General features: G+C 68.5%; 93 protein-coding genes, 1 other RNA gene and 1 pseudogene. 57 read left to right on the top strand and 38 right to left on the bottom strand.

Annotated elements, in window-relative coordinates; genetic code table 11:
* Positions 1 to 118: 118 nt before the first annotated feature.
* Positions 119 to 535, bottom strand: coding sequence for a cytochrome c oxidase subunit 4 (locus tag IT779_RS27600; RefSeq protein ID WP_196152354.1), 417 nt, complete (start codon positions 533 to 535; stop codon positions 119 to 121).
* Positions 536 to 549: 14 nt separating this feature from the next.
* Entirely contained in the window at positions 550 to 1,632 is a 1,083-nt protein-coding gene (ctaC, locus tag IT779_RS27595) for an aa3-type cytochrome oxidase subunit II (RefSeq protein WP_332838990.1), read from the bottom strand.
* 946 nt (positions 1,633 to 2,578) lie between these two features.
* Between ctaC and asnB the strand changes: the two genes are divergently transcribed.
* A complete protein-coding gene (gene asnB / locus IT779_RS27590; protein WP_196152352.1) occupies positions 2,579 to 4,522 on the top strand; it encodes an asparagine synthase (glutamine-hydrolyzing) in 1,944 nt (647 codons plus the stop codon).
* Positions 4,523 to 4,613: 91 nt separating this feature from the next.
* On the opposite strand, the gene IT779_RS27585 is transcribed toward asnB, so the two are convergent.
* Together IT779_RS27585 and IT779_RS27580 are read right to left on the bottom strand one after the other, a co-directional pair.
* The gene (locus IT779_RS27585) at positions 4,614 to 5,582 is read right to left on the bottom strand and encodes a carbohydrate kinase family protein (RefSeq protein WP_196152351.1); all 969 of its coding nucleotides are present in this window, start codon (positions 5,580 to 5,582) and stop codon (positions 4,614 to 4,616) included.
* A gap of 218 nt (positions 5,583 to 5,800) precedes the next feature.
* On the bottom strand, positions 5,801 to 6,151 hold the full coding sequence (locus tag IT779_RS27580) for a HesB/IscA family protein (RefSeq protein ID WP_040705782.1): 351 nt from the start codon (positions 6,149 to 6,151) through the stop codon (positions 5,801 to 5,803).
* 245 nt (positions 6,152 to 6,396) lie between these two features.
* Between IT779_RS27580 and IT779_RS27575 the strand changes: the two genes are divergently transcribed.
* The gene (locus tag IT779_RS27575; protein ID WP_332838989.1) at positions 6,397 to 7,068 is read left to right on the top strand and encodes a DUF3043 domain-containing protein; all 672 of its coding nucleotides are present in this window, start codon (positions 6,397 to 6,399) and stop codon (positions 7,066 to 7,068) included.
* 89 nt (positions 7,069 to 7,157) lie between these two features.
* On the opposite strand, the gene IT779_RS27570 is transcribed toward IT779_RS27575, so the two are convergent.
* Positions 7,158 to 7,313: a hypothetical protein gene (locus tag IT779_RS27570; RefSeq protein ID WP_196152349.1), complete on the bottom strand. Its 156-nt coding sequence runs from the start codon at positions 7,311 to 7,313 to the stop codon at positions 7,158 to 7,160.
* A gap of 86 nt (positions 7,314 to 7,399) precedes the next feature.
* Between IT779_RS27570 and IT779_RS27565 the strand changes: the two genes are divergently transcribed.
* The 5 genes from IT779_RS27565 (at position 7,400) to IT779_RS27545 (ending at position 12,087) form a co-directional block, all read left to right on the top strand.
* The gene (locus IT779_RS27565; protein WP_196152348.1) at positions 7,400 to 8,374 is read left to right on the top strand and encodes a helix-turn-helix domain-containing protein; all 975 of its coding nucleotides are present in this window, start codon (positions 7,400 to 7,402) and stop codon (positions 8,372 to 8,374) included.
* Positions 8,375 to 8,398: 24 nt separating this feature from the next.
* Entirely contained in the window at positions 8,399 to 8,953 is a 555-nt protein-coding gene (cobU, locus tag IT779_RS27560) for a bifunctional adenosylcobinamide kinase/adenosylcobinamide-phosphate guanylyltransferase (RefSeq protein ID WP_196152347.1), read from the top strand.
* Positions 8,954 to 9,068: 115 nt separating this feature from the next.
* Positions 9,069 to 10,157 carry a nicotinate-nucleotide--dimethylbenzimidazole phosphoribosyltransferase gene (cobT, locus tag IT779_RS27555; protein WP_196152346.1) on the top strand — a complete coding sequence of 363 codons (1,089 nt, stop codon included), beginning with the start codon at positions 9,069 to 9,071 and terminating at the stop codon, positions 10,155 to 10,157.
* Positions 10,158 to 10,503: 346 nt separating this feature from the next.
* Positions 10,504 to 11,253: an adenosylcobinamide-GDP ribazoletransferase gene (locus tag IT779_RS27550; RefSeq protein WP_196152345.1), complete on the top strand. Its 750-nt coding sequence runs from the start codon at positions 10,504 to 10,506 to the stop codon at positions 11,251 to 11,253.
* A gap of 120 nt (positions 11,254 to 11,373) precedes the next feature.
* Positions 11,374 to 12,087, top strand: coding sequence for an MBL fold metallo-hydrolase (locus tag IT779_RS27545; RefSeq protein ID WP_196152344.1), 714 nt, complete (start codon positions 11,374 to 11,376; stop codon positions 12,085 to 12,087).
* A gap of 116 nt (positions 12,088 to 12,203) precedes the next feature.
* Here the strand turns inward: IT779_RS27545 and IT779_RS27540 are convergent, their stop codons facing one another.
* Together IT779_RS27540 and gcvT are read right to left on the bottom strand one after the other, a co-directional pair.
* Entirely contained in the window at positions 12,204 to 13,304 is a 1,101-nt protein-coding gene (locus IT779_RS27540) for a branched-chain amino acid aminotransferase (RefSeq protein ID WP_196152343.1), read from the bottom strand.
* A gap of 79 nt (positions 13,305 to 13,383) precedes the next feature.
* Positions 13,384 to 14,484 (bottom strand): glycine cleavage system aminomethyltransferase GcvT, encoded by a 1,101-nt coding sequence (gene gcvT / locus IT779_RS27535; protein WP_196152342.1) that lies wholly within the window; start codon positions 14,482 to 14,484, stop codon positions 13,384 to 13,386.
* Positions 14,485 to 14,598: 114 nt separating this feature from the next.
* On the opposite strand from gcvT, the gene IT779_RS27530 reads away from it, so the two are divergent.
* A complete protein-coding gene (locus IT779_RS27530) occupies positions 14,599 to 16,110 on the top strand; it encodes a leucyl aminopeptidase (RefSeq protein WP_196152341.1) in 1,512 nt (503 codons plus the stop codon).
* 96 nt (positions 16,111 to 16,206) lie between these two features.
* Here IT779_RS27530 and IT779_RS27525 read toward each other — a convergent pair whose 3' ends face one another.
* Entirely contained in the window at positions 16,207 to 16,569 is a 363-nt protein-coding gene (locus IT779_RS27525) for an oxidoreductase (RefSeq protein WP_196152340.1), read from the bottom strand.
* A 270-nt stretch (positions 16,570 to 16,839) separates the two neighbouring features.
* Between IT779_RS27525 and sucB the strand changes: the two genes are divergently transcribed.
* The 10 genes from sucB to IT779_RS27475 all read left to right on the top strand — a co-directional run bounded on the left by sucB (position 16,840) and on the right by IT779_RS27475 (position 29,017).
* Positions 16,840 to 18,615: a 2-oxoglutarate dehydrogenase, E2 component, dihydrolipoamide succinyltransferase gene (gene sucB, locus IT779_RS27520; RefSeq protein WP_196152339.1), complete on the top strand. Its 1,776-nt coding sequence runs from the start codon at positions 16,840 to 16,842 to the stop codon at positions 18,613 to 18,615.
* Positions 18,616 to 18,637: 22 nt separating this feature from the next.
* On the top strand, positions 18,638 to 19,546 hold the full coding sequence (locus tag IT779_RS27515; protein ID WP_196152338.1) for a TIGR01777 family oxidoreductase: 909 nt from the start codon (positions 18,638 to 18,640) through the stop codon (positions 19,544 to 19,546).
* Positions 19,543 to 20,064: a GNAT family N-acetyltransferase gene (locus IT779_RS27510; protein ID WP_196152337.1), complete on the top strand. Its 522-nt coding sequence runs from the start codon at positions 19,543 to 19,545 to the stop codon at positions 20,062 to 20,064. The genes IT779_RS27515 and IT779_RS27510 overlap by 4 nt, the downstream gene beginning before the upstream one ends.
* A gap of 133 nt (positions 20,065 to 20,197) precedes the next feature.
* A complete protein-coding gene (lipB, locus tag IT779_RS27505) occupies positions 20,198 to 20,989 on the top strand; it encodes a lipoyl(octanoyl) transferase LipB (RefSeq protein WP_332838988.1) in 792 nt (263 codons plus the stop codon).
* Positions 20,986 to 22,002: a lipoyl synthase gene (gene lipA / locus IT779_RS27500; RefSeq protein WP_196152335.1), complete on the top strand. Its 1,017-nt coding sequence runs from the start codon at positions 20,986 to 20,988 to the stop codon at positions 22,000 to 22,002. The genes lipB and lipA overlap by 4 nt, the downstream gene beginning before the upstream one ends.
* 129 nt (positions 22,003 to 22,131) lie before the next feature.
* Positions 22,132 to 23,931 (top strand): GmrSD restriction endonuclease domain-containing protein, encoded by a 1,800-nt coding sequence (locus IT779_RS27495; RefSeq protein WP_196152334.1) that lies wholly within the window; start codon positions 22,132 to 22,134, stop codon positions 23,929 to 23,931.
* A gap of 403 nt (positions 23,932 to 24,334) precedes the next feature.
* The gene (locus tag IT779_RS27490) at positions 24,335 to 25,135 is read left to right on the top strand and encodes a hypothetical protein (RefSeq protein ID WP_196152333.1); all 801 of its coding nucleotides are present in this window, start codon (positions 24,335 to 24,337) and stop codon (positions 25,133 to 25,135) included.
* Complete coding sequence (locus IT779_RS27485; RefSeq protein WP_196152332.1) at positions 25,135 to 26,220, top strand: hypothetical protein; 1,086 nt, start codon at positions 25,135 to 25,137, stop codon at positions 26,218 to 26,220. The genes IT779_RS27490 and IT779_RS27485 overlap by 1 nt, the downstream gene beginning before the upstream one ends.
* On the top strand, positions 26,217 to 27,701 hold the full coding sequence (locus tag IT779_RS27480; RefSeq protein WP_196152331.1) for a hypothetical protein: 1,485 nt from the start codon (positions 26,217 to 26,219) through the stop codon (positions 27,699 to 27,701). Before IT779_RS27485 ends, IT779_RS27480 begins: the two co-directional genes overlap by 4 nt.
* A complete protein-coding gene (locus IT779_RS27475) occupies positions 27,698 to 29,017 on the top strand; it encodes an AAA domain-containing protein (RefSeq protein ID WP_332838987.1) in 1,320 nt (439 codons plus the stop codon). Before IT779_RS27480 ends, IT779_RS27475 begins: the two co-directional genes overlap by 4 nt.
* 11 nt (positions 29,018 to 29,028) lie before the next feature.
* On the opposite strand, the gene IT779_RS27470 is transcribed toward IT779_RS27475, so the two are convergent.
* On the bottom strand, positions 29,029 to 30,339 hold the full coding sequence (locus IT779_RS27470; protein ID WP_196152330.1) for a diguanylate cyclase domain-containing protein: 1,311 nt from the start codon (positions 30,337 to 30,339) through the stop codon (positions 29,029 to 29,031).
* 1,061 nt (positions 30,340 to 31,400) lie between these two features.
* Here IT779_RS27470 and IT779_RS27465 point away from each other — a divergent pair.
* Entirely contained in the window at positions 31,401 to 32,378 is a 978-nt protein-coding gene (locus tag IT779_RS27465) for a hypothetical protein (RefSeq protein ID WP_196152329.1), read from the top strand.
* Between the two features lie 9 nt (positions 32,379 to 32,387).
* On the opposite strand, the gene IT779_RS39125 is transcribed toward IT779_RS27465, so the two are convergent.
* The gene (locus IT779_RS39125; RefSeq protein ID WP_408637799.1) at positions 32,388 to 34,157 is read right to left on the bottom strand and encodes a VWA domain-containing protein; all 1,770 of its coding nucleotides are present in this window, start codon (positions 34,155 to 34,157) and stop codon (positions 32,388 to 32,390) included.
* Positions 34,158 to 34,469: 312 nt separating this feature from the next.
* Between IT779_RS39125 and IT779_RS27455 the strand changes: the two genes are divergently transcribed.
* Positions 34,470 to 35,831, top strand: coding sequence for an MFS transporter (locus tag IT779_RS27455; RefSeq protein WP_196152328.1), 1,362 nt, complete (start codon positions 34,470 to 34,472; stop codon positions 35,829 to 35,831).
* A gap of 6 nt (positions 35,832 to 35,837) precedes the next feature.
* On the opposite strand, the gene IT779_RS27450 is transcribed toward IT779_RS27455, so the two are convergent.
* Positions 35,838 to 36,479 carry a TetR/AcrR family transcriptional regulator gene (locus IT779_RS27450; RefSeq protein ID WP_196152327.1) on the bottom strand — a complete coding sequence of 214 codons (642 nt, stop codon included), beginning with the start codon at positions 36,477 to 36,479 and terminating at the stop codon, positions 35,838 to 35,840.
* A 111-nt stretch (positions 36,480 to 36,590) separates the two neighbouring features.
* Between IT779_RS27450 and IT779_RS38125 the strand changes: the two genes are divergently transcribed.
* The 3 genes from IT779_RS38125 (at position 36,591) to IT779_RS27435 (ending at position 38,417) form a co-directional block, all read left to right on the top strand.
* Entirely contained in the window at positions 36,591 to 37,046 is a 456-nt protein-coding gene (locus IT779_RS38125; RefSeq protein ID WP_232542153.1) for a hypothetical protein, read from the top strand.
* Positions 37,043 to 37,972 (top strand): saccharopine dehydrogenase family protein, encoded by a 930-nt coding sequence (locus IT779_RS27440; RefSeq protein ID WP_196152326.1) that lies wholly within the window; start codon positions 37,043 to 37,045, stop codon positions 37,970 to 37,972. The genes IT779_RS38125 and IT779_RS27440 overlap by 4 nt, the downstream gene beginning before the upstream one ends.
* Before the next feature lie 67 nt (positions 37,973 to 38,039).
* On the top strand, positions 38,040 to 38,417 hold the full coding sequence (locus IT779_RS27435; RefSeq protein ID WP_196152325.1) for a VOC family protein: 378 nt from the start codon (positions 38,040 to 38,042) through the stop codon (positions 38,415 to 38,417).
* A 22-nt stretch (positions 38,418 to 38,439) separates the two neighbouring features.
* On the opposite strand, the gene IT779_RS27430 is transcribed toward IT779_RS27435, so the two are convergent.
* Both IT779_RS27430 and IT779_RS27425 read right to left on the bottom strand, forming a co-directional pair.
* Positions 38,440 to 39,156: a DUF6882 domain-containing protein gene (locus IT779_RS27430; RefSeq protein WP_196152324.1), complete on the bottom strand. Its 717-nt coding sequence runs from the start codon at positions 39,154 to 39,156 to the stop codon at positions 38,440 to 38,442.
* A 239-nt stretch (positions 39,157 to 39,395) separates the two neighbouring features.
* Positions 39,396 to 41,474 carry a nuclease-related domain-containing protein gene (locus tag IT779_RS27425; RefSeq protein ID WP_196152323.1) on the bottom strand — a complete coding sequence of 693 codons (2,079 nt, stop codon included), beginning with the start codon at positions 41,472 to 41,474 and terminating at the stop codon, positions 39,396 to 39,398.
* A gap of 266 nt (positions 41,475 to 41,740) precedes the next feature.
* Here IT779_RS27425 and IT779_RS27420 point away from each other — a divergent pair, with 266 nt between their 5' ends.
* The 3 genes from IT779_RS27420 to IT779_RS27410 all read left to right on the top strand — a co-directional run bounded on the left by IT779_RS27420 (position 41,741) and on the right by IT779_RS27410 (position 45,298).
* On the top strand, positions 41,741 to 42,190 hold the full coding sequence (locus IT779_RS27420; protein ID WP_196152322.1) for a hypothetical protein: 450 nt from the start codon (positions 41,741 to 41,743) through the stop codon (positions 42,188 to 42,190).
* Positions 42,191 to 42,315: 125 nt separating this feature from the next.
* Positions 42,316 to 44,520, top strand: coding sequence for an elongation factor G-like protein EF-G2 (locus IT779_RS27415; protein ID WP_196152321.1), 2,205 nt, complete (start codon positions 42,316 to 42,318; stop codon positions 44,518 to 44,520).
* Positions 44,521 to 44,554: 34 nt separating this feature from the next.
* Entirely contained in the window at positions 44,555 to 45,298 is a 744-nt protein-coding gene (locus IT779_RS27410; protein ID WP_196152320.1) for a DUF4191 domain-containing protein, read from the top strand.
* 25 nt (positions 45,299 to 45,323) lie between these two features.
* Here IT779_RS27410 and IT779_RS27405 read toward each other — a convergent pair whose 3' ends face one another.
* Positions 45,324 to 45,776, bottom strand: a complete 453-nt coding sequence (locus IT779_RS27405) for an RDD family protein (RefSeq protein ID WP_196152438.1) — start codon at positions 45,774 to 45,776, stop codon at positions 45,324 to 45,326.
* A 252-nt stretch (positions 45,777 to 46,028) separates the two neighbouring features.
* Here IT779_RS27405 and glnA (IT779_RS27400) point away from each other — a divergent pair, with 252 nt between their 5' ends.
* From glnA (IT779_RS27400) to IT779_RS38120, 4 genes are all read left to right on the top strand, one after another.
* The gene (gene glnA, locus IT779_RS27400; protein ID WP_196152319.1) at positions 46,029 to 47,465 is read left to right on the top strand and encodes a type I glutamate--ammonia ligase; all 1,437 of its coding nucleotides are present in this window, start codon (positions 46,029 to 46,031) and stop codon (positions 47,463 to 47,465) included.
* Positions 47,466 to 47,914: 449 nt separating this feature from the next.
* Positions 47,915 to 49,216: an AAA family ATPase gene (locus IT779_RS27395; protein ID WP_196152318.1), complete on the top strand. Its 1,302-nt coding sequence runs from the start codon at positions 47,915 to 47,917 to the stop codon at positions 49,214 to 49,216.
* Entirely contained in the window at positions 49,213 to 49,833 is a 621-nt protein-coding gene (locus IT779_RS27390; protein ID WP_196152317.1) for a DUF4276 family protein, read from the top strand. The genes IT779_RS27395 and IT779_RS27390 overlap by 4 nt, the downstream gene beginning before the upstream one ends.
* A gap of 273 nt (positions 49,834 to 50,106) precedes the next feature.
* Positions 50,107 to 50,328, top strand: a complete 222-nt coding sequence (locus IT779_RS38120) for an NUDIX hydrolase (protein ID WP_232542152.1) — start codon at positions 50,107 to 50,109, stop codon at positions 50,326 to 50,328.
* 225 nt (positions 50,329 to 50,553) lie between these two features.
* On the opposite strand, the gene IT779_RS27380 is transcribed toward IT779_RS38120, so the two are convergent.
* Positions 50,554 to 51,117 carry a TetR/AcrR family transcriptional regulator gene (locus IT779_RS27380; protein ID WP_196152316.1) on the bottom strand — a complete coding sequence of 188 codons (564 nt, stop codon included), beginning with the start codon at positions 51,115 to 51,117 and terminating at the stop codon, positions 50,554 to 50,556.
* A gap of 106 nt (positions 51,118 to 51,223) precedes the next feature.
* Between IT779_RS27380 and IT779_RS27375 the strand changes: the two genes are divergently transcribed.
* Positions 51,224 to 51,901, top strand: a complete 678-nt coding sequence (locus tag IT779_RS27375; protein ID WP_196152315.1) for a lysophospholipid acyltransferase family protein — start codon at positions 51,224 to 51,226, stop codon at positions 51,899 to 51,901.
* A 347-nt stretch (positions 51,902 to 52,248) separates the two neighbouring features.
* Here the strand turns inward: IT779_RS27375 and IT779_RS27370 are convergent, their stop codons facing one another.
* Positions 52,249 to 52,764, bottom strand: coding sequence for a signal peptidase II (locus tag IT779_RS27370; protein ID WP_196152314.1), 516 nt, complete (start codon positions 52,762 to 52,764; stop codon positions 52,249 to 52,251).
* Positions 52,765 to 52,858: 94 nt separating this feature from the next.
* Here IT779_RS27370 and IT779_RS27365 point away from each other — a divergent pair, with 94 nt between their 5' ends.
* From IT779_RS27365 to IT779_RS27340, 6 genes are all read left to right on the top strand, one after another.
* Positions 52,859 to 53,296, top strand: a complete 438-nt coding sequence (locus IT779_RS27365) for a T6SS immunity protein Tdi1 domain-containing protein (protein WP_198428986.1) — start codon at positions 52,859 to 52,861, stop codon at positions 53,294 to 53,296.
* 19 nt (positions 53,297 to 53,315) lie between these two features.
* On the top strand, positions 53,316 to 54,158 hold the full coding sequence (locus IT779_RS27360) for a hypothetical protein (protein ID WP_196152313.1): 843 nt from the start codon (positions 53,316 to 53,318) through the stop codon (positions 54,156 to 54,158).
* A 276-nt stretch (positions 54,159 to 54,434) separates the two neighbouring features.
* Positions 54,435 to 56,123 carry a CocE/NonD family hydrolase gene (locus IT779_RS27355; protein ID WP_332838986.1) on the top strand — a complete coding sequence of 563 codons (1,689 nt, stop codon included), beginning with the start codon at positions 54,435 to 54,437 and terminating at the stop codon, positions 56,121 to 56,123.
* Positions 56,120 to 57,532: a M20/M25/M40 family metallo-hydrolase gene (locus IT779_RS27350; protein ID WP_196152312.1), complete on the top strand. Its 1,413-nt coding sequence runs from the start codon at positions 56,120 to 56,122 to the stop codon at positions 57,530 to 57,532. The genes IT779_RS27355 and IT779_RS27350 overlap by 4 nt, the downstream gene beginning before the upstream one ends.
* Positions 57,529 to 58,368: an alpha/beta hydrolase gene (locus IT779_RS27345; protein WP_196152311.1), complete on the top strand. Its 840-nt coding sequence runs from the start codon at positions 57,529 to 57,531 to the stop codon at positions 58,366 to 58,368. Before IT779_RS27350 ends, IT779_RS27345 begins: the two co-directional genes overlap by 4 nt.
* Positions 58,369 to 58,377: 9 nt before the next feature.
* Entirely contained in the window at positions 58,378 to 58,842 is a 465-nt protein-coding gene (locus IT779_RS27340) for a 6,7-dimethyl-8-ribityllumazine synthase (RefSeq protein ID WP_196152310.1), read from the top strand.
* A gap of 40 nt (positions 58,843 to 58,882) precedes the next feature.
* Here the strand turns inward: IT779_RS27340 and IT779_RS27335 are convergent, their stop codons facing one another.
* The 6 genes and pseudogenes from IT779_RS27335 to IT779_RS27310 all read right to left on the bottom strand — a co-directional run bounded on the left by IT779_RS27335 (position 58,883) and on the right by IT779_RS27310 (position 66,194).
* Positions 58,883 to 60,331: a neutral zinc metallopeptidase gene (locus tag IT779_RS27335; protein ID WP_196152309.1), complete on the bottom strand. Its 1,449-nt coding sequence runs from the start codon at positions 60,329 to 60,331 to the stop codon at positions 58,883 to 58,885.
* 157 nt (positions 60,332 to 60,488) lie between these two features.
* A complete protein-coding gene (locus IT779_RS27330; protein WP_232542151.1) occupies positions 60,489 to 61,439 on the bottom strand; it encodes an endonuclease/exonuclease/phosphatase family protein in 951 nt (316 codons plus the stop codon).
* A gap of 194 nt (positions 61,440 to 61,633) precedes the next feature.
* Positions 61,634 to 62,221 (bottom strand): uridine kinase family protein, encoded by a 588-nt coding sequence (locus IT779_RS27325; protein WP_196152308.1) that lies wholly within the window; start codon positions 62,219 to 62,221, stop codon positions 61,634 to 61,636.
* A gap of 212 nt (positions 62,222 to 62,433) precedes the next feature.
* Positions 62,434 to 63,936, bottom strand: a complete 1,503-nt coding sequence (locus IT779_RS27320; RefSeq protein WP_232542150.1) for an AMP-binding protein — start codon at positions 63,934 to 63,936, stop codon at positions 62,434 to 62,436.
* 616 nt (positions 63,937 to 64,552) lie between these two features.
* Positions 64,553 to 65,512: pseudogene (locus IT779_RS27315) on the bottom strand (SDR family NAD(P)-dependent oxidoreductase); the annotation flags it as partial.
* Between the two features lie 4 nt (positions 65,513 to 65,516).
* The gene (locus tag IT779_RS27310) at positions 65,517 to 66,194 is read right to left on the bottom strand and encodes a TetR/AcrR family transcriptional regulator (RefSeq protein ID WP_196152306.1); all 678 of its coding nucleotides are present in this window, start codon (positions 66,192 to 66,194) and stop codon (positions 65,517 to 65,519) included.
* A gap of 132 nt (positions 66,195 to 66,326) precedes the next feature.
* On the opposite strand from IT779_RS27310, the gene IT779_RS27305 reads away from it, so the two are divergent.
* A complete protein-coding gene (locus IT779_RS27305) occupies positions 66,327 to 66,635 on the top strand; it encodes an HPr family phosphocarrier protein (RefSeq protein ID WP_196152305.1) in 309 nt (102 codons plus the stop codon).
* 447 nt (positions 66,636 to 67,082) lie between these two features.
* On the opposite strand, the gene IT779_RS27300 is transcribed toward IT779_RS27305, so the two are convergent.
* The 3 genes from IT779_RS27300 to IT779_RS27290 form a co-directional block, all read right to left on the bottom strand.
* Positions 67,083 to 70,112 (bottom strand): bifunctional [glutamine synthetase] adenylyltransferase/[glutamine synthetase]-adenylyl-L-tyrosine phosphorylase, encoded by a 3,030-nt coding sequence (locus IT779_RS27300; protein WP_196152304.1) that lies wholly within the window; start codon positions 70,110 to 70,112, stop codon positions 67,083 to 67,085.
* A gap of 109 nt (positions 70,113 to 70,221) precedes the next feature.
* On the bottom strand, positions 70,222 to 71,562 hold the full coding sequence (glnA, locus tag IT779_RS27295) for a type I glutamate--ammonia ligase (RefSeq protein WP_196152303.1): 1,341 nt from the start codon (positions 71,560 to 71,562) through the stop codon (positions 70,222 to 70,224).
* A gap of 157 nt (positions 71,563 to 71,719) precedes the next feature.
* The gene (locus IT779_RS27290; protein ID WP_196152302.1) at positions 71,720 to 73,264 is read right to left on the bottom strand and encodes an alpha/beta hydrolase; all 1,545 of its coding nucleotides are present in this window, start codon (positions 73,262 to 73,264) and stop codon (positions 71,720 to 71,722) included.
* 192 nt (positions 73,265 to 73,456) lie between these two features.
* Between IT779_RS27290 and panB the strand changes: the two genes are divergently transcribed.
* The 6 genes from panB (at position 73,457) to IT779_RS27260 (ending at position 77,538) form a co-directional block, all read left to right on the top strand.
* Entirely contained in the window at positions 73,457 to 74,314 is an 858-nt protein-coding gene (panB, locus tag IT779_RS27285) for a 3-methyl-2-oxobutanoate hydroxymethyltransferase (protein WP_196152301.1), read from the top strand.
* 257 nt (positions 74,315 to 74,571) lie between these two features.
* Positions 74,572 to 75,024: a hypothetical protein gene (locus IT779_RS27280; RefSeq protein ID WP_196152300.1), complete on the top strand. Its 453-nt coding sequence runs from the start codon at positions 74,572 to 74,574 to the stop codon at positions 75,022 to 75,024.
* Positions 75,024 to 75,986, top strand: a complete 963-nt coding sequence (gene pip / locus IT779_RS27275; protein ID WP_196152434.1) for a prolyl aminopeptidase — start codon at positions 75,024 to 75,026, stop codon at positions 75,984 to 75,986. The genes IT779_RS27280 and pip overlap by 1 nt, the downstream gene beginning before the upstream one ends.
* A 4-nt stretch (positions 75,987 to 75,990) precedes the next feature.
* Positions 75,991 to 76,872: a CHAD domain-containing protein gene (locus IT779_RS27270; RefSeq protein WP_196152299.1), complete on the top strand. Its 882-nt coding sequence runs from the start codon at positions 75,991 to 75,993 to the stop codon at positions 76,870 to 76,872.
* Positions 76,873 to 77,000: 128 nt separating this feature from the next.
* Positions 77,001 to 77,276 (top strand): type II toxin-antitoxin system Phd/YefM family antitoxin, encoded by a 276-nt coding sequence (locus IT779_RS27265; protein ID WP_196152298.1) that lies wholly within the window; start codon positions 77,001 to 77,003, stop codon positions 77,274 to 77,276.
* Positions 77,269 to 77,538, top strand: a complete 270-nt coding sequence (locus IT779_RS27260) for a Txe/YoeB family addiction module toxin (RefSeq protein ID WP_196152297.1) — start codon at positions 77,269 to 77,271, stop codon at positions 77,536 to 77,538. The genes IT779_RS27265 and IT779_RS27260 overlap by 8 nt, the downstream gene beginning before the upstream one ends.
* Positions 77,539 to 77,620: 82 nt before the next feature.
* Here the strand turns inward: IT779_RS27260 and IT779_RS27255 are convergent, their stop codons facing one another.
* Entirely contained in the window at positions 77,621 to 77,953 is a 333-nt protein-coding gene (locus IT779_RS27255; protein WP_196152296.1) for a hypothetical protein, read from the bottom strand.
* 432 nt (positions 77,954 to 78,385) lie between these two features.
* Here IT779_RS27255 and IT779_RS27250 point away from each other — a divergent pair, with 432 nt between their 5' ends.
* A complete protein-coding gene (locus tag IT779_RS27250) occupies positions 78,386 to 78,772 on the top strand; it encodes a hypothetical protein (RefSeq protein WP_196152295.1) in 387 nt (128 codons plus the stop codon).
* 82 nt (positions 78,773 to 78,854) lie between these two features.
* On the opposite strand, the gene rnpB is transcribed toward IT779_RS27250, so the two are convergent.
* An RNA gene (gene rnpB / locus IT779_RS27245) (RNase P RNA component class A) lies at positions 78,855 to 79,277 on the bottom strand.
* 297 nt (positions 79,278 to 79,574) lie between these two features.
* Between rnpB and IT779_RS27240 the strand changes: the two genes are divergently transcribed.
* The 3 genes from IT779_RS27240 (at position 79,575) to IT779_RS27230 (ending at position 81,620) form a co-directional block, all read left to right on the top strand.
* Positions 79,575 to 80,462, top strand: coding sequence for an alpha/beta hydrolase (locus IT779_RS27240; RefSeq protein ID WP_196152294.1), 888 nt, complete (start codon positions 79,575 to 79,577; stop codon positions 80,460 to 80,462).
* 312 nt (positions 80,463 to 80,774) lie between these two features.
* Positions 80,775 to 81,293, top strand: a complete 519-nt coding sequence (locus tag IT779_RS27235) for a TrmH family RNA methyltransferase (RefSeq protein ID WP_196152293.1) — start codon at positions 80,775 to 80,777, stop codon at positions 81,291 to 81,293.
* Between the two features lie 45 nt (positions 81,294 to 81,338).
* Entirely contained in the window at positions 81,339 to 81,620 is a 282-nt protein-coding gene (locus IT779_RS27230) for a hypothetical protein (RefSeq protein ID WP_332838985.1), read from the top strand.
* Between the two features lie 132 nt (positions 81,621 to 81,752).
* Here IT779_RS27230 and IT779_RS27225 read toward each other — a convergent pair whose 3' ends face one another.
* From IT779_RS27225 to cobC, 6 genes are all read right to left on the bottom strand, one after another.
* Positions 81,753 to 82,457, bottom strand: a complete 705-nt coding sequence (locus IT779_RS27225; RefSeq protein WP_232542149.1) for a S1 family peptidase — start codon at positions 82,455 to 82,457, stop codon at positions 81,753 to 81,755.
* Positions 82,458 to 82,751: 294 nt separating this feature from the next.
* Positions 82,752 to 84,029, bottom strand: coding sequence for a bifunctional RNase H/acid phosphatase (locus IT779_RS27220; RefSeq protein ID WP_196152291.1), 1,278 nt, complete (start codon positions 84,027 to 84,029; stop codon positions 82,752 to 82,754).
* Between the two features lie 106 nt (positions 84,030 to 84,135).
* On the bottom strand, positions 84,136 to 84,873 hold the full coding sequence (locus IT779_RS27215; RefSeq protein WP_196152290.1) for a zinc ribbon domain-containing protein: 738 nt from the start codon (positions 84,871 to 84,873) through the stop codon (positions 84,136 to 84,138).
* Positions 84,874 to 84,991: 118 nt separating this feature from the next.
* Positions 84,992 to 85,636, bottom strand: a complete 645-nt coding sequence (locus IT779_RS27210) for a hypothetical protein (RefSeq protein ID WP_196152289.1) — start codon at positions 85,634 to 85,636, stop codon at positions 84,992 to 84,994.
* Between the two features lie 99 nt (positions 85,637 to 85,735).
* Positions 85,736 to 86,860, bottom strand: a complete 1,125-nt coding sequence (locus IT779_RS27205) for a Nif3-like dinuclear metal center hexameric protein (RefSeq protein WP_196152288.1) — start codon at positions 86,858 to 86,860, stop codon at positions 85,736 to 85,738.
* Between the two features lie 117 nt (positions 86,861 to 86,977).
* The gene (gene cobC / locus IT779_RS27200; RefSeq protein WP_196152287.1) at positions 86,978 to 88,021 is read right to left on the bottom strand and encodes an Rv2231c family pyridoxal phosphate-dependent protein CobC; all 1,044 of its coding nucleotides are present in this window, start codon (positions 88,019 to 88,021) and stop codon (positions 86,978 to 86,980) included.
* 44 nt (positions 88,022 to 88,065) lie between these two features.
* Here cobC and IT779_RS27195 point away from each other — a divergent pair, with 44 nt between their 5' ends.
* Both IT779_RS27195 and IT779_RS27190 read left to right on the top strand, forming a co-directional pair.
* The gene (locus IT779_RS27195; protein WP_196152286.1) at positions 88,066 to 88,554 is read left to right on the top strand and encodes a low molecular weight protein-tyrosine-phosphatase; all 489 of its coding nucleotides are present in this window, start codon (positions 88,066 to 88,068) and stop codon (positions 88,552 to 88,554) included.
* A complete protein-coding gene (locus tag IT779_RS27190; protein WP_196152285.1) occupies positions 88,554 to 89,393 on the top strand; it encodes an SURF1 family cytochrome oxidase biogenesis protein in 840 nt (279 codons plus the stop codon). The genes IT779_RS27195 and IT779_RS27190 overlap by 1 nt, the downstream gene beginning before the upstream one ends.
* A gap of 291 nt (positions 89,394 to 89,684) precedes the next feature.
* On the opposite strand, the gene IT779_RS27185 is transcribed toward IT779_RS27190, so the two are convergent.
* Complete coding sequence (locus tag IT779_RS27185) at positions 89,685 to 90,605, bottom strand: cobalamin biosynthesis protein (protein ID WP_196152284.1); 921 nt, start codon at positions 90,603 to 90,605, stop codon at positions 89,685 to 89,687.
* 56 nt (positions 90,606 to 90,661) lie between these two features.
* Positions 90,662 to 90,811: a hypothetical protein gene (locus IT779_RS27180; protein WP_196152283.1), complete on the bottom strand. Its 150-nt coding sequence runs from the start codon at positions 90,809 to 90,811 to the stop codon at positions 90,662 to 90,664.
* Positions 90,812 to 90,886: 75 nt separating this feature from the next.
* Between IT779_RS27180 and IT779_RS27175 the strand changes: the two genes are divergently transcribed.
* Positions 90,887 to 91,309, top strand: coding sequence for a TIGR03618 family F420-dependent PPOX class oxidoreductase (locus IT779_RS27175; protein ID WP_196152282.1), 423 nt, complete (start codon positions 90,887 to 90,889; stop codon positions 91,307 to 91,309).
* Between the two features lie 101 nt (positions 91,310 to 91,410).
* Entirely contained in the window at positions 91,411 to 92,355 is a 945-nt protein-coding gene (gene sigJ, locus IT779_RS27170; RefSeq protein ID WP_332838984.1) for an RNA polymerase sigma factor SigJ, read from the top strand.
* 327 nt (positions 92,356 to 92,682) lie between these two features.
* On the opposite strand, the gene ald is transcribed toward sigJ, so the two are convergent.
* Positions 92,683 to 93,798, bottom strand: a complete 1,116-nt coding sequence (gene ald / locus IT779_RS27165; RefSeq protein WP_196152280.1) for an alanine dehydrogenase — start codon at positions 93,796 to 93,798, stop codon at positions 92,683 to 92,685.
* A 98-nt stretch (positions 93,799 to 93,896) separates the two neighbouring features.
* Between ald and IT779_RS27160 the strand changes: the two genes are divergently transcribed.
* The 3 genes from IT779_RS27160 (at position 93,897) to IT779_RS27150 (ending at position 95,624) form a co-directional block, all read left to right on the top strand.
* Positions 93,897 to 94,430, top strand: a complete 534-nt coding sequence (locus IT779_RS27160) for a gamma carbonic anhydrase family protein (protein WP_196152279.1) — start codon at positions 93,897 to 93,899, stop codon at positions 94,428 to 94,430.
* Positions 94,431 to 94,665: 235 nt separating this feature from the next.
* Positions 94,666 to 94,830: a hypothetical protein gene (locus IT779_RS27155; RefSeq protein ID WP_198428981.1), complete on the top strand. Its 165-nt coding sequence runs from the start codon at positions 94,666 to 94,668 to the stop codon at positions 94,828 to 94,830.
* A gap of 173 nt (positions 94,831 to 95,003) precedes the next feature.
* Positions 95,004 to 95,624, top strand: a complete 621-nt coding sequence (locus IT779_RS27150; RefSeq protein ID WP_196152277.1) for a TetR/AcrR family transcriptional regulator — start codon at positions 95,004 to 95,006, stop codon at positions 95,622 to 95,624.
* Positions 95,625 to 95,638: 14 nt separating this feature from the next.
* Here IT779_RS27150 and IT779_RS27145 read toward each other — a convergent pair whose 3' ends face one another.
* Positions 95,639 to 97,510: an Eco57I restriction-modification methylase domain-containing protein gene (locus IT779_RS27145; protein ID WP_198428980.1), complete on the bottom strand. Its 1,872-nt coding sequence runs from the start codon at positions 97,508 to 97,510 to the stop codon at positions 95,639 to 95,641.
* A 159-nt stretch (positions 97,511 to 97,669) separates the two neighbouring features.
* On the opposite strand from IT779_RS27145, the gene IT779_RS27140 reads away from it, so the two are divergent.
* A complete protein-coding gene (locus tag IT779_RS27140) occupies positions 97,670 to 98,335 on the top strand; it encodes a SanA/YdcF family protein (protein ID WP_198428979.1) in 666 nt (221 codons plus the stop codon).
* Positions 98,336 to 98,417: 82 nt separating this feature from the next.
* A complete protein-coding gene (locus tag IT779_RS27135) occupies positions 98,418 to 99,113 on the top strand; it encodes a nitroreductase (RefSeq protein WP_196152275.1) in 696 nt (231 codons plus the stop codon).
* Between the two features lie 178 nt (positions 99,114 to 99,291).
* Here the strand turns inward: IT779_RS27135 and IT779_RS27130 are convergent, their stop codons facing one another.
* On the bottom strand, positions 99,292 to 99,774 hold the full coding sequence (locus tag IT779_RS27130) for a winged helix-turn-helix transcriptional regulator (RefSeq protein WP_196152274.1): 483 nt from the start codon (positions 99,772 to 99,774) through the stop codon (positions 99,292 to 99,294).
* Positions 99,775 to 99,905: the final 131 nt, after the last annotated feature.

The following is a 99,905-nucleotide window of genomic DNA, read 5'->3' as shown; positions in this document are numbered from 1 at the left end:
CCGTCTCGCGTCCCAGCGTTCGAGACAATGCGACGAAGGAGCAAGTATCGAACGCTGGGACGCGAGACCCAAAGGGCCGCGAACCCGCGGCGCCGAAGGCGCCGCCAATAAACACAGCTCAGTGCTTTTCGGGTCCGAGGTAGTACTCGAAGACCAAGCCGGCGGCGGCCGAGAGAATGCAGACCACGCCGAGCCCGATCAGCCAGAACTGGAAGAAGGCAAGCCCGAGCGCGGTGACCGAGCCCGCGCCCGCCAGCAGGATCGGCCAGAAGCTGCCGGGTGAGAAGAAGCCGAGGTCGCCCGCGCCGTCCACGATCTCGGCGTCTTCGTAGTCCTCGGGACGCAGGTCGAGGCGACGTGCGACGAAACGGAAGTAGGTGCCGATGATGAGCGAAAGGCCCGCCGTCAGCACGATGGCCGTGGTGCCCGCCCATTCGACGCCGGTGCGCGATTTGGCGGTGAAGAAGCCGTACACGACCGCCACGATGATGAAGAACACCGTGAGCAGCTCGAAAATCCGCGCTTCGATCTTCATATCAGATCAGTCCCTTACTTTGCCTCGGCCGCGGTCTTGGTGGTCCGGTCGGTGTCGAAGGGCCGGGTCGAGGTCGCGACCGGGGATTCGTCGATGGACTCGAGGGCCTCGGCGTTGGTCATGCCTGCCTTGCGGCCGTCGATGTATTTGGTGAACTTCTCCGGCGACACCGCGCGGACCTCGAAGTTCATCATCGAGTGGAACGTGCCGCACATCTCGGCGCAGCGACCGACGAACGCGCCTTCCTTCTCGATCTCGGTGATCTGGAAGACGTTGTCGGAGTGGTTCTCCTTCGGGTTCGGCATCACGTCGCGCTTGAACAGGAACTCCGGCACCCAGAAGGCGTGGATGACGTCCATGGCGGCGAGCTGGAACTCGATGACCTTGCCGGTCGGCAGCACGAGCACCGGGACCTCGGTGGAGGTGCCGACCGTCTCGACCTTGTCGTAGTGCAGGTAGGACAGGATGTCGTTGGCGGGCTTGCCGTGCACCGGCCCCGGCTGCGGGTGACCGTTCTTGGTCAGCTCGGCGTACTCCTCGAGCTGCTCCTTGGCCTGGTCCTCGCGCACGGTGTCGATGCCGTCGAATTTGTAGCCGTCCTTGAAGTCGACCTCGCGGTAGCCGAACTTCCAGTTCCACTGGAAGGCCGTGACATCGACGGTGACATCGGGATCGGCCACCTTCTCGTGCACGTAGTTCTGCACGACGACGGTGAAGTAGAACAGCACCGCGATGATGACGAACGGAATAGCGGTGTAGGTCAGCTCCAGCGGCACGTTGTAGCCGGTCTGGCGCGGGAACTCCGGGGAGTCCTTCTTCTTGCGGTGGAAGGTGACGGTCCAGAAGGTCAGACCCCAGACCAGCACACCCATCACCAGCGCGGCGATGACCGACCAGGTCCACAGTTCCCGCATCCGGGTGGCCTGCGGGGTGATACCGGACGGCCAGCCGAACCGCAGCCAGACATTGTCGATCGAGCAGCCCGAGACGAGCAGCGCGGTGATCCCGAGGGATACCGCCAGCCCGGCCCGCCGAAGTATGCGGCCCCGACCCGGAGCCGGTCGTGCCCCGATCTCTTCGCTCACCTTGTGCGCCACGCTCACGCCTTCCTGGTCGCCACACATTCCGACATCTGCGCCGCCGGGTGCGATCTCCCCGCGACACGTTCCAAGCACGTCTCGGCCCCTCACGTCGAAGCCTGCGGATTTCCACCCACACCAACTGAGAGACACCTGAGTACTACGCAGCGTAGACCAAACCCCACCCCAACCACACCGCCGGGTCACATTCAACACCCCACCCCCACCCCCACCCCCACAAAACCCCTGGAAACCACCCCCACCGATCACCCCCGAACCGCAAACATCCCCACACCCAGCCACGTAGGGAGCGAGCCCAACGAACGACGGCCCACGACCGTCCCGCACCCCAACGGCCAAACCCAACCCCGCAACACCCCCACCAACCCCAGCCCCGCCGGGAACGAGCCCAACGAACGACGGCCCACGACCGTCCCGCACCCCAGCGGTCAAACCCAACCCCGCAGCATCCCCCACCAACCCCAGCCCCGTCGGGAGCGAGCCCAACGAACGACGGTTCACGACCGTCCCGCACCCCAGCGGTCAAACCCAACCCCGCAGCATCCCCACCTACCCAGCCCCGTCGGGAGCGAGCCCGACGAGCGACGGTTCGCGGCCGTCTCGCGTCCCAGCGGGCGAGACAATGCGACGCAGGAGCAAGTATCGCCCGCTGGGACGCGAGACTCCCAGGGCCGCGAACCCGCGGCGACGAAGTCGACGCCAATAAACACAGCCCGCGGGTAAACCATTGCGAAGAGCCGCACCTGAAACTTGTCCGGACATCAGCACGCACCACTCGCCCGACACCGACGCCCATATAATCGACCCGACATCCCGGCACCCCCTCGACTCGACCACGAACGAGCAAGCCGACCCCACCGCGCCCGACACCCGCCGTCGACGCGACACCCACCCCAGGACGCCGACGAGCGTCCCGAACCGGAGAGACGAGGTTGCCGACACCGTGTGCGGACTGCTCGGATTCCTGACAGCTGACGCGGCGACCGCGGATGTGGTGGACAAGGTCTACGACGCCTTGCACTGCATGCGCCACCGCGGCCCGGACGAACGCGGCACCTGGCACGACGATCACATGATCTTCGGCTTCAATCGCCTGTCGATCATCGATATCGAGCATTCGCATCAGCCGCTGCGCTGGGGTCCGCCGGAGAATCCGCAGCGCTACGCGCTCACGTTCAACGGCGAGATCTACAACTATCTGGAGTTGCGCGCCGAGTTGGCGCAGGCGCACGCCGAGGAGTTCCCGGACGGCAGGATCTTCGCCACCGAGGGCGATTCGGAGGCGATCGTGGCGGCGTTCCACTATTGGGGCGCGGCGGCGGTGCGGCGGCTGCGCGGCATGTTCGCACTGGCGATCTGGGATACCGAGACGAAGGAACTGTTCATCGCCCGCGATCCGTTCGGGATCAAGCCGCTGTTCCTGGCCACCGGCCCCGGCGGCACCGCGTTCGCGAGCGAGAAGAAGAGCCTGCTCGATCTGCTGCCCGCGCTCGGCCTGTCCGACGATCTCGACCCGCGCGCGCTCGAGCATTACACGGTGTTGCAGTACGTGCCGGAGCCGGAGACTTTGCACGCGGGCATCCGACGCCTGGAGTCGGGTACCTACGCTACGGTCCGCGAGGGCGCCGATCCGGTGGTGACCAGGTATTTCCGCCCGGATTTCCGGGCCGAGCCGATCGCGGCGGGCGCCGAGCGGGAACGTTTCCGCGAGATCGCCGCGGCGCTGGAGGATTCTGTCGCCAAGCACATGCGCGCCGATGTCACCGTCGGCTCGTTCCTGTCCGGCGGCATCGATTCCACCGCGGTGGCGGCGCTGGCGATGCGCCACAACCCGAAGCTGATCACGTTCACCACCGGATTCGAGCGCGAGGGCTATTCGGAGGTGGATGTGGCCGCCGAGAGCGCCGCCGCGATCGGTGCGCGTCACATCGTGAAGGTGGTCTCGCCCGCCGAGTTCGCTGCGGCCATCCCGGAGATCGTCTGGTATCTCGACGATCCGGTGGCCGACCCGGCCCTCGTCCCGCTGTATTTCGTGGCCAAGGAGGCCCGAAAGCACGTCAAGGTTGTGCTGTCCGGTGAGGGCGCCGACGAGTTGTTCGGCGGTTACACCATCTACCGGGAGCCGTTGTCGCTGAAGCCGTTCGAGTACCTGCCGAGGGGGCTGCGCAGGCTCGCGGGCAGGCTCTCGGATCGGATTCCGGACGGCACGCGCGGCAAGAGCCTGCTGCATCGCGGTTCGCTGACCTTGGAGGAGCGCTACTACGGCAATGCCCGCAGTTTCAGCGACGCCCAGTTGCGCGCGGTGCTGCGCGAGTTCCGGCCGGAGTGGACCCACCGGGATGTGACGGCGCCGATCTACGCGGAATCCGCGGGCTGGGATCCGGTGGCGCGCATGCAGCATCTGGATCTGTTCACCTGGTTGCGCGGCGACATCCTGGTCAAGGCCGACAAGATGACGATGGCGAATTCGCTGGAGTTGCGGGTGCCGTTCCTGGATTCGGAGGTGTTGAAGGTCGCCGAGGGCCTGCCCTACGACAGCAAGATCACCAAGGACACCACCAAGTTCGCGCTGCGGCAGGCGTTGGACGGCATCGTGCCCGCGCACGTGCTGCATCGCGCGAAGCTGGGTTTCCCGGTGCCGCTGCGGCATTGGTTGCGCGGCACCGAACTGTTCGAGTGGGCGCAGGTCCAGATCGCCGATTCGCAGACCGATCACCTGCTGGACAAGGCCGCGATCAAGGGCATGCTCGACGAGCACCGGGCGGGGCGTTCGGATCACAGCAGGCGGTTGTGGACGCTGCTGGTGTTCATGGTCTGGCACGGCATCTTCGTCGAGGACCGCATCAAGCCCGATATCCAGGAGCCGGTCTACCCGGTGTCGCTGTAGTCGTCCCAGAAGACGGTCGTTCCAGAAGCGAAGGCCCCTCGGATCGCTTTCCGAGGGGCCTTCGCGGCTCCGGTGCTCAGCGCGGCGCTGTTCAGAGCAGCGGTTTGATCTCCGCCGCCGCTTCCGCGCCGTAGGCCGCGGCCAGCCGCTCCAGCGCGTCGTCCTTGTTCAGGGTCCATTCCTGGGTGCCCATGGTCTCGAGCACCAGCACCGCGATGAGCGAGCCGAGTTGCGCGGCGCGCTCCAGGCTCAGGCCCGCGGTGTGACCGGTGAGGAAGCCTGCGCGGAACGCATCGCCGACGCCGGTCGGCTCGACCTTCTCGTTCTCCGGCACCACGCCGACCTCGATCTCGGTGCCGTCGCGGTCGATGATCAGCACGCCGTTCGCGCCGAGGGTGGTGACCCGGATGCCGACCTTGGCGGCGACCTCGGCCTCGCCCAGGCCGGTCTTCTGCAGCAGCAACGCCCACTCGTACTTGTTGGTGAACAGGTAGGCGGCGCCGTCGATGAGGCGCACCGCCTGATCGCCGTCGAGGCGGGCCAACTGCTGGGAGGGGTCGGCGGCGAACGGGATGCCGAGTTCGCGGCATTCCTCGGTGTGGCGCAGCATGGCCTCGGGGTCGTTCGCCCCGACCAGCACCAGGTCCAGCGTGTTCGACTCGGCCAGTGCGGCGATGGAGATATCGCGCGCCTCGCTCATCGCGCCCGGGTAGAACGAGGCGATCTGAGCCATGTCGTCGTCGGTGGTGCACACGAACCGGGCGGTGTGCGCCCGATCGGAGATCAGCACGGTGGAGCAGTCGACGCCGAACTTCTCCAGCCAGGCGCGGTATTCGGCGAAGTCGGCGCCGACCGCGCCGACGAGCAGCGGCGCGCGGTTCAGGATTCCCATGGCGTAGGCGATATTTCCGCCCACGCCGCCGCGGCGGATCTGGAGGTCGTCGACGAGGAAGCTCAGCGACACATGGTCGAGCTGATCGGCGAGGAGCACATCGGCGAACCGACCGGGAAAACGCATGAGATGGTCGGTCGCGATGGAGGCGGACACGGCGATTGACACGAGGCTGAGCCCTTCAACGGTTGGCTCCGAAGAGCGTGGCTATGGTCCAGTGCGTTCCCTGCGTACTACCCATATGCGCGCGCTCGGTCGGCACGCACGGACACGCACCGACCTGACGACGGGAACCAGCCAAGGTTAGTTGAAGTCGGACCCGATCAGGGGACCCCGGTTGTCGATCGGGGTCGTACCGATCCGGGGGTCACAGTCCGTCGAGGCGATCAGTTGAAGGAATCGCCGCAAGCGCACGAACCCGTGGCGTTCGGGTTGTCGATGGTGAAACCCTGCTTCTCGATGGTGTCGACGAAGTCGATGGACGCGCCCTGCACGTAGGGGGCGCTCATCCTGTCGACGGCCAGGGTGACGCCCGCGAAGTCGACGGTGAGGTCGCCGTCGAGGCTGCGGTCGTCGAAGAAGAGTTGGTAACGCAGGCCCGCGCAGCCACCCGGCTGCACCGCGATACGCAGCGCCAAGTCGTCACGGCCCTCCTGATCGAGCAGCGCCTTGGCCTTGCTTGCGGCAGCGTCGGTCAGAGTCACACCATGGGTGGTCGTCTCGTTCTGCACAGTCATGGACTCTCCTAAGGGACAGCTGTGGTCAACCCGTGAACAGCGCACGGCTCCGTGGTAGCAACAGTCGTCAACACCACCCGGCGGGCTGCTATTCCCCATCTTGCCACTTCCGCGCCGCCGCGCGCGCCCGACCTCCGGTCCGATCACGTTCGCACGGCTGCCGATGGACCCCGTCGGAGACATGTCACACACCGCGACGGCGACCGCATTTCCCGCGCGGTATGCCATCGAATAGCCTGGTCGGTGTGAAATTGTTCCGTCGCGGCGAGTCCAGCAGCACCGACGCGACCGCCGACAGCACGGCGGACGCGAACGGCGGCGTGACCGCAGCCACCACCCGAAATTCGAGTACGGCCACCCTCGGCAAAGGCCGTCCCACCCCGAAACGCCGTGACGCGCAGGGCAAACGCCGCGGCCCCGTCGCACCAGCGCCGCTGACCGCCAAGGAGGCCAGAGCGCGGCGCAAGGCGACCAAGGGCTCCAAGGAGGACCGCAAGGCGGCCTCGGCCGAGCGCAAACTCGCCGCGCAGGACCGGCGCGCGCGGATGCTCGCTGGTGAGGACAAGTATCTGTTGCCGCGCGATCAGGGCCCGGTGCGCGCCTATGTGCGCGACGTGGTCGACGCCCGCCGCAACCTGGTCGGCCTGTTCATGCCCATGGCTCTGGTGCTGATCCTCTCGATGTTCGCCGCGCCGCGCCTGCAGACCCTGGTGACCTTGGTCATGCTGGTCATGATGCTGTTCATGGCGATCGAGGGCTTCGTACTCGGCCGCATCGTCAACAACCGGGTGCGCGAACGCTATCCCGACAGCGCCGACTCCGGATTCAAACTCGGCTGGTACGCGTTCGTCCGCGCCTCGCAGATCCGCAAGATGCGCGCACCGAAACCGCGCGTCGGACCCGGCGACGCGGTCTGAGTTCGCCACCGGACAGGGCCGCGGGTCCGTTCGTCAGCACACCCGGTTCGGGTGCGTTCACGGACGGACCCGCGGCCCTTTCGTTCGGGTCACCGATGATCGGCCGATCCCATGGCGGTGAGTTCGGCGCACAGGCGTTGGGCGTCGCGGTCGACGACATCGGTCGAGCCGAATCGACCGCGACCGAGGACGATCACGGTGGCGAAGGCGGCGGTGAGGAGCAGGGCGAGCAGTAGTGCGGTCATGGCAGTAATTTTGCGTCCATGAATTTCCTGCCGATAGTGGCAGTTCTGCCGTTATCCGCAAAAATCCGGCCAGCTACCCTGGTGCCATGCTGTCCAAGGTCGCGGTAGCGCTGAGCGAACCGCTCGCCATGTTCGAATTCGGCGTCGTCTGCGAGGTCTTCGGCCTCGACCGCACCATGGACGGACTGCCCGCCTTCGATTTCCGCGTCTGCGGCGCCGAACCCGGCCGCCCGCTGCGCTCGACCACCCCCGGCGTCACCGTCACCCCCGAATACGGACTGGCCGACGTGATCGACGCCGACCTCGTCGCCATCGCGGCCTTCCACGTCTCCGGCATCGACGATCCCGCCAACACACCCGTGGTCGACGCCGTGCGCGCCGCCGCCGCGGCGGGCGCGACAATCCTCACGGTCTGCTCCGGCGCGTTCATGGCGGGCGCGGCGGGCCTGCTCGACGGACGTACCTGCACCACCCACTGGAAATACGTGGACCAACTCGCCGCCCGCTTCCCCGCCGCCACCGTCGACCCCGACGTGTTGTTCGTCGACGAGGGCAATCTCGTCACCAGCGCGGGCACCGCCGCGGGCATCGACGCCTGCCTGCACCTGGTGCGCCGAGAACTGGGCAGCGCCGCCGCCAACGGCATCGCCCGCCGCATGGTTGTCCCGCCGCAACGCGACGGCGGACAACGCCAGTTCATCGAACGCCCGGTAGCCGACTGCGAATCCGAAGGACTGGGCGAGATCCTGCACTGGTTGAGCGAAAACCTCGAACTCCAACACACCGTGGACGACCTCGCCGCCCGCGCCATGATGTCCACCCGCACCTTCGCCCGCCGCTTCGCCGCCGAAACCGGCACCACACCGGTCAAATGGCTCACCAACCAGCGCGTCCTACTCGCCGAACAACTGCTGGAGGAGTCGGATCTCGGACTCGAACAGATAGCAGCCAGAGCAGGTTTCGGCTCCGGCGCACTACTGCGCCACCATTTCCAGAAACTGGTCGGCATCGCACCGACCGAATACCGCCGCCGCTTCGGAGCAAGACCCGAATCCGCGTGACACACGATTGGTAGATTCCCGCGTGTGTCAGAAGTCGACGCCCCCCGACCGGACCGCCCCCAACGCATCCTCGTCCTCGGTGGCGCCCGCTCCGGAAAGTCCGCCTACGCCGAAGAACTCGCCGCACGAGCGGGAGCGGTCCGCTACGTGGCGACCGCCGTCCCCGCCCCCGACGATCGAGACTTCGCGGCCCGCATCGAGGCCCACCGCCACCGCCGCCCCCCGACCTGGCATCTCGTGGAGAACACCGACCCGGCCGACGTCCTCGCCACCCCCACCGAAGGCGCGACCCTGATAGACGACATCGGCACCTGGCTGACCGCATGCCTGGACCGCCACGCCGCCTGGGACGCCCCCCGCGGCACCATAACCCCCCAGGCGAACCGCCTGATCGACGCGGTCGAAACCTATCCGGGCCACCTGGTGATAGTCAGCCCGGAAGTAGGCATGGGAGTGATCCCGGCAACCCGCTCGGGCCGCCTGTTCCGCGACGAGATCGGCACCATCAACCAACACCTGGCCCGCGCCTGCGACAAGGCAGTCCTGATAGTCGCGGGCCTCCCCCTCCACCTGAAGTAGCCCCACCGCACCGCCCCACCCCCGCCCAGGTGTTCGCGCCCATCCTCGAGGCGGGCAAGATTGATCCGCAAAGCATGTGCGGCGATGAAACCTGCCCCGACCGAGAGGCTCCACAGTGACACACGGCTTCGGACCAGTCGCTCCCCCCGACGCGGCCTACCGCACAGCAGCCGAACAGCGCCAGTCACGCCTGACCAAGCCCGCCGGAGCCCTCGGCCGCCTCGAAGCCCTCGGAAACTGGATAGCGGCCTGCCAAGGCGCCTGCCCGCCACGCCAGTTCACCCGTCCCCGCGTGGTGGTCTTCGCGGGCGACCACGGCGTAGCCCGCCACGGCGTATCGGCGTACCCGTCGGAGGTGACCGCGCAAATGGTCGCGAACTTCCTCGCGGGCGGCGCCGCCGTCAATATCCTCGCGACGGTCGCGGACGCGACGGTGCGCGTGGTCGACATAGCCGTGGACGCCGACACCGACCCGGCGGTGTCCACCCACAAGGTCCGCCGAGCCAGCGGTTCGATCGACCGCGAGGACGCCCTCACCGCCGAAGAGGTCACCGCCGCGCTCACCGCGGGCCGCGCCATCGCCGACGAGGAGATCGACGCGGGCGCCGACCTCCTGATAGCGGGCGACATGGGAATCGGCAACACCACCCCAGCCACCGTCCTCATCGCCACCCTCACCGACACCGAACCGGTGCGCGCCGTAGGCCGCGGCACCGGCGTTGACGACGCGGGCTGGTCCCGCAAGGTCGCCGCCATCCGCGACGCCATGCGCCGCGCCCGCCGCGTCGCCAAGGATCCGGTCGAACTCCTCCGCGTGGCCGCGGGCGCGGATTTCGCCGCCATGGCGGGTTTCCTCGCCCAAGCCGCGCACCGACGCACCCCGGTCCTGCTCGACGGTGTCGTGGTCACCGCCGCCGCCTTGGTCGCCGAGGATCTCGCCGAGGGCGCCCGCGCCTGGTGGCTGGCCGGGCACCGCTCCACCGAGCCCGCCCACACCCTCGCCCTGACCCACCTGCGCCTCGACCCGGTCATCGACCTGTCGATGCGCCTCGGCGAAGGATCCGGCGCCCTCACCGCCCTGCCGATCCTGCGCGCGGCGGTCGCCACCCTCGCCCAGATGTCGACCTTCGACGAAGCGGGCGTGAGCACCGCGCAGACCCCGGAGAACGAGTCGGACACCGCCCGCCCGAACCTCACCAAATGACCCCGTCGCGGGAGATGCTCGCGGCTTGTCCACCGACCGCGATCACGCGGTTCGGCATCGCCACGGAATGCCGACCATCTTCGCGGAACCGCGTCATCGCACTGCGCCACACCATTACGTCACGACACTTGCGCGCGGGCGCCTGGACCGCCGCACATCCGGAACAGCGCGGGCAGGCGTTCGGGAGATGTTCGACTCGAAACCTCGCGACCCCCGCGCGCCGCGCTTCCACACCACGACCTCCGCTCGACAGCGGTGACACCACGGCCCGCACGGCCGTTGCGCATTCCGGTGTGCGACGGCGCGACGGCGACCGGCACCGCGCACTCGGCGAGCGTTCGCGATGGTGAGCGGGCTGCGGCTGGCGCTGTCCTGGTTGACGGTGCTCCCCGTGCGCGGTCCGTCCGATGTGGACCGGCGGGCGGCGGGGCGGGCGATCGCGCTTGCGCCGGTCGTCGGGGTACTGCTCGGAGTCGGCGCGGTCGCGGTGGCGTGGTCGGCGCAGCGGATCGGCGCGGGAGCTCCGATGGCGGGGCTGCTCACGGTGGGTGCGTTGGCGCTGGCGACCAGGGGCATGCATCTGGACGGGCTCGCCGACACCGCGGACGGGCTCGGCAGCTACGGGCCGCCGGAACGGGCGAGGGAGATCATGAAAGGGGGCGCGGCCGGGCCGTTCGGTGTCACCGCGATCGTGTTCGCGGTGGGTGTGCAGGCCGTCGCGTTCGCCGCGCTCGCCGCCGACGGCCGATGGTTCGCGCTCGGACTCGCGGTGGCCGTCGGGCGGGCGATGACCGTCCTGGCCTGCCGTCGGGGCGTATCCGCCGCGCCGGGAACGGGTTTCGGGGCGCTCGTCGCGGGGACGCAGGCGCCGCTCGTCGGCGCGGCTTGGACGCTCGCCGCGCTGGTCGGCGCGGTGTTCGCGGTGCCTGCGCTGATCTGGCTCGGTCCCGTCGCGGTGGTCGCGGCGGTCGCGGCGGTCGCGGTACTGGTCCGGCACACCGTGCGGCGGTTCGGCGGGTTGTCCGGCGATGTGCTCGGCGCCGTCGTCGAGATCTCCGTCGCGGTCGCGGCGCTCGGGTTCTCCCTCGACCCCTGACCGGCTCAGCGGGCGGCATCGGACACCGTGTTTGTCGGAACCCACAATGAAACCGGTCGATTTTCGTGGGTCACGGCACCGGTCTGCCTGCCGTCTCAGTCACCGCATAAGGTGAGATGCATGTCTTCCGAGCGCCTGTACTTCCGCCAACTGCTGTCCGGACGTGACTACGCCGTCGGCGATCCCATCGCGACACAGATGCGCAACTTCGCCTACCTCGTCGGCGATCGGGAGACGGGCGAATGCGTCGTGGTCGACCCGGCGTACGCGGCCTCGGATCTGGTCGCGGTCGCCGAACAGGACGGGCTGCGGCTCACCGGCGTGCTCGCCACCCACCATCATCCCGACCATGTCGGCGGCACCATGATGGGGTTCACGCTCGGTGGGGTTGCCGAGTTGCTGGAGAATGTCAGCGTGCCCGTGCACGTGAACGCGGCCGAATTGGACTGGGTGGCCAATGTCACCGGGATTTCGCGCGGGGAGCTCACCGGGCACGAGCACGGCGACACCGTTTCCGTCGGGGCGTTCGATATCGAGTTGCTGCATACTCCGGGGCATACGCCCGGGAGCCAGTGCTTTCTGGTCGACAATCGGTTGATCGCCGGGGATACGCTGTTCATCGACGGGTGTGGGCGTACCGATTTTCCCGGTGGGGATGTGGACGCGATGTTTCGGAGTTTGCGGAATTTGGCCAGGCTGGAAGGTAATCCGGTGGTTTATCCGGGGCATTGGTATTCCGATGAGCCGAGTGCGCCGTTGGCTGTGGTTCGGGAGAACAATTATGTCATGCGGCCGCAGACCATTGAGCAGTGGCGGATGTTGATGCCGGGGTGAGGATTTCGGGCGCGGCTCTTCGCGATGGATGCTCGCCGACGAACGGGTGAGTGGGTCGGTTTACCGAGTGTCTCCTGGTAGAGCGGGGTGGTTCGGCTCGGGGGCGCCGAGTGCTCTTACATCGAGCGCATCCAGCCGTGGATGTCGGCGAAGGTGCCTCTTTGGATTCCGGTCAGGGTGTCGCGGAGGGCCATGGTTACTTCGCCGGGTTCGCCGCCGCCTATGGTGAATTCGCCTTCGGTGGAGCGGACCCAGCCTACGGGGGTGATCACCGCCGCGGTGCCGCAGGCGAAGACCTCTGTGATGGCGCCGGATTCGGCGCCTGTTCGCCATTCCTCCACCGAGATCTTGCGTTCTTCCACGGGGTAGCCGGAGTCGGCGGCAAGGGTCAGCAGCGAGTCGCGGGTGATGCCGGGGAGGAGTGAGCCGGAGAGTTCGGGGGTTACCAGGCGGGCTTCGGAGCCGGAGCCGAAGACGAAGAAGAGGTTGTTGGTGCCCATTTCTTCGACGTGGCGGCGGTCGCAGGCGTCGAGCCACACGACCTGGTCGCAGCCTTTTTCCGAGGCTTGGGCCTGGGCGAGCAAGGATGCCGCGTAGTTGCCCGCTACTTTCGCCTCGCCGGTGCCGCCGGGGGCGGCGCGGACGTATTCGGTGGACAGCCATACGCGGACCGGTTTCACGCCGCGCGGGAAGTAGGCGCCCGCAGGGGAACCGAGGAGGAGGTATTTGTAGGAGGCGGCGGGTTTCACGCCGAGGCCCGCTTCGGTGGCGAACATGAAAGGGCGCAGGTAGAGCGACTCCTCGCCGCCCGCTTCGGGGACCCAGCCTCGGTCCACTTCGAGCAGTTGCCGCACGGATTCGATGAACAGGTCCTCGGGCAGTTCCGCCATCGCCATGCGGCGCGCGGAGCGAGCGAAGCGGGCGGCGTTGGCGTCTATGCGGAAGCAGGAGACGCTGCCGTCGCTCTGGCGGTATGCCTTGAGGCCCTCGAAGATGGCTTGGCCGTAGTGGAAGACCATGGTTGCCGGGTCCATGGCGAGCGGCGCGTACGGCTCGATGCGCGCGTTGGTCCAGCCTCGGTCCTCGGTGTAGTCGATGGACACCATGTGGTCGGTGAAGAACCGGCCGAAACCGGGCGCCGCCAGGATCTCCTGTACCCGCTGCGCCGGGGTGGGCGCAGGATGAGCGATACGGGTGAACTGTGCGGCAACGGTCATGGGCATGATCCTATCCGGCACCGAATTCCGGTGTTGCTCGCGTTGGTCACGAAACCCGCGCGCGGTCGCGGAGACAGGCTCAGGACGTGTGCGCGGCCACGAACGGCGGCCGCACCACCTCGCAGCGCAGGCGGCGACCGCGTACGTCCACCTCGACCTCGTCGCCGGGAGTCAGGTCGGCGGCGGTGTCGAGCAGCGCGAGGGCGATGCCGACTTCGAGGGTGGGCGAGAAGGTGCCCGAGGTGGTCTGCCCGATCGGCGCTCCGTCGCGCAGCACGGCCTGCCCGGCGCGCGGCACGCCACGGTCGAGGGCTTTGAGTCCGGTCACGATTCGGCGCGGACCGGCGGACTTCTCCCGCTCCAGCGCGGCCTTGCCCCAGAACGCCTGCTTCTTCCAGCCGACCGCCCAACCGCAGCGGGCCTGCACGGGGGTGATGTCGGGGCCGAGTTCGTGGCCGTGCAGCGGATAGCCCATCTCGGTGCGCAGCGTGTCGCGCGCGCCGAGGCCTGCGGGTTGGCCGCCCGCCGCGCGCACCCGGTCCAACAGGGCGCGGAACAGGGGTTCGGCCTCGGCCCAGCGCGGCAGCAGTTCGTAGCCGTGTTCGCCGGTGTAGCCGGTGCGGCACACGCGCACCGGGCGCCCTTCCCATTCGGCGTCCGCGTAAGCCATGTACTCGAGGTCGGTCGGCAGTCCGAGCCCGCCGACGACCTCGGACGACAGCGGTCCCTGCACCGCGAACACCGCGTAGTCGGCGTGCTGGTCGGTGACCGTGACGCCGTCGGGCGCCGCGGCGCGCAGCAGGTCGACCACCGCGGCGGTATTGGCGGCATTGGGTACGAGGAAGATCTCCTCCGGTCCGACGAAGTAGGCGATCAGGTCGTCGACGACGCCGCCGTCCTCGGTGCAGCACAGCGTGTACTGGGCCTTGCCCGGCCGGATCTTGCCGAGATCGTTGGTCAGCGCCGCGTTCACGAATTCCGCGGCGCCGGGACCGGCGACCGTCGCCTTCCCGAGGTGACTCACGTCGAACAGCCCGACCGCGGCGCGCACCGCGCGGTGTTCGCCGACCGTGCCCGCGTACGACACCGGCATCTCCCAGCCGCCGAACGGCGCGAAACTCGCCCCGGACTCGACGTGCACATCGTGGATCGGCCCTCGCCTCGGCTTCGTCTCGGTCACGCGCCGAGCTTAACCGTCCGGTCGGGACCGGTGTGGCGGCACGCGAGGCGGGCGGGGACCCCGCTCGACGGCGTCGCTCTGCGATATCGGGAACGAAGAGCATAGCCTTGGCCCATGACCGCTGTCGCAGATCGCTCACTCGGACCGGAACTGGCGCGTACCGAATCCATCGGACCCGATACCGATGTCCTCGTCATCGGATTGACCTCATCGGAGAACGGCCCGGCCATCGTGCCCGAGGACCTGTTCGGTGACGTGCTCGCCGCCGACGTGCGCGCCGACCTGCTCGACCAGCTCGGCGCGGTGGGCGCGAAGGGCAAGGCGGAGGAACTCACCCGCGTGCCCGCCCCTGCCGCGCTCGACGGCGTGACCAGCGTGCTCGCGGTCGGACTCGGTTCGGCCGAGAAACTCGACGCCGAGCAGATCCGCCGTTCCGCCGGTGTCGCGGCACGCGCGCTCAGCGGCACCGAACTGGTGGTCACCACCCTGTCCGGACTCGACCTCGGCGCCGCCGCGGAAGGCTTCTACCTCGGCGCCTACAGCTTCACCACGTTCAAATCCGACAAGTCGGCGCCCAAGCCCGACGAGCGCGCCGTGACCCGTGTCGAATTGCTGGTCCCCGAGCCCGAGTTCGGCGTCACCGAGCTACTGCGGGCGCAACTGGTCGCCGAAGCGGTCGCCACCGCGCGCGATTTCGTGAACACTCCGCCCAGCCACCTCTACCCGGCCGAATTCGCCGCGCGCGCCGCGGTATTGGCCGAAGCCGCCGGACTCGAGGTCGAGGTGCTCGACGAGAAGGCGCTGGAGGCGGGCGGTTACGGCGGCGTGCTCGGGGTCGGCAAGGGTTCCTCGCGGCCGCCTCGGCTGGTCAGGGTGACCTATCAGGGCGGCGGGAAGAAGGTCGCGCTGGTCGGCAAGGGCGTCACCTTCGACACCGGCGGCATCTCCATCAAGCCCGCGCAGAACATGGAGAACATGACCTCGGACATGGCGGGCGCGGCCGCAGTGGTCGCGACCACCCTGCTCGCCGCGCGGCTCGGGCTGCCGGTCACGGTGAGCGCGGTCGTCCCGATGGCCGAGAACATGCCGTCGGCCACCGCGCAGCGGCCCGGCGACGTGCTCACCCAGTACGGCGGGACCACCGTCGAGGTGCTCAACACCGACGCCGAGGGCAGGCTCATCCTGGCCGACGCCATCGTGCGCGCGAGCGAGGACGAACCGGACTACCTCATCGACGTCGCCACGCTCACCGGCGCGCAGATGGTCGCGCTCGGCACCCGCACCCCCGGCGTGATGGGCACCGACGCGTTCCGCGACCGGGTCGCCCGCATCTCCCGCGAGGTCGGCGAGAACGGGTGGGCCATGCCGCTGCCGACCGAGTTGCGCGCCGACCTGAACTCCAAGGTCGCCGATCTGGCCAATGTGGCGCCGCACCGCTGGGGCGGGATGCTGTCGGCGGCCCTGTTCCTCAAGGAGTTCGTGCCCGAGGGCGTGCAGTGGGCGCATCTGGATGTCGCGGGTCCGGCGTACAACACGGGCGGGCCGTTCGGCTATATCGGCAAGGGCGGCACCGGTGTCCCGGTGCGCACGCTGATCGCGGTGTTGGAAGACATCGCCGCGGAATGAGGTCGGGCGCTCGGGTCGGGTGATCCGAGCGCGCGCGCCCGTTCTCTTCAGCTCGCACAGCCCTGGAGGTCGCACAGCCCCAGGGCTCGAACAGCGCTACAGCTCGCGCAGATCGTCCTCGACGGCGCGGCGGCGCTCGACGCGTTCGCGGGCGTCGTGGTCGCGCATTCGCTGCGGGTATCCGGTGCGTTCCACGTCGTAGACCGGAATCCTCAGGTCCGAGGCCAACCTTCGCGCCCCGCGTTCGCCGACGATGCGCCGGGTCCATTCGCCGTCCGCGGCCACCAACACCACAGTGACATCGGTCACTGTGGTTTTCGGCTCGATGTAGCCCTCGACGCCGACGTGCGCGCGCACCCAATCGGCCAGATACCGAGCATCGCTCCCACCCGAGGTCACAGCACGTGAACTGGGGCGAATTCCGACCACGGCACCGCGGAGTCTGTCCAGCAGACCCATGGGCGTCCGCCTCCTCTCACCGGCGGAATCCGCTCACCGCCGATGCCACCATCTTGCCGGCTCATACACAGATCACTGTCGGATCACTGCCCTGTGCTACATGCCACGCGCACGAGTGCAAGGATGGTTCGCGGTACAAGAACCACCCGATGATCTCCGGTGCCCCACAATGATCGGTGGCTTCAGGACTTTCGCCGCGACCCGCGGTGCGCGTCCGCCGCGAGAACAACTGTTGTAGAACCCGTCGAGCAGTCAGAGGAGTCAACGGACATGGCCTTCTCCGTCCAGATGCCCGCTCTTGGTGAGAGCGTCACCGAGGGAACGGTGACCAGGTGGCTGAAACAGGAAGGAGACACGGTCGAGGTAGACGAGCCGCTGCTCGAAGTCTCCACCGACAAGGTCGACACCGAGATCCCGTCCCCCGCGGCGGGCATCCTGTCGAAGATCGTCGCAGGCGAGGACGATGTGGTCGAGGTCGGCGGCGAACTCGGCGTCATCAGCGGGGAGGGCGAGCAGCCCGCTCCCGCGGCGGCGCCCGAACCCGAAGCCCCCGCACCGGAACCAGAACCCGAACCCGCTCGAGCCGAGGCGCCCGCCCCGCAGCAGGCCGCCCCCGCCGCCGAACCGGCCCCTTCCTCCGGGTCGGGCACGCCGGTGAAGATGCCCGAACTGGGCGAGTCGGTCACCGAGGGCACCGTCACCCGCTGGCTCAAGGCCGTCGGTGACGAGATCGCCGTCGACGAGCCGCTGCTCGAGGTCTCCACCGACAAGGTCGACACCGAGATCCCCTCCCCTGTCGCGGGCACTCTGCTCGAGATCAGCGCGCAGGAGGACGATGTCGTCGCGGTCGGCGGACAGCTCGGCGTGATCGGCAGCGGAACGCCCGCACCGGCTCCCGCGCCTGCACCGGCCCCGGCTCCCGCGCCGGCTCCCGAACCGAAGCCTGCGCCTGCCCCTGCTCCCGCGCCCGCACCGGAACCCGCGCCCGTCGCCGCCGCGCCCGCCCCCAAGGCACCCGCCCCGGCACCTGCTCCGGCTCCGGCTCCGGCTCCCGCGAAGCCTGCCCACGCCGCGCCCTCCGACAACGGCGCGACCCCGTACGTCACTCCGCTGGTGCGGAAACTGGCCGAGGAGAACAACGTCGACCTGACGAGCCTCACCGGTTCCGGCGTCGGCGGACGCATCCGCAAGCAGGACGTGCTGGCCGCCGCCGAGGCGAACAAGGCGCCCGCGGCGCCCGAACCCGCTGCCGCACCGGCCGCCGCCGCACCCGCCGCGAAGGCGTCCGCACCGGCTCCCGCCGCCGCGCCGAGCCTCGCCCACCTGCGCGGGACCGTGCAGAAAGCCAACCGCATCCGCCAGATCACGGCGACCAAGACCAAGGAATCGCTGCAGACCACCGCGCAGCTGACCCAGGTGCACGAGGTCGACGTCACCAAGATCGTCGCGCTGCGCAGCCAGGCCAAGGCCGGGTTCAAGAGCCGCGAGGGCGTCAACCTGACGTTCCTGCCGTTCTTCGCCAAGGCGGTCGTCGAGGCGCTCGGCGTGCATCCCAACATCAACGCCAGCTACGACGAGACCACCAAGGAGATCACCTACCACGCGTCGGTGCATCTCGGCATCGCCGTCGACACCGACAAGGGTCTGCTGTCGCCGGTGATCCACAATGCCAGCGACCTGTCGCTGGCGGGCTTGGCGCGCGCCATCGCCGATATCGCCGACCGGGCCCGCAACGGCGGACTCAAGCCGGACGAGCTGTCGGGCGGCACCTTCACCATCACCAATATCGGCAGCCAGGGCGCGCTGTTCGACACCCCGATCCTGCTTCCGCCGCAGGCGGGCATGCTCGGCACGGGCGCGATCGTGAAGCGTCCGACGGTGGTGACCGACGAGACCGGCAACGAGTCCATCGGCGTGCGCTCGGTGTGCTACCTGCCGCTCACCTACGATCACCAGCTGATCGACGGCGCGGACGCCGGTCGGTTCCTGACCACCATCCGGCACCGGCTCGAGGAAGCGGCCTTCGAGGCGGATCTGGGTCTGTGATCGGGAAGGTCTGCCCGCCCGTATGAAGGTTGTGATCGCCGGGTCATCCGGGCTGATCGGGACGGCACTCGTCGCGGCGCTGCGCCGCGACGGGCACGAGGTGGCCCGGCTGGTACGCCGCCGGGCCGCCGCGCCGGACGAGTTCGTCTGGGATCCCGCCCGCGCCGAACTGGACGGGCGGGCGCTGCGCGGCGCCGACGCGGTGGTCAACCTGTGCGGTGCGAGCATCGGCCGCAAGCGCTGGAACGGCCACTACAAGCAGCGGTTGCGCGACAGCCGGATCGTCTCGACCGACGTGCTCGCGAGCAAGGTCGCCGCCGCGGGGGTGCCGGTGCTGGTGAACGCCAGCGGCGTGCACTACTACGGCGGCGGGCGCGGCGATCGGGTGGTCGACGAAGCTTCAACGGCCGGAACAGGTTTCCTGGCGACCCTGTGCCGGGACTGGGAGGCGGCCACCGAACCCGCCGCGAGCGCGGGCACGCGCACGGTCCTGGTGCGCAGCGCCGCCGTGCTGGCCGGCAACGGTGGCATACTCGCGGGGCTGCGGCCGCTGTATTCGCTCGGCCTCGGCGGGCGACTTGGCGACGGACGGCAGTATTCGCCGTGGATCTCGCTCGAGGACGAGATCGGCGCCATCGTGTTCGCGCTGACCGAGGCCGCGCTGTCCGGCCCGATCAACGTGGTCGGCCCCGCTCCGGTGACCAACGCCGAATTCAGCAGGGCGCTCGGCAAGGCGCTGCACCGCCCGACCCCGCTGGTGTTCCCCGGTTTCGTCCTGCGCGCGGCGATCGGCGAATTCGCCGAGGAGGCGGTGCTGACCGGCCCGCGCGCCATCCCCACCGCCCTCGAACGCGCAGGCTACCGCTTCCACCATCCGACCATCGGCGCGGCGCTGGCCGCGGCACTCGGCACGAACGGCGACGAGCGATGACCGATGCCGTCGTCAGGGACGCCGACCCCGATGACCTGCCCGCCATCCTCGCCATCCACAACGCGAACATCGCGACCTCGACGGCCATCTGGGATATCGAACAGGTCGGTATCGACAATCGCGTCGACTGGTTCCGCGACCGCACCGCCGCCGCGATGCCGATCCTGGTGGCCGAGGTCGACGGCGAGGTCGCGGGGTACGCCAGCTACGGCCAGTGGCGTCCCAAGGTCGGATACCGCTTCTGCGTGGAGAACTCGGTGTACGTCGCCGAACGCTTCCACCGTCGCGGTCTGGCCACCGCGCTGCTCACCGAATTGATCGACCGCGCCGCGCGATCCGGGCGGGTGCACACCATGATCGCCGCGATCGAATCCGGCAACACCGGGTCCATCACGCTGCACGAACGCTTCGGCTTCGCGATCGTGGGGCAACTGCCCGAGGTCGGCCACAAGTTCGACCGCTGGATGGATCTCACTCTCATGCAGCGCACTTTCCCCGTCGAGGTCACCTCCGCCTGAGTCCTGCGGGTATTCGTCGAGCAAGCTGGTCACGGTACCCCTGACCGCCTCGGGGTTCGAGCTCCGCCCGGTCATCTGTGGTCGGATACACACAACCCCCGGTCGGCCCTCCGTTCGGCGTAACGTCGTGACGGTGAACGACACGCACACCACAGCGTCTACTCGAACCACAGCGTCCGCTCGATTCGACACCACCCCGGTCGTGATCGAAGACCTCGGCCTCATCGAATACCACGCGGCCTGGGAGATCCAGCGCGGCTACGCGGCCGAACGCGCCGACGGCGTCGGCTCCGATCACCTGCTGCTGCTCGAGCACCCCTCGGTCTACACGGCGGGGCGGCGCACCGAGGCCGAGGACATGCCCATCGACGGCAGTCCGGTGGTCGAGGTCGATCGCGGCGGCAAGATCACCTGGCACGGTCCGGGGCAATTGGTCGGCTACCCGATCGTGCGGCTGGCCGAACCGGTGGACGTGGTGCGCTATGTGCGTCGTCTCGAGGAGGCGCTGATCTCGGTGGTCGCCGGATTCGGACTGGAGTGCGGCCGTATCGATGGCCGCTCCGGCGTGTGGCTGCCCGCGACGGACGTGTCAGCCGAACGCAAGATCGCCGCCATCGGCGTGCGCGTGCAACGCGGGGTCGCCCTGCACGGCGTCTCGCTGAACTGCGATTCCGCGATGGACGGCTTCCAGGCCATCGTCCCGTGCGGCATCCGCGACGCGGGCGTCACCACGCTCAGCCGCGAACTCGGCCGCCGGATCACCGTCGAGCAGGTCAAACCCCTGGTGGCCGACGCCATCCCGCGCGCCCTCGACGGCACGCTCCCGGTGTCGCCGCACGATATCGCGCGCACCGCCCGCACCTCGGCCGATGCCGTGGCCGCGTCCGCGTCGTCCGGGTCGGCAGGCGTAAGGTCGATCTCGTGACCTCGGCTCAAGCTCCTGCGGGACGCAAACTCCTCCGGATCGAAGCGCGCAACGCGCAGACGCCCATCGAGCGCAAGCCGAAATGGATACGCACCCGCGCCACCATGGGCCCCGAGTACACCGAACTCAAGGGCCTGGTCAAGCGAGAGGGCCTGCACACGGTCTGCGAGGAGGCGGGCTGCCCCAACATCTTCGAATGCTGGGAAGACCGCGAGGCCACCTTCCTCATCGGCGGTGAACAGTGCACCCGCCGCTGCGATTTCTGCCAGATCGACACCGGCAAACCCGCCGCGCTCGATCGCGACGAGCCGCGCCGGGTGGCCGAGAGCGTCCAGGCCATGGGCCTGCGCTACTCCACCATCACCGGAGTCGCCCGCGACGATCTCGACGACGGCGGCGCCTGGCTCTACGCCGAGACGGTGCGCGCCATCAAGGGATTGAATCCGAACACCGGCGTCGAACTGCTCATCCCGGATTTCAACGCCGACCAGGATCAACTGGACGAGGTCTTCTCCTCCCGCCCCGAGGTGCTCGCGCACAACCTGGAGACGGTGCCGCGCATCTTCAAGCGCATCCGTCCCGCCTTCCGCTACGAGCGTTCCCTCGCGGTGCTCACGGCCGCCCGCGCGGCGGGTCTGGTCACCAAGTCCAACCTGATCCTCGGCATGGGCGAGACACCGGAAGAGGTCACCGAGGCCATGCGCGACCTGCACGCCGCGGGCTGCGACATCCTCACCATCACCCAGTACCTGCGCCCCTCCCCCCGCCACCACCCCGTCGACCGCTGGGTGAAGCCGGAGGAATTCGTCGAGCACTCCCGCGTCGCCGAGGAGATGGGTTTCGCGGGCGTGATGGCGGGTCCGCTGGTGCGTTCCTCGTATCGCGCGGGCCGCCTCTACGCCCAGGCGATGGCCCACCACGGCCGTGAGATCTCCCCCGCCATGGCGCATCTCGCCGAGGAGGGCACCGCGTCGCAGGAGGCGAGTTCGGTGCTCGCCCGCTTCGGCGGCTGATCGCGGCGCGGTTCCACGCGGCCCGAATTTCACATCGCCGCAGGTTGGTAAGGCCCTTCGTCTTGACGACCGGGTTCTGTTGTTGATGCAATGTGATGCCCGCACATCGATCTCGACGGGAGATGCCCAGTGGCACTTGACAGTCCGAAGCTGCAAGACGTACTGGAGCAGATCGGGAGCGGGTTCATGCAGTTGCCCGACTTCCAGCGCGAGTGGAAATGGGACGATCAGCGGATCCGGGAGCTGATCGCCACCGTCACCCTCGACTATCCGCTCGGCGTGGTGATGACCTTGGAAACCGGTGCGGCGTCACGGTTTCGGGCCAGGCCGCTGACCGGAGTGTCCACCGAGAGCCCCGTCGATCCCGGCATGCTGCTTCTGGACGGCCAGCAGCGCCTGACCTCGCTGTTCCAAGCGCTCTACATGGATCAGCCGGTGCGCACCGTCGACGGCCGCGGCAACGACCTGCTGCGCTGGTACTACCTCGATATCGCGAAGTCCGTGTATTCGCCGTCCGACCGGGACGAGGCGATCGTGTCGGTGCCCGCCGACCGCGTACTGCGCCGCGACAACGGCAGGCGCGCGGGCCTCGACCTCAGCGATATCGAATCCGAGTGCCGCACCGGGCATTTCCCGCTCAACATCATCTTCGACGTGCGGCGCGTGCACGTGTGGCAGCGCGAGTTCGTGCGGGTCGACGACGACAACTGGGAGCTGTGGTCACGATTCGAGCAGGACATCGTCCAGCGGGTGCGCTCGTTCCTGATCCCGATGATCAAACTCGGCGCGGGCACCACCCCTGACGCGGTGTGTTCGGTGTTCGAACGGGTGAACACCGGCGGCGTCCCGCTCAACGTGTTCGAGCTGCTCACCGCCACCTACGCGGGCGACCGCGGCTACGAGCAGCGCAACGGCGACTACTACCGGCTGCCCGATGTCTGGCAGGACGTGAAGAAGGGTCTCGCCACCTCCCATCCCGTCCTCGGCCGCATCGAGAACGGCGTGGACGACGGGCTGAGCAGCAGCGACTTCCTCCAGGCGGTCACCCTGGTCCGCAACTGGGAACGCCGGGTCGACCGCCCGACCGCCGCGATCTCCTGCAAACGTCGCGACCTGCTCGAACTCCCGCTGGCCGATTTCCACCGGCTCGCCCCGCGCCTGAGCGAGGCGTTCGAATGGGTCGGCGAATTCCTCACCGACCAGTGCATCGTTCGCGTCAACGATCTGCCCTACCGCACCCAACTCATCCCGTTGGCCGCGGTGCGCGCCATCCTCGGCGACCGCGTCGACGATCCTGGCATGCGCGAGCGGATCACCCGCTGGTACTGGTGCGGTGTGCTCGGCGAGATGTACAGCGGCGCCACCGAGAGCCGCTTCGCGCGCGACGTGGAACAGCTGATCGCCTGGACCGATCCGGACGCCGCCGAACCCGACACGGTCGCCGAATCCGTCTTCGTCGCCGACCGCCTCAACTCGCTCACCACCCGAAACAGCGCCGCCTACAAGGGCATCTACGCCCTGCTCGTCAAACAGGGCGCGGTGGACTGGTTCTACAGCGACGACCCGCTCGATCCGGGCGCCATGCTCCAACACGCCGTCGACATCCGCCAGATCTTCCCGAAAGCCTGGTTGCAGCGCCAAGGCGGCGCCACCACCCGCGCCAACTCGATCGTCAACAAATCCCCCCTCTCCTACCGCGCGGGCCGCGCCATGATCGGCTCCCCCGCCACCTACCTCGACGCCCTGGCCACCGACTCCGACGCCACCGACGAATGGCTCGACGCCGCCGTCACCACCCACCTCATCGACCCGGCCATCCTGCGCAACGCCGATTTCGACACCTTCTACGCCGACCGCTCCCGCCGCCTGCTCGACCTGGTCGACCGAACCATGGGCAAACCCGCCATCCACCGCGACAGCCCACGCTGACCTGCGCGCCTCTTCGGCGCACACTGCCCGGCGGCTGCTTTGCACAGTCATGTCGCGTGTATGCGGCGAGCGGTGCACGAGGTGATCGCGTCGGCCGCCGACGGTTGCCGACCGGCCCCGTCGGGTGTGGAGGTCGATGCCGATCGACTTGCCGCACTGCCCGCGGCGGCGCCTGCGGTGCGCCGTCACGAAGACGGTGGAGTCGATCGTGGTGCTGTGCGAGTTGGCGCGGGCGGACGCGGTCACGGCGGACCAGGCGAATTGCGTTGCGCGTCGTTGTGTGTCCCGACGTCACGCTGATGGACCCGATCGCCGAGGAGACCTTCGTCGCCGCGCCTTCGGACGACACGCGCAAGACTGGGAAATACTGGACTTCACTGGAAGCTGTGCGTACGTTGCCCGCATGACGGATGCAGCGGTCGAGCTCGAGGAGCGGATCGCCGGGCTGCGGGCGGAGGTCCGGCGGGCGGCGGCCGGTGGTGACCGTGCGGGCGCCCGGCGGTTGCGGGCGGAGTTGCGGCGGGTGGAGAACCAGTGGGAGACAGCCGTTCTCGGGGAGGCGAGCGCAGCGGAACCCGAGAGCGGTGATCGGGAGTCGACCCCCGTGGTCGCCGTGCGTGATCACGTGCACCGCGCGCTCACCCTGCTCTCGGCGCCCGCGTCACCGAAGGTCGTGATGGCGGTGCACGAAGGGTTCTTCTCCGGCCAGCTGGTGGCCGCGCGGCTCACGAGCCTGCGCCGCGACGAGGAACGCTCCTTCCGCGCCGCCCCCTACGGCAGACCCTTCTACATCTGCGCGGCGCTCACCACCGATCTGATCGCGCCCGCCCGCGGGTTGCTGGCGGTGAGCACGTGGTCGCTGGCACGCCGTATGATCGGGCCGCTCAGTCCGCGCGTCGATCTGCTCACGGCGGTGATCCGGCTCGCGGAACACATGGTCGACCAGAACGCGACGGGTCCGGCGGCGCAGCGGGTGCTGTGGCGGCTCGCGGTGTCGGTCCCTGGCGTCGCGGGTTCGGCGGACGCGCTGGATCCGGCGGCGGTCGCGGCGGCGGCGCGGCGGGAATTGGCGGTGCACGCCGAGGACGACACCGGTCATCGCGAACAGGCGGCGCGCCGGGTGGCCCGTCAACTGGACGACGCGGCTGGGCAACTGTTCGGTGTTCGGCTGCGCGCGGCCGAACGGCGCGGAAACGAGTGGTGATGAACGATCTTGCGGCCCGCTTGGATCGGGTGCGTGACGACGCGCCGACCTGTCGGCACAATGCCCGCACCATCGCGGCGCTGACCACCAACCCCGGCTGTGTGCGGCGCGCGCTACTCGACGCCGCCTCGGTGGACAAGGCCGCCATCGCGCGCGAACTGGGTCACCCGCCGCAGTTCGGCCAGTCGCAGTTCGCGATCACCCGAGGCAACACCTTCGAGGCGATGGTGAAGGCGAACGGCTGCGCGGAACTGCTCGCGCTGCTGCGCGACACCCTCGGATTGTCGATTCCGGAGGTCGGGTACGTCGATCTGAACACGGTGGGCGACAACGCGAGCAACGTGGTGCGCCACCAGCGCACCCGCCAATTGCTGGGCCGCGCGATCCGCGACCACGAGGCCACCCTGTTCGACCATCCGCTGCTGCGCCTCGACATCGCGGGCGCCCCCGCGTATCTGGAGCCCGACGTGGTCGCCGTGCAGATCGACGGCCTTTTCCACGTGATCGAGATCAAATCCTTCCCGGTGATCGACGAGCAGGCCGATCCGACGCAGGTCGCGACCGCGGCCAAGCAGTCCGCCGTCTACGTCCTCGCGCTGCGACAACTGTTCGCCGAACTCGGCGAGAGCCAGGAACTGGTATCGCACAAGGCGATTCTGGTGTGCGCGCGCGATTTCACGAACCGCCCGACGGCCGCCATGGTCGATCTGCGCAAGCAGCTCGCGGTGGTGTCGCGACAGCTCTCGCGCATGACCTCCATCGAGAACCTGCTCGAATTACTGCCCCCGGGAGCGACATTCGCGCCGGGACCGGAACTCGGCGACACCATCGCCGCCATTCCGGCGCGCTACGCCCCCGACTGCATGTCGCACTGCGATCTCGCGTTCGCCTGCCGCGCCGAGGCACGCGCCGCCGGTTCGGTGGACGCGCTCGGCCGCGGCGTCTGCGACGACCTCGGCGGCATCGACAGCGTCGGCACCGCGCTCGGGCTGGCCGACGGCTCCTTCGCACCCGGACCCGAACACGCCGACATCGCGGCGATCCTGCGCGCCGCGCATCGGCTGCGCCTGGAGATCGCGGGATGAGTGTGCTCACCGCGCTGGCTCGGGTGCGGGCCGCGCACACGGGTCGCGCCGAACCGCTGGCGTCGGTGCGGCACTACCACCTCTCGGATCGCCCGCTGGTCATGATCCCGCTGCGCCTGGCGGGTGAGGCCGCCGCGCCGCTGGCGGTCATGCTCGGCACCGACCGCGAAGAGCCGACGGTGCTGATCGTCCCCCAGCCCCGCGACCGGGTGCTGCGCCTGCGTTTCGTCGAGGCGCTGGCCGGATACGTTCTGCCGCACGTGGCTTCGTACCTGGACGCCGCCGAGGACATCACCGACAAGTCCGGCGAGGTACTCGGCAGGCGCTGCCTCGACGCGGCCCAGATCTGGGTGCCCAATACCGGCGGCGTGGATTTCCTTCGCCTGCTCGGCCGTTCGGTGCGTTACAACAAGGTCGACGGACCGAATCCGGTCTCGCCGGAGATTCCCCTGCTCGGCCGCTGGCTGACCTGGTTCACCGAACGCGCCGAACGCCCCGGCTCGGCGTCGCTGCTCCCCATGACCTCGGTGCTCGCCATGCATTGGGCCACCGGCCAATCCGCGTTGGAGGACGCCAATCTCGCGGCGCTGCTGGGGTGGATCGCGCCGCCGCCCGGCCTGTCCGGCGCGCAAGCCGCCGCACTCGCGGAGGATCCGCTGCTCAGCCCGCCCGCCGGGCCCGCGACCGACCCCGGCTTCGACAACGAGGAACTGGCGCCGCTGGTCAACGCCTACGACACCGCGATCGACGATGTCGACGGCACCGCCAAAACCGTGGCGGCCCAACGCCTCGAGCAGGCACTGCGCACCCAGCTGGAACCGACATGGCATTTGCTGTGGCACGGCATCGACCTGCTGGCGGCCCTGCCCGAAGCCGCGAACGTCCCCGCCCGCTGGCAACGCGACCGCGGCTCCTTCACCTATTTCGCCGACACCATCGACGACGGCGTCGCCCAGGCCCGCCGCGACGCCGCCGTGTCGGCCGTGCGCCGCCTGCTCGACCGCGAGGCCGCGGCCGAAGCCTTCGCCGCCCAACGCGCCTACGACGACCCGCGTGTCATGGCCGAACACCGCCTGTCCGGTTCGGCGTTCCGCGCCACCGTCGTCGAGTGCGAACCCGACCGCGTCGACACCTCTGGCAAGCGCCCCGTGCTCCGTCCGCTGATCCGCGTCGACACCGCCGACCTGTTCACGCCGGCGCCCGGCGAGACCCTGCACAGCGCCGAACGCTCCAACCAGAAGGCCAAGGTTCTCGACTTCGACAGCGGCACAGTCACTCTCGAACTGTCCGGCGGTATGGGAAACGGCCGCCAGGCCAAACCGGGAACCGTTCCGCAGGTGGGTGATTCGGTCGGCTTCACCCGCTTCTCCCTCGGCTCCGCAGGCGGCAGGCTCACCCTGCCCGAACCCGAGGACACCCCGTGGACCCACGGCGGTCCCCCGCCGGAATACGAGCCCGACCAGCCCGAGGAGTCCTGGTGACGAAATCCGCCGACGAGGTCACCGCCGAAATCCTCGCCGACCTGGAGAATCCGACGCACCGCGCGATCGTGGTCGACTCGCCGCCCGGTGCGGGCAAATCCACGCTCGTGGTGCGCGCGGCCCGGCGCCTGGCCGCCGACGGCGCGCAGCGCATGATCGTCGCCCAGACCAACGAACAGGTCGACGACCTCGTCGACCGTCTCGCCCAGGCGGATTCGGCGCTGCTCATCGGAAGGCTCTCCGCCGCCAACTATGTCACCTCCGACCGAGTGGCCGCGCACCCGAACGTGGCGGTCGCCACCCGCCCCGCCGACCTCGCCGACCGCGCGATCATCATCGGCACCGCCGCCAAATGGGCCACCATCGACGACGGCACCTGGGAATGGGCGATCATCGACGAGGCGTACCAGATGCGCTCGGATATGTTGCTGCGCATCGCGAACCGCTTCCAGCACGGGCTGTTCGTGGGCGATCCCGGTCAGCTCGACCCGTTCGCCACTGTCGATGTCGACCGCTGGAAGGGCCTGTCCTGGGATCCGACCATGAGCGCCGTCAGCGTCATGCTCGCCAACAACCCCGGCATCCCCATCCACCGCCTGCCCGTCTCCTGGCGTCTGCCCGCCTCCGCGGCCCCCGTCGTGTCCGCCGCCTTCTACCCGTTCACCGGATTCCGCGCGGGCACCGAACCCGGAACGCGCCGTATGGAATTCAGCACCGCCGGACTGCTCGGCCCGCTCGACGAAGCCCTCGACGAGGCCGCCCGCTCCGGCTGGGCCTGGTACGAACTGCCCGCCCGCCACACCCTGCGCACCGACGCCGAAGCCGTGTCCGCCCTCGCCGCCCTCACCAACCGCCTGCTCGCCCGCGCCGCGGTCACCCACTCCGAACAGGGCACCCGCCCCGTCACCGCCGACCGCGTCGCCATCGGCACCGCGCACCGCGACCAGGCCGAAGCCCTGCGCACCGCGCTGCGCGACACCCCCGCCGCCGCCGTCACGGTCGACACCGCCAACCGCCTCCAGGGCCGCGAATACGACGTCACCTTCGTGCTGCACCCCCTGTCCGGCCGCCGCGACGCGGGCGCCTTCCACCTCGAAGCGGGCCGCCTCTGCGTGCTCACCTCCCGTCACCGCCACGCCTGCGTCGTCGTCGGCCGAGCCGGAATCCCCGAACTCCTCGACGCCCACCCCTCCGCCGAACCCGTCCACCTCGGCGTCGAAGTCAAGTTCCCCGACGGCTGGGAAGCCAACCAGGCCCTACTGACCCACCTGGCCCGCCACCGCGTCATCGCCGACGCCGTCACCCCGACGCTCTGAATCTGCCGGACTCATCCGGTCTCGGTGTCGGTGCCGTCGTGCAGGACCCATCTGTGCCTGCCGTCGGATTTCGCGCGGTAGAGGGCTCGGTCGGCGGCGTCGAGCAGTGCCGTCGCTTCCTGATCGGATACTTCGGCGACGACCGCGCCGATGCTGACCGACATGCGGACGTCGTACTCGCCGACCGCGATCGGGGTGGTCAGCGAGGCCAGCAACGCGTCGGCGACGGCCACGACCCGGGTGTCGTCGGCCGGGGGCGGGATCAGGACGACGAATTCGTCGCCGCCGATGCGTGTGACGGTGTAGTCGTACTCGGCGACGGCCGATTGCAGGCGGTGCGCGACCGCGGCGAGTACGGAGTCGCCGATGGTGTGCCCGTACTGGTCGTTGACCAGCTTGAACTGGTCGAGGTCTGCGAAACACAACCCGATGCGGTCATCGGAGGTCGCCGCGGTGACGATGGCGTCGATCTGTTCCAGCAGCCCGCGCCGGTTGGACAGGCCGGTGAGCGCGTCGTGGCGGGCCTGCCAGTGCAGTTCCTCCTGGAGTCGGCGCCGCTCGGTGACGTCCTCGGCCACCGCGACGAAGGTGTCGGGATGGCCGCCCGGCCCCGGCACCAGGGTCACGACGACCGACGACCACCTGACCTCGCCGTCCGGGCGGATCATCCTGGATTCGACGCGCGCGGTGCTCGAACCCCTGCCCATCTGGTCGAGGAACTGCGCGTTGGCCTCGTCGACGTCGTCGGGGTGGGTGTAGTCGAACACCGACAGGGTGCGCAGCGCCTCGAGCGGAACACCCATCTGTGCCGCCATGGCCGGGTTGGTGTAGCGCACGGTGCCGTCGAGGTCGCCGATGACGACACCGACGGCCGCACTGTCCAGGGCCGCTCGAAACGCTTCCTCGGTGATCGCGCGCGGCTCCGACGGGTCGATCGGGACCGAGCTCACGGCCCTCGCGCTCTTCTCCCGATACCCCCTGACGACCGACGCCAGCAGCACCGACGCCCGCCGTTCCGCATCGTCCACCAGACTGACCGCCGCCAGTTTCCGCAGCGGGAGCACCGACGATATCGGCGCGGCCTCCGGCAATCCCGCGGTGACCAGCGCCGCCCCGACCTGGAGCCCGACCGCGGCGTCGAACGGGTCGGTGTTCATCGACGCGGCGAGTTCGGCGATGAGATCCGCGAGCACCTCCTCGACGTTGCCGGGCGCGACCGCGGACGGGCTCGAGGCGATGATGTGTTCCCACCATTGCACCGCGAGCAGTGTCCGTTCGGCGTCCTCCATGTCGATACTTCCTCGCAGGTCTTTCCTCGCCACCGTCGCTCTCCGTTGGTCCCCACCGTCCTGAAGTGGGTGTGGCACGCATCACAATACCGACCGCCCCGCCCGAGATGTGCGCCAACCGCCACGAAGACCACCCAACCACCGCGACATAACAGGCAAATCACCGCGCACGCCTCGTGCAGCCGTTTCCCGAACAAGCTACCCACCAGCACATCGCCCACAATGTAAATTTCGATACAAGCCAGGCGCCGAGCCACGCCCGCGCCGACCTCGATGCCGAGGCGGATGACCACTCGCCTGCCGTCCGATCTCGATCCAGTAGCGCGGGCCGCGTCCACCGTCGACCATCTCCATCCGGCCCCCCGGGGAGGCAACCACCGCTCCGGCGGACGGACAGTCGACACCCCCCGTTCCCGGCCCGACCGTCGCCGCACTCCGGACAGGCACATGGAACACCGCAGCGAACCCCCGTCGATGCGCCCGACCGATCCGATCTTTCCGATCGCCCACCTGGACATATGTCGAGCCACGACAACAAATCCGCTGAACACACGGCACGCACCCAACGATATTCGGCCAGACGGCATGTGCGCACGATGTCGATATGCCCATTACCGCTCGGGCGACATGAACCATTCGATTTCCCGGGCGGCCGCCAAATAGTCACGACCGGACGGTATGTAGAACCTTTGTTCGGCCCCGAATATACACCCCTCTGCGAATACTCCAGAAAGGCAACGACCAGCCGGCGCCCTCGCCGATCCCTATGGTTCAATCGGTCGAGCGCTGCGCGGGGGGAGGTGCGATGACCGTAATGATTTCTCATGAGCTGCCGGACGGTTCGATGCCCGTCAACGGCATGCAAGAGGACCTCAGCCGTGCGTATGTCCATATGCTCGCCAGCTCGTGCGGGTTGAGTACTGACACCGGCCAATGTCGCTCAGTTTCTCGCCACTCGTAATTGGACCTGCCAGAACGATCGCACCTTCGACCAGACCTGGGTATTGGAGGCCGCCGAAGGCAGGCGGACAGCTTCGGTTCTCCTGCCGCGCGACCCGACGTTCGTGGACTACCGGAAGAGGCTCCGCGAGGCCGTGGATACCGTCTTGTCCACCTATCGTCTCGCGCTACCCGAGCTGATCGAGCAGATCGCATCGGCACATGCGGACCTGTTCTTCGTCAGGATCGACCAGGTGATGTCGGACAGCACGATCCCCTTGCGACAAGCCGCCACGCTCATCGAGAGCATCGATCAAATGATACGAACCGCGGCCATCTCAGCGCACAATCCGCAATCGAGCGGCCGAGGTCGAATCCCTGAATTCGTCAGCGATTTCCTGAAGGACGATATTCGCATGGGACACACGAAAAAGGGGAGTTTCGTCCTGACCGTCGCGGCTCGAATAGACGAATCCGAAACGCAGATGCCGGACCGAAGTTCGCGGAATTCCGACAGCGAGCACATACCCAGCTTCACCCGACAGGTGATGGTCACGCTGGCGAAGAGTTTGGACGTGACTCGCAGGTTCGCCGCGAATCAAGCCGAGTTCGCCGGCGTCGGTGACGCCGTCGCGCAGGGCCTGAAGCTTCAGATCGTCCAGGCGCTCCAGGAGATGAGCGATGCGGAAGGGCTGCGAGCACTCGACCTGTCGTTCGAATGGGCATCGGCCGAACCGCAACGAACCTCTGTGCCGACACACGTCTGCCTGAGCCGCGAGATGATCGACGTATTGCCGGAGATCGAGCGCCGCTTGGTCCGAAGTACGGCGCCACAGGAAGTCACGATCGTCGGTCCCGTCAAGGAACTGAAGATGATCGACGGTGACGATGTGTCCGACGACGAGCACGGTGGCGAGATCGTAGTGCACGCTGAAATCGACAATAAGATGCGCAGGATCGTAGTCCCGTTGAATGCCGAAGACTACAACTGGGCGATCGCCGCGCACCGGGCAAGATTGCCGTTCACCGCCACCGGAACATTGGGTAAACGCGGCAACCTGTGGCGCCTGAGCGGACCGATACGGGTCGACCGCTCATTTCTGGAGTTCCAACTGAAGGCCTCCGACGAGTAGGTGACGCGTTCAGCGGAGGATGCCCGCGGCGCGGGCGGCGATCAGCCAGTCGGGGAATTCGCCGAGGAGGCGTTGGTAGAGGTTGTCGTCGGTGGTCCGGTCTATGTCGTCCACGGCGAAGAAGCCCGCGTTGTCGACAACGCGGCCGTCCATGGTGTCGAGGGCGCGCAGGATGCCGTAGTCGGCGCGGCCGAGGCCGATGAACTGCCAGAAGATGGGGAGGGTCGAGGCTTCGCGCATCAGGGCGGTGATCTTGCGTTTCTCGTGGAAGCCGCCGTCGGTGAAGAACAGGACCAGGGTGGGGTCCGCGGCGGGGTCGAGGGTGTCCATGATTTCGCGCATGATCGGGATCTCGTTGTTCACCGCGCCGATGCGGCCGTAATCGATGCCGCCGCGTTTGCCGGACAAATGCAGGAAGGTGTCGCACCATTCGTCGGCGCGGTCGACGGTGACCGGGGGAAGCGCGGCGAATTTGTTGGCGTACAGGTAGGGCTCGAGTCGGCCGTCGTCGTCGAGTTGGATCGCCACCGGGATCATTCGCTGCACGACGCGTTTCAGCACGCCTTTGCGGTACAGGCTGGTCATGCTGCCGGTCTTGTCGATCACCAGGACGATCCGCGCGCGTGCGCCCTGCGCGCCCTTGGTCAGCAGGACCTTGGCAACCGCCTGTTTGCGCAGGTCCAGCTGTTGGCGCTTCTCGAGGGACAGCCGTTCCTCACCCGGAGCGGTCCGGATCGGGGACGGGTTGTGGTAGCCGGGCGGTGCACCCGGCGGTGGGTAACCGAAACCGGCGGGCGCACTGGTTCCGGGAGCGCCACGCGAGGAGTCGAACCCGGTTGGCGCGCCCGGAACCGGCGCACCCTGCTGCGGTGAGCCGAATCCGCCCGCGCCCGGTGGGGCTTGCTGCGGCGAACCGAACCAGGGGGTGCCGCCGCCGGGCGGTGGGGCGTACCCGTCCGGCGGCTGATTGCCGTAACCACCGGGTGTTCCGGTGGTCGGAGTTGGATGGCCGGGCGCGGGCGGCGCCGGTTGGTTCGGCGGCGCGGAAGCCCATCCCGCCGGAGCCGGGGCGCCCGGCACACCGGGTGGAGGTGGCGGGACAGGCTGGTTCCCCGTCGCCGGACCCCACCCCGGGGCGGGCTGCGGAGTGGGCGCCCAGCCTCCCGGCGTCGAGCCGAACGGCGCAGCCTGCCCGGCGACGGGCGACGCGGGCGCTCCAGCACGAGTTTCCCCGCCGAATCCGGGCGCGGGCGGGCTCTGCGGCGCGGGCGCGTCCTCGACGACGATGCCGTGATCGGTGACGAGAGCCGCGAATCCCCCCGCGTACCCCTGACCGACCGCGCGCACCTTCCACGCGCCGCCGCGCCGGTACAACTCGACCGCGATGACCACCGATTCGACGCCGAGTCCGTCGATACGGAAATGGCACAGCGGATTCCCGGCGGCGTCGGAAACCGTCGCGGTGGGTGCGGGCAGCGCGCCGAAGGTGGCGTTCGGGCCGTCGAGGCTGATCACCGCGCGCACTTCGGTGATGTCGGACGGCACGGCGGCGGTGGATATCGCCAGCGCGGAATTCGGTCCGGCCGGTCCGTGGCTCAGCCGCACGCCCTGACCTACCGGATTGTTGTAGAAGACGAAATCACCGTCGGAGCGCACCTTCCCGCGGTCGGTCACCAGCAGGGCCGACAGGTCAGCGGGGGCGGCGACCTGCACGGAGATCGTCACCTCGCCTGCGGGTAGCGGGCTGTTCTGGCCCTTCGCCAAGTGGGTCGCGGTCACGCCGGAGCCTTTCTGCCTCGGAACGGTTCGTGCGCCCCCGCACGGTCCATCCCGCTCTGGCGCATATCCAGCAAATCGTAATTGCACCGACGCTTTTTCACCCGTCTTCCGCCGATACCGCCGCACGATGGATCCGACCCGGACCGTCCGGCGCCCCCGCTACCGATCGAGACTCACCGTCGAGCGCCGAACCATCAGATTCGCTTGCGGCGCATACGTTGTCGTTGACTTGAGAATCACATTCTTCAATACTGAGAGGGCAATTCATGCCGTCTCGACGCGCACCGCCGCGCGGCGACCGAAAGGGGGGACATGACCGACCCGACCACGCCCGCGATCGCGAAAGCGCCGGCGTCGCAGGCGGATACCCGGCGCGCACTGATCTCCAGCTTTCTCGGTTCGACGGTCGAGTACTACGATTTCCTGCTCTACGGCGCGGCGGCGGGCCTGGTCTTCCCGGATCTGTTCTTCCCGAGCGACATGGACCACTCCCTCGGCGCGACCCTGTCGTTCGTGATCCTGCTCGCGGGCTATGTCTCCCGCCCGATCGGCGGAATCCTGTTCGGCCACTTCGGCGATCGCTTCGGCAGGCGGAACATGCTGGTGATCACGTTGACCATGATGGGACTGGTCTCCGTCGTCATCGGCCTCATGCCGACCTACGAGACCATCGGCGTGGCCGCGCCGATCGTGCTGGTCGTCCTGCGCGTCGTGCAAGGGCTCGCGGTGGGCGGGGAATGGGCGGGCGCGACGCTGATGGCCGCCGAGCACGTCGAGGAACAGCGGCGCGGATTCGCGGCGTCGGTGCCGGTGACCGGCGGCGCCGCGGGTTCGGTGCTGGCCACCTTGATCCTCGGCGCCTTCTCCGGCCTGCCGGACGATGCCTTCCTCGGGTGGGGCTGGCGGATTCCGTTCCTGCTGTCGGCGGCCCTGGTCGTCGTCGGTCTCTACATTCGGCGGCAGGTCACCGAGTCGCCCGAGTTCGCCGACGCGCGCGCCGAGGGCTCGGTGCACACGGGCGTGCCGATCCTGAGCGTGCTGCGCTTGTACCGACTGTCCTGCGTGTACGGGATTCTCGCCGCGGCCGGTCCGCTGTTCCTGCAGGCGCTGCTGGCGGTCTGGGTGGTGCCGCACGTCGCCGACCGGGGTGTGGTGCCCCGCCAGGACGCCCTCTACATGCTCACCTTCTCGACCGCGCTGTTCATCGTCGCGATCCCCACCTTCGCGCGACTCTCGGACCGTTTCGGCAGACGCCCGGTGATGCTCGCGGGCGCCGCGCTGTCGGCGATCCTGGTCTTCCCGATGTTCGCGCTGCTCAATTCGAGTGAATATTGGCTGGTAGCACTGGGTTTCGTACTCGGCAACCCGATCATGCAGGCGGCCATATACGGACCGATGGGCGCGTTCCTCGCGGAGAAGTTCGCGACCGAGCACCGCTACACCGGCGTCTCGCTGACCTACCAGGTCGGTTCGGTACTCGGCGCGGGAACCGCTCCACTGCTGGCGAATTGGCTGTTCGACCTGGACAACGGCGGCGGCACGAACAATATCGCCTGCTACTTCCTCGTCCTGCTCGCCATCGCCGCGCTCGCGGTGTACCTGTCACGCGAGACCGCGGTCCGGAGCCCGAAACCCGTTGACCGCGTGCGGGAAACCCTTCGAACCGAGCACTGATCCGGCTCACTCCCCTTCGGTCGGCCGGTCCGACAGCAGTCCGCCGCGCAGCAGTTCGGCGACCGCGCCGTCCCAGCGATCGAGTTGCTCCGGGTCGGCGAGCGGTGCGGGCAGGTGCCGCTCGATCTGCCTGCGCAGCATCACCGTGCCGAGCACCAGGATCAGGGGATGCAGCGCCGCCCAGGTGCGGTCGATGTCGGGGCGCAGCAGACCGTGATCGGCCAACTGGTCCCACTGGCCCGCGCTGATCGCGACCAGACCGTCGAAGATCGTGTGCGCGAGATCGTCGCCGTCGACGAACGCGCGCGCCAGATAGTCGACCACCTCGGGATGTTCGATCATGATCGAGCAGACTCGATGGCCGATCTCGCCGAAGGTGTCGGCGGGCGGTGCGGGCAGCGGGCGCGCGGCCACCCCGTCGGCCACCACCCCGAGTACGAATTCGTTCACGGCCGTGACCAGCCCGGATTTGGTGCCGAAATGATGCTGCACCAGGCCGATCGATACCTGCGCGGCAGTAGCCACCGACCGCAGCGACGTCGCGGCTATGCCTTCGGCGGCAAAGCATTTCAACGCGGCAACCAGTATGCGATCGGCCGCCGACGGGTCGGGTCGCGCCGGGCGTGGGAACGGTGGTGCTTGGCTCACCGAACCACTATAGAAAATACGGACATATTGTGTCACAATACGTTCATATTGTGACCGAGAGGCTCACACTGCACAGGGGCTCACACTGCACACCGAAGGGCGGAGGGGAGCATGACGACCGCCGAGCACGAAACAGACGACACGCGCGCATTGCGATGGTCGGCGGTGGCATTCGCGATCGGATTCGCGATCCACGGCATCGACCATTTCCGCAGGGGCATGTCGGCCTCGCCGATGGCGATCATGATCGGCGGAAACATCCAGGCGATTCTCATCGCCGTCGTGGTGTACATGGTGTTCACCCACCGCCGTCGAGCGGCCGAGGCGGCGATGGCGATCGGATTCGGCAGCGCGGCGGTCTTCGTCTACGCGCACCTGCTGCCGACATTCTGGAGCGATTTCCAGGACAGCTACATTTCACTGCCGCACACGAACGTCACGTGGTTCTCCTGGTTCAGCGCGGTGACCGAGATCGGCGCGGGCGTCGTCTTCGGCTGCGTCGGCCTCGCCACCGTCCGGGCACGCGGAGCAGCGGGAAATACGCGCGTCGCGGAGTCGGTGCGATGAAGGTCCTCGTTCTCGGTGGTTACGGCGCCGTCGGCAGGCATCTGGTCGCCGCGTTGCGCGGGGCGGGCGAAACCGTGGTCACCGCCGGGCGTGATCCCGCCCGCGCGGATACGGTGGTCGACCTCGCCGATCCGGCGCTCACCGGCTACCGCGCCGCACTGCGCGGCACGGATATCGTCGTGAACACCTCAGGTGCGGAGAATCCGGAACTCGCCGCCGTCGCGGGAATTTCCGGATGCGCGTTCGTCGACATCACCGCCACGTCCGGATATATCGAGAAATTACGGGAACTGCGCGATCCGGGCCCGATCCTGGTCGATGTCGGATTGGCTCCCGGACTCACCGACCTGCTCGCCGTCGCGGTGCACGCCGAATCACTCGGCCCCGTGGACATCGCGGTACTGCTCGGCGCGGGCGAGAAGCACGGCGCGGCGGCGACGGAATGGTCATACGGCCTGCTGGGCAAGCACTTCCACGATCAAGGCGCCCGCATCCGCAACTACACCCGGCCCGAACGGTTCCACCTACCCGGCGAGTCGAGCCCGCGCACCCTGTACCGCGTCGATTTCGCCGACCAACACACGCTGCGTCGCCAACTCGGGGTGCCGGTTCGCACCTTCTTCGGTCTCGACTCCCGACCGGCCACCGTCGCGCTTGCCGCGCTCACCTGGATTCCCGGTGCGTCGAAAGCCCCACGCGGACTCAGCCTTCCCGGCACGGAACGGTGGACCGTCATGGCACGCGGCCGCGACGGCGTCGGCAGGTGGGCGCGCGGCGCCAACCAATCCCGCGCCACCGCGACGATCACCGCGGGCGCCGTGCCACACGCCATGAAGGCCGCACCCGGCGTGCACGCGCTCCAAGACCTGTGCACCTTGGACGATCTGGCGACCCCCGAAATCGAAACCGGCCGAATACCGGCCTGAACCACGCCACCGTCTCCGGCGACATACCCGCCGCGAACAAGTGGACCCATGACGATACGGTGGGCCTATGACCGCGATAGCCAGATTCGGCGCGGTGTCGTTCGACAGCTCGGATCCGCGCCTGCTCGGGCGGTTCTATCGTGACCTGCTTGAGTTCGACCTGCGCTACGAATCCGATCATCTCGTCGTTCTCGTCGGCGGCGGCGTCACCATCACCGTCGAGCACGTCGCCGACCATCGGCCACCCGACTGGCCAGGCAACGACGTACCCAAGCAGATGCACCTGGACCTGCTGGTCGATGACCTCGACTCCGCCGAGGCGGCCGCGATCGAACACGGTGCGGTGCGCGCCGAATTCCAGCCCGTCCCGGACCGCTGGCGTGTGCTGATCGACCCCGCGGGGCATCCGTTCTGCCTGGCGCTCGCACCCGATACCGCAGGCTGAATCCCGGCCGTTGCCAGGGGTTTCAGCCCGATCCGCCCACGGTGACGTCGATATCGGTGAGCTGACCGTATTCGTCGAACTCGACGACACCGTCCATATCCGCGCCCTCGAAGCGCAGCGTGTCCTCGGACCCGGTGACGGACAGTCCGCGCAACGTCAGGTAGCTGAGCACCGCCTCGTATTCGTCGGGCGGGCACACGGCCGCGATGCCCTCGGTCACCACACGCGACAGTCTCGGCCCGGTCGGCGCGGCCAGTTCGAAACTCGGGTGCTCGAGCAGGAAGGCGACGAAAGTGCCGCCCTCCGCGGCGAGTTGGTAGCCGACCCAGCGGCCCGCGAGCGGTTTGGCCGCTTCCATCATCGCCCACGCCATCGCGCTCGGCTCGATATCGAGGCCGATCGCGTCGAACGGCACCTCGGCGGAGGACAATTCGAGAATTCCGCGCTCGGCCCCGGCATCGCGCACGGACCGCGCGGCGGCCGTCAGCTCGTCGGCGAACCCCATCGGATTCGCCCACGACCACAACCACGACCGCGGACCCGGTGCGGCGCTGCCGAGCAGGTGCACGCCGGTGCATTCGAGAGTCCCCCACGCGCAGCGGAATTCGAAGCGCGACGCACCGAGCTCGAAGTAGAAGGAGTGGTCCGCGCCGAGCACCTCCGCGAGGTGCAACTGGTGCTCGTAGGACAGCAGGGCGGCGGCGTCGATCAACTGGACGAAGGTCGAGGCGTTGGACACCGCGCTCACGGTAGCCGCAGGCGTCGCCGAGGACACCACTTCGGCGAGTGAACCGGCCGGTAGCCGGGTAGTAGTTTCCCGGCCGCTCACCGGCATCGAATCAGCCCGTTCGTCAGGCGAATTCGGCTCGTCGCCGACTGTCTCCGCCGCCACGCGCACACTCGTCTCGGCACAAGCGCCGCGCCCTCGGCCACGATCGCCGACCCGCGTCGAGCGCCGCCGGATGCCGTCGAACAACATCAGCACTCCGTCAGCAGCGGGAAACACACGGGCGGTGTCGAGACCGGCGTCTGCTGCACCTGCCCCACACCCTGCGGCGCCACCTCGGAACTCTCCGGCGACCGACGCTGCTCCTCCATGTCGCGGTAGGACGCCGTGCCCGTCGAAACCAGCAACCACACCGCGCCGACGGCGGTGGCGATGACCAGCACCGCGCCGAGTTGCTGCGGCAGTTTCCCGTCCCCGCTCACCTTCGGTAGCTTCGCGGGTACCCGTTCGCGCAGCGTTGTCATCCACTCCGGAACCCCCACCGGCGATTTCGTCGGTTCCGGCATGGCGTGCCTGCGTTGCGGCTCGATCGAGGTCGCCGCGCGCGGCGGCTGCCTGCGCAGCGGGATCGACGGCGCGGGCCGATGGTCCACCCACGACGACCAGCGATCGGTGAACGCGGCGGGCGACGCCGACGCGGGCGGAAGCACCGCATCGGGATCGGGATCGTCGAGGTCCTCGTCCGGGAATTCGGGAGCGTCGACGACGGTCAGCGCGGGCGCACCGCCGCGCACCGCGATCCGATCCGCGCCGAGGTCCGAGCGGACGGGTTGCGCGGCCTCGTCGTCGGGCTGGATCCACGGCGGGCGCACATAGCCGGGAGTCGCGGCGCCCGGCGGATCGACACCCTCGTCCGGCGCGATCCACGGCGGCTCGTGGTCGGGGCGGTGCAGCGGATAGTGCTGCGGTCGCTGACCACCGGAGTCCGGGGTGCGAGTCGGGGACGGATCATTCTGCGAGACAGGAAGTTCCGGGTACGGATCGATGGTCGGCGGCACCGGCCCGCCACCTTCGCGCAACTCCGAGGAGCGCGCACCGTGCGATTCCACCCGAACGAGGGAATCCGGCGGCAGCATCGTGTAATTCAATACCTGCCGAACCGGATCGTCGGCCGACATTCGTGGCATACGAGCGTCGTGGTCACCGGAAGAATCTCCCGCGTCCGACGATTCCCCGTACGGTACCGAACCGTGCTCCACCAGCGCGGGCGCGACAGCGGCGGCCCGAACCGAAAAACCCTCGAGCTCGGGCGTCGCGGAGACTTGCACGCGCGCACCGACCGTCGGCGAATGACCGGACACCTTTTCGGCGAACTCCGCCGCACGCTGGTCCACTACCTCACGCGGATACAGTCTTTCCAGCCGTACACCGCGGTATCCCGTTGCCGCCTGCGGCCGTTCGACCGCCTCGACCTCGGCCCGCCCGCGCGCCGAGGTCGCGTCCGCGATCATCGCGTCCGCGAGACTCGCCGACACACTCGACTCGGGCGCGGCGAGCAGGTCCGCTTCCGAGTCCGGCGCGTCGGCGTCCGCTTGCGCCGCGCGACGCAGCATCGGGCGGGACAGATGGTCGGGATAGGCAACCGACTCGTTCGCGGCGGCTTCGGGCGTGGCGCGGGGTTTCGGGCGACGCCCCGTGGCCGACGGAAACCCCTCGGCGAGAATGTCTTCGACGGTGAGCAGGTGATCCAGCGCCAGGTCGGCGAGCAGCGCGTGCACCGTTTCGGCGGTCCACAGCAGTTTGCGGTTGGACGTGCGGTACAGCCAGGCTCGCAGCTCGCCCGGCGTCGATCCGAGGACGACACCGCATCCGTCCTGGCGGGATTCGACTTCGAGGGTGACGGTGGACTCCCACGGCGGCACCACAACGATCAGCCCGTCCACGTAGGCGTCGGGTTGGTGTTTGCGCAGCAGTTCTTTCAGGTCGACGACCGTGTCGGTGACCTTGTCGAAGACGTTGTTGTCGTTGTCGCGCACGTGAATCGGGTCGCCGTCGAATCCGGACAGCCGCCAGCGCCCGTTCTCCCGCACCGAGAGCACGCCGTCGGTGGCGTCGGGCACGGTGCCGCGCACCTCGATGACGACCACGGCGCGCGGGGTGATGACGACGAGGTCGGCTTCGGGCGCGTCGTCGTCGGACTCGCGCTCGGAGACCGAACATCCCGAGATCGCCAGGCCGACAATGATGTATTGCCCGGTCCAGGTGCGCATCCAGTCGAGGACTCGCTGTTCGGATCGCGGCACGTCCGCCCGCTCGTTGATGACCAGCATCGGCGGTCACCTCCATCACGCTCGCACAATCGACCACTCAACGGTATTCAGCCGCTCGGCTCACCGAACCCCGAAAGGCACTGTAAGAGCAGGGCATTGGCAACGAAAAGTCCGGCGTGTAGCAGTGTGAGTGGCGCCACAGTTCGACGGCCGCCGACCTCGGCGGATCGCGACGGAGACGGCGGAGGCATGGAAACGAATGCGAGGGGGAACCCGACAGATTCGACAGTCGGGGCATCATCGGACAACATCCTCGAGGAGTGCACATGAACCGGTTCGGACGACGCCTGGCCGCGGCGACGGGCACACTGGCGGTGGTATCGGCCCTCGGCACGGGCACCGCGCAAGCGCAGGACAGCGGCCCGCTCTACTTCGGGACCGGCGCGTTCCAGTGCGCGATCTTCGCCGACGGCGCCGTCGGCTGCGACGCCCCGGGCTATCGACTGCAATACACCTGGCTTCCGGTCCCGTTCCCGGTGAACGAGGTCGTCATCGACCAGCCGTGGCTGCCCGCGCACCCCACCTTCACCCCCGGCAGCGACTACACCCGGCCGGGCAACAACCCGTCGCTCTACGAGGTCAGGACCGGCGACGGCACCTGGGGACCCTACGTCGAGTACGCGGGCGCGCGCTGCGAGGCCGGTTTCCACGGCAGCTTCACCTGCAGCTCCAAAGGCCGCGCGTTCAGCGCCTACAACTACACGATCACGGCCTGATCCATCGCGCCGCGGTGACCCGCGCACCGGTGCACGGTCGATCACGAGTCGCCGCAATCGGGTCCGTCGCGCCGAGGATGGTGGGAAGCTCGAAGTACCGCGGTGTCGAGGCAAGGACGCGTGACATGGTGGACAAATCGAGTGGACCCGCAGCGGGCAACGGCGCGACGCCCCCGGTGGACCGGCCGGACCTCATACGCAACGCCGTCCTGGTCGGCCACAGCGGCGCGGGTAAGACGACGCTGGTGGAGGCGCTGGCGCTGACCTCGGGCGCGGTGAATCGCGCGGGCCGGGTCGAGGACGGCACCTGCGTGTCGGACTACGACGACATCGAGCACCGCCAGCACCGCTCCGTGCAGCTGTCGGTGGTGCCCATGATCTGGTCGGACCGCAAGATCAACCTCGTCGACACCCCCGGATACGCGGATTTCGTGAGCGAACTGCGCGCCGGGTTGCGCGCCGCGGACGCCGCGCTGTTCGTCGTGTCGGCGGCCGAAGGTCCCGAGGGCGTCGGCGGCGCCACCCGGGCGCTGTGGGAGGAATGCGCGGCGGTCGGCATGCCGCGCGCGATCGTGGTGACCCATCTCGACGCCGCGCGCGGCGACTTCGACGACATGGTGCGCACCTGCCGGACCGTGCTCGGGGGCGGCGGCTCGGAGAGCGTGCTGCCGCTGCACCTGCCGGTCTACGGCGCGGCGGGGGCCGACGGGCACCGCCCGGTCACCGGCATGATCGAACTGCTGCCGAACTGCGTGGTCGACTACTCATCGGGCGAGGCGGAACGGGTCGAGCCGACACCCGCGCAGCGCGAACAACTCGCGGAGGGGCGCGAACGCCTGATCGAGGGCATCATCGCCGAGAGCGAGGACGAGTCGCTCATGGAGCGCTACCTCGCGGGCGATGACCTCGAACTCGACTCCCTCGTCGCCGACCTGGAGCGCGCGGTCGCACGCGGCGGATTCCACCCGGTGCTGTTCGCCGCGCCCGCTCCCGACGGCGCCAGACAAGGGCTCGGCACCGTCGAACTGCTCGACCTGATCGTGGGCGGTTTCCCCGCGCCGTCCGAACACCCGGTGTCGGCGGCGCCCGCGGCCGACGGCGCCGCACCCGTCGCACTGACCTGCGACCCCGACGCCGACCTCGCCGCCGAAGTGATCCGCACCGCCTCCGACCCGTATGTCGGGCGGGTGTCGCTGGTGCGCGTGTTCTCCGGCACCCTGCACGCCGACGACACCGTGCACGTCTGCGGACACGGCCAAGCCGAGCGCGGGCACCCCGATCACGACGTGGACGAACGCGTCGGCGCCGTGACCGCCCCCTTCGGCAAGCAGCAACGCCCGCTCGGCCAGGTGATCGCCGGTGACATCGGTTACGTCACCAAACTGGGCCACGCCGAGACCGGCGACACACTCTCGGCGACCGGAACCCCACTGCGCATCGAACCGTGGCCGATCCCCGACCCGCTGCTGCCCGTCGCCATCCGCGCGCACGGCAAATCCGACGAGGACAAACTCTCCCAGGGACTGGCCAGACTCGCCGCCGAGGATCCGGCGATGCGGCTGGAGAACAACGACCAGACCCACCAGCTGGTGCTGTGGTGCCTCGGCGAGGCGCACCGCGATGTCGCGCTGGAGCGGTTGCGGCAGCGGTTCGGCGTGCACGTCGATGTCATCGAGCACAAGGTCGCCTTGCGCGAGACCTTCGCGGCGGGCGGTCGGGCGCGCGGGCGGCACGTCAAACAGTCGGGCGGTCACGGCCAGTACGCGGTGTGCGAGATCGAGGTGCAACCGCTGCCCGGCGGGTCTGGCATCGAATTCGTGGACAAGGTGGTCGGCGGCGCGGTGCCGCGCCAGTTCATCCCCTCGGTCGAGAAAGGCATCCGCGCGCAGGCCGCGCGCGGGGTCACGCCCGGATATCCGCTGGTCGACGTGCGGGTCACACTCCTGGACGGCAAGGCGCACTCGGTCGACTCCTCCGACGCGGCCTTCCAGACCGCGGGCGCGCTCGCACTGCGGGAGGCGGCGTCGAACGCGGGCATCGACGTGCTCGAACCGTTCGCGCGCGTGTGGGTGACCGTCGCCGACGACTACCTCGGCCAGGTGCTCGGCGACCTGTCCGGCAGGCGCGGACGAGTGCTCGGCACCGAGCCGCGCGGCCACGGGCGCACCCGCATCGATGCCGAGGTCCCCGAACTGGAACTCAGTCGCTACGCCATCGACCTGCGTTCGCTCTCGCACGGGTCGGGCGAGTTCGGTCGCGACTACGCCCGACACGAGCCGATGCCGGCGCAACTGGCGAATGCCGTGCGCGCCGACGGTCAGGTGAGCTGATGCCTGCCCTTACCCAGCCACTATCCTGAGAGCCATGGCAGTAGGTAAGGGCGGCAAACCGTCCAAGGAAGCGAAGGCCGCGGCGAAGGCGGCGCGTAAGGCTGCGTCGAAGCAGCGGCGTCAGCAGCTCTGGCAGGCGTTCCAGATGCAGCGCAAGGAAGACAAGCTGCTGCTGCCCCTGATGATCGGCGCGCTCGTCGGCATCACCGCGGTATTCCTGGTGATCGGGCTGCTCACCGGCCTGTACTGGTACCTGCTGCCGCTGGGCATCCTGCTCGGGCTGCTCGCCGCGTTCATCATCTTCGGCCGCCGCGTGCAGCGCAACGTCTACGCCAAGGCCGAGGGGCAGGCGGGCGCCGCGGCGTGGGTGCTGGACAATCTGCAGGGCAAATGGCGGGTGAGCAACGGCATCGCCGCCACCACCCAGCTCGACGCCGTGCACCGGGTGGTCGGACTGCCCGGTGTGGTGTTCGTCGCCGAGGGTTCGCCGCAGCGGTTGAAGTCGCTGTTGGCCCAGGAGAAGAAGAAGACGGCCCGGCTGGTCGGTGACACCCCGATCTACGACGTGATCGTCGGCAACGACGACGGTCAGGTGCCGCTCAAGGAATTACAGCGCTACCTCACGAAACTGCCGCGCAATATCGACGCCAAACGCATCGACCTCATCGAGGGCAGGCTGGCCGCGCTCGGCGCGCGCGGCGGGCCCGCGATGCCTAAGGGTCCGATGCCCGCGGGCGCGAAGATGCGTGGCGTGCAGCGAACCATCCGCAGGCGCTGAGCTTTCCGGCGGCGGGCCCGTTCCCTTATCGGGCGTTGACCACGGCCGTGCCGGTGGCGCGATCGTGCATGCCGCGACCGTCGGCGTCGGTGAACAGCGCGGGCACCACGAAGATCAACAGCACCTGGCGGGCCAGCGCGCGCACGAATCCGACGCCGACCGGCTGATCGACGCGGATCACCCGCAGCCGCAGGAAGTACTGGCCCGGCGTGAAGCCGAACAACGTGACCGCGAACACACCGATGACGAACCAGATCAGCAGCGGCAGGTTCGCGTTCACGTGACGCAGGATCAACAGCGAGACGCCGACGGCCATCAACCAGTCCGCGAACGTCGCGGCGATCCGGCGCAACTGCCCCGCGATCGACCCGCGACCCGACTTCGGCAGCCCGAGATGCTCGCCGGGAAACTCGGGTGTAGCCGGGTCGTCGGACCCCGCCGATGGTCCGGATAGCCAGGAACCGGTGATGCGCGCCATGGCGTCCAGAGTAGGCTGCCGCTGACAGCCGACCGGCACGGCATAAGGGGAGTTCAGCCCGACGGAGACGGTGCGCGATGGCAGGATTGCCTGGTCGGTCGCGCCCGGCAAGTCGTAAACATGGCTCCGACCGCACGTGTAACACTGGCGAAACACGGCCTTGATAGCTGGGAAACACCGCCTCCATAGCGTCTGGACGCGACGAACCCACGCAATCGACACTGGCTGGGAACCGATCCGTAAGGAGAACAAGTGACGTTCAGCACGGCCGACGAGGTCATCCAGCACATCAAGGAAGAGGACATCGAGTACGTCGATATCCGCTTCAGCGATCTTCCCGGTGTGCAGCAGCACTTCTCGATCCCGGCGAAAGCCTTCACAGCTGACCTCGCCGAAGAAGGGCTAGCGTTCGACGGCTCCTCCGTTCGCGGTTTCCAGTCGATCGACGAGTCGGACATGCTGCTGCTGCCCGACTACAGCACCGCGCGCATCGACCCCTTCCGTGCCGCCAAGACGCTGAACCTGAACTTCTTCGTCCACGACCCGTTCACCCGCGAGGCCTACTCCCGCGACCCGCGCAACATCGCCCGCAAGGCCGAGGAATTCCTGCGCTCCACCGGCATCGCCGACACCGCCTACTTCGGCGCCGAGGCGGAGTTCTACATCTTCGACTCGATCCGTTACGACTCGGCGATGAACGGCGCGTTCTACGAGATCGAGTCGGTGTCGGGCTCCTGGAACACCGGTGCGAAGACCAACCCCGACGGCAGCCTGAACCGCGGCTACAAGGTCCGCAACAAGGGCGGGTACTTCCCCGTCGCGCCCTACGACCACTACGTCGACCTGCGCGACAAGATCGCCACCAACCTGCAGAACGCGGGCTTCGAACTCGAGCGCGGCCACCACGAGGTCGGCACCGCCGGTCAGGCCGAGATCAACTACAAGTTCAACACCCTGCTCGGCGCCGCCGACGACCTGCAGCTGTTCAAGTACATCGTCAAGAACACCGCGTGGGCCGAAGGCAAGACCGTCACCTTCATGCCCAAGCCGCTCTTCGGTGACAACGGCTCCGGCATGCACGTGCACCAGTCGCTGTGGAAGGACGGCAAGCCGCTGTTCCACGACGAAGCGGGCTACGGCGGCCTGTCCGACCTCGCACGCCACTACATCGGCGGCATCCTGCACCACGCGCCGTCGCTGCTGGCGTTCACCAACCCGACCGTGAACTCCTACCACCGTCTGGTCCCCGGCTACGAGGCCCCCATCAACCTGGTGTACTCGCAGCGCAACCGCTCCGCCGCCGTCCGCATCCCGGTCACCGGCAACAACCCGAAGGCCAAGCGCCTCGAGTTCCGCGCCCCCGACTCCTCCGGCAACCCGTACCTGGCCTTCGCCGCCATGATGATGGCCGGCTTGGACGGCATCAAGAAGAAGATCGAGCCGCTGGCCCCCGTCGACAAGGACCTCTACGAGCTCCCCCCGGAGGAGGCCAAGAACATCCCGCAGGCCCCCACCAGCCTCGCCACGGTCATCGACCGCCTCGAAGAGGACCACGAATACCTCACCGAAGGCAATGTCTTCACCGAGGACCTCATCGAAACCTGGATCAGCCTCAAGCGCGAAGGTGAGATCGCCCCGGTCAACCTCCGCCCCCACCCCTACGAGTTCGAACTCTACTTCGACGTGTAGGTCATGATCCGCGCGTGCACGCCTGATCCCAGGTTCGGCAAGCGGTGATGGGTTCTGAGTCCACCCGTTGAGCGATCGCTTCGGCGCCTGCTCAGCGGGTGGACTTATCTATGTCGGGCCACAGATGCTGGTAAGCGGCAAGAGGTCCAGCCGAACGTTCGAGCCGTGCGCACGCCTGACATTCCCTCTTACGTGGTAGGCGCACCCATCGCGGCCCCGGCCCTCCCCTGTTGGCCATCCCCTCGCGTCCCCGCACACGCCCCAACCGATCTACCTACCCTCCCAAACCAACCACGCTTACAACCCCCGCTCCTGTGGTCTTCTCTTCCTCTCTCGTGGTCATGTTCAATCCGTCTCCTGGTGGTCACGATCGCCGACATGCCGCGACGCTCCGACACCTATTTGGGGCAGTCACCATCTGAGGATCTGCTGGTAGGTATCCTCCTTAGGTGCGAATTACTGAGGTGAGGTTTCGCGGACTGAAGTCACTACTCGACGTAACCTGTACGCTCGATCAGCTAACCGTAATAACCGGACCAAATGGCGCAGGCAAGAGCAACTTTGTCGACGCAATCAATCTACTGTCCGAATGCTTCGAATTCGATCTCGAAATTGCAGTCGCCAGAGCAGGTGGTTATGCAAACATTGCCTACCGAGGAAAAGTTAGCGATACACAGCCTGTCACATTTTTCGTAGCGCTTGAAATTGATTCTCGCGAAATTCTCGATATTAGACACATCGGCAACCGTAGAGATCTCACCAAACCGATATCAACGACATTCTACATAACATACGAGTTTACAATAAATGCGGAAAGTGCCGATGCTTCCGACTTTAGCATCTCAAGCGAGCATCTCCGACTGCGCGACAAGGAAGCCCAGCTTCTTCGATTCGATCGCGCGGGCGACCTTTTAACATTCCGACGATCAAAGCGAATGACAAACCGTGGCTCAAATTACGGCAACCTATTGTACCCCCTTTCCGATAGCGCATTCCTTCGTTTCGTAAAGAACCGCGTCTCCCCAACCAGATTGACTCTATCGGTACTCCAGTTCGGCGGCGGAGGGTTGTTCGAATTGGTTAGCCGACAATTGAGCGATGCTCGCGTATTCCAACTATCGCCACATCAATGCCGCCTGCCTGGCGTATCCACACCTAACGCACGCCTAGACCGGCATGGTCAAAATCTGCCCGCCGTAGCGGACTATCTCCGGAGGCAACAGCCGTCGTCGTGGGAGCTAATTGAGCATGCAATGCGAGCGATAATTCCGCAACTAGAGTCGATCGAAACCACCTTTACAAACGATCGACAACTTGCCCTACAATTTAGAGAACAAGACCTACCACGCCCCTGGAACTCGAATGAGATGTCAGACGGCACTATACAGATGCTTGCACTATTTATCGCATTGTTCGATCAGCGTTTGCCCATGTTGGTAGTGGAAGAACCCGAAAACGCACTCCATCCGTGGATTCTCAGGCATTTTCTCGAAATGTGCCGAGAGCAATCGTATAAACAGATAGTTCTAACAACGCACTCGCCAATACTACTCGACGCAATGAGTCCGGAAAACATCCGATTACTCTGGAGCACCGCCGGACAGAGCCGAATGGCTCACGTCAGCGATCTAAAGCCTTCAATAATAGAAATGTGGAAGTCTGGCGATCTTCGAACATTTGAAATTTACGACTCCGGAATCATCCCCGAGTATCTGCCCGGCAGCTTCACCCCGGAGGACGAGGAGCGATGAAGATCGCAATCTTGACTGAAGGGAAAAGCGAGTTCAAATCGCTTCCCCGCTTGTATCCTCAAATAAAGGAAAAGCTCCCTAAGAAAACACAAATCATGAAACCTTTGCTTGTAAACGCGGCACCGGACGGGCCTCCTGGGCAGTTGGTCGCCGCATGCAGAGGGCCACTTCGAATTGTGGGCATAGACGGCGCGGCTCGGGCAATCTTACTTCTCGACAGGGAGCGACAGTCCGCGCACCCTGGAGAAATCGCTCAGACGATCGAAAAAGAACTGCACAAGAATTCTGATATACCGATCGATGTAGCCATCAAGGACAGGATGTTCGAAAACTGGCTAATTGGCGATCTGGACGCCCTGAGAGCCCAACCAGCTCGATTTAAAGTTACGCCTGCGCTCGCCAGGAAAGTCGAGCCAAACAAGGCCGACTCGGTAGATGCGCTGGCAGAATTGAAGCGAGCGGCCATAGGGATCCAGTACGATAAAATTGCAGACGGCGATAGGATTTCAGGACGAACACAGGTAGAACAAGTAGCGAAACATAGCCGAAGTTTTCGCCATTTTTTGCATCTCCTCGGCTACGAGACATATCGAAATCAATGCGTATACCCTGTTTAGGACCAGATTTAAGACATTGCGAGAAGGCTAGGCGGCAGAATATCAAAGAAGTCAGACTGTTTGGAGATCATACCGAAAGAAGTTGACTCTCGTGGTGCGGCCTAGAGACTGACTCATCGGCATCCTGCATAGGAACAGTGACGCCGTGTTCGCCATAGGGATAACTAGATAGGCTCACAACGTGATTAATACGCGATCCAGAGGCGCTGAAACCGAACAGTTTGGTGCTGGGCGATTCGGCTCTCATCACCCGACGATGCGGGTGCTGTCCTCATGCAGCGGCGCAGCGGCTCTGGGAACTGGGCGTTTCCGGGTGGGGTCATGAAGATCGGGGAAACTCTGAAGCAGTGTGTGATCCGTGAGACCCGCGAGGAAACCGGGCTCGATATCGAGATCACGGGGATTCTCGGGGTCTATACCGATCCCGAACGTGTGATCGCGTATGCCGACAGAGAAGTGCGTCAGGAGTTTAAATCACGTTCTACGGCAGTATGATCGAGGTCGGATCGCGGTGAGTTCGGAATCGACGGCTGTGCGGTTCCTGCATCTCGCGGAATCTGCGACCTTGCCTGTGCACGACACCGTTCGGTTCAGACTGCGGCATCATGCCGAACAGCGCGCGTGAGTTCCGTATCTGAGCTGATTCGGACTCATGCGGAGGATGTGGGACAGGATCGGCTGAACAACGTCGAGCAGCACAGTTTCCGGCGGCTCGGGCGGTCAACGCGGTAAATGTAGCTCGATCACCCGGTCGGCGAGTTCGCGTGCGTCCGCCTCGGCCGCGATGAGGGCGAGGCTGCGGTTGGCGCCGAGGGCGGCGATGCCGTGCAGATTGGTCCACAGGGCGAGGGCGCGGGCGGGGTCGTCGTGGCCGAGTGCCTCGGCGACGAGGGTGGTGAAGCGGGCGTAGGCGGGCAGTGTCGTGGCGCGCAGGTTCTCGCCGGAGCCCTCGAGGAGATCGTGGCGGAACATGAGCGTGAACATTTCGGGGCGAGCGGCGGCGAAGCCGACGTATTCGGTCGCCATGGCGTGCAGGCGATCTCGGGGTGTGCCGGATTCGGCGTGGGGGAAGCGGGCGAGCAGGTCGGTGAAACCGCGGGCGGCGATGGCGGCGAGCAGCGCGTTGTGGGTCGGGAAGTAGCGGCGGGGTGCGCCGTGTGAGACGCCCGCCGCGCGGGTGATGGCTCGTAGGCCCAGTTGGGCCGCGCCCACCTCCTCGAGTAGGCCGACGCCGACGTCGACCAGTCGGTCGCGCAAGGGTTCGCCGGCCGCTGTGTCGGTCATGCCGCCATTGTCCCGCAGGGTTGCCCGACGCCGATCCCGAGGGGTAGACAATGTCTATGCGAGTGCGGTAGACAGTGTCTACACATTCGTCCGGGAGGAACAGTCCATGTGGTATCGGCTCTTCAAACACATCATGCTCGGGCCGCTGCTGCGACTGCTCGGACGGCCGGAAGTCACGGGCCTGCACCATGTTCCGAAGCAAGGGCCGGTCATCATCGCGGCCAACCACCTCGCGATGATCGACTCGCTCTACCTGGCGCTCGTCCTGCCGAGGCGCGTCACCTTCCTGGCCGAGCGTGAGTACTTCACCGGGGCCGGTGTCAAAGGTCGGCTCACCCGCTGGTTCTACACCGTCTCCGGGCAGGTCCCGGTGGACCGGACGGGCGGCAGCGCCGCCGCCGACGCACTCGCCGCGGCTACCGGAATCCTCGAATCCGGCGGGATCTGGGCCATCCACCCCGAGGGCACCCGCTCCCCCGACGGCCGGATCTACCGCGGCCGCACCGGCGCGCTGCGCGTCGCCATCGCGACCGGCGCGCCCGTGGTCCCGGTCGTGCTCTCCGGCACCGAAAGGGTCAACCCGATCGGCAGCCGCCGCTGGCGATTCGCCAAGGTGCGCATCGACTTCGCGGCGCCGCGCCGGTACCCCGCCGCCGATCGGCCGCACCCGAGGACCGCCACCGACGCCTTGATGCGCGAACTCGCCGACCGCGCGGGCCGCCCGTACGTCGACCGATACGCCGCGACATTCGCCCGCGACGCCGAGATGCCGCGTTCGGCGTGAGCGGCCTACCGACCCGATCATCACGGAGGAGGGGCGGACCACGCATGCGAGGCAGGCAACGATACAGGCCGCGGCGGAAAGTGATCCGGCCTCTCGACATCCGCGGTTCGTGCGGATTCGGTCGTATCGAGATGCGGACGCGTTCGTCGCCGGGCTCGCGGAACCCCGGTAGCCACGGTTCCCGCACACGCGGAACTCCGGTAGCTACAGTTTTCGCACCCGCCGAATCCTGGTAGCCGCAGTTCCCGCACACACGGATTCCGGCAGCCAGGCTCTTGCGCTCACCTGACCCCGGTAGCCACGGTTCCTGAGCTCGCGGGATCCCGGCGGTCAGGGGGTCATGGAGGTCAGGCGGTATCGGGGCGGGCGGGTTCGGGTGGAGCGGCGGGTTCTATGCGGAAGATGTTCAGGAGGGCGAGGGCCGCTACGCCACAGACTATGGCGATGTCGGCGACGTTGCCGACGAAGAAACCGTTGTAGTCGATGAAATCCACGATGTGGCCGCGGGCGAAACCGGGGGTGCGGATGAGGCGGTCGCCGAGGTGGCTGATGGCGCCGCCGAGCAGGATGCCAACCGCGACCGCGCCGGAGCGGGTGCGCATGCGGCCCGCGAGGGCGAACAGGGCGGTGACGGCGAGGGCGGCGATGATGGTGAGGATCCAGGTGTGTTCGGCGGCCAGGCCGAATGCGGCGCCGGGGTTGTAGACCAGGCGCCACTGGATGAGTTCGCCGATCACAGGGTTGGCGGCGCCGGGAGTCAGGCTGGTTTCGGCCCACCATTTGGTGAGCTGGTCGATGACGATCACGCCCGCCGCCAGTGCGAGAGCGGAGCGGGTGAGCGCGCTCAGGTGCGGGCGTCTCATGGTCGGTTCCTCCCCGAGCGGCTGGTCATCGAGCAATCTACCCGGTATCGGCGCTCGCGCGTCCGCGGTGGCGGGGAACTGGTTGGATGGTGGCGTGACGGACGAAGGATTCCGGGTGATCGAGCCGCAGCCGATGGCGCGGGCGATGCCCGCGTGGGAGGGCGCCTTTCCGCAGTTCGACCTGGTGGTCGGCTATTCCGATCTGGGGCATGTGTTCATGGCGGACAGCGCGAGCTCGGAGTTCGCGGTGCTGCACACCTATCGGGCGGCGGCGAAGGGGTACGGGGCTTTCGGCGATGTCGCGGAATTCGCCGACGAAGTGCTGCGCGACCCCGGTTTCGCGGGCTATGTGCTGCGCAACGATCATGTCGCGGCGATTCGCGAACTGCTCGGACCGCTCGCGGATGAACAGGTCTATATCGCGACGCCGTATCCGTTCCTGGGTGGCAGCGAGGAACCGGACACGTATTCGGTGGGACAGGTGTGGGTTTTCCTCGACGTGGTCGGGCAGCTGCTCGGGCCGTGGGCGTGAGCGTCGGAAGGCGGACACCGTGAAGTGGATGTGGGCGGCGGGAGCGGCATTGCTCGCGCTGACCGGATGCGCCGTCGATGGCGCGGCGGGGCCGGAGAAGTCCGACGCGCTCGCGGCCGAGGTGGTCGAATTCGACGCGTCCGGGTTCAACGGACCGCCGTTCACCTCGGTCGTGGACAGCGCGACGGCGGTGCGCTACTTCGGCGGCTGGTTCGCGGCGCATCCGGATCGGTCACCGCAGGTCGCGGCGCATCCGGAGCGGTTCACCGAGCTGGACACCCACGCCTATGTCGCGGTGGTGACCTCCACCGGGTGCCGATTGCCGAATCGGGCCGAACTGCGGCGTGCGGGTACGGAATTGCGGCCCGAACTGCTGGGCGGGACCGATCACCAGGAGTGTTATCGCGCGTACACGCCGTTCGTGGTCTTCAAGGTGAAGAAGGCCGATCTGGAAGGGGTGCGCACCATCGGAGGCGAGCCGTTGGACCGCGATGGACCTGCGGAATCGGTCGGTCACGTCGAACTGGCGCCCACCACAACCGATTCCGCGCCGCGCGAGATCACCGATCCGGCGGCGCGCGCGGCACTCGGCGCCGAACTGGGCGGTGACACTCGAACCGTGCTGGACGCGACGTCGCGGATCGTCCAGCGCTACGGCACGAATGGCGTGCGCCGCTACGGGTTCCCCGTCCGCGCCTGCCCGGACGACCTCGTCGCGCTGAACGTCACCGCAACCGAACTGCGCGCCGAAGTCACCGCATCCCCCGATGCCACGCGCACCTGCGAAGCGCCGACCACGCACCTGGCGGTCTTCGATATACGCGACACGCATATCCCCGACGGCGCCCGCCCGACCTCCTGAACACCACCGGCGCGGCCGCGGTGCGGCGACCGAACCGGGCGCTGGATCGCTCCGGTGCTCCCGATAGCACGGGCGGTGTGCTGCCTGCTCGACATGATCCCGACCATGGGGAATGACGCGCCCCACGACCGTCGACAAGCCGTATCGACGGGACCGCCCCGACAGCACCGAGTCGAACGGCGGCCGGGGTATCCCTTCGAGCCGTGCGGCCCCGACCGGCACCCCCCTCGAGTTCCGGGGCTGGACGGGCTGGGGCGGGCGGGGCATAGTCCAGGCGTGAGATCGCTGTCGATACTGTCGCGGCTGGTCGCGGGCCCGCTGCTCGCGCTCGGCGTGATCGCGCCGATGAGTGCGGCGGAGCCAGGCGCCGAACCGGTGAGCACACCGCACCGCTACGAACAGCATTTCCTGACCGCACCGGACGGGACCCGGTTGCACGCCGATGTGCTGCGGCCCACGAATCTGCCCGAGGACGCGAAGACCCCGGTCATCCTGACGGTGAGCCCGTACCGTTCGCATACCGCCTACATCTCCGCGCCCCGGCTCACGGGTGGCCCGTCCACGGATTATCTGCCGGTCGATGCGGCGTTGCGGGCGGGCTACACGTTCGTGATCGTGGATCTGCGCGGGTTCGGCGGCTCCGACGGGTGCCCGGATTACGGCGGTCCGGGGGAACGCTCGGATGTGGCGACCGCGGTGGAGTGGGCGGCGACTCGGCCGTGGTCGACGGGACGTGTCGGGATGGTCGGGGTGTCCTACGAGGCGTGGACGGGGCTGCTCGGACTCGCGGCGCGACCGCGCGGGTTGGCGGCGGTGGTGGCTTTCGAACCGGTGGTCGACCCGTACTCGTATCTCTACATGCGGGGCGTGTCGTGGAAGTTCTCCGGAAAGCCGGTGACCGAGAACGGGATACGGCCCGCCGATGAGGTCGGCCTCGAACATGTCGCCATCGCTTCGACGCCGGGACGTCCGGACGATTCCGTCGAATACCAGGCCAATGCCGTCTACACCTCGGCCGAGTGCACGCGGCGGTATCTGGCGCTCACCGGCGACCACGACGCGACCGATCCGGACTGGGTGGCCCGCGATCTGGTTACCGAGTTGCGCGGCAACACGATTCCGTTGTTCCTCGGGCAGGGTTTCCTCGACGCCAACACCCGCCCGGACCGGGTGTTCGAGCTGTGGCGTGGGCTCGGCGCGGGTGCGCATCGGGCCTGGTTCGGGCAATGGGGGCACAGCGATTGCCGATTCAAGTGCGGCACTCCGGGATTCGAGAACGAGATGATGGCGTTCTTCGATCGTCATGTGGCGCTGCGGGATACCGATGTGCCGTGGCCTCGGGTCACGGTGCAGCAGTTCGACGGCGGGTGGCGTTCCGAGAATACGTGGCCGCCCGCGGATTCCCGGCGGTCGACGGTCGAGTTGCGCGCCGGGCGGTATGTCGATCGCGGCTATCTGCCCGGTCCGGATCGGGAGATCTGGTCGGTGTCGCAACCGTTGGAGTCCGCGGTGCACCTGTCGGGCGTGCCGACGGCGACGCTGGAGTCGATCGGTCCCGCGGCGGCGACGGCGGCGGTCGAACTCTACGACGTCGAGCCGAGCGGGCGGGCCACGATCATCACCCGGGGCATCGCGCCGGTCGAGCCGCGCACCGAGATCAGGCTGCTGGCCCAGGACTGGCCGATCGCCGCCGGACACCGGCTCGGGGTCAGGGTCACCGATGTGGTGGACGACGTCTGGTCGCACGCACCGTCCGGCGCGACGGTCACGGTGACGGCCGCGCGGCTGGAGGTTCCGCTGCTCACCGAGGCCCGCGTGCCCGACCTCACGGGCGGCGGCAGCGAGGCGCACGCGAAGTGGCGTGTCGAGAAGACCACCACCCTCGGGGCGGAGGTGATGAACAATGCAGTGGTGCCCATGAACCTGGTGTCGACGAATCCACCGCACGAGACGGGTCAGCGATGAGCCCGGCCGCGCCCAGCGACGCGCGAGACGCGACACGCGGCACGGCCCCGGTCACCGACGCGGTGGCCGAACGGCTGGCCACCGCGCTGCGCTGCGTCACCGTCTCCACCGACACGCCCGACGAGACCGCCGACACCGAGTTCACGCGGCTGGCCGAGCACCTCGAGCGATCCTTCCCCCGCGTGCACGCCGAACTCGAGCTGGAGATGTTCGGACACAGCAGGCTGTATCGCTGGGCGGGCCGGGAACCGGAGCGGTGTTCGGCGATTCTGCTGGCCCACCAGGACGTGGTCCCGGTCGATGATCCGCGCCGGTGGACGCACGCCCCTTTCGACGGCGTGGTCGACGACACCCACATCTGGGGGCGCGGCGCGATCGACGACAAGAGCCGTCTGCTCGCGATCCTGGAGGCGGTGGAAGCGGCGCTGACGGCGGGGCTGCGCCCCCGGCACACCGTCTACCTGGCCTTCGGGCACGACGAGGAGGTGTTCGGCGACAACGGCGCGGTCCGGATGGCCGAGCGCCTGCGCGAGTCCGGGGTGCGCGCGGATCTGCTGCTGGACGAAGGCGGGGTGATCACCGACGGCGTCGCCGACGGGGCGACCCGACCGGTGGCCACCGTCATGCTCGGTGAGAAGGGCTACGCGACGGTCCGGTTGACCGTGCGCGAGGTGGGCGGGCATTCCTCGATGCCGGGCAAGCAGACGGCGGTGGGGCGGATCGCGCGCGCGGTCGCCAGGATCCAGGACCATCCGATGCCGCTGCGGCTCACCCCCGCCGCGATCGACATGCTGAGCCGGGTCAGGCACGCCATGTCCGAACCGCGGCGCCGACTACTCGCGCTGGCGGGCCTGCCGCCCGCCGCGCCGGTGATCACGCGGATCATGGCCGCGCAACCCCAGACCGAGGCGATGGTGCGCACCACCACCGCGCCCACCGTGATCCGCGGCGGCGTCAAGGCCAATGTGCTGCCGCAGCGCGCCGAGGCGCTGGTGAATTTCCGTATCCTGCCCGGTGATTCGGTGGCGACCGTCCTCGAGCACTGCCGTCGCGTTGTCCGCGACGACGCGGTCGGCATCGAGTTGGTCGGCATGTCCTCGGAACCGTCGCCCACCACCGCGCCCGGTCCGGCCTTCGAGATGATCGCCGAGATCGCCGAGGCCGTCGTGCCCGGCATCGTGGTGACCACCGGCATCGTGCCCGGCGCCACCGACTCGCGGCATTACGACGGCCTTGCCGCCACCCGCTGCAACTTCGCGCCCATCGTGCTCACCCAGGCCGACCTCGACACGATCCACGGAACCGACGAGCGCATCTCCAGGGTCAACTACGCTCGCCTGATCGAATTCAACAGCAGGCTGGTCGAGGCGCTCGTCGCGAGCGGTCAGGACCGACAGGAGCAACGATGACCACCACCGAATCGGCCGAATTCGACGGCGCCGGAGGCCGGATCGCATGGCGCGCATGGCTTCCCGAGGTCGAGACGCGGGCGGTGATCGTGCTCGTGCACGGTGTCGCCGAACATTCGGGACGCTACGAGCACGTCGGGATCCGGCTGGCCGAGGCCGGGTTCGCGGTGTATGCGCTCGACCATCTCGGGCACGGCAAGTCGGCGGGCGGTGCGGCGAATATCGGGTCGATGGACGACTCGGCCGACAATGTGGCGGCCCTGCTCGCGCTGGCGAAGCGCGAGCGGCCCGGCGTGCCCGCGTTCCTGCTCGCGCATTCGATGGGCAGTCTCGTCACGCTCTACCTGGTGACCCGCGCGCCCCTCGAGGTGGACGGTCTCGTGCTGTCCGCACCGCCGCTCGACATTCCGGTGGGCAACCCGCTGCAGAAGGTGTTCGCGCCGCTACTGAGCCGGTTCACGCCGAATCTCGGTGTGCTGACCTTGGATTCGTCGGCGATCAGCCGTGATCCCGCGGTGGTCGCCGCCTACGACGCCGATCCGCTGGTCTTCCGCGGCAAGTTGCCCGCGCGCACCGGCGCGGAGATCCTGCGCGCCACCGACCTGGTGAAACAGCGGCTGGCGCGGGTCACCGCGCCGCTGCTGGTCCTGCACGGCACCGAGGACGCGCTCGCCGCTCCGTCGAGCACCGACCTGTTGGAACGCGGCGTGGGTGCGCAAGATCTCACGGTGATCCGCTACGAGGGTCTTTACCACGAAGTCTTCAACGAACCGGAGCGCGACAAGGTACTCGGCGATGTGATCACATGGCTGGAGAGCCACGTTACGGGCCAGTAGGATCACGGGATGGGAACGACATCCACCGGCTCGATCGCCTTCATTCGCGCCATGTGGCACAGCCCGATCGTCGGCAAGGCCCTCGAGGGGTTCACCGCCGAATACACCGATCTGGGCTTCGACCGCGACGATATCGACGTCTTCGAGGTGCCGGGCGCCTTCGAGATCCCGCTGCACGCCCAACGGCTGGCCCGCAGCGGACGCTACGCGGCGATCGTCGCCTCGGCGCTGGTGGTCGACGGCGGCATCTACCGCCACGATTTCGTGGCCACCGCCGTGATCGACGGACTGATGCGCGTCCAACTCGACACCGACGTGCCGGTCTTCTCGGTGGTGCTCACCCCGCACCACTTCCACGAGCACAGCGAGCACGTCACGTTTTTCACCGAACATTTCGTGACCAAGGGCGCCGAGGCCGCGCGGGCCGTGGCGAACACCCTCAGCTCGCTGCGCACCCGGCCCGCCGCCCGGTGACCGAGCGCGGGGCCCGTTCGTCGACCGGGCCGCGCGCAACTCACGGGAACTTGGTGAGGCAGGTCTGCTCGCCGTCGAGCACGCCGGTACGAAACGCCTCGAGGCGCTGGTAGCCGCCCGGTGCCACCTTGCCGTCCACGTCGGCGGCGGCCAGCCCGTCCGACAGCAGACCCGACACCGCCTCGTCCAGATCCTTCGCCGACAGGCGCGGGTCACTGCTCGGTTCGCTCAACTCGGTGGTGAACGCGCCGCTGAGGCAGGCCGTGCGGAGTCCGGCGGTGCTCGCGCCGGTGAGGGTGAGACCGCGGTCGCGCTGAACAGCGAGCATGTAGCGGGAGACGAAGACGACGAAGGCGTTGTAATCGCCGGTCACGGTCGACGACAGGATCTCCCCATCCCCCGTGTCCGCTTTGCCGCGTTCGGCCAGCGCCGACACGTCGGTGCCGACCGTATTCGAAGACGGGCAGTAGGACACCGGCTTGGTCGAGGTGACGTTCGCGCAGTTCTTCACGATCCCGGTGTATTCGAAGCGCGGGGGCTGCTTCACCGGGAAGTTCTTGGCCAGCGCCTGACTCACGCTCGTCAGCGACGGCACGTCGATGGGGAGCTGGTTCTGTTCCTCGTCCTCGGTCTCGAAGGTGGTCGGCAGGGTGCCGCGCCGGTTCTTGATCTCCTTGCGGTCGATCTTCTTGCAGGCCGAGGCGCCGTCGGTGTAGCCGAGTTGGACGGCGGTGACCCGTTCGAAAGCGGAGCCGTGCACGTTGTTCGGGTTGCTCGGGTCGGTGTCGCGGATGGCGACGGTCGCGCCGAGCACGCCGTCGAGTCCGTCGGTCATGTTCATCGTGAAGTGCTGGGAGTTGCCCTCGGCGACATGGCGCAGGAACACCCCTGCCAGGCAGTCGGCCTGCTGTTCCTGCACGAGAACGGGAGTGAGGAAGCCCGCGAGCTTGGCCTTGCCCTGGATGGCGTGCCCGTATTCGTGAGCAAGCACCATCACCACCGCCATCGCGCCGTACTTCTGCCGCACCAGCGGAAGCAGCACGCCGCGGTCCCAGCCGATGGTGTGGTCGAGCGAACAGTAGGCGGCGTTCACCACCTGGTAGGTGTCCTCGCGGCAGAATTTGATCGACTGCGCGCGCGGGGCTTTGGCATCCCAGGACAGGAACCGGTCGACCGGGTCGAAAACACCGGGAAAGGTCTTGGCGTACTCGGTCTGCCAGTACGCCTCGATATCGGCGAGCGCGTTGAGCGCGAGCTTGTCGATGGCGCCGCCGTCGCCGTTCTCCGCGGTGAGCGGCGCGTCGGGCACGCCGGGACGCGGGCCGCTCGTACCCGAGGTGGCGGCCGAGCTCGCCAGCTCCCACGGGTTCTGCGGGTCGGCGATCACGGCGCTCTCGGTACCGGTGGTGACGGTGTCGCAACCGGTCAGCGCCGCACCGACGGCGGCGAGCAGCGCCACCACCCCCAGGCGAAATCGCGCAGTCCTCATCAGGTTCCTCCCCGGAGCAGTTCGACTACACCAGCCATTGCGGGACCGCGGGATCGCACGGTCCCGCCGGCGGATACGGACATCCGCCGATCGAGCGTTCACATGGTAATCGCAGAAAACGCGCCACGCGCAGCGCGACCAGCCGACTCGGTTCCTACTACCCGTCCAGCCTGGTCCTGGCCAGCACCGCCCGGTGATCGCTGCCCGCGATGGTCATCGCCTCGACCTTCTCGGCGGTGCCGCCCGCGATCAGGATGTGATCGATGCCGATGACCGGGCCCCAGCGCTTGTCGGTCGGATAGGTGGGCAGCGGACCCGCGCCGACCAATTCGGCGGCGGAGGCGAATTCGCCGCGCAGCAGGTCGCGGAAGGCGGTGTGATCGCGGGTCGCGTTGAAATCCGCGCCGACCAGCGCCGGACCCGTTGTCGCGTCCAGGATCTCGCGGATACGGCGCATCTCGGCCGTCCACGCCGCGAAATCCAGCGGCGGCGGCATGGGGTGGAAGGCGAACACCGCGACCGGTCCGCGCTGCGGATGTTCCATCACCGCGCCCAGGTTGCCCATGACGAAACCGTCGTATTTCCTGGTGTCGCGCAACGGGTATCGGCTGTAGATGCCGGTGCCCTGGCCGTAGCCGCCGGGTTCGACGTAGCGGTAGGGCAGCAGGGCGGCGAGTCCCGCTGTCTCGAACTTCGTCACCGCCTCGGCCGTCAGTTCCTCCACGGTCAGCAGGTCGACCTGTTCGTCGCGGACCGTGCGCACGATCCGGTCCACATCCGCGCCGCCGAACAGCAGATTCGACTGCAGCACGGTGACGACGGGGCCTCCCGCCGCGCGTCCGTCGGAGACGAAGATCGGCACTTGCGTCCACAGCACGCCCGCGACCACGACGCCTGCCACGACCGCGCTGCGCCAACCGCGCGCGAGCAGGAACAACAGCAGCCCGACGAGTGCGCCGAGCATCAGATAGGAAGCGCCGGAAGCCAACAGCACCGCGAACTCGCGCTGCCTGCCGAGACCGAAATACAGAGCCATGCCGACGATTCCCGTGACGAGGGCGCCCCACCCCAGACCGAGCAGCGCCCGGTTCATCCATATACGCACCATGCCGTGCACTCTAAGGCGCGTCGGTGGAGACCGATTGTGGCGGATGTGAAGGTTTCGTGTGGACAGCCTTGGGCTTTCGCGGGCGCCGGACTCCGTCGGTCCGAACGGGTCCCGGTCGTAGCCCGATACTCGCGAGACGAAGCCGTTGTCAGATCATGTGCGTCAGCAGCCTCCCCGAGCGCGGGGGCAGGGTTTCACAATCGTGGGAACGCGGGACGCACTTCGTAGCCGTAGTCCGTGCCTCGGACCAGCGTGTCCGCGTGTTCCCGCGACGGGTCGGCCGCGAAGTGCCGAAGCTCCGACGGTATCCAGCGGTCCCAGAACTCGGCCTGCGCCGGGCCGTCCCGGAGGCGGCCGCGGCGCCAGGATTCCTCCGGGTCGGTATCCATCCACACCCTTGCCACGGTGTACAGGCGCACCGCGCGCCTGCCCGCGCCGACGCCCTCGATCAGCACCACCGGCGCGGCGGGGATCGCGCGGCGGCCGATGCAGCCGTGCGCGGTCCAGTCGTAGACGTCGTGGGTCGCGGCGACGCCAGCGGCGAACGGGACGAGGACCCCGGTGTGGAGGCGGTCGAACCAGTCGAAGAAGCCGTCGTCGGTGGCGATGTCGTCCAGGTGCAGGATCGGCGCCGACCCGAGTTCGGCGGCGAGGCATTCGGCGAATCCCGTTTTCCCGGAACCGGCGTGACCGTCGATCGCGACGAGGCGGACCGGTCCGCAGCGCGGACGCGATGCGCGCACCGCGCTCGCGAAGGCTGCGATCGAGGACGGGCTGGTCATTCGGTCGACTCTAAGCGGCCGACACCGCACGCGCTCCCGGGTCCATCGCACACTCCCCGTGAGATCGCACGTCCGTCGTGGATCGAGCATCAACTCTACCGCCCTCACCCGCTCGGTATATGCGCGAATCCGATTCACGGCGTCGATGCGTCACACCGCGCCGGGCGGTGGCACGAGCCAGCCGACATCGATCCGCGTCTCGCAAGGTTCGGTCAGGCATGCGGATCGACAGTGCTCGCGCGCAGCGCCGCCTTGGCGACCTTGCCGCCCGCGTTGCGCGGTATCTCCGCGACCACGGTGAATCGTTTCGGCACCTTGTAGCGCTCGAGTCCGGCTCGGAGGTGCCGGCGCAGGTCGGCCTCCGAGGGTGCGGCGTTTCCCGCGGGCACCACGAACGCATGCAGCACCTGACCGAATTCGGGGTTGCCAACGCCGATCACGGCCGCGTCGGCCACCTCGGGGTGCGTGGTCAGCCGGGCCTCGACCTCGCCGGGGAAGACGTTCTCGCCGCCGGAGACGATCATGTCGTCGGACCGTCCGTCGATCGTGAGTCGGCCGCGCGCGTCGAAGTGCCCCATATCGCCGGTGTCCACGTGACCGTCGACGACATTTTTCGCCGCGACCGCGCCGGTGGTCTCCGGTGTGTAGCCCGCGTAATCGAGTCCGGTGCGCACGAAGATACGTCCGGTCTCGCCGATGTCCGCCGGGCTGCGGTCCGCGCGCAACACCCGGACCGAGACGCCGAGCGCCGGATATCCCGCGGTGTCCGGGGCTGCGGCCAGATCCTCGGGTCGCGCGATCGTCACGAGTCCGGCCTCGGTGGAACCGTAGCCGTTCACCAGGATCGGACCGAACGCCTCGACCACCCTCGACACGGTGATCGGCGTGATGGGCGCGGCACCGGTGACGATGACGCGCAGCGATCGGCGCGCGGGCGCGGGATCGAGGTCGTCCAGCGCGAGGATGCGCTGCAACATGACCGGCACCGCCATCAGCACCGTCACCCGGTGCCGGGTGATGTCGTCGAGCGTCTGTCCGGCGTCGAAACGGCGGCGGCACACCACGGTCGAGCCGAGCGCGAGCGGACCGAGCAGTGCGACGAGGCCGAAACCGTGGAAGAACGGCGTCGCGGCGGCGACCGTATCGCGGCGACGCAATCGGATCGTGCCCATCGCGGTCACGCACAGCAGGGCGATCGCGCGCGGCTTCATCGCCTTCGGCACGCCTTTCGCCAGGCCGGTGGTGCCCGAGGTCAGCAGAGTGACCCGCACGGGACGCCGGACCGGCGGCGGTCTTCTGCCGGAGCGGGCGGCGAGTCCATCCAACGTCAGGTCGCCGGTGCCGGATTCGTGCCAGGCCAGTACCCGCAGACCCGCGAATCCCGTGTCCCGCACCGCGTCCGCGTATTCCTCGTCGTGGATCAGAACGTCGGGGCGGTGCCTGCGCAGGATCGCATCCAGTTGCGCGGCGGGAAGTTCGGTGTTGACGAACACCAGTTCGGCCCCCAATCGCGCACCAGCCGCCATGGCTTCGACGAATCCGCGATGGTTGCGGCACAGTATGGCGATCGAGCGCGGCGCGGTCGGGGCCGTCGCGTACAGGGCCGCGGCGATGGAATCCACGCGACGCCGCAACTCGGAGTAGGTGAGCAGGCCGCGATCGTCGACGACGGCGAGCCGGTGCGGATACCGGATCGCGCTCGTGACCAACAGCATCGCAGGCGTCGGGCCGAATTGCCGGTAAGCGCGAATGATCTCACGAAGGGCACCCGCACCGATCGGCGTGAACACCCCGGAGGTCGCCACCGCCGGGACAGCCGCAAACCACTGCCGGACAGTCGATTCCACCGCCGCGTGTACCGGCGCTCTCCGAATCGTCGCCCGTGATCCAGTCGCCACCATCGCGGCGATGGCCGAAAATGACTGCCGTAGGGTCGATTTCAAATCAGTGCGCACTGCGGCGCTCCGTACCGTCCCCAGCGATCCTGTCGCCTGCCACGCTCGAGTCACCTGTCCCACCTTGGCCGTCGGCCACACCCCGGTCACCCGCCATCTCCTGGCCGCAGTCCTGCACCCGGCCGTCTGCTACGCCCCGGCCGTCAGCCGCCGCCTGATCACCTGTCACGCCCCGGCCACCGGCCACACCCCGGTCACCCGTCACGCCCCGGCCACCGGCCACACCCCGGTCACCCGTCACGCCCCGGCCACCGGCCACACCGTGGTCACCCACCTCCCCTTGGCTACCGGCCTGCGCCCGGTCGTCAGCCACCCCCGGGCCGCCGGCCGCACCCCGGTCACCGGCCTCTTTTTGGCTACCGGCCACGCCGCGGTCACCCGTCGCCTCTTGGTCGTCAGCCGCGAATCGGTCGTCCGGCGACGGCCGCGCGCTCGCGAGGGATGCCGGGGTATCACCGAGGAAGCGGTAGACGAATCCGATGCCGACCTCGAGTGGCCAGCGCAGCATCGGGACCGCGATCGCGGACGGATGGCCGTATATGGGGGCGATGGTGCGCGGTTTGTCCACCACCGCGCGGGCGATCACCCGTGCGGCGTCGCTGGGCGACTGTCCGGGCAGCAGTCGCATCCAGGCGCTCGGTGCGCTCATCCTGGTGTGCATGAGTCCGGCGTACAGGGTGGTGGTGGTGACGCCGTCGGCGCGCGCTTCCATGGCGACCGCGCGCATCCACCAGTCGAACGCCGCCTTCGAGGACAGGTAGAAACCCCATTTCGGCATGACGGGGAACATGATGCCGACGGTGGAGACATTCACGATGTGTCCGCGTCCGCGAGCGCGCATCCCCGGCAGCAGGGCCATGGTGAGTCGCATGGGGCCGAGGTAGTTCGCGCCCGTGGTGGCGGTGAGGTCCTTGGGGCGGTCGTAGGACAGGTGAATGGATCGGCGCAGGGATTTGCCCGCGTTGTGGATCAGCACGTCGACCGCGCCGAAGTCGTAGAGCACCGCCGCCGCGAATTCGGCGACCGACTGTTCGCTCGTGAGGTCCAGCGGATACACGTACGCTTTTCCGCCCGCGTCGGTGATCTCGTCCGCGACCACGCGCAACTGCTCGAGCGAGCGGGCGGCAAGCACCACTCGCGCGTCGGCCGCGGCGAACAGTCGGGCGGTGGCCGCGCCGACGCCGTAGGAGGCGCCGGTGACGACGACCACTTTGTCGCGCACCGCGCGGCGCAGTGCGGATGTGTCGCGCAGTCCGCGCGGCCCGATGAGCCCGGCGACCGCGCGCGATATCGGGTGCCGGACGAACGAGGCCGGACCCCGAGGTGGTGCCGTCATGAAACTACTCCACTTCCGCGCGCAGAGGTACCGCGTCGGGGCCGACGAACGGTGCGATGAGGGGTGACTGCGAGGTCAGCGCGTCGAGTACCCGACGGCTGAGTTCGATCTCGGGATCGGTGTGCGCGGCGCCGAGCACGGTCGCGACGAAGTTGGCCAGGATCAGCGCGCGCACCTGCTCGCGCGAGATCTCCTCGGTGCGCAGCCAGTGCAGCACTATGCCCTCGATGAACGACAGGCAGCCGTCGACGGCCGCGCGCAGCACCGGGGTGGCTTCGGCGCCGGTGATCTCCACCGCGAGTGCGTGCGCGAGCAGGCCGCGGTGCCGGTCGCGGACGGCGCGCACCTCGGCGTCGGCCACGTCGGTGATCAGCGCCTCGAACACTCCCGGTTCCCGCCGCGCGCGATCGAGGAAGGCGTCGACGCCTCGGGTGAGCCGATCCAGCGCCGGGCCGCGCAGTTCGAGCAGTTCGCTCCAGAACTCCTGGGCCGCCTGTTCGACGACGGCGAGGTAGAGGCCGCGTTTACCGCCGAAGTGGTAACTCACCGAGCCTGCCGCCACGCCGAGCGAACGGGCCAGATCGACCACCGAGACCTCGTCGTAGCGCCGACCGCTGAAGGCCGCGCGCCCCGCCTCGAGCAGGACCGCCTTCGAGGCGTCACCGCGTCGGTTCCGACCCACCGCACCTCCAGTATTCGAATCCGATTCAAATTCGAGGATAGGGGCGACATCGGCAGGGATCAAGGACTTTCTTGAATCCGATTCAAATAATGCGGCGACGCCTACGCTGGTCGATGACACGAAGGAGGGGCGATGTACGTCGAGGAGATTCGGTCGACGCGCACACTCGGCGCGCAGGACGCGGAGGACCTGGCCGCCGTGGCCGCGGGTTTCAGCTCACGGATCACGATCAGCAGCGGCGGACGCAGCGTGAACGCGCCGGTCCTGCCCTACTGCTGGGATGTGCTGCGCGTGCGCCCCGGCAGCGTGATCTCGGTGACCGTCGAAGAGGGACGGCACCCGCCCGATATCGAGGACCGCCGCGCCCTCAGCGCCTTCGCGGGTCGCATGCGAAAGTTGTTGGCCGCCCGACCCGTTCCCCCGCTCGACCCGATCCGCTAGAAATCGAGGACTGCCGCGCCCCAAGCGCCCTCACCGGCCGCACGCGAGAGTCGTCAGCCGCCCGACCTGGACGCTGCCCGACTCGGCCCCATCGCCAGAACCGGTCCCCCACTCAACCCCGGCCCTCCGCCCACCTCGCCCCTCCGCCCGAACCGGTACCCCGCTCAACTCCTGTCCTCGCCCGAACCAGCCCTCCGCCCGGACCGGCCCCCTTTGGCCTGGTCTCGATCCGACGTAGGTCCCTCGCCTGAGTCAGCTCCTTCCGACTCAGTCCTTGGGGAAACCGACGACGAACCCCCAGGCGATGACAACGGCACTGACCACGGAAATCGGAAAAATCACCCACATGGGACACACCCTACGAAGCCGAACGCCGCGACCGATCGATTTCGGCGCATCCCCGCGCACCGGAATCGACCGAGGCACCGGCCGACTCCGGATTTTCGCTCAGGCCCCGAACACTCGCTCCACCACAGCTTTCGCGCGACGGGTGATCCGCATGTAGTTGTCCAGGAATTCGCTGCCGTCGTCGTTCGGCCACCCCGCGACCTTCGCGACCGCCGATAGTAGACGGCCCGGACCGGGCAACTGGTCGGTGGCCTTGCCGCGCACCAGGACCAGCGCGTTGCGTGCCTTGGTCGCGGTGAGCCAGGACTCGCGCAGCAACGCCACGTCCTCGGCGCCGAGCAGCCCGGTCGCCTCGATGACATCCAGCGATTGCAGGGTGGAGGTGTTGTGCAGCGCGTGGATTCGGTGCGCGTGGCGCAACTGCATGAGCTGCACGGTCCACTCGATATCGGCGAGCCCGCCGCGCCCGAGTTTGGTGTGGGTGGCCGGATTCGCCCCGCGCGGAAGGCGCTCGGAATCCACCCGCGCCTTGATACGGCGGATCTCGCGCACCGCCTCGGCCGATACCCCGCCCTCCGGATAGCGGACCTTGTCGATCACGTGCAGGAACCGCACCCCGAGCTCCTGATCGCCCGCGACCTGGTGCGCGCGCAGCAGCGCCTGCACCTCCCACGGCTGCGCCCACTGCTCGTAGTAGGCGGCGTAGGCGGCCAGCGTGCGGACCAAGGCGCCGTTGCGCCCCTCGGGGCGCAGTCCGGCATCGACGTGCAGCGGCGGGTCGGTACTCGGCGCGCCGAGCAGCCGCTGCACCCGTTCGGCGACCGAGATCGACCATTTCACGGCCTTGGTCTCGTCCTCGCCGGGTCGCGGATCGCAGACGAAGAGCACATCGGCGTCCGAACCGTAGCCGAGTTCGTGTCCCCCGAGCCTGCCCATGCCGATGACCGCGAAATCGGCGGGCGCGGGCGCACCCGTCTCGACCTCGTCGGACCTGATCACCGCGGCCAGCGCGGCCTCGAGCACCGCGACCCACACCGAGGACAGTGCCCGGCACACCTCTGGCACCTCGAGCATGTGCAGCAGATCCGCCGACGCCACCCGCGCCAACTCGTGCCGTCGCAGCGACCGCGCCGCGGCGACCGCGCGCTTCGGATCGTCGTAACGGGCCGCGGCGGTGAGGATCCCGCGCGTGACGTCTTCGGCCTTCGGGCTCAGCAGCAGCGGCCCGGTCGGCCCGTCGGCGTACATGCGGATGGTGTCGGGGGCGTTGATGAGCAGATCGGGCAGATATTCCGAGGATCCGAGCACGATCATCAACCGCTGCGCGATGGCGCCCTCGTCGCGCAGTTCGCGCAGGAACCAGATCTGATCGTCGAGCCCTTCCGACACCCGGCGGTAGGCGAGCAGGCCCGCGTCGGGATTCGGTGTATCACCGAGCCATTCGAGCAGCGTCGGCAGCAGCAGCGCCTGGATCCTGCCCTTGCGGGAGACGCCGCCGGTGAGCGCGCGCAGATGTCCGAGCGCGTTCTGCGGCGCCACGTAGCCGAGCGCGGCCAGCTGACGGATCGCGGCGTCGGGGCTCAGGCGCAGGGCGTCGGAGTCGAGTTTCGCCACCGACGCCAGCAGCGGGCGGTAGAACAGTTTCGCGTGCAGTCGCCGCACCCGCACCGCGTTGCGGCGGATCTCGGAACTCAGCACGCCGACCGCGTCCTGACGGCCGTCGGGACGGACGTGCGCGGCGCGAGCCAACCAGCGCATGCTCTCGTCGTCGTCGGCGGCGGGCAGGGTGTGGGTGCGCTTGAGCCGCTGCAATTGCAGCCGGTGCTCGAGCAGCCGCAGGAATTCGTAGGAGGCGGCGAGGTTGGCGGCGTCGTCGCGCCCGATGTAACCGCCCGCGGCCAGTGCCGTCAGCGCCTCCACCGTGCCCTGCACGTGCAGCGACTCGTCGACCCGGCCGTGCACCAATTGCAGGAGCTGCACCGCGAATTCGACATCGCGCAGACTGCCGTGGCCGAGTTTGAGTTCGCGTTCGCGCAGGTCCTCGGGGACCAGATCCTCCACGCGCCGCCGCATGGCCTGCACGTCGGCGACGAAATCGGGACGCTCGGAAGCGGTCCACACCATGGGCATGAGCGCGTCGCGGTAGCTTCGGCCCAGTTCCAGGTCGCCGGTCATCGGGCGATTCTTCAACAGCGCCTGGAACTCCCAGGTACGCGCCCAGCGCTTGTAGTACGCCACATGCGATTCCAGCGTACGCACCAGCGCACCGGCCTTGCCCTCCGGGCGCAGCGCCGCGTCGACGTCGAAGAACGCCTGGCCGCCGATGCTCATCGTCTCCGCGGCCAGTCGGGTTGCGGTGGGATCGGCCGGTTCGGCGACGAACACGACATCGACATCGCTGACGTAATTCAGTTCCCGCGCACCGCATTTACCCATCGCGACGACCGCGAGCCGGACCCGGCACGGCCCGTCCTTGCACACCCTTGCCACCGCGACGGCGAGCGCCGCCGTCAACGCCGCGTCGGCCAGGTCGGTGAGATGGTTGCCGACCACCTGATACGGCAGCACCGGTTCGTTCTCCACGGTGGCCGCGAGGTCGAGGGCGGCGAGCAGCATCAGCTGATCGCGGTAGCGCCTGCGCAGGCGTTCGGCGATGTCGGGCCCGAACTCCCGCGCGCGGTACAGCAGCGCTTCGGGTTCGCGGCCGTCCGGCCCCGGTGGCGCGGGCTCGGGCGCCGCGTCGACCACGTCGAGCAGATCGGCGAGCAGTTCGTCGCGATCGGGCAGGTTCTTGCGCTCGAGGACGTGCCAGGACGAAGGATCGGCCACCAGATGATCGGCGAAGGCGCTCGACGACCCGACCAGCGCGAAAAGCCTTCCGCGCAGCGAGGTGTCGGCGCGGATCGCCGAATCCAGCGCGGCCCACTCGGTTCCGAGCCGCTCGCGCAGCCGGAGCATGGTGCTCAGCGCGAGATCGGCGTCGGGCGCGCGCGACAGTGCCCACAACACGGGGACGGTGTCGATGTTGTCCCAGGCCAACTCGCGCAGCGACGCGGCGGCGGTCGGCTCGAGCAATCCGAGCCGACCGACACCTGGCACAGCGGAGCGGGCAGACGATGGCCGGACCATGCCCCCTAAATTACAGGGTGAGCGGCCGGAACAGGTGGCTCGTTCCGCGCGTGCGTGGGAACGGCCGCGGTTCGGCTCGCGGACGAAGGCGCGCGGTCCGCCCGCCCGGCTACAGGCCCAGGTACTCCTTCAGCTCGTATGGCGTCACCTGGCTGCGGTAATCCGACCATTCCCGGCGCTTGTTGCGCAGGAAGAAGTCGAACACGTGCTCGCCGAGGGTCTCGGCGACCAGTTCGGAACGCTCCATCGCCTGCAACGCCTCGTCCAGGGTGCCAGGAAGTTCGCGGAAGCCCATGGCGCGGCGTTCGGCGGAGGTCAGCGACCACACGTCGTCCTCGGCCTCCGGCGGCAGGTTGTACCCCTTCTCGATCCCGCGCAGACCGGCGGCGAGCAGCACCGCGAAGGTCAGGTAGGGGTTGCACGCGGAATCCGGGCTGCGGATCTCGACGCGCCGCGAGGAGGACTTGTTCGGCGTGTACATCGGCACCCTGACCAGCGCGGAACGGTTGGACCGACCCCAGGAGGCCGCCGTCGGCGCCTCGCCGCCGTGGATGAGGCGCTTGTAGGAGTTCACCCACTGGTTGGTGATCGCGCTGATCTCGGCCGCGTGTTCGAGAATGCCCGCGATGAAGGCGCGCGCGGTGCCGGACAGGTTCTGCGGATCGTCGGGATCGTGGAAGGCGTTGGCCTCGCCCTCGAACAGGCTCATATGGGTGTGCATGGCCGAACCGGGATACGCGGCGAACGGCTTGGGCATGAAGGTGGCGCGCACGCCCTCGTCGATGGCCACCTCCTTGATGAGGTAGCGGAAGGTCATCACGTTGTCGGCCATGGACAGCGCGTCGGCGTAGCGCAGGTCGATCTCCTGCTGGCCCGGCGCGCCCTCGTGGTGGCTGAACTCGACGGAGATGCCCATCGATTCCAGCGCGTCGATGGCGTGGCGGCGGAAGTTGGGCGCCGAATCGTGCACGGCCTGGTCGAAGAAGCCGCCGGAGTCGGCCGGGCGCGGCGGGGTGCCGTCCACGGGGCCGTTCTCCAGCAGGAAGAATTCGATCTCGGGGTGCACGTAGCAGCTGAAGCCGACATCGGCCGCCTTGTTCAGCTGGCGGCGCAGCACGTGGCGCGGATCGGCCCAGGACGGCGAGCCGTCGGGCATGGTGATGTCGCAGAACATCCGGGCCGAATGCTGGTGCCCCTTGCTGGTGGCCCACGGCAGCACCTGGAAGGTGGACGGATCCGGCCTGGCGACCATATCGGCTTCGGACACGCGAGCGAAGCCCTCGATGGCCGAGCCGTCGAAACCGATGCCCTCTTCGAACGCGCCTTCCAATTCGGCGGGCGCGATCGCGACGGACTTCAAATAACCCAAGACGTCAGTGAACCAGAGACGCACGAAGCGGATATCCCGCTCTTCGAGCGTCCGCAGCACGAATTCCTTCTGGCGATCCATGTCCGCGAGAGTAAAACCCTGGCGTTAAATCCGTGTTACGTACAGGCTCAGGTTTGCGATGTAGGTAGCGGAGCGGCTTTCCGGTATGAAGCTCGCGTCCGAAGTGTCGCGATTGTGAGGTCCGACTCGGGCCGGACACGTCGACTCCGGCGACTTCTCAGCACGTCTGCCCCCGCGCCGGTTCCACGAGGTCGACGAGGTAGGCGATCACCGCGTCGTCCAGACATTCGTCACCGGCGACCAGAGCGGCGGTGTGCCGATTTCCGCGATAGGTGATCAACGCCGCGCCGAGTTGCCGGGCCAGGTCGACACCCGCCTGATAAGGGGTCGCCGGATCGTCGGTGGTGGAGACGACAACGGTTTTCGGCACACCGTGCGCCGATATCGAATGCGGTTCGCTGGTATTCGGCACCGGCCACTGCGCGCACAGTTCCAGCGGCGCCGCGCCGGTGCCGCGCCCGTCGTCCAGGAACGGCGCCGCCCGGCGATATTCGCTGTCCTGACGGCCGACCACCGCGCGATCGGTGATCCTCGGATCGTCGACACAGCGGATCGCGTTGAACGCGTCCTGGGTATTGGCGTAACTGCCGTCCTCGCGCCGACCGTCGTACATGTCGGCCAGTTGCAGCAGGGTGTCGCCGCGGCCCTGGCGCAACTCGCCGAGTCCGGTGGTCAGCGCCTGCCACATGTCGTCGCTGTAGAGGGCCTGCTGCACCCCGGTGATGGCGTCGTCGTAGGAGAGCCCGCGCGGGTCGGACGTGGCGGCGGGCGTGGCGACCAGCGGGTCGACCAGCGCGCGGAACCGCGACACGGACGCGGTGGGATCGGTGCCGAGCGGACAGTCCGACGCGGTCGCGCAGTCCGCGCTGTATGCGCCGAACACCCCCTGGAACCCGGCGGCCTGGCGCAGCGACTCCTGCACCGGATCCTGCGAGGAGTCGACCGCGCCGTCCAGCACCAGCGCGCGCACCCGATCCGGGAACCGTTCGGCGTAGGCCGAGCCGAGCCGGGTGCCGTAGGAGTAGCCGAGATAGGTCAGGCCCGCGTCGCCGAGGACGGCCCGCATCACATCCATGTCCTGCACCACCTCGCGGGTGCCGACGTGGGCGAGGAAATCCACGCCGGTGCGCTCGGCGCAGCGGTCGACGTACTCCTTGTTGTCGGCCTCGGCCGCGGCGATACCTTGCGCGGTGTTGTCCTCGGGCTTCTCGGCCCGTTCCGCGTCGGCCTCGCGCGGGGTCAGGCACAGGATCGACGGCGTCGACGAGCCGACTCCGCGCGGATCGAAGCCGACCCGGTCGAAATGTTCGGACAGCGGCGTTCGGCCCGCGATTCCGGCCATCGAAAGCCCGGACACGCCGGGACCGCCCGGATTCATCAGCAGCGACCCGATCTTCGTGCCCGAGGCCGGAATCCGGGTGAGCGCGAGTTGCGCGGTTGGGCCGTCGGGGCGGGCGTAGTCGACCGGGACGGTGATCTTCGCGCACTGCGCGACGGGCGGGAACCGGTCGGTGGGATCGCCGTAATCCTCGCAGGAACCCCAGTTCACACTCTGGGAGTAGAACCGCTCCAACCCCGCGGGCGGTGCGGGCATCGGCGCCGCGTCCTGCTGCCGCGTCGCGGTGCACCCTGCCATCGCGAGCGCCACCGCCGCGCCGAGCAGTGCCACCCGCGCCGCACAACCGTTCCTTTCCCGACCCATGCCGACGATCCTGCCAGGGGATTGTGATGTGACCGCCACCACCTGCGGGTACGGCCGTTCGGTGTGAGCAATGGCACCGTCGCCCGGGCGCACCCGCCCTGGTAGCGGGCACGCGGGAGTGGCAGACTGACCGTGTCAGATGCACGGGGACCTGCTCAGGCCCCGAGGCGACACGTAGCGAAAGGGACGATGATGTCCATATCCGATTCGGAAACCCCTGCCTACGGTGCGACCCCCGCCGAACCCGCGCGGCGCACACGCAAGACACGGGTACCGCACCTGCGGCAGATGAAGGCCGACGGCGAACGCTGGTCCATGCTGACCGCCTATGACTACTCCACCGCCCGCCTGTTCGAAGAGGCGGGCATCCCGGTGCTGCTCGTCGGCGATTCGGCCGCCAACGTCGTATACGGCTACGACACCACCGTGCCCATCACCGTCGACGAGCTGATCCCCCTGGTCCGCGGCGTGGTCCGCGGCGCGCCCAACGCGCTGGTCGTGGCCGACCTGCCGTTCGGCACCTACGAATCCGGTCCCGCGCAGGCGCTGGCCACCGCGACCCGCTTCATGAAGGAGGGGCAGGCGCACGCGGTGAAACTCGAGGGCGGCGAGCGCGCGGCCGAACAGATCGCGCACATCACCGCCGCCGGGATTCCGGTCATGGCGCACATCGGATTCACCCCGCAGAGCGTGAACACCCTCGGCGGCTACCGTGTGCAGGGCCGCGGCGACGGCGCCGAACAGCTCATCGCCGACGCCATCGCCGTCCAGGAAGCCGGCGCGTTCGCGGTGGTGATGGAGATGGTTCCGGCCGAACTCGCCGGTCAGGTCACCCGCAAGCTCACCATCCCCACCGTCGGCATCGGCGCGGGCGTCGAATGCGACGCCCAGGTGCTGGTCTGGCAGGACATGGCGGGCTACACCAGCGGTAAGACCGCGAAATTCGTGAAGCGGTTCGCCGAGATCGGCGACGATCTGCGCCGGGCCGCCGCCGCGTACGCCGACGAGGTGCGGCGCGGGTCCTTCCCCGCTTCCGAACACAGCTTCTGATCGCCGCGCGGGCCGGGTCGGCGGGATCATCCGTCGGCCCGGTCCGTGCCTCGGCTTCGACGGCGTCCCCGGGCCGCTTCGGCCTCGCGTGTCCTCGGTCGCCGCTATCCGCACGCCCTCGGCCGCCTCTCTCGCGGGTCTCCCGACCGTGTGTGCCCGACAGCGTCCGCACCGGCCGTCCGCGACAGGGCGCGCACCGGTGTCGCGGAACGATGGCAGACTCGAAGCCGACAAATTCGACACGATCAGAGGTACCGATGCCCCATCGCCGATGGCTTCTCCGCAGCGCCCCGCTGGCGGCCGTCGCCCTGCTCACCGCCGCACTGACCGCGTGCGGGAGCACCGATGACCCGAATCCGACCGGGAATTCGGGCACGCTCACGACCACCGCCTCGCGGCCCGCGACCACCACCGGCGCCAACGCCACCGGAACGCAGAAGACGAGCCCGCAGGTCACCGACGCGGCGGCGGTCGCGCTGTGCGACGCGATCCGGCCGGAACTGTCCAACTTCCGCGTCCAGGGCCCGACGCTGGGTCGGGTCGGACTGAATCTCATCGTGCACCCGTGGGGTCTCCAGCACGGCATCGACGTACTCGGCAACAAGGCCGTCGTCGACACGGTCACCACCAAGAGCTGCCCCGATGTCCGTCAGCAGACCATCGAAGCGCTGTCGACACCGGATCTGGCCTCCGTGATCGTCGGCCTGTGATGCGCACCGTGTACCCGCCGATCGAGCCGTACGAGACCGGCACGCTCGACGTCGGCGACGGCCAGTCGCTGTATTGGGAGGTCAGCGGCAATCCCGAGGGCAAACCCGCGGTGTTCCTGCACGGCGGTCCCGGCGGCGGCACCGGCCCGCTCCAGCGGCGGTTCTTCGACCCGAATGCCTACCGCATCGTGCTGTTCGACCAGCGCGGCTGCGGGCTGTCCACCCCGCACCTCGCCGAAGGCGCCGCTCTCGAGACCAACACCACCTGGCATCTGGTCTCCGACATCGAAGCGCTGCGCACGCGCCTCGGTGTCGAACGGTGGCTGGTGTTCGGCGGCTCGTGGGGTTCGACCCTGGCGCTCGCCTACGCCCAGACCCACCCCGAACGCGTGACAGAGCTGGTGCTGCGCGGCATATTCCTGTTGCGGCGCAAGGAGATCGACTGGTACTACAACGGCGCGGCCGGCCGGCTGTACCCGGCGGAATGGGAACGGTTCCTCGCCCCCGTGCCCGACGCCGAACGCGGCGAGGACCTGGTCGAGGTCTACCACCGGCTGCTGCACTCCCCCGACCCCGAGGTCGCCACCGCCGCGGCCGTCGCGTGGTCGAGCTGGGAAGGGTCGACCAGTACGCTGCTGCCGCACCCCGACCGCGTCGCCGAGACCTCGAACCCGCGTTTCGCACTCGCCTTCGCCCGCATCGAGAACCACTACTTCCGCCACGGCGGATTCCTCGACGAGGCCCAACTGTTGCGCGACATCGACCGGATCTCCCACATCCCCGGCGTGCTCGTGCACGGGCGTCACGACGTCGTATGCCCGGCGGTCAGCGCCTGGGATCTACACCGCGCCTGGCCGGGATCGGTGCTGCACATCGTCGAGGACGCGGGTCACGCCGCCGACGAACCGGGCATCACCCACCACCTGGTCACGGCGACCGACCATTTCGCGAAAGTGAGTTGATCTCATGGGGGTCACCGCAGGAAAAGCACTGAACACCGCGCTGGGCGACGACGTCGACCGGTTGCTCGCCGCCGAACCCGACGTGCGCGCCGACGCCTACGACTCGGTGCACCAGATGCGCGTGGCGACGCGTCGACTACGCAGCGTGCTGCGCTCGTACCGGTCGCTGCTGCGCAAGGAGCCGGTGGCGCTGATGAACGACGAGCTGAAATGGCTCGCCGATCTGCTCGGCGTCGCCCGTGACGCCGAGGTGCGCGCCGAACGTTTCACCGCACTGCTCGCGGACAAGACGGCGGCCTCGGACCCGGCCGACGTGGCGAAGGCCACCGAACGACTGGTCACCGCCGAACGAGCCCGCTACACCACCGCGCACGCCGAAATCCTCACCGCCCTCGACGATGCGCGCTACCACACCCTGCGCGACCGACTCGTGCAGTGGCGCGGCGCTCCCCCGTTGCGCGGCGCCCGAGCGGCGGTGCCCGCGCCCGACTTCTTCGGCGTGGTGATGAACCGCGACCGGGAGCGGGTCGAGGCCATGGTGCGCTACGAGCCGACCGTCTCGGCGCAAGAGCGCGTCGAACTGCTGCACGACATCCGCAAGAGCGCCAAACGCCTGCGCTACTCCTGCGAGGCCGCCGAACCCGTGCTCGGTGAGGACGCGACCGCGATGGGGTCGCGGGCCAAGCGCTTACAGACAGTGCTCGGCGACCATCGCGACGCCGTCGAGTCGCGCGAGGCGATCCTCGAGCGCGCCGCCGAGGCCGAAGCCGACGGCGAGTCCCGCAAGATCTACGACCGGCTCGCCAAAGCCGAGCTGAAAGCGGCCGAACGCGAACTCGAGCGCTACCCGGCGGCCGCCGAAGCGGTGTCGTCAGCAGGGCGATAGTCGACGCGAGCTCATATCGCCCGTGCGGGCGCGAAGTGGCCTCGGCCGGAAGGCGGGATCGCCTGTCGCCGACACCACTTCCTTGGTTGTACGATATATCGTACAACCAAGGAAGGAAGTGATCACCGATGCCTTCGCTGCCGATCTCGAACGTGCGTCAGAACCTGTTCGGACTGGTGAAGCAGGTCAACGACGACCATGACCCGTTGACAGTGGTCACCAAGTCGGGCGAGAACGCCGTGCTGGTCGCCGAGTCCGACTGGAACTCGTTGATGGAAACGCTGTATGTGCTACGGACACACGGCGGTGCGGAACTGCTGAAGTCCGCACAGGACGCACGCGACGGCCTCACACAAGCCCGCGCCCTCATCGACCCCGACGAGGATGCACGGCGACATGCCTGACCGAAAACTGACCTTTACCGCCCAAGGTTGGCGCAGCTATTCGGCGTGGTTGGCGCGAGATCGGGCAGTGCTCAAAGCGGCGAACAAGTTGATCGACGCCGCGCTGACCGACCCGTTCGACGGAGTAGGCAAACCCGAGCCGCTGCGACACCAGCTGGCCGGGCACTGGTCGCGTCGGATCACCCAGGAGCATCGCCTGATCTACTACGTCACCGACAGCGAAATAGCGATCGTGCAGGTGGGCGGGCACTACGGCTACTGACGTGGCAGTCGACATCGCGCGAAGCGGCCCCGGCCGGATGGGCCGGGGCCGCTTCGAATTCGAGTCGGCAGGCGGAATTCGCCTACTGCAATGCCAGCATGGTGCCGTTCAACTCGTCGAACGGACCGAAGACGGTGAAGGTGACCCGGCCGTTCGGGTACGTCGACGACAGCGCCGCCGCCGAATCGAGGGCCTGGCCGAAGGACGACGCCGACGGGTGCGGCAGACCGGCGATAGCGTTACCGACATGACTGTCGTGCACCCACCGGGTGTCGGACGGACTCAGGTCGACCTGCACGCCACCCGGCAACGGGGTCACCGCGACCGCGCCGGCGGACCCCGCGCCGAGCGTTGCGAAAACCGATGCGGCTCCGGCGATCAGAGCGCCGAGAACCAATGAACGAACTACCCGCATAGAGTTGAGACCTGCTTCCGCGATCGAAGTGTGTGAAGGCTCGCCGCTGCCCTGCGGCGGGCCAAGCCAACAGGCAACACTCTATGATGTCGATCACGTTCTAGGCCAGCTCGGGGGGCGAATCCGTCCCCGACCCGCCGAACTGCGGCGCGCCGCGGCTGCCTGCTACCGTTCCCCGTCGGGGCGCCGCACCGGGTAGCCGAATACGCCCCGAACCAACCTCGTACGTCGAACAATTGGGAGTACCGCACTGATGTCATCGATCCTCTACGACTACCTGATGCCGCTGCTCGGTCCCGAGCAGGCCACCTACTGGGCGCAGGTACTCCTGGTCAACCCGGTCTGACCTCACAGTTTCGATCCACACAATGGTTGCCTCCCGTTAACCTCACGGGAGGCAACCTTCGTCAGTCGCCGCTAGCATCGCGCACCGTGACGAGAACTACCGCCGCGCTCGCGGCCTGTGCCTCCGCGTTCGCCCTGCTGCTCGCCGGTTGCGGCGACGACAGCTCCACCTCTTCCTCCCCGGCATCCTCCTCGACCGCCAAAGCGGCGGGCAATGCCGCCCAGGTCGTTGACAGCACCAAAGCGGGCACCTTCGTGGTCAGCTTCAAAGCCGCCTTCCCCAAGCTCGCCCAGGGCCGCACCGATGCCCAGATCAGCGACATCCTCAGCCAGACCTGCACGGACCGCAAGGCGGGCAAGGCCGAGGACGCCGCCGTCACCGCGCTGGTCGGTCGCTTGAAGAACGGTTCGACCGAAGCGACCAAGGAAGAGGCACAAGCCATCTACGCCATGGCGCAGATGATGTGCGGCTGACCGCACCGAAGCTGTCAGCACCGAAGAGGTGACACCGCGCCGCTCGCCGCACGGCGGGCGGCCGAATTCGACTCGAAGGGGGCGGACGAGCCGGCCTGTAAGCCGGATCCTGTCCCCGGCCGAAGCCGGGGGGCGACCATCCATCTGGACACACCGTCACCGGGTGCCTCGAGCGGTCAACCCGCAGGCTCGGGCGAGCAGCCCTCCAACACCTGCGCAACCGCACCGCGAACGGTGCGACCTTCGACCTTGCTCCGGGCGGGGTTTACCTAGCCGCCTCGGTCACCCGAGGCGCTGGTGCGCTCTTACCGCACCGTTTCACCCTCACCGCGCGACCCGCGCCGAAGCGCGGACCGCGGGCGGTCTGTTCTCTGTGGCACTGTCCCGCGGGTCACCCCGGGTTGCCGTTAGCAACCGCCCTGCTCTGTGGAGTCCGGACTTTCCTCGATATCGGGCAGCGGCACATCGTGCCCGTTCCCGACGCCGCGGTCGCCCGGCCGGCTCATCCGCGCACCAAGAGTACGCGATCATGATCGGCGGCGGTCCACGCGCCCGCAACCGACTCGGCGCCATGAATGACGCCGGGCAAACGGACTCGACGCGGCCGGATTCCACGGTCAACCGACCCGACGCGGGCAGGACCTGCCACGCAGCCGATCCGATACGACAGAAGCCCAGGGGCAACCAACCCGATGCGAGCACGAACTCGCGAACCGTCGACCCGCGGCGGCAACCGCCCCCGAGTAACCGACCCCAATGCTGTAAGCACCCCTCAGCAACCGACCAAGTACCGTAAATGCCCATGGAACGTGTCGAGGTAGGTTTCACGTCTGGCGGACAGCAGTGCGCGGCGTGGCTCTATCCCCCCGACGGCGTCCCCAAACCCCGTCCCCTGGTGGTGATGGGTCACGGTATGGGGGGCACGCGGGAGATGGGGTTGGACAGGTACGCGCGAAGATTCGCGGCCGCGGGCATGGCCGTGCTGGTCTTCGACTACCGACATTTCGGAGCGAGTCAGGGCACGCCCCGGCAGTTGCTGCACATCGCACGCCAACGCGAGGACTGGCGCAACGCGATCGCCTTCGCCCGCACCCTGCGCGGCATCGACAAGACCCGTATCGCATTGTGGGGCACCTCCTTCGGCGGCGGCCACGTGCTCTCCATCGCTCCCGAGGACGACTACATCGCCGCCGTCGTGGCGCAGGTGCCGTTCACCAGCGGCTGGGCCTCGGGAATGGCCAAGGGCCCCTTGAGTTTCACCAAGGTCGCCACCATCGCCACCACCGACGTGCTGTTCGGCCCGCTGCGGCGCAAACCGGTGCGCATCAAACTCGCGGGCCGCAAACGCGCCGCCGCCCTGATGAGCGCCGCCGACGTGCCGGAAGGCTACGGCCGACTCGCCGAGGAGAGCGCGAGCTGGGAGCCGAAAGTCGCCGCGCGCGTGGCATTCCCGGCCCTGTTCGACGCACCGGGCCGCCGGGCCAAGGCACTGAAGATGCCGGTGTTCTATGCCATAGCCGAACACGATTCGATCGCACCGCCCCGCCCCACCCTCAAGGCCGCCGCACGCACCAAACACGCGGTGGTCAAACGCTATCCGGTCGGACATTTCGACCTGTACTTCGACGACGTTTTCGAACAGGCCGTGTACGACCAGACCGAATTCCTGGTCTCGGTCCTACGTCCGTGACACCGCGCGCGGCGGGTCCCGGGGCGCCCGGGTCCGCCGCGAGGCGACTGCCGCGCCGGTCCGGCGCCGGCGATTACACGCCGACAACGACATGCGAAGCGCGGGCGCCAGAGCTCCTGTGTCCCCGGCACCGACTCGGTGCGCGCGGCTCCGAAACGCCCTCGTGCGGCCCACGACGCCACGGCATTCCGCGCGCCCGATACCCTGCGGTACCGTGGGAAGCGGTATTCCCGTCGATGGCCCCGATGCGCCGCGAAGCATCGCCACCATGAATCTCGTTCTCCCACGGGGAAAGGCATTCCCCATCCGCCCGTGAGCGCCGCGCGGGTCCGAACCCGCCGCGAACTACGCGGTCAGCGCCGCCGACGCGCCCACGGCTGCTGGAACCACCTGATCGCCGCCCCGTTGTGGCCCAAACACGGCGCCAACCTCGGCACCCTCCTGCGCACCTGCGACGCGGTGGGCGCCTGCCTGGCCGTCCCACGCCTGCCCTGGGTGCCGGCGGCCCTCGACCAGGGCAACACCCTACGCACCCGCTCCTGCGTGCACTGGATCGACGGACGCGTCGACCGCTGGCTGCAACGCCAGTCCCACGGCGGATCCGCACTGCTCGGCGTCGAACTCACCGACGAGTCCACCCGACTCGCCGACCTCCCGGTCGCGCGACGCCGCACCGTCATGGTCCTCGGCCACGAAAGGGACGGCATCGCACCGGAAGCCATGGAACTACTCGATCTCACCGTCGAAATCCCCATGGTCGGCACCGGCCACAGCCTCAACGTGGCGGTAGCGGGCTCACTGGTCCTCTACCGCCTCGCCGGACTGTCGTGAACCGCGCCGCATCCGCGACTAGGTTGGACCCCGGAGGTGGTGACGGTGGAAGACCCATCGATTCTCGAGACCCGACGGCTCGAATTGATCGCCCACGTGGCCCGAGCACGAAAAGAGCTGTCCGAACTACGCGACGCCTACGCCGAACTGCCGAACTCGGGCCTACTACTCGACACCGAGGGCATCGGCGCACTCACCACCCCCGCCTACTGCGTAGCGGGCGCCCGCGAGGTCCTGGAGGAAGCCTCCATCGAACTCGATGCCGCCGCCGACGCCTTGGACCGAGCGGGCACCTACACCAGCCGCCTCCGCACCGCCACGTTCTGACCTCGAACCCGCGTTCGGTCGGCTACCCGAACAGTCCGGCTCTCGAGTGTGCGTTCCGATGCGGACCGGGGCCGAAACGCGTTCACCGCCGCGGCCTTTCGAGGCGCGCGGCGGTGAACGCGGGGTGGCGGATCAGAGGGTGCGGAATCCGGCGCCTACGCCGCCCCTGGCGTTGACGGCGGCCAGGATGACGTCGATCGGGGCGAAGAACGCGGGCGAGTGGATCGGGTTGGCGGCCGAGGCGCAGGGCAGGTCGAAGCCGATGCCCGCGAGGCCGGTGAGCCTGCCCTGGTTCATGCCGACCAGTTTGTCACCGACGGTGACCGGACCACCGGAGTCGCCGGGCTTGGAGCACGCCTGGTTGATGGTGACCGAATCGTCGAGGTTGCCCCAGACCACGCCGCAGCCCGGTCCGCTGGTGCGGCCGTTGGAGCACACGGTTGTGCCCGGTCCGGGGGGTGTGCCGATTCCGGCGATGGTGGTGGCGCCGACCTTGCGCACCGGCTCGACCCGCTCCGGGTCGAATTGCAGAACGGCGAAATCCAGGCCTTCCCCGTTGTCGGAGTAGGCCACGACCCCGACCGCGCCCGCGGCGATGCCCTGCTCCGAGCCGAGCTTCGCGCCGGTGGGCGCGCAGTGTCCGGCCGTGAGCCCGACCAGGCGATTGGCGCTGTCGTAGCCGATCGCGGTGAGCGAACACGCGGAATTGTTGTCGAAGACGATGCCGGAGCTACCGCCGAGTACGACCTTGGCGGGCGCCGCCTGCGCGACACCCGCCACGCCCGCACCGACACTCGCGATGACGGCAACCGCGGCCGCCACCCCTCTGAATTTCACAGTGAATACTCTCTTTCTCGAAAAATTAAGGCCCGCACTCGATTCGGCCGGGTGCCGACCCGCCACACCATGGCGGACGCACGACCTACCCGAACGGCGGCCGTGCGCACTTATAGCGTCCACATCGATGGATCCCGCGAACCGCGGAAGTCTGGACCCCCAAATGCCGGTGAACAGATGGCGACGCCGCCCGCGACCGTCGAACCGAGGCGCACAGGCGAACAGGTCTCGGAATCTACAACCCCATTTGATCTTCGACCGGGCATTCACGGTAATCGCCGACCACATGGCCGGTCAATTCAGGTAGGAGGTGTCGTTGACCAACCGCACCGAGGCCCCGCCGTCGGGATAGAACTCCGCGATCGACAGCGACGCCAGATCCAGATGCAGCCGATACAGCAGCGACGGCCCGACCCCCAACGCCAGTTGCAACAGGGTCTTGATCGGCGTCACATGGCTGACCACCACCACGTTCGCCCCCGGATGCAGCGCGACCAAGTCGGCGCGCGCCGATTCCACCCGCTCCCGCACCTGGTCGAAACTCTCGCCGCCGGGCGCGCTCACCGAGGTGTCGCGCAGCCAACGCGCATGGCGTTCGGGATCGCGGTCGGCGGCTTCGGCGAAGGTCAGGCCGTCCCATTCGCCGAAGTCGGTTTCGATGAGCCCTTCCATCGGCTCGACCCGCACCCCGAGCGCCGTGCCGACGGCGGTCGCGGTCTCGATGGTCCGCCCGAGCGGAGAACTCACCACGGCCGCGATATCGCCCTTGGCCGCCAGCAGCCCCGCCGCCCGCTCGGCCTGTGCCCGCCCGATCGCGGTGAGCGGCGGATTCCCGCGACCCGAGTAGCGCCGCTGCACCGACAGCTCGGTTTGACCGTGCCGTAGCAACAGCAGTCTCGTCGGTCGCCCCGTTGCTCCGGTCCAGCCCGGCGACGTGTAATTCGGCGCCAACGACGCCCGATCAACTGCCCCGCCCGCCGTCCGCACGGCGACGCCACCGTCAGCCGTCCCCGGTACGCCATCGGCCGCGGTCGCGGATGCGCTCTCGGCTGCCCCAGCGGTCACACCATCGGCCGTCTTCCCTCGCGTGCGATCAGCCGCTTTCGCGGACCCACGATCGCCGTGGCCCGCCGCGCGCGCGGAACGAACCTCCCCGACCAGCGAAGCATCGTCCATCGCCGCGTTCGCGAGACGATCCGCGTGCGAGTTCTCGGCACGTGGAATCCACGTGAACGTCACCGTGTCGAAGTCGGGAACCAGCAGCCGCGCCCGCTCGGCCAGCGGGATCATCGACGCGTGTTTGACCTTCCACCGGCCCGACATCTGCTCGACGACCAGTTTCGAATCCATTCGCACGTCCACCACGCGCGCCCCGAGTTCGGCCGCCGCCTCGAGTCCGGCGATCAGCCCACGGTACTCGGCGACATTGTTCGTGGCGACGCCGATGAACTCCCTGCGCTCGGCCAGCACCGCCGCGTGATCGCAGTCGTAGACGACCGCACCGAACCCGGCAGGCCCCGGATTGCCCCGCGAACCACCGTCCGCTTCGACGATGACGTGTTCGTTGCCCACTACCCGAACTCCTCGCTCACAACCGCCTCGGGTCGTTCACAACCTAACCACTGCACCGCCGCCTGCTCGCCGAAACGAGCGAATCGGGCGGCACCGAAGGAATAGGTCACAGCCCCGATTCCTTGGTGCGCACCAGGATCGCACCGCATTCGGGGCAACGGACGACGGCGTCGGGCGCGGCTTTCGCGATCCGGGCGATCTCGCCGCGATCGAGTTCGATCCGGCAGCCGCCGCACCGGCGGGCCTGCAACAACGCGGCCCCGACCCCGTGCGCGGCGCGCTGGCGGTCGTAGACGGCGAGCAGGTCCACGGGCAGTGCTTCGACCAGTCCGCCCCGGTCGGTGTCGCAGCGGTGCTGCGCGACGTCCAGATCGGCCAGCGCCTCGTCGCGCAGCCGCCGCGCGTCGGTGAGTTCCTCGTCGGTCTTGCTCAGCCGCGCGCCCGCGTGATCGTGGTCGGACTCCGCGGCCTCCCGACGTTCCATCACCTCGAGGAGTTCGTCCTCGAGCACCGAGCGCCTGCGCTCCAGGCTGCCGAGTTCGTGCTGGATCTCCGAGAGCTGTTTGGCGTTGACCGAGCCCGCGGTGAGCATCCCTTTGTCGCGTTCCTCGCGTTTGCGGACCGCGTCGACCTCGCCCTCCAACTTCTTGATGTCGCGATCGAGGTCGTCGAGCTGGATCTCCACGGCCACCGCGGCGTCCTTGTGCGCGTTGCGCTCCCCCTCCAGCCGCGTGACCTCCTGCTGTTCGGGCAGGACGGTGCGGCGATGGGCGATCCGTGTCAGTTCGACGTCGACGGCGGCGAGCCTGAGCAACTTGGCCTGGATCGGTGGTTCGACATTCAACGGGGACAAACTCCCTGGATACGGTGCGCGGACGGGGAAAGCATCCGAACCGAGGGGTGCGAATGCCGATCCTCAACCGTACCTGTCTGCGCGGGTCCCGCGGTGCGGCCGTCCCGGGCTAGCTGCCCGCGGCGCGGGTCTTGATGGCGTCGCGGGAGATGTAGACGTCGAATTCGCCGGGTGTGGCGATCACCGCGTTGCCGTAGGCCGAGCGCACGAACGGTTCGGTGTACCAGGAGCCGTCGCGCATGTCGTCGAAGAAGTCGCGGTCGTCGCCGTTGACGAAGATGTGGTTCTGGGTGGTGGCGACGCCGTCGAGTCGCTGACCGTAGAGCCTGGTCACGCGGTATCCGGAGTGGAAACCCAGCGCGTTGACCCACGGCTCGAGTTCGACGATATTGGCCTGTAGCACCCACAAGTCGCCCTGCACCTGGTACTTCTCGGTGCGGTCGGTCTTGCCTTCGTCGTCGAAGAGGGTGAGTTCGACCTCGAGTTGATGATCTTGTCCGCCAACCTCTTTCACCACGACGTGGGCCGCCTTGATCTCACCGCTGAGCCCGAGGTAGGTCTGCATCAACGTGGCGACCCAGAGCAGCCCGCCCGCGACCACGAGTATCGCGAAACCGCCTATCCCCCGTCCGAGCAGGACCTTCGGTCCGCGTTTGCGCATCATCACCAGCGCCGAGACGATCAGCGCCACAGCGATCAGGATCAGCAGAATCAGGCCGATCTGCACGAACCCGAAGTCCACCGGGTAGTTCATAGCGGTAGTTGTACCCGGTTCGCCCGATTCGATTCGACCCGAATCGGGCGACACACCGGCAACACGCCGGCCGGAACCGAAATCATCGCGACCGAACGGTCATTCGGTGCCGTCCATCGTCCACGGATCGGTACGCAGCGACGAGACCCGCGTCCGTAGTTCCGGCAGCGCGCTGTCCACGAAGGCCGCCGCCTGTGCGCACCACGGGAATTCGGTCGCCCAGTGCGCGGCGTCGACCAACGCCGGGCCGCCCGCGCGCAGATGTTCGTCGGCGGGGTGATGGCGCAGGTCGGAGGTCAGGTAGGCGTCGACGCCCAGCCGCGACACCGCGCCGAGATACGAGTCGCCCGCGCCGCCGCACACCGCCACCGACTCGATCACCCGATCCGGGTCGCCCGCCGCCCGCACACCCCACACCGTCGCGGGCAGCGCCGCGCGCACCCGTGCGGTGAAGGCCAGCAAGGTCTCCGGTGCGGGCAGCGTGCCGACCCGCCCGATCCCGACGCCCGAACGCAGCGGCGCACGCTCGGTGACGTGATAAGCCGGTTCCTCGTAGGGATGCGCGGCGCGCAGAGCGGCGAGCACCGCCGCGCGCGCCGAGGGCGGCGCGACCACCTCGACCCGGTCCTCCTCGACCTGTTCGAGTTCCCCGACCCGCCCGAGCGCGGGACGCGCACCCGCCACCGGACGGAACTGCCCGACCGACGCGGACCGCACCGCGCACTCCCGATAGTTCCCGCTGCCGCCCGCCCCGGCCGCGAACAGCCCCGACAGCACCCGCTCGGTGTGCTCGCGCGGCACCTGCACCGTCCAGAGATCGACGGTGGCGGCCTGCTTCGGATCCAGCGGACCGGTGACAGTGAGCCCGAGCGCCGCCGCGAGCGCATCCGACACGCCCGGATCGGCGGAATCGGCGTTGGTGTGCGCGGTGAACAGCGCGCAACCGGCGCGGACGAGTTCGTGCACCAGCGCACCCTTGGGCGTATTCGCCGCCACCGAATCGACGCCGCGCAACAGCAGCGGATGGTGCACGACCAACGCCTGCGCCCGCCAGTCGATCGCCTCCGCAACCACCTGCGCCGTCGCGTCGACGGCGAACAGCACCCGGCGTACCTCGTCGCCGGGATCGCCGCACACCAACCCGACCGAATCCCACGACTCAGCGAGCCTCGGCGGATACGCCGCGTCCAACACCTCGATGAGTCGCGCCAGCGTCGTCACCATCCGCCTCTCCCAGCTCCGTCCGACCGTCCCCACCGATCCTCCCGCATCGGCCGCCACTCCTCGGTGCCGCGGTCACCGGCCACACCGCGAAAGCTCACGAGATCGGCGACCCACAGGTCAGGCGTCGAGGCGGACGGCGAAGGTTTCGATGGCGGCGATCAGGCGATCCACTTCGGGTTCCGCGCGGACCGCGACTCGCAGGTGGTTCGGTCCGAGGCCGGGGAAGGTGTCGGCGCGACGGACGGCGATGGCGCGGCGGGTGAGATGCTCGCGCAGCTCTTCCCCGTCGGGGACGTGCAGCAGCAGATACGGTGCGTGGGCGGGAGTGTGCACGGTCACCCCGAGTTCGGTGAGGCGCGGGATCATCGCGGCGCGCTGTCGGGCGATCTCAAGCGCGCGCACGCGGGTCTCGGCGACGGCTTCGGGGGTCGCTGTGGCGGCGATGGCCGCCACCTGGAGCGCGCCGAGCGGCCAGTGCGGCCTGCCGTGTTCCAGACGGGCCAGCACCTCCGGCGCGCCGAGTACGTAACCACAGCGCAGACCCGCCAGAGCCCAGGTCTTGGTGAGACTGCGCAGCACCAGGATGTCGGGCTCGGCGGCCACCGACTCCGGTTCGTCCACGATCGCGTCGGCGAACGCCTCGTCGACCACCACCGTGCGACCCGGCCGACGCAGCGCCCGCACGGTGGCGGCGGGATGCAGTACCGAGGTCGGGTTGGTCGGATTGCCGAGCACGACCAGGTCCGCCGCATCGGGCACGGCCGCCGGATCGAGCGCGTAGGGCGGTTCGAGCACGACCCGCGTCACCGCGATCCCCGCCTGCCGCAGCGCCAGCTCGGGTTCGGTGAACGACGGATGGATCACCGCGGCCAGTCGCGGCGCGAGCTTCGGGAGCAAAGCGAAACCCTCGGCCGCGCCCGCGAGCAGCAGCACCTCCTCCGGCGCGCGCCGGTGTCGCGCGGCCACGGCGGTGCGGGCGGCGAGGTCAGCGGCGGGCGCGGGGTAGCGGCCGAGGTCGTCGAGGGCCGCCGCGAGACGGGCGCGCAACCAGTCGGGTGGCCCGCCGCCCCGCACGTTGACCGCGAAATCGAGCATGCCCGCGCGCACGTCCACATCGCCGTGGTGACGGAGTTTCGCGTAGTCGACGGGGTCGGGAGACACGATCCAACACCCTACGTGGCGCCGTAGTAGCCCGACCGGACAGAATGGCTGTCGTGGGTCAGCTGCACGTCACATTCATCTGCACCGGGAACATCTGCCGGTCCCCGATGGCGGAGAAGATCTTCGCCCATCGCCTCGACGAGGCGGGGCTGTCCGAACGGGTCCGGGTGAGCAGCGCGGGCACCAACGGCTGGCACGTGGGCGACGACGCCGACCCGCGCACCACCGCAACCCTGCGCAAACACGGCTATCCGGTGGGTCACGAGGCCGCGGTGCTCGACGCGGGCCACCGCGCCGCCGACCTGCTCGTCGCGCTCGACCGCGGCCACGACCGTGAACTCGCCCGCCTCGGCGTCCCCACCGACCGGCGACGGTTGCTGCGCAGCTTCGACCCCGACGCCGACGGTCCCGACGTGCCCGACCCCTACTACGGCGACAGCACCGATTTCGAACGGGTCCGCGCCCAGATCGAGGCCGCCGTCCCCGGCCTGCTCGACTGGGTGCACATCGCACTCGGCGAGGGGGCCCGCTGATGCGACGCTTCGGATTCCTGCTGCGCCCCAGCTGGTTCATCCTCGCGGGCGTGGTGATCGCGTTCGCCTACCTGTGCTTCACCGTGCTCGCGCCGTGGCAGCTCGGCAAGAACACCTCGACCTCGCACCGCAACCAGGCCATCGCCGATTCGGTGCGCGCCGACCCCGTCGACATCACCTCCGTGATCGAGGGTTCCGGCACCGACACCGAGTGGCGACGCGTCACCGCGGACGGCGCCTTCGTCCCCGAATCCACGCTGCTCGTGCGGCTGCGCCACCTGGACGGCGCGCCGGGTTACGCGGTGCTGGCCGCCTTCAAGACCACCGACGGCCGCATCCTGCTCGTCGACCGCGGCCTGGTCGCCGCCGTCGCGGGCAGCACCCGTCCGCCCGCGATCGCGGACCCGCCCGCGGGACCGCAGCACATCGAGGGCCGCGTGCGCGTCTCCGAAGGCGTCGTCCCCGATCGCGCACCCCTCACCGAAGACGGTTTCCGCCAGGTGTATTCGATCGACACCACCCAGGCGATGACCGTCATCGGCCTGCCGCTGACCACCATCCCCGCCGGTGATCGCGGCGGCTACCTCCAGCTCTCGGAGAACCAGCCCGGCGCCTTCACCCCAACGCCCCTCCCCCAACTCGACGCGGGCCCGTACCTGTCCTACGGCCTGCAATGGCTGGCCTTCGGCATCATGGCCCCCCTCGGCCTCGGCTATTTCGTCTGGGCCGAAATCCGCGAACGCCGCAAGGACAAGGCCGCAACCGACGGACCCGCGCCGACCCCGCGACAGACACCGCAGAACCGCCTCGCCGACCGCTACGGTCGCGACAGAACCTGAGATCCCGCGCGACGTGCGGCATTATTCTCGCGGCGGGCGCTCCGCCCTGAACCACCGTTGCCCTGACCACCGGCACCCGTTGGCGTGCTTCGCACCGCACCTACCGCAGCGGTGCGACACTGACCGTCCACTTATCCATCTACGACACCTGAACGACGCAGATCCGGCACCGTCGAACCGACCTCGCCCCGGCATGCGACGCACCTCCGTACCGAGACCGCATCGTCGCCGGAAGGACATTCCCGCCGAACATCCGCCGTCGAACGTGGGTTCACGACCGCCGGAACCGCGTCACGCCGCACGCCGGAATGCGATGCCGACCGCGACCACGACGGCGGCGATCTGCACGGCTTCCGACATCCGCACCGCGCGCCGCAGGTCCGGCACCGCCGGAGCGGGGCCTTCGCCCAGTGTCGGACGCATTTCCACGCCGTGCCGATACTCCGTCCTGCCGCCGAGCCGGACGCCGAGCGCACCAGCCATGGTCGCCTCGACCACTCCCGCGTTCGGGCTCGGATGTCCACTCGCGTCCCGGCGCCACGCCCGCAGCGCGTCGGCGGGGTGACCGCCGACCATTGGAGCGAGCGCCGCGGTCAGCACCCCGGTGACGCGCGCGGGCAGCAGATTGGCGACATCGTCGGTGCGCGCCGCCGCCCACCCGAAGCGCAGATAGCGCTCGTCGCGGTAGCCGATCATGGCGTCGAGAGTGTTCACCGCGCGATAGCCGAGCAGTCCGGGCACACCGGCGACCGCTCCCCACAGCAGCGGAGCGACCGTCGCGTCGGAGGTGTTCTCGGCGATGGATTCCAGTGCGGCACGGGCCAATCCGTCGGCGTCGAGCACCTCGGGATCGCGCCCGCACAGCGACGGCAGCAATTCGCGCGCACCCGCGAGATCACCGGATTCCAGCCGATCCGCCATCTGCCTACCCGCCTTCGCGAGGCTGCGCCCACCCAGCACCGTCCAGGTGGCCAGCGCGACAGCCACCACCGCACCCCGGCGCGCGACCATACCGATCCCGAGCACCGCCCCCACCGCGAGCGCCTCGTGCACCACCCCCGCCGACCTGCGATCGGCATACGTCCGGCGCTCCAAAGCCACTGCCGCCGAGCCGAATCCGGCTACCGGATGCCCGCGCCGCGGATCCCCGAACACGCGATCGAGCGCGAAGCCCACCGCCAGCCCGACCGCCGTCGAAATCCCCTTCCGCACCCGGCGAGAGTATCGGCTCCGCGAAAACCCCCGTGCGCACACCCGTAGCCGGAGACTTAGGGAGTCGGTTCGACGGAGACAGCAAGCAGCGCGACGAGGGCGAGACCGATGCGGCGGCACACCCAACGGTCGACGGCTTGGTCGGAGGACGCGGCCCAGGAGGCGGTGCGGGCGAGGCCGATGCGGTGGTACGCCCAACGGACCATCCGAGGCGAAACGGCATGACATGTGCGCCGCACGTCATGGGAATGAAATGGCACGGGCGAAGGTAGAACACCCGTATGAGACTCGACGACACGGCTCGCGCACTCATCGGCGACGGCGCGGAAGCCACCCTGGTGACCTTGAACCCCGGCGGTGACCCGCAGGTCAGCGTGGTGTGGGTGGCCTTGCGCTCCACCGAGGACGGCGACGAACTGGTGACCGCCCATCTCGGCGAATACAAGAAGGTGCGCAACGTCCGCCGCGACCCGCGCGTCGCGGTGACCGTTCTCGCCCAAGAACGCGACGCGGTCATGCGCCCGTACCTGGCGATCACCGGTTCCGCGCGCGTGGTCGAGGGCGGCGCGCCGGAACTGCTGGCCGATTTGGCGAAGACCCTCGTCGGCCCCGACGCGGTCTTCCCGCCGCCGGACGCGCCGCCGGGATTCCTGACCCGCATCCGCATCGAGAAGGTCGGCGGCATCGGTCCCTGGACCTCCTGATCCGCGCGGATGTCACACTCGCGCGGCGGACGTCGTCTCCCCATCGACGCTCCCGCCCCGAACGACCCCCGCCGGGTCGTCCCGACCGAACGGTGACCGCTGTGAACTCCGACGAGCCCGCGACTCCCCTCGACACCGCCGAACTCGCCCGACGTTTCGAAGAGCACCGCCCCTACCTGCGCCGACTCGCCTACAGCACCCTCGGCAGTCTCGCCGACGCCGACGATGTGGTGCAGGAGGCGTGGCTGCGGTTGCAGCGTCACCACGAGGCGGGCCGGGCCGTCGAGATCGAGAACCTGCGCGCCTGGCTGAGTACCGTCACCGGCAGGCTCGCGCTCGACCAGCTCGGCTCGGCGCGCGCCCGGCGCGAACAGTATGTGGGCGATTGGCTACCTGAGCCGCGGGTCACGACCACCGACGATCCGGCCGACCGGATCAGCCAGGACGAGCGGGTCACCACCGCGTTGCTGGTGGTCCTGGAATCGCTGTCCCCCGCCGAGCGCACCGCTTTCGTCCTTCATGACGTGTTCGGCATGAGCGGTCCCGAGGTCGCCGAGGTCGTCGGCCGCACCCCGGCGGCGGTGCGCCAACTGACTTCGCGCGCCCGCAAACACGTGGAGGACGGCACGCCGCGCTTCCCCGCCGGCGCCGACGAGCAGCGCAAGGTGGTCTCGGCTTTCGCGCTGGCGTGGCGCTCGGGTGATCTGAGCGCCCTGCTCGGCGTTCTGGATACCCACATCAGCCTCACCGCCGACGGCGGCGGCAAGGTGCCCGCGATCCGACAGGCCGTGCGCGGCGCGGAACTCATCGCGAAACTGCTGCTCGGCTGGTATCACGCCCCCGCGGCCAAGGGCGGCTGGGGCCGCGCGGTCCTGGTCAACGGCAGACCGGGCCTGATCGTGTTCGACGGCAACCACGCGGGCGTGTTCGATTTCACGATCGACGCGGGCCGCATCACCGCCATCACCGTGGTCCGCAATCCCGACAAGCTGCGCGACCTACCGATGGACGGCGAACCCGACTGGTATCTGAACGACCCCTCCTGAACAGCCCGGCAGCAACGCCTTGAACGGGTTCCGACCGCGTCGACCACCACCACCGCCGCTGACCCGTACGCGACGGCGACTTCGACCGACAACAACCGCCCCCCCATCGGCAGCGAGACCGTGGCCCGAGATCCGAGTGCGTTTCGCAGGCCCGCCACCGACACGCTTCGGCGCCGACCCGAACAGCTTCACCCGACCGCACCGACCATCAGGTCCGCCGCGAAACCGTGCGCGACGGCGACTTCCCGACCGGCGCGGCGATGAACTCGTGCGCGATACCCGGTGCGTCCCGACGCCCGCCACCAACGCGCGCCTGCCCGAACGGTTTCACCCGACCGCGTCGACCGTCGGCGCCACCGCGAACCCGTGCGCCGCGGCGACTTCGACCGACAACAATCGCCCCCCGTCGGCGGTGAGACCGTGCCCGAGATCCGGGTGCGTCTCGCAGGCCCGGCGCCAGCCCGCGTCGGCGATGGCCAGGATGTAGGGCAGGGTCGCGTTGGTGAGGGCGACGGTCGAGGTGTGCGGGACCGCACCCGGCATGTTGGCGACGCAGTAGTACAGCGAGTTCGCCACGGGATAGGTGGGATTCGCGTGCGTGGTCGGTCGTGAGCCTTCGAAGCAGCCGCCCTGGTCGATGGCGATGTCGACCAGCACCGATCCGGGCCGCATCCGCGCCACCAGGTCGAGGGGGATCAGTTTCGGGGCGCGCGCACCCGGAACCAGCACCGAGCCGATCACCAGGTCGGCGGCGAGCACCGCGCGTTCGATCTCGGCGGCGTTGGAGGCGAGGGTGGTGAGCCTGCCGTGGTGTCGACTGTCGATGTCGCGCAGCCGCGCCGGATTGGTGTCGAGGACGGTGACCCGCGCGCCCATGCCCGCCGCCACCGTCGCCGCGTTGGTGCCCGCGACCCCGCCCCCGAGCACCACCACTTCGGCGGGCCGCGTGCCCGGCACCCCGCCGAGCAGCACGCCGCCACCGCCGAGCGGCGCCATCAGGTGATACGCGCCGACCTGCGGACCGAGCCGCCCGGCGACCTCGCTCATGGGCGCGAGCAACGGCAGCGTCCCGTCGGCGGCGCGCACCGTCTCGTAGGCGATCGCGGTGATCCCGGACCGCAGGATCGCTTCCGTGCACGCCAGCGACGCGGCCAGGTGCAGGTAGGTGAACAGCACCTGCCCCGACCGCATGCGCGAATACTCCGATTCGACGGGTTCCTTGACCTTCAGCACCAGTTCGCTGTCGGCCCACACCTGTTCCGTCGACGGTGTGAGGCGCGCCCCCGCCGCGGCGTAGTCGGCGTCGGAGAAGGCGGAACCGACGCCCGCGTCCGCCTCGACCAGTACGTCGTGGCCGTGCCGAACCAATTCCCCCGTGCCCGCGGGCGTCAGCGCCACACGGAACTCCTGCTCCTTGACCTCCCGCGGAACTCCGATCCTCATAACGCCATCGTCGCCCACCCGCGACGGCTTCGCCACGAAGGCGCGCGGGACGGCGGCGCCCCGAACGCACCCGAATACCGACCGGTTATGTTGCCTTCATGAGGATTGAGCTCGGCGGTTTCGCGCCACAGATCGATGAAAGCGCCTGGACAGCGCCCACCGCGACGGTGATCGGGCGCGCCCGCTTGGGCGCCGAGGTCAGCATCTGGTACGGCGCGGTGGTGCGCGCGGATGTGGAGGACATCACCATCGGCGCGCGGACGAATATCCAGGACGGTTGCGTCCTGCACGCCGATCCCGGTTTCCCGCTGCTCGTCGGTTCGGGTGTTTCGGTGGGACACAACGCGATTCTGCACGGCTGCGTGGTCGGCGACGACGTGCTGGTCGGCATGGGCGCCACGGTGCTCAACGGCGCGGTGATCGGCGCGGGCAGCCTGATCGCCGCCAACGCCCTGATCCCCGAGGGTGCGCGGATCCCGCCCGGCTCCCTGGTCGCGGGGGTGCCAGGCAAGGTGCGCCGAGAATTGAGCGAGGCCGATATCGACGGCATCCGACTCAACAGCGCCGTATACGTGCACAACGCGGCAGTGCACCGCGAAGCCACCGGATCCCGTGATCGCGATAGGTCATGACTGTGATGCCATTACCGCCGTGTGATACCTCGCACAATGGCCGAATGGCCCACGAAACGGCCTGATAACCTCTGTCTTGCGTGCCCGGCGTCGCGGGGGCTCTATGCCGAGACGTTTCGTCCAGCGATGTCGCTGAAGTGAATTCGCGGTAGCGAATCGCGAAGGCGGCCCCCGAAGGGTGGCCTGGCGTTGCGTGCGGGCAGGAGGTATCACGGTGTCGTACGGAAATTCGAGTATGCACCGGCCGAAGGGGCGGATCAGTGTCGCGGATATCGCGGCACAACCCGGCGGCATCGAGGCATTACAGCGTCGAGTTCACGAACTACGCTCCAGGGGCGTGGATTTCGCGGCCAACGCCATCGAGCGAGAAATGGCCGATCTGGATCTACCGAGTCGATAGCCGATTCGCGCCGTTCGGATCGCGGCGCGTGGCGATACGGTGAGATGATTCGTACACCTTCCACTCAGCGGATCATCGAACCAGGTCGCGGCAGCACGCGGCGGTGGAATAATGATCGTCCGCCCCGCGCTGTCCGCGCGCGCATGCCGCGCACCCGACCGACTGGAGATCCGATGCCGTCCATCCCGTCCATGCTCCAGCGGATCCTGGACAAACCTGTCAGCGACGGTGAGATAAAGGTTCTGGAAAGCGCGCTGTCGGCCTTCCTGGACTTCGGGATCAAACGCACGAGCATGGGTGAGATCGCGCGCCGCGCGGGCATCAGCCCCGCTACCCTCTACCGGCGCTTCGAATCCAAGAACGACCTGGTCGAAGCCGTCAGCCTGCGGGAGGCGCAACGCTTCGTCGCCGAGATCGACAAGCGCGTGCAGACGGTCGAGAGCACCGAGGACCAGCTCGTCGAGATCTTCGTCGCCTTCATCGCGTCGATGGCGGGCAACGAACTGCTGCGCCGCCTGCTGCGCACCGAACCCGACCTGATCCTGCCCCGCCTCACCACCGAAGCGGGCCCCATCCTCACCGTCGGCCGCACCTACCTCGCGGAGAAGCTACGCGAACTGCGCCCCACAGACCGCGACTTCGACCCCGACCTGGTCGCCGAGATCATGGCAAGGCTCGCCCTCTCCCTCGCCCTCACCCCCGACGGCCTGATCCCCCTCGACGACATCGACGCGGGCCGCGAATTCGCCCGTCGCACCCTGCTGCCCATGGTGGTCGCCCACGGCGCGAGCTGAACCGTCGTCGCGGACTACTCGAACACCGCACCCGAACTCGACACCACGACGCCCGAATCCGCCACCCCGGCCGAGCCTCGCGCCACGACCGAGGCCGGCTCCACACCCGAACACGACACCACGCCCGAACCCGACACCACAGCCGAGTCCGATGCCACAGCCGAGTCCGATGCCACCGCGTCCGCGACCACGCCGAACGCCGCGCCGACCAACTCGTCCAACAGCGCTCGCGCCTCGTCGTCGAAGGCGCGTCCTCCCATCAACTCACCGACCAGCTCGACGATCTCGGCCGCGGCGGCCGAACTCGGATCCGGTAGCGGCAGCCGCGAAACGTACTGGGTGATCCACCGCCGCCTGCCCGAATACAGGCGGTTACCGCAGACCGCGTCGTAGAAGCGCACCCCGAGCGTCGAATTCGCCACGCCCATCAGCAGATACGCCATGCGTTCGCTACCCAGGTCCGCCAGCGAGATCCAATAGCAGTCGCCGTTCACCACGGCCCCCGAACGATCCAGCGCGAACCGGGGACGCTCGCTGATATCGGGGAAGACGACTTTGGGCGCCCGCCACAGATGCGGCCGCTGCGGCACCCAGATCTCGAACCAGTCGCGACCGCTGTCGAGCACATAGCGCCGCCCCGCCAGCACCTCCTCGTGCGCCCGCAGATAGGCCGAGGCCGCGGGGAATCGCGCCAGGTCCACCGGCGTCCGCCGGGGCACGGAAGTGTCGTAGGGATACAGCACGCGGGTGTCGCGGGTCCGCGCGAGCCGCCACGGCGCCAGGTCGTGGTGGGTGATCAACGGCAACAACAACTCCGGCTCCGGGCACGGCGACGCCTGCTGCCACCGGTCGGAGATGAACACCCGGTCCGCGGTCGTCTTGATGCCGACCCGGATGCGGCCGACCTCGCCGAAATCGCGCCAGGTGCGGTCCTCGATATCGGCCAGCCAGGAGTCCAGATTCGGGCGCGACATCCGCCAGGTGCTCGCCGCGCGCGACGCCGAGTCGGTGGCGGCGTCGGCCCACAGCTTGCCCACCTCGACCGCGAACACCCGGCCGTTGTGCGCGACCCGGCCCCCGGTCGCACCGGTCAACGCCTCGAACAGGTCCGCGCTGGAATCGGTTTCGACCTCGGGCGCCTCGTAGGCGGAGACGAAGCGGCACTCCGGTCGCGCCCGCGTGCGGGTCGCGATGGTGATGGCGGGCAGGACCGCGGCCTCGAACAGTTTCGTGTCGCCGAGATCGTAGAGTTCGACCGGCGCGAGTTCGCCGCGCAGGATCGCGCGGATATTGGCCCCCGCGCGCGTGGTGAGGAACCGGTTCGCGCACAGCAGCCCGAGCGCGCCGCCGGGGCGCAACAACCGCGGCGCCACGGCCACGAACGGATGGGTGAGGTCGATACGCCCGCGCAGTCCGAAACGCCGGGCGAGCATGCGCGCCGTGGCGCCGCCCAACTGCTGGGTGCGCACATACGGCGGGTTGGTGATGATCACGTCGAAACTGCCGTCGGCCAGCCGGTGCGACTCGGCCAGGAAATCCCCCGCGTGCCAGGTGATCTCGATCCGCGCCGCCGCGGCCCGCTCGCGAGCCACCTCGAGGGCGTTCTCGTCCAGATCGAAGCCGGTCGATTCCACGCGCACATCCGGCAGCCGCGCGGCGATCTCGCGGTGCAGCGACAGCAGCAGTTCACCGTCGCCGCAGGCAGGATCCAGGACTCGCAGCGCACCCGATAAGTCCGGTCGCGGCAGGTTGGCCAGCAGCCGTCGCGCGAGGAAACGCGCGAGCGCGGGTGGCGTGTAATGCCTGCCGTGACGCTTGCGGGTGGCGCGGGCCTCGGAACGCGACGACGCTTCGGGTCGCGACGATCCGGCCCCTTCGGACCCCATGGCTCGGATTCTGCCGGCCGCCCCGACGGCCCGACCCGGTTTTGCGATGTGGGCCCGCGCACGGATTTCGGGCAGACTGCGAGGGTGAGACTTCGTGAAATATGGACACGGAGCCGGGGGCGGACGGCGCGATCGACAGACTCCCCCCGGCCGAGATACGTGCCGAGCGGGCGACTGGTGCTGCGCGTCGGCGCGGCGACGGCGCTGATCGCCTGCCTGGTCGCGGGCGCCGCGATCGGGTGGGTGCGCTACAGCGCCTCGGGTCACGAGTACAGCGCCGACGCGGTGCCCGCCGCCGATGTCGCGATCGTGTTCGGCGCGCAGATCTACGCGGACGGCACCCCGTCGCCGTATGTGCAGGCCCGCCTGCAGATCGGGCAGCGACTGCTGGAATCGGGCCGGGTGCGTGCACTGCTGTTGACCGGCGACAACGGCACACCCCACTACGACGAACCGACCGCCATGCGCGACTACCTGATCCGCCGCGGCGTGCCCGCCGAGAAGATCGCGCTCGACTACGCCGGATTCGACACCTACCAGTCCTGCACGCGGGCCAAGCGCATCTTCGGGGTGGAGCGCGCGGTGGTGGTGAATCAGGATTTCAGCATGGCGCGCACCATCGCGCTGTGCCGTTCGGTAGGGGTCGATGCCGTCGGCGTCGCCGATCACGGGCAGCCACACAACGGGGTGTACTGGAAGTGCTGGATCCGCGACCAGCTCGCCGCGACCAAGGCTGCGGTGGCCATGATCACCCGCCCCGATCCGACCTTCCTCGGCGATCAGGAGACCAGCGTCCGCGACGCCATCGCCGCTGACCCGCGCTGACCCACCGAAACGGTTTCGAAATGAGACCACCGATGCTAGATTTGGTCTCGAAATAGAACCACTTGCACGGAGGGGTTGGCCGATGAGCCCGACCGAAACACACACCGACACCTACGCCGTCCTGCGCGACCTGCTCGACCAGCGCTGGACCTGCCGCCAGTTCACCCAGCGGCCGGTCGACCGCGACACCATCGAAACCCTGCTCCGCCTCGCCCAGCGCACCCCCTCCTGGTGCAACACCCAGCCCTGGCAGGTCACGATCACCGAAGGCGAAGGCACCGAACGCTTCCGCACCGCCCTGCTCGACCACATCACCACCAACACACCGCGATCGGACATCCCCTTCCCCACCCGATACGACGGAGTCTTCCGCGACCGCCGCCGCGAATGCGGCGCGCAACTCTACGAAAGCGTCGGCATCGCGAGAGACGACAAGGCCGCCGCCCTGCGCCAAACCCTGCGCAACTTCGCCCTTTTCGACGCACCGCACGTCGCGATCATCACCACCGAGGCCGACCTGGGCCCCTACGGCGCCCTCGACTGCGGCCTCTACCTCGGCAACTTCCTGCTCGGCGCCCAGAGCCTCGGCCTCGGCGCGGCGCCGCAAGCCGCCCTCGCCACCTACTCCCCCTTCCTCCGCGAGCACTTCGCCATCCCCGACAACCGCCAGATCGCCGTCGGCGTCTCCTTCGGCTACCCCGACCGCGACCATCCCGTGAACACCTTCCGTACCACCCGCGCCGACATCGACGACGTCGTGACCTGGCACACGGATTGAGCGCCCTCCGGTGTCGGTGGGTTCTGCCACCATGCCGCCATGACATCAGCAGATCCCTCGGCCCCCTTCGAATGGCTCAATGCCACTGAACACCAGCCGAATCCACTGGGCGAGCGCGCGGAGGTAGTCGCATCGCGGCCGACATGATCCGCGCGAGTTGTGCACGCGCGGCCGTGAATCAGCCCGCGACCCGCCCGGACTCCGACGCCACCTCACCGGTAAGACCGGGCCCAGGCAGCGGTTCGACCTCACGCGCCGTCAAAGCCGCACCGCAGCAATCACATTCGAGGTGGACACGCGCCTCCCCCGTGCATCCGCGATGACGGTATTCCACCGGCGCACCCTCCGGGGCCATGTGCGCGTCACCCCAATCCCGGATCGCCATGAGAATCGGATAGAGGTCGTGTCCCTTCGGCGTCAGGCGATATTCCTCGTGCGCGCCTACCGCGGCCTTCTGTTTCACCAGGATTCCGTGCTCGATCAACCGATCGAGCCGATCCTGGAGGCGACTGCGGGAAATACCGAGCGCGCTCTGGAACGCGTTGAAACGCCGCACGCCCGCGAAACAGTATTTCAGGATCACCAGCGTCCACCGGTCGCCCAGAATCACCAGCGGCCGCGTGATCGAACACGGCTCATCGGCAAGGTCCTCGTAACGCACTCCCCGATGCTACCCAGCGCACGATTCCAGCAGGTCACATCGCGACCTGTTCACCTCGCGAAACGAGCCGTGGGGCCCCCGCCGGGGGGCGGGGGGCGACCGCCGGCCACCCGGGTGAGCCACCCGGCCAG

The sequence above is a fragment of the Nocardia bovistercoris genome (genome assembly GCF_015674855.1).
GTDB classification, from domain to species: Bacteria; Actinomycetota; Actinomycetes; order Mycobacteriales; family Mycobacteriaceae; genus Nocardia; species Nocardia bovistercoris.
This window is presented reverse-complemented; position numbering and strand designations above follow the sequence as displayed.

Excerpts from the sequence above, each read along its gene's own strand:
- glnA (WP_196152303.1), bottom strand. The coding sequence starts at position 71,562 with ATGGATCGCCAGAAGGAATTCGTGCTGCGGACGCTCGAAGAGCGGGAT.
- IT779_RS27515 (WP_196152338.1), top strand. The coding sequence starts at position 18,638 with ATGAAGGTTGTGATCGCCGGGTCATCCGGGCTGATCGGGACGGCACTC.
- IT779_RS27190 (WP_196152285.1), top strand. The coding sequence starts at position 88,554 with ATGCGACGCTTCGGATTCCTGCTGCGCCCCAGCTGGTTCATCCTCGCG.
- IT779_RS27240 (WP_196152294.1), top strand. The coding sequence starts at position 79,575 with ATGGAACGTGTCGAGGTAGGTTTCACGTCTGGCGGACAGCAGTGCGCG.
- IT779_RS27300 (WP_196152304.1), bottom strand. The coding sequence starts at position 70,112 with ATGGTCCGGCCATCGTCTGCCCGCTCCGCTGTGCCAGGTGTCGGTCGG.
- IT779_RS27160 (WP_196152279.1), top strand. The coding sequence starts at position 93,897 with ATGAGGATTGAGCTCGGCGGTTTCGCGCCACAGATCGATGAAAGCGCC.
- IT779_RS27210 (WP_196152289.1), bottom strand. The coding sequence starts at position 85,636 with ATGAACTACCCGGTGGACTTCGGGTTCGTGCAGATCGGCCTGATTCTG.
- IT779_RS27325 (WP_196152308.1), bottom strand. The coding sequence starts at position 62,221 with ATGACCAGCCCGTCCTCGATCGCAGCCTTCGCGAGCGCGGTGCGCGCA.
- IT779_RS27540 (WP_196152343.1), bottom strand. The coding sequence starts at position 13,304 with ATGACCGTTGCCGCACAGTTCACCCGTATCGCTCATCCTGCGCCCACC.
- sucB (WP_196152339.1), top strand. The coding sequence starts at position 16,840 with ATGGCCTTCTCCGTCCAGATGCCCGCTCTTGGTGAGAGCGTCACCGAG.
- IT779_RS27330 (WP_232542151.1), bottom strand. The coding sequence starts at position 61,439 with ATGGTGCGTATATGGATGAACCGGGCGCTGCTCGGTCTGGGGTGGGGC.
- IT779_RS27255 (WP_196152296.1), bottom strand. The coding sequence starts at position 77,953 with ATGCGGGTAGTTCGTTCATTGGTTCTCGGCGCTCTGATCGCCGGAGCC.
- ald (WP_196152280.1), bottom strand. The coding sequence starts at position 93,798 with ATGAGGATCGGAGTTCCGCGGGAGGTCAAGGAGCAGGAGTTCCGTGTG.
- IT779_RS27530 (WP_196152341.1), top strand. The coding sequence starts at position 14,599 with ATGACCGCTGTCGCAGATCGCTCACTCGGACCGGAACTGGCGCGTACC.
- IT779_RS27380 (WP_196152316.1), bottom strand. The coding sequence starts at position 51,117 with ATGACCGACACAGCGGCCGGCGAACCCTTGCGCGACCGACTGGTCGAC.
- IT779_RS27150 (WP_196152277.1), top strand. The coding sequence starts at position 95,004 with ATGCCGTCCATCCCGTCCATGCTCCAGCGGATCCTGGACAAACCTGTC.
- IT779_RS27405 (WP_196152438.1), bottom strand. The coding sequence starts at position 45,776 with ATGGCGCGCATCACCGGTTCCTGGCTATCCGGACCATCGGCGGGGTCC.
- IT779_RS27455 (WP_196152328.1), top strand. The coding sequence starts at position 34,470 with ATGACCGACCCGACCACGCCCGCGATCGCGAAAGCGCCGGCGTCGCAG.
- IT779_RS27580 (WP_040705782.1), bottom strand. The coding sequence starts at position 6,151 with ATGACTGTGCAGAACGAGACGACCACCCATGGTGTGACTCTGACCGAC.
- IT779_RS27375 (WP_196152315.1), top strand. The coding sequence starts at position 51,224 with ATGTGGTATCGGCTCTTCAAACACATCATGCTCGGGCCGCTGCTGCGA.
- IT779_RS27440 (WP_196152326.1), top strand. The coding sequence starts at position 37,043 with ATGAAGGTCCTCGTTCTCGGTGGTTACGGCGCCGTCGGCAGGCATCTG.
- IT779_RS27415 (WP_196152321.1), top strand. The coding sequence starts at position 42,316 with ATGGTGGACAAATCGAGTGGACCCGCAGCGGGCAACGGCGCGACGCCC.
- IT779_RS27260 (WP_196152297.1), top strand. The coding sequence starts at position 77,269 with ATGCCTGACCGAAAACTGACCTTTACCGCCCAAGGTTGGCGCAGCTAT.
- IT779_RS27265 (WP_196152298.1), top strand. The coding sequence starts at position 77,001 with ATGCCTTCGCTGCCGATCTCGAACGTGCGTCAGAACCTGTTCGGACTG.
- IT779_RS27135 (WP_196152275.1), top strand. The coding sequence starts at position 98,418 with ATGAGCCCGACCGAAACACACACCGACACCTACGCCGTCCTGCGCGAC.
- IT779_RS38120 (WP_232542152.1), top strand. The coding sequence starts at position 50,107 with ATGCAGCGGCGCAGCGGCTCTGGGAACTGGGCGTTTCCGGGTGGGGTC.
- IT779_RS27525 (WP_196152340.1), bottom strand. The coding sequence starts at position 16,569 with ATGGGTCTGCTGGACAGACTCCGCGGTGCCGTGGTCGGAATTCGCCCC.
- IT779_RS27145 (WP_198428980.1), bottom strand. The coding sequence starts at position 97,510 with ATGGGGTCCGAAGGGGCCGGATCGTCGCGACCCGAAGCGTCGTCGCGT.
- IT779_RS27420 (WP_196152322.1), top strand. The coding sequence starts at position 41,741 with ATGAACCGGTTCGGACGACGCCTGGCCGCGGCGACGGGCACACTGGCG.
- IT779_RS27480 (WP_196152331.1), top strand. The coding sequence starts at position 26,217 with ATGAGTGTGCTCACCGCGCTGGCTCGGGTGCGGGCCGCGCACACGGGT.
- IT779_RS27195 (WP_196152286.1), top strand. The coding sequence starts at position 88,066 with ATGGCTGTCGTGGGTCAGCTGCACGTCACATTCATCTGCACCGGGAAC.
- IT779_RS27175 (WP_196152282.1), top strand. The coding sequence starts at position 90,887 with ATGAGACTCGACGACACGGCTCGCGCACTCATCGGCGACGGCGCGGAA.
- IT779_RS38125 (WP_232542153.1), top strand. The coding sequence starts at position 36,591 with ATGACGACCGCCGAGCACGAAACAGACGACACGCGCGCATTGCGATGG.
- pip (WP_196152434.1), top strand. The coding sequence starts at position 75,024 with ATGCGCACCGTGTACCCGCCGATCGAGCCGTACGAGACCGGCACGCTC.
- IT779_RS27280 (WP_196152300.1), top strand. The coding sequence starts at position 74,572 with ATGCCCCATCGCCGATGGCTTCTCCGCAGCGCCCCGCTGGCGGCCGTC.
- IT779_RS27510 (WP_196152337.1), top strand. The coding sequence starts at position 19,543 with ATGACCGATGCCGTCGTCAGGGACGCCGACCCCGATGACCTGCCCGCC.
- IT779_RS27320 (WP_232542150.1), bottom strand. The coding sequence starts at position 63,936 with ATGCTGTTGGTCACGAGCGCGATCCGGTATCCGCACCGGCTCGCCGTC.
- panB (WP_196152301.1), top strand. The coding sequence starts at position 73,457 with ATGTCCATATCCGATTCGGAAACCCCTGCCTACGGTGCGACCCCCGCC.
- IT779_RS27340 (WP_196152310.1), top strand. The coding sequence starts at position 58,378 with ATGGGAACGACATCCACCGGCTCGATCGCCTTCATTCGCGCCATGTGG.
- IT779_RS27570 (WP_196152349.1), bottom strand. The coding sequence starts at position 7,313 with ATGACCGCACTACTGCTCGCCCTGCTCCTCACCGCCGCCTTCGCCACC.
- IT779_RS27545 (WP_196152344.1), top strand. The coding sequence starts at position 11,374 with ATGTCTTCCGAGCGCCTGTACTTCCGCCAACTGCTGTCCGGACGTGAC.
- IT779_RS27435 (WP_196152325.1), top strand. The coding sequence starts at position 38,040 with ATGACCGCGATAGCCAGATTCGGCGCGGTGTCGTTCGACAGCTCGGAT.
- IT779_RS27205 (WP_196152288.1), bottom strand. The coding sequence starts at position 86,860 with ATGGTGACGACGCTGGCGCGACTCATCGAGGTGTTGGACGCGGCGTAT.
- IT779_RS27180 (WP_196152283.1), bottom strand. The coding sequence starts at position 90,811 with ATGGTCCGTTGGGCGTACCACCGCATCGGCCTCGCCCGCACCGCCTCC.
- IT779_RS27270 (WP_196152299.1), top strand. The coding sequence starts at position 75,991 with ATGGGGGTCACCGCAGGAAAAGCACTGAACACCGCGCTGGGCGACGAC.
- IT779_RS27350 (WP_196152312.1), top strand. The coding sequence starts at position 56,120 with ATGAGCCCGGCCGCGCCCAGCGACGCGCGAGACGCGACACGCGGCACG.
- IT779_RS27345 (WP_196152311.1), top strand. The coding sequence starts at position 57,529 with ATGACCACCACCGAATCGGCCGAATTCGACGGCGCCGGAGGCCGGATC.
- IT779_RS27290 (WP_196152302.1), bottom strand. The coding sequence starts at position 73,264 with ATGGGTCGGGAAAGGAACGGTTGTGCGGCGCGGGTGGCACTGCTCGGC.
- IT779_RS27155 (WP_198428981.1), top strand. The coding sequence starts at position 94,666 with ATGCACCGGCCGAAGGGGCGGATCAGTGTCGCGGATATCGCGGCACAA.
- IT779_RS27485 (WP_196152332.1), top strand. The coding sequence starts at position 25,135 with ATGAACGATCTTGCGGCCCGCTTGGATCGGGTGCGTGACGACGCGCCG.
- IT779_RS27335 (WP_196152309.1), bottom strand. The coding sequence starts at position 60,331 with ATGAGGACTGCGCGATTTCGCCTGGGGGTGGTGGCGCTGCTCGCCGCC.
- IT779_RS27565 (WP_196152348.1), top strand. The coding sequence starts at position 7,400 with ATGCTGTCCAAGGTCGCGGTAGCGCTGAGCGAACCGCTCGCCATGTTC.
- IT779_RS27305 (WP_196152305.1), top strand. The coding sequence starts at position 66,327 with ATGTACGTCGAGGAGATTCGGTCGACGCGCACACTCGGCGCGCAGGAC.
- IT779_RS27490 (WP_196152333.1), top strand. The coding sequence starts at position 24,335 with ATGACGGATGCAGCGGTCGAGCTCGAGGAGCGGATCGCCGGGCTGCGG.
- IT779_RS27600 (WP_196152354.1), bottom strand. The coding sequence starts at position 535 with ATGAAGATCGAAGCGCGGATTTTCGAGCTGCTCACGGTGTTCTTCATC.
- IT779_RS27390 (WP_196152317.1), top strand. The coding sequence starts at position 49,213 with ATGAAGATCGCAATCTTGACTGAAGGGAAAAGCGAGTTCAAATCGCTT.
- IT779_RS27370 (WP_196152314.1), bottom strand. The coding sequence starts at position 52,764 with ATGAGACGCCCGCACCTGAGCGCGCTCACCCGCTCCGCTCTCGCACTG.
- IT779_RS27410 (WP_196152320.1), top strand. The coding sequence starts at position 44,555 with ATGGCAGTAGGTAAGGGCGGCAAACCGTCCAAGGAAGCGAAGGCCGCG.
- IT779_RS27425 (WP_196152323.1), bottom strand. The coding sequence starts at position 41,474 with ATGCTGGTCATCAACGAGCGGGCGGACGTGCCGCGATCCGAACAGCGA.